The sequence below is a fragment of the Nitrospiraceae bacterium genome (assembly GCA_021373015.1).
GTDB lineage: Bacteria > Nitrospirota > Thermodesulfovibrionia > Thermodesulfovibrionales > UBA1546 > JAJFTJ01.
In genome coordinates this window covers 1-115,343 of the sequence record JAJFTJ010000004.1, presented here as the reverse complement: position 1 = coordinate 115,343, position 115,343 = coordinate 1, and the positions used below count along the sequence as shown (strand labels likewise).

The window sequence follows — 115,343 nt, the reverse complement described above, 5'->3', positions numbered from 1 at the left end:
CTTTCTGCAAATATTGCACACGAGATAAGAAATCCCCTGGCATCTATTAGGGGCTCAGTAGAAATGCTAAAGGAAAACAAGATTACAGATGAACAAAAACAAAAGCTTACAGAGATAGCCCTTAAAGAAATGGAAAGGCTGAATAATACAATAACAGATTTTTTGAAATTCTCAAGCCCTAGGCCGGCAGAATTCAGCTTATCTGACATTAATGTTACGCTGGGTGAAACCATAGAGCTTCTTGAGAATACTGTTTCTATGCCTGATAATGTTCTTATAATAAAAAATTTTGGTGGTTCTCTGTGGTTCAATGCGGATCACCAAAAGTTACGTCAGGTGTTTTGGAATCTTGCCATGAATGCTGTCGAGGCAATGCCTGAAGGCGGAGAACTTTTTGTCAGCACAATAAAAAATTCTGATAATGTAGAGATAAACTTTGAAGATACAGGGATGGGAATCCCAATGAAAAATATCAAAAAAATCTTTTATCCTTTTTTTACCACTAAAGCTGGAGGGACAGGGCTTGGACTTGCTATAGCATACAGAATTATTGAAGAACATAAAGGAAGGATAGATATAACTGACAATAAAGGACACGGAACTATTATCAGAGTTATAATACCCAATGCAGATGGAAAGCCTTAATAAAGGCAGGATTTTAATAGTTGAAGACGAAAAGAGCATGCGGGAAGTCCTTAACATGCTTCTTGAAGGGGAAGGTTATTATGTAACTGCTGCTAAAGACAGTACTGAAGGAATGCATTTTATAAATAAAGATATATTTGACATGGTGATAACAGACATAAGAATGCCGGAGATTAGCGGTTTCGAAATTTTAAAAAAAGTTAAAGATATCTCTCCTGACACAATTGTGATAATGATAACAGCATTTGGCACCACTGAATCTGCGATCGAGGCTATGCAGATGGGTGCATATGATTATATTCATAAACCATTCAAGATTGATGAGATCAGGCTAGTAGTAAAAAAAGCTTTTGAAAAAAGAAGACTCAGCGAAGAAGTTTCCATACTCCGAGAAAAGATTAAGACAACGTATGAACTTGGGAATATATTCTGGAAGAGCTCCACAATGCAGGATCTCTTGAATATTATCCCAAGAATTGCCCGTAGTAGCTCTAATGTTCTTGTAACAGGCGAAAGCGGAACAGGAAAGGAACTTGTGGCAAACGCCATTCATAACCTCAGCCCGAGAAACAACAAAAGTTTTGTGGCAGTCAATTGCGCTGCTTTTCCAGAAGGGCTTCTTGAAAGTGAACTTTTTGGGCACATGAAGGGCGCATTCACAGGCGCTGCATATAATAAGCAGGGGCTTTTTGAAGTAGCAGACAGCGGAAGTATTTTTCTGGATGAGATATGCGATATGCCTGTTAATCTACAGGCCAAGCTTCTCAGGATTCTTGAGAACAATACTTTCAGGCGTGTTGGCGGCACCAGTGATATTAAAGTGGATGTAAGAATAATTTCAGCTACCAATAAAGATATTAAAGAAGAAGTAACGGCCGGGAGATTTAGGGAAGACCTTTATTACAGGCTGAATGTTGTTCCATTACATATTCCTCCGCTGAGAGAAAGACAAGAGGATATCCCGCTTCTGGTTGAAAATTTTTTGAAAAAATTTTCAACTGTTAACAGAAAGGTTTCTGCTGATGTAATGAGACTTTTTATAGAAAATCCATGGCCTGGTAATGTCAGAGAGCTTGAAAATGTGATTGAGCGTATACTTTTATTGACTGACAAAAAAGAGATAACAGTTGATGATCTGCCTAAAGAGATTATCGGTTATTCAGCATGCCACGAATCACTCCCTGATCTTACGGACAGGGGCTTGGATTTAGAGGAAATAATCACAAATATTGAAAAAAAATATCTTTTGGATGCACTAAGAATGGCAAATGGAAGCAAAACAGAAGCTGCAAAACTGCTCAATCTGTCTTTTCGTTCTTTTAGACACAGACTTTCTAAATACTCCCTGAAACAGCTATGAAAAATCGGAGTTTTGGCTTGACAAAACATACTCTTCTTGATAGTGTTTACTGCAGTCATCCTTTTATATTTTTTAACGAAAGGAGGGGAATTGATGACAAAGGCTGAGTTAATTGACCGAATAGCCTCAACCACAGGATTGAACAAAACACAGGCTGCAAAAGCAGTAGATTCAACTCTTAATGCAATAAAAACTGCCTTGAAAAAGGGTCAGAAAGTTACACTTATCGGTTTTGGTACATTTTCTGCAGCAAAGCGTAAAGCAAGAAAAGGCCGTAATCCAAGAACAGGTCAGATTATTAATATACCTGCTGCCAAAGTGCCGAAATTTATAGCTGGTCAAGCATTAAAGGATGCATTGAAATAATTCATTTCCAAATTTAGAAATTATCCATGGGAGCAGCTTTAAGCTGCTCCCATTTGATTTTATTCCTACTGTCTGACCATCTCTTGTTTTATGAATTTTTCTTCGTCTTCCTTTGTTTTAATCCTGCCTCTGAGTTTTTCGTCAATCAATTTCTCAAAAAGTCTTGAATAAAGCGGCCCTGGTCTTACTCCCATTTTTTTAAGGTCATTTCCATCAAGAAAGGGTTTTGTTTTTCTTAATTCAATTAAATAATGAGATATGGTTTTTTGTTTAGTTTTGTCTTTGCATATAGCCATTGAAAAGAGCAATATCTCAAGGCTGATATCCTTCAAGAGATGATATGTTTTTACGTTATTATCAAATGATATTTTTTTGAGAATTTCTTTTCCCACAGCAATCCCGTTTATTATTGTCTGTTTTGTTTTTAAAGACATGTTAAGTCTTTCAGCTGAGACCTTTTTTTCATTTTCTTTCAGTTCTGACAGCAAAGCCATAATGTAAACTATTCCCTTATCAGGAATTTCTTCAAGATAAAGAAGATTAAACCATGCAAGTGTTTCAAAAACAGATTGTAATGAGGATTCAAGCTCATTAGTAAAAGTCAGAGAAGGATTTATTACTTTTAATAAGTCGAATTCTGAAAGTTTCTTCAGTGTTTTTACAGGATACTTTTCATTAAATGTGAGTATGAGTTCATCGTAAAGCCTTTCTCCTGAAAGCTTGCCGAACATATCTATTTTCAAGGTGGTTTTTATTAAATTTTCTGTGTGTTTGCTCAGTTTGAATCCAAATCTCTCAGAAAACCTTATTGCCCTGAATGCACGAGTCGGATCTTCTACAAAACTAAGATTATGGATAACTCTTATAATCTTATCCCTGAGATCGCGCTGGCCTCCAAAAAAATCTATTAACAATCCGAAATCCTTATGGTTTAACTTAACTGCCAGAGTGTTAATAGTAAAATCTCTTCTATAAAGGTCTTTTTTTATTGAAGATGTTTCGACTATTGGAAGGGCTGCCGGTGATTCGTAATATTCTGTTCGGGAAGTTGCAATATCAAGACTATGTTTTCCTATGCTTATTTTTGCAGTTCCAAATCTTTTGTGTGTTTTTATCTTTGCTTTAAGTTTCTCTCCAAGAGTTTTAGCAAAGAAAATTCCATCCCCTTCCACAACAATATCGATATCAAGATTCTGTTCCCCTCTAAGCAGATCTCTGACAGAACCTCCGACAAGATAAACATTTACCTTTAATTCGTCTCCTGTTTTGCCAGTCAGCTTTAAAAGACTGTAAATCTCTGATGGAAATTTTTCTCTTAACAATGAAGAAAGATTTCTCGTAAAAGAGGTCCTGCCTATAACCTCATGTTTGCCTATCCTACTGCGCTTCAAAAAATCTTCATACATTGTACGAAGAAGGTCTGTTCTTGTTATTGCTCCAATGATCAGATCGTTTTCTATAACAGGCATGAATCTCTGATTCTGAGCTACCATAATATGTTCTATTTCCCTAATTGGTGTGTTGGCTGTAACTGTGGAGGCGTCTGTTGTACAGAAATCTATTGCCTTGCTTTTTCCAAGTCTGTGAAATAGAGCTTTTTCAACGACCTCTCTTGAGATGAGACCTGTGTATTTCAAATTTTTCATGACAGGCAGGACATTAACGCCATATTTAGTCATTGTCTTCTCTATTTCCTTTATGGTGCTGTTCCAGTCTGTAGAAATTACAGGTGTTGTCATGATGTCAGATGCTGTTTTTTCAGGTTTTACATGAAGCTCTATTTTCTTTATAAGGCGCTCTTCAATAATCTCAATAGATGCTTCTTTTATTGTTGCAGATGCTGCTGATGGGTGTCCGCCTCCGTTAAATTCTTTTAATATATCAGCTGCGTTTAGTTCAGGGGCTCTGCTCCTTGAGACAATGAGTATTTTGCCTTCAATTCCTAATATTAAAAAAACAGCATCGATTGGTTCCATATCCATTATTCTGTGAGCAAGATGCGCTGCATCTCCCGAGTAGCTCTCGCGAGTTGCTTTTGCTATTTTAATTCTTATGCCTTCAATAATAAATTCTTTGGAAGACTGCAGCAGTTCATTTAAAATATCCAGTTCTTCTCGGCTGAGGTCTACTGTTAAAAAATTTGATACTATATTCAGATTTGCGCCATGCTTTACAAGATAGGCTGCTGCCAGCAGGTCTCTTTCAGTAGTTGAAGGAAAAGTCAGGGAACCGGTTTCTTCGTAAATGCCCAGACACATAATAGTTGCTTCCATGGGAGTAGGATGTAAATTTTTTGATTTAAGTATTTCTGAAAAAATCGTTGCTGTTGCTCCTACGTTATCTATAATCTCAAAATTTCCATGGATATCGTCATTGCTGTAAGGATGATGGTCGTAGATATGTATTTCAAGGCTGGGATTTGATATTGATTCACTGAGCAGACCAATTCTGTCGGATTTTTTTGTATCGACCAGTATCAGTTTTTTTATCTCAGAAAAATTTATATCTTTGATGCGTTTAAAAACAGCAGGGTGAAATGTCTCAATAAAATCTCTTAGTTTTTTTTCTTGTGAACCTGAAAAAACTATTTCTGCATCGGTGTAGAGTTTTTTTGCTGCGATCATCGAGGCAAAGGCATCAAAGTCAGCATTTATGTGAGAGGTGATGATTTTCACGCTAGGATATACTATCTGAAAATTGCAATAGAGTCTTTGCCTTTCTTTTTAGCAAGAAGCATTGCATTGTCAGCAAGGGTAATTATATCATCTTCTTTTTTAACTTTTTTGTTAGGGTAAGAAGCAATCCCAATGCTGACAGCAATGCGGTGTTTCGTCACAAGTGATTTGAATTTGTATTTGTTAAAAGCTGTTCTAAGTCTCCTGGCTTCTGCAAGAGCTCCTTCTTCAGATGTCTGCGGAAGAAACATAATAAACTCATCACCGCCATATCGTGCGAATATATCGCATTTTCGCGTGTGTTTTCTGATGTATTGCGCAAATTCTCTGAGAACAGCATCTCCGGTTCTGTGACCATATGTGTCGTTTATTTTTTTGAAGTTATCTATGTCGAACATTATGCATGCAAAGGGTATTTTATGTCTGGATGCCCTGTTGAATTCTTCGCTGAGTCTGCCATAGAAATATCGTATATTATAGATACCTGTTAAATAATCTTTTGCTGCACACTTTTCTAGTTTTAATTTTTCGACATTAAGTTTTTCATACAGGAACGAGTTGTATAAGGCGTTTGTAGAGGCGTTGGCAATAGAATGAAATAGTCTCAGTTCCTTGTCTGTAAAAGTATGTGATTTTCTTGATGTCCTGAGGAAAAGAGTGCCTATTACTTCGTGGCGAAAAATAATAGGTATGACAACAATGGATTTTATCCCTAAAGGCGCAATTATTGACCTTACTTCCTTAAGTAAAGGATCTTTCAGGGCATCTTTAATAAAAACAGTGTTTTTTGTTGCAAGGGCTTTTCTTATCTCAGGATATTTTTTAAGGTCTAATTTTATATGTGCTTTTTTTACATTTTCATATGTTGATATTACATATGCATGACTTTTTTCTTGAAGTGGAATGCTAATTATAGAGCATCTTGTGACCTCTGTTATTTCTGCAATTTTTCGTACTACAAAATATAAAACCTCAGTAGGATCGAGGGTTGATGATACAAGGTATGTCAGTTCAATTATTGTCTCAAGGTCTTTCTTCTGTGTACATACGCTTTCGACCAGGGACTTATTATTAATGGCAATGTTTATCTTATGATCGAGATCTTCTTTGTAAAAAGGTTTTATGAGGTAGGAATCGATGTTATACGTGGAAAGATAATTGATGCCTTCAGATATGTTGCCGGTCACCATTGCGATTACAGGGAAATTGATTTTTTGCATGTTAATTTTTTCTAGACTTACAGAGGTTCCAGTAATAAGCGCTACTACTGAATCATTTTTTTTGGAAACAGCACTATTAAGTGACGCTGAACTTTTCATAAAAACTACTGAATAATCAGAGCGATTTTTAAAAAAGCACTTTAAAAAATTAAGACTCTCAGTGTCTTTTTCATATACGTAGATTGTTTTCTGAAAGTTTTTTAGATCAGTTATTTTTTCCTCGAGAATTTTTTTCATGGCGCCAACATGTATTTTATTTTTATAAATGGCAAAATATCTGAAAGTTCTTTAGCGAAGTTTCCTCTCAGCATATCAAAAAAAGAGAACCGTTCTTTTTTGCTTATGACATCGGGCTCTCCTTCTATCCCTGCCATCTCGGCAGCAACGGTTATTGCATTCTCAAAAGTTCCAAGTTCATCTACAAGCCCGGCATCTACAGCTTGTCTGCCTGTGAATATTCTTCCGTCAGATATTTTTCTTACATCAGAAACATCCATGTCTCTGCCTTCGGCAACTGCATTTATGAACTGCTCATGAACGTCATCAAGCACTCTTTGTAATATAACTCTATCATCTTTTTTCATTTTTCTAAAGACTGAAGCGATATCTTTATGCCTGCCGCTTTTGATTACTTCTGTTTTTATCCCGAGTTTGTTCATAAGGCCTTCTATATTAGGTATCTCCATTATAACGCCGATTGAACCAGTAAGTGTTCCAGGATTTGCAATAATTTTGTCAGCAGGCGCTGATATGTAATAACCTCCAGAAGCAGCCACAGAGCCCATCGACACAACTACGATTTTTTCAGCTACTGCTTTTTTTACTTCTTCATATATTTCCTGAGAAGGCGCAACTCCTCCTCCCGGACTGTCTACCCGAAGGATTATTGCCTTGATTGAATTATCTTTTGTGTGCGACTTTATCTCTTGAACTGTATTTTTTGAATCTATTATCGGGCCTTCAATGTATATAACAGCGACTTTTTCAGTCAAAGAGATGTTCTTTGCAGACAGGAAAAATATTAAGCTTATTATTGCAAGTAATATTAAGATGCCTAAAAAAATCAAACAGCCTTTTTTCATTTTACCTCCGTTATTGCAATGAGAGTTTTCATACTTAACCCGATCTTTCGTTTATCGAGATCAATCTTCATTATTTTTGCCGGCAGAATATCCCCTTCCTTAAAAGGATTTTCCTGCCGTACTACTTCGGACGCATAGATGAGGCCCTCGAAACTATCTTCGATTTGCACAAACAATCCGAATTCTGTTGAATTAATTATTTTACAATTTAGAATATCTCCGAGTCTGAATCTTTTAGGTATGTCATTCAGCCATGGATCAGGGGTGAGTTGTTTGATGCCAAGCGTAATTTTTTCTTTCTCAGGTTCAATATTTAGAACCACTGTATCAACATCCTGTCCCTTCCTTAGCTTTTCCGAAGGATGTTTTATGTGTTTAGTCCATGAAATATCGGAAACATGAACGAGTCCGTCAACCCCTTCCGGCAATCCAACAAAAGCTCCAAATTCTGTTATACTGCTTATCCGACCGTTAATTGTTTGGCCAATCTTGTATCTCTGTGCGACTAAATCCCATGGGTTTGGCTTTGATCTTTTTATGCTGAGTGAGATGCGGCGGTCTTTTTTGTTTATGTTCAAAATAATTGTTTCTACAACATCTCCTAAAGAGAAGTATTTGGATGGATGCTTACGATTTGAAGACCAGTCAATTTCAGACTGGTGGACAAGTCCTTCCAACCCTTCCTCTATTTCTATAAACAAACCATATTCTGTAATATTGACGATTTTCCCCATGACCTTTTTGCCCTCGTTATAATTGTTTTCTATTGTAAGCCATGGGTCGGGATGTTTTTGCTTATATCCCAGACTAACTCTGTTGTGTTCTTTGTCGTATTTCAGCACGACAACTTCAATTTTTTCTCCGATTTTAAATATTGACGAGGGATGTTTTATCCTGCTCCAGGATATGTCTGAGATATGAAGGAGTCCGTCTATCCCTCCCATATCAACGAATACGCCGTAGTCAGTGATATTTTTCACTTTCCCAGTGATTACGGCTCCTTCTTTAAGCCTTTCAATAATTTCAGCCTTCTTAACAAGCCGTCCATCTTCACCAACAACTGCTTTATTAGAGACTATGACGTTTAGTCTGTCGCTGTTTGCCTTAAGAACTTTAAAAAGCAGTTTTTTGTTAATAAGATCCTCAGCGCCTTTGAATGTTTTCAGGTTTATCTGTGAACCAGGTAGAAATGCATTTATGCCCGAGAGATTTACTGAAAATCCGCCCTTTGTCTTGCCGGATATTATTCCCTCAACAGGAGTGCCGCTGGAAAAAGCTGACTCAATAGTTACCCATGATTTCATTTTTGATGAAGCTTTTCTGGAGAGATTGATCATGCCTGTGATATTTTTAACCTTTTCAACACAGACAATAAGATCACAGCCTTCTTTTAATTCTGCAAACTCATTAATCGAGAATTCTTCAGCAGGGATAAAGCCGTCGGATTTATATCCGATGTCTACAAGTACGCCGTCTTTTTTTATGCCTATGACTTTCCCTTTTAGTATCGAGCCCTGATGTATGGTATGTAAGGTTTCAGAATAAAGCCTTTCAAGGTCATTATTGCTAAATTCCATTTTCAGCTATCTCCCTGATTTTTTTCTCGACCTCAGAGATTATCCAATCAGGTGTTGATGCACCTGCAGTTATACCGACATTTTCGATGCCCTTTACCCATTCTGAATTCAGTTCTTCAGCTGTTTCTATGTGATATGTTGGAACAGAAAGAGACCTGCACAGTTTGGCAAGCTGTGTTGTATTTGCGCTGTTTTTGCCTCCGACAACTAACACGAGATCCACCTTTTTGGCCATCTCCTCTGTTTCCTTAAGCCTGATAGATGTCGAATTACATATAGTATTATATACCTTCACTTCATTTGCAAGCTGAACTACTTTTGAAAAGAGTTTCTTCAGCGCTTCTACAGGCTGGGTTGTCTGAACAACAATCCCGACCTTGCGTTTGATTTTTGGAAGCGGCTCGCTGTCACTTACAACCAGGACATCACCGCCTGCATAGCTCATCAGACTTTGAACTTCCGGATGATCATTGTCTCCAAGTATTATTACTTGATAACCTTCTTCGTTTAGAAGTTTTGTGTTTAGCTGGGCTTTTTTTACAAAAGGGCATGTTGCATCAATTATATTTGTGCCTTGTTCGGAAATCTGATTCATGAGCTGCAAAGGAATGCCGTGGGTTCTGATTATAAGTGTGTCGATATCTGTTTTTCTTATGTCTTCGACTGGGGAGATGCCTTTACCTTTAAGTTTTTCTATAACCTGAGGATTATGGATAATAGGCCCGAGAGTATATATGCCTTTCTTTTTTTTATCAGCCATCTCAAAGGCAATATCCACAGCTCTTTTCACGCCAAAACAGAATCCCGCTGCTTTAACAACTGTGATCTTCATGTTTTACTTATCAGCCAGTTTGCAGCTGAGGTTTTTTATCGCCTCCATTATTTTGATGCCTATTTTTTCATGAGAGTCTTTATTTGATTCATTTACATCTTCATTTATATTTATCTTATCGCCAAATATAACTTTGACTTTAACAGGTTTTGGAAATTTAGAACCTACTGGGAACGCTCTATATGTGCCGTCAATGTATGCAGGGATAATCGGGGCTTTAGCCAGCGATGCTATAACCGCAGCGCCTCTCTTCGGGCTGAGAAGATCGCCGTTTGCGCTTCTTCCTCCTTCAGGAAAAAGAACTACAAGTTCGCCTTTTTTTAAATGCTTAACAGTGTCTTTTATAGTGGATGGTTTTGTGCTGTCTTTGTCAACAGGGAAAGAAAAAATTCTAACAAAACCTCCCACCAACGGGAGATTAAAAAGCTCCCGTTTTGCCATGAATGTAGCTTGTCTTTTCTTTATAGCACATCCAATAAGCAGAGGATCCAGATAACTGGCGTGGTTTGCTACAATGAGCGCACCGCCTGTTTTGGGAATTTTTCCCCAGTCAATAGACTCAAGTCTAAAAAGAATTTTACCCATGATAAGCAGAGCAAGTCTGTGAATGAAATATGCAAAGCTCAAATTACAACTCCTGTTATTTTTAAGATATAATTCATAACCTCATCAGCAGACATGGTTGATGAATCTATATATACGGCATCATCAGCTTTTTTCAGCGGGGATATATCGCGGCTGGAATCTCTGATATCTCTTTCAATAACATCTTTTTTTGCTTCGGCCTTTTCTATATCCATGCCTTTTTCTTTTAACTGCAAATAGCGCCTGTTTGTCCTCTGATCAGTTGATGCGTCAAGGTAAAATTTTTTCCATGCATCAGGAAATACGACTGTGGTCATATCTCTTCCCTCGGCTACAAGATCAGCATTTTTAGCAGCATCACGCTGGATATTTAAAAGAAATTTACGAACAACTTTTTTTGAAGAAAATATAGACGACAGGCGTCCTATTTCAGGAGAGCGTATATCTTCTGAAACATCTCTGCCGTTAAGAAACACTTTTCCGTCAATGAATGAAATTTGGATCGAAGAGAGTAAATTACTGAGCAGATCATCAGCTGCATTGTCTCTAATGCCTTTTTCTCTAAATGCTAATGCAACTGCCCTATAAAGTGCGCCTGTGTCCAGATACCTGAACCCGAGTCTTTTTGCCAGTTCCTTTGCGATGGTGCTTTTGCCCGCGCCTGAAGGCCCGTCTATAGCTATAACTCTGCCCATGATTTTATCTGTTAATTTTAACAGAATTTGTGAGATTAAGGATTAATATTAATTGTTATGCGTCCAGAAAAAACTACTAGTTGTTTCTGGATAACCGCTGAAGTTCTTTGTAAAATCCCGGAAAGGATATATTCACAGATGAAACGCCTTTGATAGTTGTTATTTCTTCAGCAGCTAATGAAGCGATTGAGAATGCCATTGCTATTCTGTGGTCATCATGACTTTCAATAACAGCGCCTTTCATATCAGCACTGCCTTTTATGTTTAGTCCGTCATGGAATTCTTCAACCTCAACACCCATTGCCTTTAAGCCTTTAGACATTGCGCGTATCCTGTCTGATTCCTTGACCCTTAATTCTTCTGCTCCTCTGATTGATGTTAAGCCTTCTGCTTTTGCTGCAGCAATGCATATAATTGGAAGCTCATCAATAAGTGCAGGTATCTGTTCTTTGGTTATATTTACAGCCTTAAGATTACCTGAGTTTTTGCACCGGATATCTGAAACAGGTTCTCCAGAGACTTCTTTTTTATTTATCAATTCAATATCAGCGCCCATTTTTCTAAGAACATCAATAAGCCCTGTCCTTGTAGGATTTATTCCTGCATTTTTTATTGTTAGATCAGAGTTTTTCACAAGTAAAGCTGCTACCATAAAAAATGCTGCTGAAGAGAAATCACCAGGCACTGATATGTCAGCAGGATTAAGTTCATTGTTTGCTAATCCTCTTATTTTTACATTCAAACCGCTAACTTTTATGTCTGCTCCTGCAGTCTTGAGCATCCTCTCTGTGTGGTCTCTTGATCTGATTGGTTCAGTGATTGATGTTTCGCCGCTGGCATATAATCCTGCAAAAAGGATGGAAGATTTTACCTGTGCGCTGGCAATCGGCATTTGATAATCAATCGAATGCAGTTTCCCTCCTCTTATAACTATAGGCGGATAAATATCGTCTGCCTGAGCTGTAATATCAGCTCCCATCTCCCTTAGAGGTTTTATGACTCTTGCCATAGGACGTTTTCTTAAAGAAGCATCTCCAGTCAGGGTTGAAATGAATGAATTTCCTGCAAGAATACCTGAAAGAAGTCTTATTGTTGTGCCTGAATTACCGCAGTCAATAATATCCGCAGACTCTTTCAACCCTCGAAATCCTCTGCTGTTAATGATTATTTCATCTTTTATTTCACTGATATCTATGCCGAGCTTTTTAAAGGCATTCAGTGTGCTTAGAGTGTCTTCAGCGCGAAGAAAATTTTTTATTCTGCTTCTGCCGTCTGATATTGCGGATATCATTATTGCCCTGTGAGATATTGATTTGTCCGGAGGGGTTGTTATTTCGCCTTTGAACGAGCTGACTTTTTTTAAGTCGATATTATCTGACATTGTCTCTGAGCGTCTTGGCTTTTTTAAATTCCTGTTCCAAAGACCCGGAGTCTTTGGCTTTTATGTGTCTGCTTAAATCATCCAGATTTTTCTTCAATAACTCTAAGAGTTCAAGAATATTGTCTTTGTTCATGATGCATATGTCTCTCCACAATTCAGGAGAACTCGCTGCAATCCTTGTTGTATCCTTGAACCCGGCACCTGCAAAATCAAGGTATGATTTATTTTTTTCGCCGATAGTATTAATAAGTGCGTATGCAGCAACATGAGGCAGATGACTGACAGCCGCGAATATTCTGTCATGTTCGTCGGGACTCATTAGTATGACGTCTGAACCTAAAGCTTTCCATAATTCTGATATTTCAGAGAGCGCAGTTTTATCAGTCCTTGCTGTAGGAGTCAGGATGCATTTTGCACCTGAGAAGAGTTCAGCTTTTGCTGTGTCTATTCCTGTTTTTTCGCTTCCTGCAATCGGATGCCCTCCGACAAAGGCAGCGTCTTCAAACATAAATTTTTCGCTCTCTGCTACAAGGTTTCCCTTAACGCTTCCAACATCCGTGACTATTGCACCATTTTTCAAGGAGCCTGCTATTTTTTTTATTGTATCCAAAAAACAACCAACAGGCATTGCAAAAACTATCAAATCAGATTCAGCGCATGCCTTGTTAATATCAAGCTCATAAGAATCTATAATTTTTTTATCCAATGCTTTCTTGAGATTTGTCTCGCTTCTGCCATAACCTGTTATATGTTTTGAAAGTTTATTTTTTTTAATTGCGAGCGCAAGTGATGCGCCGATAAGTCCGGTTCCAAGTATGGTTATTTTTTTAAAATAAAGTTTTGACATTATTTTTTATATTTATATTTCTCTTCCAACAGCTTTTGCTATTGGTTTTAGTTCAGCCATGAGTTTCTTGAAGGCATTAGGTGTGAGCGACTGTTCTCCATCTGACATTGCCTCTTCGGGATTTGTGTGGACTTCTATAAGCAGTCCGTCAGCTCCGGCAGCAATTGCTGCCTTTGCCATAGGAGGAACAATATCCCACTTGCCTACTCCGTGGCTTGGATCAACAACAACAGGCAGGTGTGTCTTCTGCTGGAGCACAGGGATAGCGCTGAGGTCAAGAGTGTTTCTTGTCTCAGTCTCGAATGTGCGTATTCCTCTTTCGCAGAGAATAACATCAAGATTCCCCTTTGACATGATATATTCCGCTGCCATAAGCAGTTCTTTTATTGTTGCCGAGAGTCCTCTCTTAAGCAGAATCGGCTTGTGGCACATGCCTACTTCGAGAAGGAGTCTGAAGTTCTGCATATTTCTTGCGCCTATCTGTATTATGTCTGCATATTTAATCATCAGATCCAGATCTCTCGGATCCATTATCTCCGTAACAACAGGAAGTCCTGTTTGTTTCCCTGCCTCTGAAAGATATTTCAATCCTTCGAGTCCAAGTCCCTGAAAGGCATAAGGAGATGTGCGGGGTTTGTAAGCTCCGCCCCTTATAAATGATGCGCCGGCAGCCTTTACCTTTTTAGCCACATTGATTATCATTGCCTTGTTCTCTATTGCGCATGGCCCGGCAATAACAGGGATCTTTTTCCCTCCTATTACTTTGCCTTTTACTTTTACCAGAGTATCTTTTGCCTTGAAATTTATGTTGGCGAGTTTGTATGGTTTGATTATCCTTACTACTTCTTCTACGCCTCTCATCATCCTGAAGGCGTTTTCCTGCTCCTCCGTAACTTTTGATGTGTCTCCGATAACTCCTATGACTATCTTTTCTGTGCCGTGCGATATATGTGCTTTAAGCCCGCGGATCTTTAATTTATTGACTATGCTGCTTATGTCTCTCTGCGCTGCTCTGCTATTTAATACAATGATATCCATTTTGCTCCTCTTTTAATTTCATTAACTAATTATTCTCACAATATATTTTTTAATTCCTGTATAAAACGTTCATTCTCTTCTTTAAGTCCTATGGTAACCCTTATTGCATCAAGCCCCATTGATCTTATGATAACTCCTCTTTTAAGCAGCTTCTCATACAAAGACATGGGAGCCTTCACAGGCATATAAATAAAATTTGCCTGAGTAGGGATATAATTTAATCCGAGTGATTTCAGCTCTTTATAGAGATATTTCTTGCCTTTTTCATTTATTCTTTTTGTTTTTTTAACATGTCTGCTATCAGACAGAGCTGCTAATGCTGCACACTGCGCCAGAGTGTTTGTATTGAATGGTTCTCTTATCCTGTCCATGGCATTAATTATCTCTTTCTTTGCAATCCCGTAACCAATCCTCAAACCTGCAAGTCCGTATATCTTTGAAAATGTCCTCAGTATCAGAAGATTGTCTCTTTTTCTGAAGTGTTCAAAACTGTCTGCATAATCAAGGGCAGATACATATTCATAATAAGCCTCATCAACAACAATCAGGATATCGTCGGAAATCCTGCTCATCATTTTATCAAACTCGTTTTTTTTGTTTATTGTGCCTGTCGGGTTGTTCGGATTGGCAATAAAGATTATCTTTGTATTTGACGTGACTGCATCAGCCATTGCATCAAGATCATGTGTGTAGTTCTTAAGAGGTATCTGTATCGGCTTTCCGCCCACAGCTTTAACAGACATAGAGTAGACAACAAAAGAAGGAACTGCCATTACAGCCTCGTCTCCTGCTTTTAAAAAAGTCCTTACTGCTGCATCAATCAGTTCATTCGAGCCATTCCCCAGTATTAGTTCATCCTCATTAACAGACAGCGTTTTTGATAATTCTTTTTTCAGATAATAACCGCTTCCGTCAGGATATCTGTTCAAATTTTTTATCGAACTTTTAATTATTTTTAATGCAGCAGGAGACGGTCCCAGAGGATTTTCATTCGATGCGAGCTTGATAGAATTTTGTATCCCGAGTTCTCTTTCGAGTTCTTCTAATGGTTTACCCGGCACATAAGGCTGGATGTCCAGAACATATTCAGAAGGCCTTATCACTGTATGCTTCCCTGAGGATATGAACCAAGAATCTTTAGATACAGACAGCCCTCTTTTACTTCTTCTATTGCCTTGCTCACCTTTTTGTCGTCAACATGCCCTTCTATGTCCACAAAGAAGATATATTCCCATGCCCTGCGTTTTGAAGGCCTTGATTCTATCTTTGTGAGATTTATTTTACTTTTCTTAAACGGCATAAGTATCTCATAAAGCGCTCCGGGTTTATCTTTGATAGAGAACATTATTGATGTTTTGTCATTGCCGGATTTTTTTGGGAATTCTTTTGATATAACCAGGAATCTTGTGACATTATGCCTGTTGTCTTCTATGTTTTTTTCAAGGACATTCAGGTTATATGTTTTTGCTGCAAGTTCGCTTGCAATAGCAGCAGCATCCTTATCCTCAGCAGCAAGCTCTGCTGCCTTTGAAGTGCTGGTTGCTTCGATTATTGTTACATCCGTCATATTTATCCTGAGCCATGATCTACACTGAGCAATAGCCTGCGGATGAGAATATATTTTTTTTATCTTCGATCTGTCAGTCTGTTGTGAGAGCAAGTTGTGCGATATCTCGAGTATTATCTCTGCTGAGACTTTCAGGTCAAAGTCAATGAACATATCGAGCGTATAACTTACGACACCTTCATTAGAGTTTTCTATGGGCACTACGCCGTAAGCCGATTTTCCAGTATCCACATTCTCGAATACTGTTTTTATGTTTTCAACGGGTTTAAATGCCGCTGATGAACCGAAACGCCTAAGTGCGGCAAGATGCGTAAATGTGGCGGTAGGACCAAAATATGAAACCTTGACAGGTTCTTCAAGAGACAGAGAACCTGAGATTATTTCCTTGAAAACAGCCCGTAAGGAATCATTCGAAAAAGGGCCTTTATTGTTCTTTGTTACTCGTTCAATAATCTGCTGTTCGCGCTCCGGCGTGTATATCTTGAAATTTTTTTCGCGTTTGATGTGCCCGATCTTCAGGGCAAGTTCAGCGCGCTTGTTCAGCAGCTCGAGGATATCATCATCAAGTTTGTCAATCTTGTTTCTTAGTTCTTCAAGGCCGCTCATTTTTACCTCTCTGACATCCCTAGAAACGTGTTTTCAAATAAACATGATTGGTTTCTGGTAGAAGTTAATATTACTTAATTCATCCTGTTTTTTCAAGGTATCCCGGTGTTTTGCTATTTTAAATCTGCTTGTGTAGAATAAGAATGCCAAGAGGTAAATATATGCTTATTGTAATGCATCATAGCGCAACTGGCAGTGACATTGAGAATATAAAAAAGATAATCTCCTCAATGGGCCTCAACCCTGTTTCAATTCCCGGAGCCGAGAGAACTGCAATTGGTGTGATAGGAAATCAGGGATGGGTCGATGACAGTCAGATAAGAGATGCAAAAGGCATATTGGAAGTAATTCATGTCACAAAACCTTACAAACTTGTGAGCAGAGACTTTCATCCATCAGACACTGTTATCAATCTTGGCAATAATATCAAAGTCGGCGGAGAAGCTCCTTTTCTTGTAATTGCAGGCCCTTGCGCAATAGAGAGTAAAGAACAGCTTCGCAGCACTGCAGTATTCCTGAAAGAACTCGGGATCAGTGTTTTAAGAGCAGGCGCATACAAACCAAGAACAAGTCCTCACAGTTTTCAAGGCTTAAGAGAAGAAGGACTGGAGATTCTAAATGACATAAAAAAAGAAGTTGGAATTAAAGTTGTCACAGAAGTGATGAGTCCTGAACATGTGAATATTGTTTCTGAAAAATCCGATATGCTTCAAATCGGAGCGCGCAACATGCAGAACTTCGATCTCTTAAAAGAAGCAGGAAGGATAAAAAACCCCGTTATCTTAAAGCGTGGACTTTCAGCGACTGTTGAGGAATGGCTGGCATCGGCAGAATACATACTCCTTGAAGGAAATCCCAATGTTGTTCTTTGCGAGCGCGGGATAAGGACTTTCGAAACAGCTACGCGCAACACATCAGACCTCTCTGTGATCCCATTGGTTAAAAAAATGTCTCATCTGCCTGTGATATTCGATCCAAGCCATGCAACAGGCAGGAGAAGTCTTGTTTCTCATATGGCTTTGGCATCGATTGTTGTCGGAGCAGACGGAGTTATGATAGAGATACATCCTGACCCTGAACGCGCGCTCTCAGACGGACCACAGTCTCTGCACTTTCAAGAATTCAAGAGCCTTTTTGCCAAGATAATATTAATGGAAGAGTTTGTTAAGAAGAAGATAAAAGAATAAATCTTAGACCAAACCAGCAAGCTCTCTCAAAAGTTTTTCAGAATCTTCCCAACCAAGACACGGGTCTGTGATTGATTTACCATAGATGTTCTCGCTTATTTTCTGAGAGCCTTCGATAAGATAACTCTCTATCATCAATCCCTTGACCTTATTCTTCAGTGTCTTGGAGAACTGTCTGCTTCTCATGACCTCTTTTGCTATCCTAGGCTGTTCCTGAAATTTTTTGTTAGAGTTTGCATGATTGGTATCAACAATGATTGCAGGAAATATCAGATTCCTTTTTTTGTATAATTCAGCAACTCTGACAAGATTTTCATAGTGATAATTAGGATAGTTCGTTCCATACTGATCAACAGCCCCGCGCATTATGCAGTGCGTAAGAGGATTCCCTGATGTTTTTACTTCCCAGCCATTATAAACAAACACATGCGGAAGCTGAGCTGCCTGCACAGAATTAAGCATAACCTCAACATCACCGCTTGTCGGATTCTTCATTCCTGAAGGAACATCAAGACCGCTTATTGTCAGTCTGTGAAGCTGACTTTCAACAGAGCGCGCGCCAACAGCAACATAACTCAAGATATCTTCAAGATACGGATAATTTCCCGGATAGAGCATCTCATCAGCAGAAGTCAGATGCGATTCCTTCAAAGCCCTGATATGCATTTTTCTGATTGCCTTGAGTCCTTTTAACATATTAGGTTCTTCAGAAGGCTTTGGCTGGTGAGCCATTCCTTTATATCCTTCGCCAGTTGTGCGCGGCTTGTTCGTATAAATTCTGGGAATAAGAATTAATTTCTCCTTAACCTCATCCTGAAGTCTTGCGAGCCTTGAAACATATTCGCATAAGGAATCTTCATTATCAGCAGAGCAGGGGCCGATTATCACGAGAAATTTATCGCTATCTCTCTTGAACACAGAGATTATCTCCTTGTCTCTTTCTGCCTTTATTTTTTTCAATTCGTCAGACAAGGGAATCGTCTCAAGGATCTCTTTTACGCTCGGCATTTCTCTTATATACTGAAAACTCATCTTTCTTCACTCCATTTTCAGACTTAATAAGCTATTTTAAAACATTTTTTAGAAAAACGGTTTGTAAAATATGAGCAAGTGCTCGTGCATGATGAGGAGGAAGTTGTAGCCTTTGGATTTTTTGACCCAGAAGACGGTTGCCCTGCAGTTGTGCTGAAGATAAATAGCCAAAAAATTTGTGTTTTGATAATATACTTTTATGAAACAGTATGAAGCAGTTCTAAAAGCTATGGAAGCCAATGGCGGCTATGCTACCCTTGGTTTTTTGTATCAAGAAGTGCTGAGAATTAAAGATTGTATTTGGGAAACAAAAACTCCATTTGCGAGTATCCGTAGCATTGTTCAAGATAAACGTTTTTTCTTTAAGATACGCCCAGGTTTATGGACATGCATACTGTATGGATGTGAGTAGCGAAAGAAGAAAAATATCAAAATTGCTGTATAAATTTTTAAATGACTTATCACATTGAAAGAGTAAAGATATCCCTGACCCCAAAATCCCCCATCAGCTGCAGCTTCTCCGCAATAAAGAAATTCTGGAATTTAAAGGAAAAATATCTGTATCAGTTCCGATAGTTTCACAGTTTTCTGTTGTCAATTATTCTTTTTGATTTGCCTTCTGTTCTTTCGAGTGTTTTTTTCTCGACGAGCTTTACGTTAACCGAGACGCCGAGGTTTGATGCAAGGCGTTTTTTGATAGTGTCGATGAGTTCATTCTGTTTTTTCATCTCATCGAAGAATATTGACTCTGAGACTTCGACTTCTATTGTGGCTGTGTCAAGTGCTCCTTTGCGCTCCAATATTATCTGGTAATGAGGTTCTGTGCCTTCTATCTCGAAGAGCACTGTTTCTATCTGTGAAGGAAATACATTGACACCTCTTATTATCAGCATATCGTCTGTTCTTCCCATTGTTCTCTGCATCCTTATGAATTTTCTTCCGCATGGACATTGTTCGGGAATGAGCTTTGTTAAGTCGCGCGTTCTGAATCTTATTACAGGGAATGCTTCTTTTGTGAGTGTTGTTATGACAAGTTCTCCTGTTTCTCCTGCCGGAACAGGTTTTAATGTCTCGGGGTTAACTATCTCGACCAAGAAGTGGTCTTCGTTTATGTGAAGGCCGTTTCTTTCAAGACATTCTCCTGAAACACCCGGACCCATGACCTCGCTCAATCCGTAATTGTCTGTTGCGATTATCTTTAGTTTATCCTGTATCTCTTTTCTCATTGCTTCTGACCAGGGCTCTGCTCCGAAAAGACCATATTTAAGCGACAGCGAGTTGGTGTTTATCCCCATCTCAAGCATTGTCTCTGCTATCTGCAAAGCATAGCTGGGGGTGCATATCAGAGCGGTTGTCTTAAAATCCTGCATTATCTTTATCTGTCTTGCTGTGTTCCCGCTTGATATTGGGATTACGGATGCGCCGATGCGTTCTGCGCCGTAGTGAATTCCGAATCCTCCTGTGAAGAGGCCGTAGCCGAATGCTATCTGAACGACATCGTCTTTTGTGACCCCGGCTGCTGTCATGACCCTTGCCGCAAGATCAGACCACGTCTTGATGTCATTTTTTGTGTATCCGACAACAGTGGACATTCCGGTTGTGCCTGATGATGCGTGAATCCTTACAACTTCTCTCAAAGGCACTGCGAACAGTCCATAAGGATAGTTTTCCCTTAAGTCATTTTTTGTTGTGAATGGGAGTTTCTGCAGGTCTTTTAAAGAGCGGAAATCGTCAATGTCTATTCCCATCTCATCGAATTTTTTTCTGTAGAACGGCACATTCATATAGACTCTTGAGAGCGTTGCCTGAAGTCTCTCAAGCTGAAGCTGTTCCAGTTCTTCTCTTTCCATTGTCTCTTTATCAGGTTCCCAGTACATAAGTTCCTCCATATTTATTTTTACATTTTAATTTCAGAATCAAGATCTCTGCCAAGATATGCGCGCTGCACATCTTTGTTAGAAAGAAGATCTTCCGCAGCACCCTGCAGAACTATTCTTCCTGTCTCAATAACATATCCGCTGTCTGCTATTTTTAGAGCGCTTCTTGCATTCTGTTCTATCAGCAGCACGGTCAGCCCGAATTTATCGCGCAGTTCAACTATATGCCTGAATATTTCTTTGATGACAAAAGGCGCAAGTCCCATGCTCGGTTCATCGAGCAAAAGCAGTTTTGGTTTTGCCATCAAAGCTCGGCCGATAGCGAGCATCTGCTGTTCCCCTCCCGAGAGTGTGCCTGCATGCTGCTTTCTTCTTTCTTTTAATACGGGGAATATAGAATATATTTTCTCGATGTCGTTTTTTATCTCGGCATTTTTTTTGTATGAATGCCTGTGAAATGCTCCGAGTGTGAGATTGTCTTCAATGCTTAAAGGTTTGAACACAAGTCTTCCTTCAGGCACATGAGATATGCCCATGCTGACTACCCTGTCAGGACTGCATCTGGAAATATCAACTCCTTCATATATTATGCTGCCGTTGTTTGACCTTATCAATCCTGATATTGTGCAGAGCAGGGTGGTCTTGCCTGCGCCGTTGCCTCCTATCAGAGTGACTATTTCGCCTTTTCTGACATGAAGCGACGCATGTTTTACAGCATGTATCTTTCCGTAAAATACATCTATATTTTTTAAAGTCAGCATCTGTTATTCATCAACTCCAAGATACGCTGTTATCACATCCTGATTTTTCTGTATCTCAATCGGAGTGCCTTCAGCAATGACCTCTCCGAAATTAAGTGCCGTTATCCTGTCGCTTATGCGCATAACCAGATCCATGTCATGTTCTACAAGAACTATCGTTATGTTGTATCTGTCTCTTATCTGTTTTATCATCTCGCCCAGATGATGTGTTTCTCTTATGTTGAGTCCTGCTGCAGGTTCATCCAGAAGAAGCAGGATTGGTTTTGATGCTATTGCCCTTGCTATCTCCAGAAGCCTTTGTTTTCCGAATGAAAGTTCATCTGCAGACATGTCTTTTTCTTCGAGCATCCCGATAAACTCAAGCTCTGATTCAGCATTTTTTATGCATGAGGCTTCGTGTTTCCAATATCGAGGAGTTCTAAGTATTGTATCAAACACAGAATATTTGACCTTGCTGTGATATCCTGTCATAACATTTTCGAGTAAAGACATATTGGAGAATATTTCCACATTCTGAAATGTTCTTGCTATGCCTTTTTTGCCCCTGTCATGAGAGGGAATGCATGTTATGTCATTGCCTGTAAATTCTATTAAGCCTTTATCAGGTTTAATGAATCCGCTTATAACATTTAATAGCGTAGTTTTTCCTGCTCCGTTAGGTCCGATTATTGCTGTTATATTTTTTTCACGGGCTGAAAAATCGATATTGTTCAGCGCCTGAACTCCGCCGAATCTCACACTTATATTTTTGCAGTCAAGAATATTATTGTTTTTCTGCATCAACTGCTTTTTCCCTTTTAAATATTTTCATGATTTTAAAAATTCCGCCGGCAATTCCGCCTGGAAGAAATATCATGCAGACTATAAGTATTGCACCGTAAAGGAGGATCTCTATGTTTTCAAATGTCCTTAGGAATTCAGGCAGGACTGTAAGAAACAATGCGCCTGCAACAGCTCCCCATATGTTTGCCATACCCCCGAGAACTACCATGGCAAGAAGCTCAATAGAAAAATTAAACCCAAATGAAGAAGGCGCAACAAATGAAAGATAATGCGCATAAAGCACTCCTGCGATTGCTGCAAAGATGGCTGAAAGCACAAAGACAAAGAGTTTGTACTTTGATATGTCGATGCCTGCGATCTGTGCGGCTGATTCGCTTGTGTGAATAGCACGCAGGGCTCGGCCTATTCTGGAATTTATGATATTAAGCGAGACAAAGATTATGAGAGTAAGAACTACTGTGACAACATAATAATATGAAAGGTCTGAATCGAATTTAAAGCCGAAGATATTAAGTCTGGGAATACCTGTAAAACCTGAAGGCCCTCCTGTAATGCTTATAGTCTCGTTGAAAAATATATAAACAATTATCCCGAATCCGAGTGTCCCCATTGCTAAATAATGTCCCTTTAATTTAAGTGTTGGAATTCCTATAAGATATGCGACGATTGCAACTACTATGATTCCGGCAAGCATCCCAGCGATTATTGGCAAAGAGAATGTTGTGGTGAGTATTGCTGTTGTATAAGCGGCTATGCCGTAAAATGCTGCATGACCCAATGATATCTGCCCTGCGTATCCGATAAGCAGGTTAAGTCCTACGGCTATTATTGCATGGATCCATGAAAGCGTTAGTGTGTTTGTGTAGTAGTCATTAGTCAGGAATTTTGGCAGGACAAGCAGAAGAATCAGAAAGCCTGAGCATGAAAAAAGATCTGTCCTGAATTTTTTCACTTCAGACTCTCTTTATGCTTTTCTGCCCGAACAACCCTGATGGTTTCACAAACAGAAGAATTAAAAGTATGAAGAATGCAAAGGCATCTTTATATGCTGAAGATATAACTCCTGCTCCGAATGATTCGAGAACCCCCAGTATAAGTCCGCCTGCTGCAGCTCCAAAAGGATTTCCGAGACCGCCTATAATGCATGCTGAAAAACCCTTCAGGCCAAGGAGTATGCCTGCATCATATGATGTCAATGTTATCGGAGTGAGTATTGCGCCGCCAATTGCTCCCACCATTGCTGATATCATGAAGGAAAAAAGCACCATTTTGTTAACGTCAATGCCTACAAGATAGGAAGCCTTTTTGTCATATGAACATGCAAGCATGCCCTTGCCGTAGATTGTTTTTGAGAAAAATATTTTCAAAGACATAAGTATTAAAAGAGTTATGACGAGTATCCAGATGCTCTGCGGCATTATTGCAGCTCCTGCGAAGTGTAGTGGTTCATGACCTGAGAACTGAGGAAGCGAAAATGTATCTTTCCCCCATACGAGCATCGCAATTCCCCTTATGAGTATTGAAACGCCGATAGTGATAATTATCAGATTTATTGTCGAATTTTTTTTTGCCGGTCTTATGGCAAGTCTGTCGATGGCAGCTCCGACAAATGTTGTTGTAATGATAGCAAGAGATATTGAAACGGGAAGGCCGAGATTAAACCACTTAAGAAAGAATACGCTCAGCATTCCGCCGAGCATCACGAATTCTCCCTGTGCGAAATTGATAATGCCTGTTGTATTAAAGATGATGGTAAACCCGAGGGCAGTAAGCCCGTATGTACTGCCCACGGTTAACCCTGAAATGAGAAATTGGAGGTAACTCGAAATCCCCATCTATTTTTTGATTATCTTCCAGTTGCCTTTTTCAATAACGACCATCTCGAATGCATTTTCATCAAGACCATTATGGTCTTCAGCGGTGAAGTTAAATATTCCTGCTGTTCCTATAAATCCTCTTGTTTTCTCTAGGTTGTTTCTTATGTCAGCAGGATTAACAGATTTCCCTGTTTCTATGGCTTTTACAACAAGCATTAATGCATCCCATGCATGTCCACCAAAAGCCGAGATTGGAGATTTATATTTTGATTCATAATCTTTTACGTATTTTTTTAGCATTGCTTTCTGCGGATGCTTGTCGGGTATCTGCTCTGCAACAATTATCCTTCCTGCTGGAAGAAATATTCCTTCTGCTGAATCGCCTGCCAGCTCAATAAATTTCTTTGATGCAACGCCGTGGCTCATATAAAGAGGAATATTTATTCCAAGCTGAACTCTGTTTTTTGCTATAACAGCAGGCCCCGGGTTTGTTCCCCAGCACACAATAGCTTCTGCATCTGTCCCTTTTATTTTTACGAGCTGTGCAGTCATGTCAGTATCTTTTGGTCCATATACTTCATCAGCAACGAGTTCAATTCCCATTTTTGGAGCAAGCTCTTTCAATACCTCTCTGCCTGCCTGTCCAAAACCGTCTGATACGGTGATGATTGCAATTTTTTTGATTTTTTTAGACAGCAGTTGACTGAAAATCTTTGAGACTGCATGTCTGTCAGACTGCGGTGTTTTAAAGACCCATTTTTTTACCGGTTTCACGATTTTCTCAGCTGCTGCGCATGAAATAAGAGGAACTCCTGCTTTCTCGAATTTTTCTTCTATGGCAAATGTATTTCCTGAAGTGGTAGGTCCGATGACAGCAACGACTTTATCTTTTTTGAGAAGTTTGTCTGCGGCAAGAACTGCCTTGTTAACATCTGTCTCGTCGTCATAGATTATAAGTTCAATCTTTTTGCCCATTATGCCGCCCTTGCTGTTTATCTGATCTTTAAGCATTAAGGCGGTGTTTTTCTCAGGCTCACCCAGAAAAGAGGCAGGCCCTGTTACTGAGAGTATGGCTCCTATCTTTATTGTTTCTTCTGCCAATGCCGGTGAGACAAGCATACACGAAAAAAATAAAGTGATGATAAATAAATAAATCTTTTTCATATCTCCTCCAATTTGATATTCAGATAATTTCTAAATCTCTAATTTTTTTTAAGCATCTTCCAATTGCCCTTTTCTATTTTTATTATCTCAAATGCATTTTCATCAAGACCATTGTGACTGGAAGTTGAATAATTGAAGATGCCTGCTGTTCCAATAAAACCGCTTATCTTTTCCAGATTGCTTCTTATTGACTCAGGATTAGTTGATCTGCCTGTTTCGACAGCCTTTTGAATAAGATAAAGTGCATCCCATGCATGTCCGCCGAATGTTGAGACAGGAGATTTAAATTTGGTTTCATACAACTTTTTATATGTTACAAGCACTTTTTTCTGAGGGTGATTATCAGGGACCTGCTCTGCAACTATCAGTCTGCCTGCCGGAAGATGAAGTCCTTCTGCTGAATCGCCTGCCAGCTCAATAAATTTTTTTGATGCAACACCGTGACTCATATAAAGAGGAATATTAATTCCCAGCTGAACCCTGTTTTTAGCAATAACCGCAGGACCGGGGTTTGTTCCCCAGCATACGATTGCGTCAGGGGAAGTTCCTTTTATTTTTACGAGCTGTGCGGTCATGTCAGTATCTTTTGGTCCATATACTTCATCAGCAAGTATTTTTATTTCAAAGGAAGGGGCAAGTTCCTTGAGAACTTCTCTTCCTGATTGTCCGAATCCGTCAGATACAGTAATAATTCCTATTTTGGCGATTCCTGATGCTTTAAGATTTTTATATAGGCGTGCAACAGCAAACCTGTCCAGCGGTGCAACATTGAAAACATAATTTTTTACCGGTTTAACGATTTTCTCTGATGCTGAAAGCGATATCAGCGGGATATGCGCTTTCTCAAATTTTTCCATTACTGCGAGAGTATTTCCTGAAGTGGTAGGTCCGATGACAGCAACAACCTTATCTTTTTTGAGAAGTTTGTCGGCAGCAAGAACTGCCTTGTTAACATCTGTCTCATCATCATAGATTATAAGTTCAATCTTTTTGCCCATTATGCCGCCCTTGCTGTTTATCTGATCTTTAAGCATTAAGGCGGTGTTTTTTTCAGGCTCACCCAGAAAAGAGGCAGGCCCTGTTACTGAGAGTATGGCTCCTATCTTTATTGTTTCTTCTGCCAATGCTGGTGAGACAAGCACCCACGAAAAAAATAAAGTGATGATAAATAAATAAATCTTTTTCATGACAACTCCTCCAGAATATAAATTATTTATGAGAGAGTTTATATTTTTTGGTAAAAATAAATGATTAAAGAGCGTATACTTCTTCTCCTTTAAGTATATTTATCCCTGCTTTTGTCAGTATCTCAATTGCTTTTTCTAGCTCGTCAAAGCGGAATATGATTATTGCATTCCCACCGTTTTTCTGGACAAAGGCATACATATATTCCACGTTTATCTTGTTTTTTTGTATTGCATCAAGTATCTGTGCGAGGCCACCGGGCTTATCTGAGACCTCGACCGCAATAACTTCAGTTTTCCCCACAGTAAAACCGTTTTCTTTCAGTATTTTTTTTGCTGTTTCTGTGTTGTTTACTATCAGTCTTAATATCCCGAAGTCAGTTGTGTCTGCAAGTGAAAGGGCTCTTATATTTATGCCTGCCTTGGCAAGGATTCCTGCTACATCTGCAAGCCTCCCTGATTTGTTCTCCAGAAATACTGATATCTGTTCTACTTTCATTAATCCCTCCTTTATAACTTCCTGTTGTCTATAACCCTTTTTGCTTTCCCTTCGCTTCTCTGTATGGTTTTTGGTTCTACAAGTTTGACCTTGCATGAAACGCCGAGAAGATCTTTGATCTCTCTCTCTATGCGCTTTGTGAGTTTTTCAAGAACCTTTATCTCATCAGAGAAGATTTCTTCGCTTACCTCAACCTGAACTTCCATTACATCCAGAGAGCCTTCTCTCTCAACGATTATCTGATAGTGAGGCTCGACTCCCTCGATGCTCATAAGCACATGCTCTATCTGAGACGGAAATACGTTGACGCCTCTTATTATCAGCATGTCGTCTGTTCTTCCTGTGATCCTCTGCATTCTGTAGAATGTCCTGCCGCATGTACACTGCTCAGGAGACAGTCTTGATATATCTTTTGTCCTGTATCTGATAACAGGGAACGCCTCTTTTGTCAGGGTAGTAAACACAAGCTCACCTGTCTCTCCAGGCTTAAGCGGTTCGCCTGTTTCAGGATTTATTATCTCAGGTATGAAATGATCCTCGTTTACATGCAGGCCGTGCTGTTTCTCCAGACATTCGCTTGCAACCCCCGGGCCTATTACCTCGCTCAAGCCGTATATATCTATTGCCTTAATTTTCAGTTTTTTCTCTATCTCATGCCTCATTGTTTCGCTCCATGGCTCTGCGCCAAAGAGTCCCACTCGCAGTTTCAAGCTTGAAGGTTCAATATTCATCTCTTCCATGACTTCGGCAATATTCAATGCATAAGAAGGTGTGCACATGAGAACAGTAGAGCCAAAATCCTGCATTATCATTATCTGTCTTTTGGTGTTGCCGCCTGAAATGGGGATTACTGCAGCTCCGAGTTTTTCTGCGCCATAGTGTGCACCGAGTCCGCCTGTAAAAAGACCGTAGCCGTATGCATTATGAACAACATCTCCTTTATGTGCTCCGCCTGCGGAGAGTGTTCTTGCCATAAGCTCTGCCCATGTATCTATATCTTTTTTTGTATATCCGACAACTGTTGGTTTGCCTGTTGTTCCCGATGATGCGTGTATTCTCACAACCTGTTCAAAAGGGACCGCGAACAGTCCGAATGGATAATTTAGCCTCAGATCTTCTTTTGTTGTGAAAGGAAGTTTTTTCAAGTCTCCGATTGTTTTTATATGATAAGGTTTGACTCCGGCATCATCCATTTTTTTATGATAGTAGGGAACTGCATCATATACCCTTTCAATAAGCGCATGAAGTCTTTTTGTCTGGAGCGCTTCCAATGCCTCGCGCGGCAGGGTCTCAAATTCTTGATTCCATATCATGACTTGTTGTTCACCTCCTGCAATTTTTTGATAATACTTCTTCCTTTTATAAAAGCATCGGTATTCACTTTTCTTATTTTTTCGGGCATATGCTCAGAGATTACATCATGAAATAGTTTTTCTTCAACAGGAAGAAAAACAGACAATGCTCCAACCAATGCCATATTGACAGCCCTTATCTCTCCTGCAGATTCTGCTATTTCAAAAGCGTCAACAGGAAATACAGTAAGTCCCTTTTTATTTAATTCCTCGAGTATGTTTTCAGGATATGTCTCGATTCCTGTTGAAACAGACGATGGAAGTATCTTCTGTGTGTTTACTATCACTCTGCTGTTCTTATTCAGATAAGGCAGATATCTGAGAGACTCAAGCATCTCGAATGCAAGCGCAATATCAACTGTGCCTGGTTCGATAAGAGGAGAATAAACCTTATCTCCAAATCTCATATGCGCAACAACAGAGCCTCCTCGCTGTGCCATTCCATGCACCTCGCTTTTTTTAATGTCAAAACCTGCTTTCATCAAGGCAAAGGAAGTTATCTCGCTTGCAAGGAGGATCCCCTGTCCTCCTACTCCGCAGAAGATGATATTACCTTTTTCCACTTTTGTCCCCGCTTAATGCTATCGCCTTGAATTTGCACAGAGTAACGCATTGTCCGCAGCCGTCGCAGAGCGCTGCATTGATTATTGAATAGCCTTTCTGCTTTTCCTTGAATCCAAGTTTTTTTGCATCTTCTTCTGTGATTGGTACCCATTCTATCGCAGGACAGCCGATCTTAAGGCATGACCTGCATCCTGTGCATTTCTCAGGGATAATAATGTATAAAGATTTGTCTTTTCTTTTTTTCATCTCAGGAAGAAGAACGCATGGAGCTTTTGTTATTATCACAGAGGGTTCAGGACGCTCTATTTCCTGCTTCACGATTTTGTATGTCTCTTCAATATCATTTGGATTAACTGTATAAACATTTTTCACTCCGATTGCCCTGCACAAAGCCTCAATGTCAAGCATTGTGCTTATATCGCCTTTTACTGTCTGGCCTGAGGCAGGATTGGGCTGATGTCCTGTCATTGCAGTCGTCCTGTTATCAAGGATAAGCACTGTTGTAAAACCTTTGTTGTAAACAACATCAATAAGCCCTGTGATGCCTGAATGTATGAATGTCGAATCTCCGAGCACTGCCACGATCTTTCCTAATGCATCTTTGCCCAAAGCCTTTTCCATGCCTAATGCATTTCCTATGCTTGCTCCCATGCAGATGCATGAATCCATTGCTGACAGAGGTTTAAGCGCTGCAAGCGTATAGCAGCCGATATCTCCTGCTATGAATACATTTAATTTTGAAAGTACATGGAAGATACCCCTGTGTGGACATCCCGGACATAAATTGGGCGGGCGGTTAGGTATTTTTACAGGCTCAAACAGAGCTGTAGATTTTTCTCCTGTTATTGAAGCCCTGACAATTGAAGGATTCAGTTCGCCTGCAGCAGGGATGAGCTCTTTGCCTTTGCATCTTATTCCAAGCGCTTTTACATAATTTTCTATAAAAGGATCGAGTTCTTCAACAACGAATATTTCTTCAACATTTTTTGCAAATTCTTTTATGATTTTTTCAGGGAATGGATATACCATCCCGAGTTTTAAAACAGATGCGTCCGGGAATGCCTCTTTGACATAAAGATATGATATGCCTGATGTTATGAATCCGATTTTTTTATCGTTATATTCAGTTTTATTATGTTCGAATGAATCTGCAAATTCCCTGAGCCTGACAAACCGCTTATCCAATTCCTTTCTTCTTAAGCGCGCATTTGCAGGAAGCATTACGAATTTTTCCGGGATCTTTTCAATGCCCGGCTTTATCTTTGATGTTACGATCTCACCTTTATTAACAAGACCCTTAACATGCGAGACCCTTGTTGTTGTTCTTACCAGAACAGGTGTGTCGAATTCCTCGCTTAATTGAAATGCAAGTTTGACGAATTCTTTTGCTTCTGAAGGATCTGAAGGCTCAAACATAGGGACTTTTGCAGCAAAAGCATAATTGCGGTTGTCCTGCTCATTCTGCGAGCTGTGCATCTCAGGGTCATCTGCTGTTATGACAACAAGTCCGCCTCTTACGCCTGTGTATGCGGATGTAAACAAAGGGTCTGCTGCGATATTCAGGCCTACATGCTTCATTGATACGAGCGCCCTTGCGCCTGCAAAAGATGCGCCGAGAGCGACTTCATAAGCTACTTTTTCATTTGGAGACCATTCTGCATATATGCCTTCATATGTGGAAATATTTTCGAGTATCTCTGTAGAGGGCGTGCCAGGATATGCAGAGGCAACTCTTAACCCTGCCTCAAAAGCGCCCAGCGCTATTGCCTCATTTCCTGAGAGAAGTATTTTTTGACTCATGAGGGTTTCTGCCTTTCCTGTAAAAAGAAAAAGTGAAGTTTAGATTATCATACCGATTTGGTTATTTTCAACAGGATACTATCTAGAAAAATTCAAACAGAATTTAAAAGGCGGGCAGCATTTTCTGAGAGGATAAGAGATTCTGTCTTTTCATCAAGTCCGAGTTCCCTCAGCAGTGATAATGTCTTATACTGATCAGTCCATGGAGAGTCCGTTCCGAAAAGTACGTATTCCTTCGAATGTCTTGAGATAAGGTTTCTTGCATGGTGTTTATCCAACAGTTCCAGTGAAAATGAGATTTCCATGTAGATATCTTTTCCGATAATATGTTTTTCGACCTCGTCCCAATCATCCCATGAGCCGAGATGCGTTGTAACGAGTTTAAGCGATGGAAAAGACTCCATGACCCTGACAATTTTTTCAGGGTCTGCCCGTCTTATTCTTTCGAAGGCGATATCAAAACCTGTGTGCATTACTATTATGAGATTCTCACTGCTTATTTTTTCATATATAGGGAAAAGCTTTTTATCATCAAGATTAAAGTTCTGATAATACGGATGTAATTTTATTCCCTTGAATCCGTTTTTCTTTATGTCATCGATTCTGGCAAAAACATCTGAATCATCAGGGTGAAGAGACGGGAATGGGATAATCCTGTCCGAGCGTATTTTTTTACACCATGCGAGTATCGGGTCGAACTGCGAAGGTTTTGTTGCTATGGCACAGATAACGCTTTTGCTAATACCGCATTTATCCATTGAAGAGATCAGGGAAGACAGTCTGCCGTCAAGATTTGCTTTAACGTCTCCTTCTTCCTGCAGGAGCGTAATTGCTTTTTCAGCAATCTCATCTGGAAATGCGTGAGTATGAAAATCTATTATTTTATGCATAGGATTGTTCAAAAATTTTCCAATAATATACCATTATACGATATGAATATATATATTAAATATATCAATAGTAAAAATGAAAATACTTATTGCAAAACTCTGTTTTTATATATTATTATTTTGCACTTCAGCCCTGCATAAGGGGAATGAAGAGTATCTTAAGGTTTCGGAGGGGATATGGCTAAAAAATTCTTAGTTTTGGCAGTGTTGTTTTTTGTAGCTGTTATAAGTGTCCCGCTGGCTGATGCTGATGATACATTTTCAGCTGGCGGATCTTTAAGGCTCAGGCAGGAGATATGGGACAATGTTGTGGACGCCGGCACAGCGCCTACAACAACTCCTGACAGAAATTTTTTCCGTTTAAGGACTTCTGTCTGGGGAAAAGCTGCTCTCAATAAGGACAATAATATTTATCTCAGGCTTACTAACGAAGCTAAATATTACACCGGACCTTATTATATCAATGCAGAGAGAAATAAGTTTGAAGAAGACGAACTGATTATTGACAATGTTTATTTTGATGCAAAAAGTATTTTTGGACTTCCAGTTGACATAAAAGTTGGGCGTCAGGATTTTCTGGGACCTGATATGTACGGAGAAGGATTTTTAATTCTTGATGGAACACCGGGAGACGGTTCTAGAAGTTTTTATTTTAATGCAGCAAGAGCAAGATTTAGATTTAACCAGAATAACAGTGTGGATTTTGTTTATATCAGCGATCCTATGAAAGATGTGTATTTCCCTTCTATGCGTACTTCGATTGTAGGTTCTGGGTATACAGGGCATAAAAAGCTGCTAACAGGTTCAGACGAAAGAGGCGTTGTGCTGTATGGAAGAACAAAACCTATTGAAAGTATTTCACTTGAGCCTTATTACATTTATAAAGAAGAAGATACGGTAGGCACAAATCCGCTTTTAAAACTGCATACAGTCGGCGCTCGTGCTGTTTTTGAAATGAGCGGATGGAAATTAAGAGGCGAGTTTGCACATCAATTTGGCGAATACAACGGCGGCAACGACAGAACTGGAAATGGCGGATATGTTTTCGTCGGCAGAAAATATGATAAAGCTATTTTAAAGCCTGAGTTTGATCTTGGCTTTGTATATTTGTCAGGCGATGATACGTCAACCACAAACAAACATGAAGGATGGGATCCTCTGTTCTCAAGGGCTCCTTTCTGGAATGAGCTGATGATTTATACATATATAAATGAGACGGTAAAAGACGGCGGTCCAATTCCCGGATACTGGACAAATCTCGAAATGTACATGGCAAAACTGAAACTGAACCTCACTGCTGATACAAATGTAATTTTTTCATATCAGTATATGAGGGCTGCTGAGAAGACAAGCGGACTCAGCGCTTCAATGTTTTCAAATGATGGAAAGGATAGAGGCCAGCTTTGTCTGGCAATGCTGAATCATAAATTTACAAAGAGCTTGGACGGATTTCTTCAGGCGGAATATTTTATGCCGGGTGATTTCTATGCAAGCAATGCAAGAAATGCAGCGTTCATCAGATGGCAGCTTCAGTATAAAATATAGTTGATTGGTTTTCTAGATAAAAAGCCTAAGCCGCGTGGCATAGGCTTTTTTATTTGATCTTATATTCTTTTATTTTTGATCGAAGGGTGTTTCTGTTGATTCCCAGAAGCTTTGCAGTCTTAAGCTGGTTGCCTTTTGTCTCTTTAAGCCCGATGCTTATAAGCGCCTTTTCAACTTCTGACATTACTGTTGAATAGAGGTCGCATGACTCAAGCTTAGACATGTCAGTCAGATATTTTTTAAGTTTATCTTCAAGAAAATCTTTTATTGAATAGGAATTGCTTTCTTCTGCATGGAGATGGCGCCTTTCAATGGCTGCGCCGTCAGAAAGTATGGATGCCCTTTTCAAAGTGTTTTCCAACTCTCTGACATTTCCGGGCCAGTCATACTTTGAAATAAACTCCTTTGCGTCTTTTGACAGTTCTTTGGGTCCTGTGTTGTACTTTTCCTGCGCTGCTTTAAGAAAATGTTTTGCAAGAATCGGGATATCCCCTTTGCGTTCTCTTAATGGCGGAAGTTTTATCTGTATTACATTGAATCTGTAATAAAGGTCATGTCTGAAAAAACCCTTGCTTACTTCTTCTTTAAGATTTTTGTTTGTTGCTCCGATTATTCTGACATCAGCCTTTATGACTTTATTGCTTCCCAAAGGGCTGAATTCCTGATCCTGAAGAAATCTCAGAAGCTTTGCCTGCAGATTTATATCAAGCTCTGATATCTCATCAAGAAATAGAGTGCCTTTGTCTGCTGCTTCAATCTTTCCTGTATGTTTATCTTTTGCGCCTGTAAAAGCGCCTTTTTCCCATCCGAAAAGTTCTGCCTCCATAAGGTCTTTTGGCATTGAGGCAGAATTTATTGCAATGAACGGACCTTTATTCCTGTGGCTGTTGTGGTGTATTGCCTTTGCAACAAGTTCTTTGCCTGTTCCGCTTTCTCCTGTGATAAGAACAGTAATGTCTTTTGCTGCAACCCTGCCGATCTCTTTAAAGACCTTGAGCATTTTTTCACTGCTTCCGATTATATTAAGCGCATCTGATTCTGCTGCAGTTTCTTTTAATTCCTTGAGTTCTTCCCTGAGATAAATGTCTTTAAATGCCCTATCAACGACTATTTTAAGCTCCTCAATATCAAAGGGCTTTTCAATATAATCATAAGCGCCTTCTTTCATCGCATCTATGGTGCTTTCCATTTTTCCGTGTGCTGTTATCATGATTACTGCTGTGTCAGGGTGCGCTGCCTTAATCTGGCGCAGACCATCCAGGCCGTTTCCGTCTGGAAGCATAAGGTCAAGAAGCACTACCTGATGGTCATCCTTTACAGCCTTGAGCCCTGGATTCAGGCGTGTATGGGATATAATCTTGTATCCGATCGGTTCAAGGGCTTTTACGATAACCCAGGAGATGCTTTCATCGTCATCAATTATAATTACTTCTTTTTTCATAAACAGTTTTTCCCAAAATCAGGCATATGTTCTAAGAGTTATTTCAAAAACAATCAATAGTATACTATCTTATCGGATGTTTGCCTGTTTTTTCTTCTCAAAGGGGATATAAATATTGAATGTTGTGCCCTTGCCGGGCTGGCTTTTGACCCTTATGAATCCTTTATGGTCGAGTATGATTTTTTTTGAGAGCGCAAGCCCTAATCCTGTACCATCCCTCCTTTTTGTATAAAAAGGCAGAAATATTTTTTGGATTTCCTCAGGTTCAATCCCTTCACCTGTATCTTTAATTGTTATAACAGCCCAGCGCTTTGTTTTCCCGTTTTCTCGGACATATTCAGTAGAGACCTTTGTGGCAAATGAAAGTTCTCCCTTGCTCTTCGTTGCCTCGAGAGCATTCTTAATCATATTCAGGAAAACCTGCAAAAGTTTTTCCTCATCTCCGGAAACCTTTGGGATGCTGGGGTCATAAATCCTGCTGACTGCAATCTTTTTTTTATTTAAGGGCGCTTCTAGGATTGAAAGTGCCTTTTCGATTACTTCGTGTATATTCACTGAATGAAACTGCGGCTTTCTGCATAGGGTAAGATAATTTTTCAGAACAATATTAAGTCTATCAGTCTCTTTTATTATCAGGTTTATATGTTCTGATGTGCTTGCAGATTTTACATGCGATTGGAGGAGCTGTGCTGCGCCTTTTATGCCTCCTAATGGATTTTTTATTTCGTGCGCAATTGTTCCCAAGAGATAAACAAGAGATTCGAACTGATAATCTTCTCTTTCGACAACCACGAGGTTTTCTTTCAAAGAAATAACAGCGCCTATATTCTCATCTGAGATAAAAAATGGCGAGAGATTAAAATCCACATTTACAATACGACCGATCTTTATCTCCTCTCCCTTGCCGCTGAAAGGTCTTTCTTCTGATATTGTTTTGCTGATAAGTACTGATATTATCTTTTCATCAGGGAAAAGCCTGCTAAATTTATGTCCTGACATCTCTTTCATGCTTTTTCTGAAAAACTCTTCGCCAGCCCTGTTTACAAAAATTATTATGCCTTTGTTGTCAAAGACAATAATCGTCTCAGAAATACTGTTTATAAGGGACTCAAAAGAAAACATTTTCTTATTGTTTGATTCTGTTGGGATGAGTATAAATATTGAGTCTGTTCCCGCGTACGAAACCAACAAGTGTCAGTCCTCTTGCTTCTGCGATCTCGACTGAGTAGTGTGTTGGCGCTGTGCGGCTTGCAACAACAGGGATCCCCCACTTTGAACACTTTGATGTAATCTCTGAAGAAAGACGGCCGCTTGCAAGCATTATCTTGTTCTCGAATCCAATGCCTTCAAGCAAACAGTATCCTATGACCTTGTCAACAGCATTGTGCCTTCCGATGTCCTCTGCAAAGACGAGTATATGTCTGCCGTCAGATAACGCAGCGCTGTGTATGCATCCTGTCAAGCGGTAAAAATCTGAGCGGTTTTGAAAGTCTTTGAATATTTCCATCAGATTTTTTGAATCAATCGTAAAATCATCTTTTAATTTTTCAGTCTCGAGCTTTTTTTCAAATGTAACACCGCCTATACAACCGGATGTTTTAATCCTTCCTTCTCTTGGGACCACAGCTCCCTCTGCCTGAATGCTGACAAGAATTGCGTCATCTTTGTATTCTATGCTCATCCTGTCAGAGCACCACGAACCTTTCACCAGCCCCTCTGACAATAAGAGTCCGACAACAAGCTCCCTTATCATAGTAGGAGTGCAATAAAGGCTTATTAACTCTTCCCCGTTTATCGATATCTTAAGCTTTTTCTCTACTGCAATGGTATCTTCTACCTGATGGATATTGCCTTCGGAAATCTTGTGGATTATTTTTTTTACTGAACCGTTCATTTTTTTCTTACAAAGAATTATAATTGTTTAGAAACTAAAGCGTCAATCAAATATAAAAGAGGACTGAAGCATGACTTATACTGATGCAATAAAAAAAGGGTTTAATCTCATAACAAATAACTGGCAGCTTGTGTTTGTTCAGATCGTTATGATGATTATCATTTTTATCGGACTTCTTGTTTTTATCGGGATACCGCTGCTTATCGCATTGTTGGTTTTCGGAATAGACCTTACAGAACTTATGAGGCTTAAAGACTTTTTTCTGACAATGACAAGCCCTTCTAAGATTATCTCAAAATATATCGGACTGATAATAGTTCTTGCAGCAAGTTTTGTTTTCTATCTCCTTGCCATAACATGCATATGGCTTTATGCATTGGCAGGAACAGCAGGCATATTAGGAAGGGCAATAAAGGATGAGAGCGCAAAATTCAGTCTTAGTGTTTTCTTCTCAGAAGGGAAAAGACTGTTTTTCCCTCTTTTATGGTACAGCGGAATAATAGGGCTCGTATTTACAGCAATAACATTATTTTATGGAATAGTTATTGGGCTGATGATCGCTGTTATAAACATGATGAAGCAGCAAGGGGCAGCATTGAGCATATTCCTTGGAATATTCCTTTCGCTTATTCTTCTTACGACCGGCATATTTGTACTCGTATGCACGCTTGCAGCAACTACATATGGCATTGCTGAGATGGTTTTCAGGAACACACGGCCTCTGAAGGCGCTGAAAGAGACTGCGAAATATCTTTATAATAAGCCTTCGGCCCTATGGCTTTACTTTATTGGGTTTGGCGGATATATAGCTGCAAGTTTTATTATTATTCTGATAGGCGCTCCGTTTAATCTGATACCAATAATCGGCACGATAATATCATTGCCTTATCAGTTGGCTTCGTCCATTGCACAAACATATTTATGGCTTGTTCTAATTGGAGCGGCATTCATCTATTATTTCAATTCAACAAAGGAAATGAGCAAGATAGATATTGTTCCTCTGGCTGAATTTATCCCGCAAGTGTCTGATACTTCTCAGTTTCAAGCTCCAGGGCAAGAGCTGTCTCCTCCTCAGAAGGAAGAGAAATAACAAGACCCACATTAAATATTTCTTCAAAAGAAGTCTTTACAATATTCCTGAATCTGCTGTCATCAAGATCAGGAATAATGTCTTTAAGCCCAATCATTGTATCTGTAATGTTTTGAATTGAGGCTGTTGCAAAGATATTCTGCATTTTAGAGAAATCAAGAATATATGGTATCGAACCCTGCTGCAAGAATCCATCTCCCCATCTTTTCTGGGCAGAGCCTATTATTTTTTTATTATTTATTCTCATCTCTGCATATGATACGGACTGAAAACACAATGGATTGCCTCTTTGCAGGATTTCCTTATCTGTTCTGATCTCAGGCAAGAGCCCGATTCCAGTGAATGCAAGATAGAAAGCAGAGCTGATCTTCTGGTATGTGTCAAAGAGCCCTTTCGAAAAAAGATGATTGTCTGTCTTTGAAGAGAAACTATAAGTCATTTCTTTGAAATGGAGGATTGCCCTTCCGCCTGTCGGCCTTCTCACGATTGGGATTCCTACATCTCTGCAATAGTTGATATTAATGCCGTCAGTTCTTTGAAAGTGTCCTATGCTGACAGAAGGGATATTCCATGAATAGAGTCTTAGTGTAGGCGGGGAAGAGCCTTTTCTTACGCAGGTTGATATTGCATCATCAAGAGCCATGTTAAAAGAAGCGCCTGAAGATGATGAGTTGATTAACCGCCATTTCTTGTGGTACTGTAGCATGTTATTTAGCTTGTTTTAAGGTATAATTATACCTTAAATTGCCATTATTTCACTGAGGATTTTACCTGAAGGATCGGAGGATTTTGTGATCAGATATATAAATGTAAGGTCAAAACAAAGAACCGAGTTTATTGATATAACAGACAAGATTCATGAGGTTATAAAAGAAACAGGCATTGTAAGCGGAGTATGCTATATATATGTTCCCCACACTACTGCAGGCGTAGCGATAAATGAGGGGGCAGACCCTTCTGTTCAGCGTGATATGCAGAATGCATTAACAAGGCTTATCCCAAATGAAATGAATTATTTCCATAGGGAAGGGAATGCTGATGCGCATATAAAGGCGAGTCTTGTCGGCACATCCCAGGTAGTTATTATTGATGAAGGAAGACTTGTTCTTGGCACATGGCAGGCAGTATATTTCTGTGAATTTGACGGACCACGCCATAGACGTGTTGCACTCAAGATTGCTCCTGATAAATAAACAACTATTTTTTAAATAGCATCGTTTGATCTCTAACTTTCATGCCGCATCACCTTAAGTCAAAAAAAGCTAAAAAGAACCCTTCCAGATACATAAAATAATCTATATAATAAGTGCAAAAGACTACTGCATCTATGCTATATAGAAAAGATTCAGAGTTTTAATTACAGTATAAGAGGACGGAATAATGGATATGGATAAAGAATTAACAATAGAAGCATGTACACTATGCGCGTGGCGTGAAACCTGCCAGAAAAAATTTTCTATCTCGGGCAAGGATTTAAGATGTCCAGACTTTGCAAGAGATATCTCTATAAAAGGGAGAAAAACCGATATAGATGAATCAAGGGTAAAACAAAAGGATGATCTACGATAATTTTTTCAAATTCAGGGAAGAGCCTTTTGGCGTAACGCCTGATCCAAAGTTTTTGTACATGAGCAAAAAGCATGAAGACGCGCTTGCGCATCTGCAATTCGGGATGTCTGAGAGCAGAGGCTTCATAATGCTTACAGGCGAGGTAGGTTCAGGAAAAACAACACTCATTCGTTACCTTCTAGATAATCTTGGCCAGAGCACACATACTTCAATGATAATTAATCCGATGGTTGAACCTCTGGAACTTCTTAAACTCATTAATCATGATTTTGGCGTTGTATGCATGGGGGATACTCAGAAAGACCATCTTGAAGCTCTAAATAACTTTCTGCTTAATGTTTTTTCGAAAGATGAAAAGGCTGTTCTTGTTATAGACGAGGCTCAGGAATTGAGCATGGAATGTCTGGAATTCATAAGGCTTCTTTCGAATCTTGAAACCAACACCAAGAAACTGCTTCAGGTAATTCTTGTTGGACAACCTGAGCTAAAAGGCATTGTCTCCAGCGAAAGACTAAGGCAGCTCGACCAGAGAATTGCTGTCAGATATCATCTAGAGCCTTTGGGTCTTGAAGACACTGTTAGATATGTAAACCACAGGCTCAAGATTGCAGGAGGAATGGCATTATTTCCTGAAAAATGCATAAGACTTATTCACAAATACAGTCATGGTATTCCAAGACTGATTAATCTTGTCTGCGACAGGTCACTGCTTCTGGCATATTCAAGCGGATTTATCAATCTGAGCGCAAGAACAGTGAAGGGCGCAGTAAGTGATCTAAGCTCTGATAAAAAAGAAGGGATTAAACGGCCGTCCTCAGTTACAAAACCTGTGCTTGTGAGCATCGGAGTAATACTGCTTACAGTTATTGCATACACAAACCTTTCAGTTGAAGAAAATTATCTTGATGCAATAAAAAATGCATTAAGCGGATTTAAGACAACGGGGAAATTCTATTTAAGCGACAATATATATATGGTAACTGATGAAGGTCTTTCTGAAGATGCATGCGCTCTTAATCTCATGAGCATATATGGAGAGAGAAATCTTGAGGCCGCTTCCAACGTGCTTGTTGATGTCCAGAACAGAGGATATTCAGTTTACAGATTGAGTAATGAGCTTGACAGAGCGATAAAGTTGAATGTTCCAGGCATAATTCATTTAAAGAATGACAGTCACAATAAGTGTGCTGTTATAAAGGCTATAGTCGGCGACAGCGCTGTGCTTATTGGTTCAATGGAAGGAAGAAAGACAGTTAAACTCGAAAAACTTAAGGATAACATTGCAGGAATCAGCATTTATTTTAAAAATAAATTTACCGGGAGCAATAAAATATCATTACTTCAGCAGGAACTTAAAAAAAGAGGATTTTTTAAGTTTTACGTCACAGGAATATTCGGAGAAATAACAAAAAAAGCATTAAGAAATTTTCAAAAGAGCGAAGGACTGCAGGCAACAGGCAGACTTGATATTGAAACAGTTCTATTGCTTTCAAAAGAAAAAAATACGCCAAGACTAATTCTATAGCATTTAGAATTGTCCGGAAGATCAGCCGAGACAGAGAATATAAAAGGCTTATAGCCTATTGAGGAGGATAATATGGATTTTAAAAAGTTAAGCAATATTGTTTCTGTAAAAAACGGGGTTCTGGAGCTTAAAGACAGATCTGGGCTTAGAAAGATTATGGATGAGCTTGTTTATGATGCGGTTTTCACAGAAGACATGAAGATGCAGAAGGCATATCTTCTTCTGATAAAAGAGGCTGCAAAAGCATTTGGAGCAGTGCCGTCTTCCATACATGATCTTTATGAAGAGATGGGAAAGAATTATCCCGGCTTCACGGTTCCTGCAATTAATATCAGGGGACTCACATATGATGTCTCAAAAGCAATCTTCAGAAAAGCCAAAGAGATGAAGGTCGGCCCTGTTATATTCGAGATAGCCCGCTCTGAGATCGGTTATACAAAACAGAGGCCTCTGGAATATTCTGCTGTTGTTCTTGCTGCTGCAGTAAAGGAAGATTATACGGGCCCGGTATTTATTCAGGGCGATCATTTTCAGCTTGTGAGAAAAAATTTTATTGCAGATCCAAAGCCGGAAACAGATTATGTTAAAGGATTGATTAAAGAGGCGATAGATGCAGAGTTTTATAACATTGACATCGATTCATCAACAATCGTTGATCTTGAAAAGCCTACAATAAAAGAACAGCAGAGACCTAATTTTGAAAAAACGGCAGAACTTGCAGTGCATATAAGAGAGATAGAGCCAAAGGGTGTTGCTGTTTCAATCGGAGGCGAGATCGGCGAGATCGGTGGAAAAAACAGCAATCCTAATGAACTAAGGGCGTATCTCAATGGATTTAAAGAAACATACAAGGCAGGAAAGGGCTTGAGCAAGTTGAGTGTCCAGACAGGTACATCGCATGGCGGGGTTGTTCTTCCTGACGGAACACTGGCAAAGGTGAAGATAGATTTTGATACCTTGAGGGTTCTATCTGATATGGCAAGAAAAGAATACGGACTCTCAGGTTGCGTCCAGCACGGCGCGTCAACCCTGCCTGAAGAGGCATTTCATATGTTTCCTGAAACAGGAACATCCGAAGTTCATCTTGCAACAGGATTCCAGAACATCATATACGACAGCAAGGCAACGCCGGCAGATTTCAAAAAAGAGGTATATGAATTCATAAAAAAGGAATATGCGAAAGAACGTAAGGAAGGACAGACGGAAGAACAGTTTATTTACAGCACCAGAAAAAAAGGGTTCGGTCCTTTAAAGAAAAAGTGGTGGGATCTTCCGTCAAGTATAAAAAATCCTATAATGGAAGAACTCGAAGACAGGTTCGAACTTCTTTTTGACAAACTCAAAGTTAGGGACACAAAAGAGATAGTGAAAAAGACAGTTAAGCCTGTTGTTGTGAAAAAAGAGATTCCAGGTTCGATTGTTATCTAAAGACTGATGACTATCAGAGAACAGACAGAAGACATAGAAAAAAAGATTTTTCATCCAAATGCATGTCTCAGCTCAGAGAGCAGGGGAAGGATGAAGCCTGAAAAAGAGGGCGACATAAGAACCTGCTTTCAGCGGGACAGAGACAGGATTATACATTCAAAATCATTCAGAAGACTCAAACACAAAACTCAGGTGTTTCTTGCTCCAAGAGGTGACCATTACAGAACAAGGCTCACACATGTTCTTGAGGTTGCACAGATTGCCCGCACAATATCAAAGGCGCTCAGACTGAATGAGGATCTGACAGAGGCGATTGCTTTAGGCCACGACCTTGGACATACCCCATTTGGCCATGCAGGAGAGGCGATCCTTCGTGAGATTCATCCCGGAGGGTTTGATCATTTCAAGCAGAGTCTTCGGGTTGTGGATTTTCTTGAGAATAAAGGGAAGGGATTGAATCTCACTCATGAAGTGCGCGACGGCATTGTCAAACATTCAAAAGGAAAAAGCGTTGTCATCCCTGAAGCAAAGTCCGACAGGGCTTTGACACTCGAAGGTCAGATAGTCCGCATATCAGATCTAATAGCATATGTTAATCATGATACTGACGATGCACTCAGGGCAGGTGTTATAAAAAAATCAGATATTCCAAAAAACATAATAAAAGTTCTGGGTGAAAGCCATTCAGAGAGAATCGACAGGATGGTCAGAGATATTGTTTATAAGACAAGGGATGTGGGCATTGAAGAATTAAGAATGTCGGATGATGTGATGGACACGATATGCAAGCTAAGGGATTATCTCTATGAATATGTTTATGAAGGTGATGTTATAAAAAAGGAATTCAAAAAAGCAAAACAGATACTCAAATCCATTTATGAATATTATCTTGATAACACAGAAGAGGCAGCAAAGGACATTCCATCAGATGAAAAACAAAACAAACACAGGATAGTATGTGATTTTGTTGCAGGCATGACAGATGGATTTGCGCTTATGACATACGAACGTATTTTTCTTCCCCAGCAGTGGACTGTGATTTAAAAGACTGATTTTTGTGCGCGGGAAATATTTTAATTTAACTCGTAGAGTTTCTTGATGGTTGCAATAAGAACTTCTCTGTCCTCGCAATCCTCTTTTAATGCAGCAGTAGGAGGGTGGATCAGCTTGTTTAATATAGAAGAGGCAAGACATTCTATCGCTTCCCTTTCTTTTGTTCCAAGTTCAGGTATCTTGTTGAAAATCTTTAGTATCTCGTCATTTTTTATCGCATCAGCTTTTTCCCTTAAGGCAATTATTGTTGGCACTGCATCAAGAGAAGACTGCCATTTAAGAAATTTATCGACTTCCTCATCGATTATCATTTCAGCCTTTTCTGCCTCTTTTTTCCTTCCGAGCATATTTGTGTCAACAACTCCCTGAAGGTCGTCAATATCATACAAGTACACGTTATCTATCTCGTTAATCTCAGGATCGATATTTCTTGGAACTGATATATCGATAAGAAATACCGGCTGCTGTCTTCGCTCTTTCATTACTTTTTGTATTTGAGATTTTGTAATAACATATGAAGATGCTCCTGTTGAGCATATGACAATGTCAGTATTAACAAGTTCTTCAATAAGATTTTCGAATTTAATCGGTCTTCCATTGAATTCCTTTGCAAGCTCGCACCCGCGGTCATAAGTTCTATTTGCGATCAGCACTTCCTTAACTCCGCTCTTAACAAGATGTTTTGCTGCAAGCTCTGCCATCTCGCCAGCGCCAAGGAGCACTACTGTCTTTGTTGAAAGATCAGTGAAGATTTTTTTTGCAAGTTCAACAGCAGAAAAACTTATCGACACAGCATTTTCCGCAATGCGCGTCTCTGTCCTTATCCTCTTTGCAACAGAGATTGCTTTTTTCATCAGTTTGTTGATAAGAACACCCGTTGTTTTTTTCGAGAGAGCAAAATCAAATGCATCTTTCAGCTGCCCGAGTATCTGAGGCTCTCCGACAACCATTGAGTCGAGGCTTGATGCAACCCTGAATATATGTTTTATTGCATTTGAATTTTCATGCGCATATAGGGACTTATCAAGTTTTTCTCTTTCGATGCTTTGATAATCAGAGAGAAAATTCTTTACTGTTTCATGCGCATTAGACGCTGCTTTTGAATTTGTATATATCTCAACCCTGTTGCATGTTGAAAGAATCACAGCTTCATTAATCCCTGTAATGGATTTTATCTTTAAAAGTCCTTCCTCAAGCTTGGGACCGTTAAAGGCGAGCCTTTCCCTTACATCAACATCAGCTGTTTTATGGTTTACGCCAAAGACAGAAATTTTCATAGAAATACATGAAGACCTTTTTTAAGTAATTTGACACCAAAGAACGCTATTATTATAGTGATAAAACCTATTATCGAAAGTATTGAGGCTCGCCTGCCGCGCCATCCTGCAAGAAGTCTTGCATGCAGAATTATTGCGTATATGAGCCATGTTGCGAGAGACCAGACCTGACGAGGATCATCCCATCTCCAATAACTTCCCCATGCCTTTTGCGCCCAAATAGCGCCTGTTATTATTGCAAGGGTGAGCAGGGGAAATCCGATTGTTATCAGCTTGTGATTTATCTCATCGAGAATCTGAAGGCTTGGAAGCCTTTGAAATAATCCTGAAGGATGTTTTGATTTAACATAGTGTTCCTGTACAAGGTACATTATCCCTATTCCGAATGCCATTGCGAATGATGCATTTCCCATAAATGCCAGCACAGTGTGAATACCAAGAAGATAGTGCTGAAGAACAGGACTTAAAGGAATTATCTCTTTTGGAAGCATTGAAGATGCCAGCATGAGAAGAAATCCTATCGGCATGATGAATGAGCCAAGCAGCCCGACCTTATATTTAATCTCAAGTATTATGAAAAAGAATATCGTACACCAGGAAAAAAAGGATGTAGCCTCATGAAAATTCGATATTGGAATATGTCCGGCATCAATATAACGGGAGATGATATTGATTGTGTGAAATGCAAAGCCGATCACGGCAGACATGAACATCAGCCTTGAGGTTATCTTTGTGCTTTTGAATAATTCTAATGCACTGATAATTGTTGCGGCTAAATAAAAGATCAGGGCAATTTCAAATGAAGTGTATTCCATTAAAAGCAGCCAAGCGCACAGTTATTTATTTTTATCTTGAGCCTGTCAGCAGCCTCGCCGATCTCCTTGTATGATACATTGAGATCCTCTGCTATCTTTCTTGCAGCAGGACAGGAGAGTTTCCCGTCAACAGCTCTTTTCTTGATCTCTTCTTCGATTCTGTTTTTCATTTATTAAACCATCCAGATGTTTTAAAAATTCCTCTGCCCCTGATATTGAAGCGAGGTTAATCCTGAAATTCTCTGCTTTTTCAGGTAATTTTACTGAAGGCTTTTCATCGAAGAGGATTATGTCTGCCATATCAAGAACTGCTAACCCGCTTTTTTTAAAGCCTTCTGAATCTTTCTTAAAGATAAATATTACAATATCAGGTTTTAAAAACTCAATCGCGCTGTTTCCTTCTATGATTATCCCTTCCAGATTAGACATCCTTTCTACTGCAACCGGCAAAACATCTGCAAGCTCTTCTGCAGGAGATTGCACCCATAGAACTTCCTCTGCGCCTGCGCTCAGAAGTCTTTCAGTGTCTTTGTCTTTCTGCCTGATTATCGAAGGATCATCAACTATCGAGCTGTAGAGCGCGGTCTTTGTGTACTTGATAGCGCCCCAGTTCCTGGAATTTCCGGCAAGGTGTTTCAGAATTTCGACTGCTAGTGTAGTCTTGCCAGCGTTGCTTTTGTTGCTTCCGATGCCGATAAGAAAAGGAAAATTCGCGTTGATGTCTTTACCTCTTATAATTCTTTGTCCTATTCTTGCTGTTCCTTGGCTGCAGACGAGTCGGTTTCAGTTTTGTATCCGCATTCTTTATTATGGCAGGTAAGTGTCACTGTCCCGTCTTTTGCCCTCTTCTCGTACAGGAATTCAGCCTTGCATAAAGGACATTTTTTAGGAACAGGCTTATACCACGATGCAAATTTGCAGTTTGGATAATTACTGCAGCTCCAGAACATCTTGCCTCTCTTAGAGCGCCTCTCAACAATATCTCCGTTGTCATCAGGACATTTTACTCCTGTTGTTACTGCCTTTGTTGTCTTGCATTCAGGATATTTTGAACATGCAAGAAATTTTCCGAATCTCCCTGCCTTCATAACCATCTGTGCTCCGCATTTAGGACATTTCTCGTCTATTGCAGGAGCAGGTTCACCGCCGTTCTTATCCTCAATAGGTTTTGCGTTCTTGCACTCAGGGAATCCAGAGCATGCCAAAAACCTTCCGTGCCTTCCCCATCTTATTACCATCGGTTTTCCGCATTTTTCACATATTTCTTCTGTTGGTATATCCTGAGGTTTAACCCTTTCTGTTGAATTTGCTGCTTCTGTGAGACTTGCGTCAAATGGTTTATAGAACTCTTTCACGACTTTCACCCATTTTGTTTTCCCTTCTTCTATGTGGTCAAGTTTATCTTCCATGCTTGCAGTAAACCCAATATCCATCAATGCAGAGAATTTATCCACGAGCAGATCATTCACGACAACCCCAAGCTCTGTTGGCATGAATTTCCCTTCTGTTTTCTGTACGTATTTTCTGTCCTGTATGGTAGAGAGAATATTTGCGTATGTGCTTGGTCTTCCTATCCCTTTTTCCTCGAGTGTTTTTACTAGTGTTGCCTCAGAATATCTTGGAGGCGGCTGTGTGAAATGCTGTTTAGGCTGAAGTTCATGCAGTTTAAGTTTTTCGCCTTCTTCCAATGAAGGGAGAATTGCTTCATCACCTTCCTCATTTTCTTCCTTTGCTTCTTCATAAAGAACAAGAAAACCGTTGAATCTGACGACTGTTCCTGATGCGCGAAGTTCGGCGGTAGGCGTCCCATTTCCAGCCTCAATAATAAGTGTTGTCTGTTCAAGCTGTGCAGGAGCCATCTGGCTTGCGATGAATCTGTTCCATATCAGCTTATACAAAGCGAACTGTTCTTTTGAAAGATAATGCTTTATATCTTCTGGCTTATGATCCAGATATGTTGGTCTGATCGACTCGTGTGCATCCTGAGCAGATGCCTTGCTCTTGTAAACAGGCGAGGAATCAGGAAGATAATCCTTGCCAAATTCTTTTTCGATAAATTTTCTTGCAGCGGTCTGCGCTTCAGGAGCGACTCTCAGAGAATCTGTTCTCATATAGGTTATTAAACCTACTGAACCTTCTCCTTTTAGGTCTACGCCTTCATACAACTGCTGTGCAAACATCATTGTTTTTTTTGCAGAGAAATTGAGCGCGCGTGCTGCTGACTGCTGGAGAGTGCTTGTGATAAAAGGAGGGTAAGGCATCCTCTTTCTGTTCTTTTTCTCTATCTTCTTAAGGATGTAAATCTTGTTTTTAAGATCATTGACCAGCGTAGATGCGGATGTTTCATCAGGCAGTAAGAATTTTGCTCCTGGTACCCGGTACTTTGCGTCAATTGTTGAGACTTTTGCCCAGAACTTTGGAGGCTTCCCGCCTTCGAGATTTGCGCTTATTGACCAGTATTCTTCTTTTTTGAATGCCTCGATCTCGCGCTCTCTTTCAACAACAAGACGCACAGCAACTGACTGCACTCTGCCTGCGCTCAATCCCCTTCGTACTTTTCTCCAGAGGAGAGGGCTTAAGCTGTAACCCACAAGTCTGTCAAGTATCCTTCTTGCCTGCTGTGCATCGACCTTGTTCATGTCAATGCGCTGCGGATTTTTTATAGCTTCCTTAACAGCCTTTGCTGTTATCTCATTAAAGGTTACCCTGAATATATTTTTTGCTTTGCCGTTCAACTCGTCAGCAATATGCCATGCAATTGCCTCGCCTTCTCTGTCAGGGTCGGTCGCAAGATATATCTTGTCCGCAGACTTCGCTGCTTTTTTAAGTTCTTTTATTATCTTATCTTTGCCCGGAATGACAACATAAGTAGGTTCGAAATTTTTCTTTACATCAACGCCGAGCTTTTTCTTAGGAAGGTCTTTTACATGTCCGATAGAAGCCTTAACTGAAAAAGTCTTCCCGAGTATCTTGTTAATGGTCTTTGATTTTGCAGGCGACTCAACAATAACCAGTGAACTCATTTATAAAACTCCCTCCTCGAAATACATTTATTCATACAAGAAAAAATTTTTTTCCCTCTGCCTGTTTTACGATTCCCTTTAACTCAAGGCTGAGAAGAATTCCGAGAACCCTTGATGAAGGCATCATGCTTTCTCTCGATAATATATCAACGTGCCTGGGCTCTGCAGTCATTATATCACAAAGCCTTTTCTCTTCATCCGTAAGCTCAGTCTTTGCTTTTTCTTTAGATTTTATAAAACCCTTTAAAGAAGGCGCAAGTTTCTCTATTATATCCTCTGCGCTCAGAACAGTTTTTGCGCCGTTTCGTATGAGCTGGTTTGTGCCTTCTGAATTTTTCGAATTAATATTACCCGGTACTGCAAATACTTCTCGTTTCTGCTCCTTTGCATATTCTGCTGTTATCAGAGAACCGCTGTCAGATACAGCCTCAACAACAAGCACTCCAAGGGAGAGTCCGCTTATCAGCCGGTTTCTCCTTGGAAAATTTTCCTTGTCAGGCGGAGTGCCAGGAGCAAATTCACTCACAACATATCCTGATGAAGATATTTTCTCCATCAGCATCTTGTTCTCAGGAGGATAAGGCACGTCAATGCCTGAACCCATAACCCCTATAGTTCTTCCTCCTGCCTTCAGTGCCGATATATGCGCAAGCGTATCAATGCCTCTTGCCATTCCGCTCACTATGGTAAATCCCATCTGTGATAATTCTGATGATAATTTTTCAGTTATATGCTGGCCGTAGCTGGTGAGTTTTCTCGAACCTACTACTGCCAGAGCGAATTTATCATTTTTCTCAGGAATGCTTTTTACATAAATAAAAATCGGAGAATCGTTTACTGCCTTCAAGTTTTCAGGATAATCCTTATCGTTGATCGTGATTATCTGGATACCGCTGTTTTTAAGCTTTGCTATCTCTGCATCAATTTTTTTCCATGCATCGAATTCTTTTATGTTCTTTGCTTTTTTTGGGCCAACTGATTTTATCTCTGAGAGCTCTTTAATGGATGCATTAAAAACATCTTTCGGGTTTTTGTATACAGCAAGAAGTTTTTTTGCTGTTACAGGCCCGATATCTTTTACATCTCTTAAGGCAATCCAATATTCAAGTCCCGGCATAAATTCAATTAATCAAAGATAAAAGACAAGATGCTGGTCTGTTCTTATTTGTCTTTTCTCAGCAGCTTTCTTACCTTGAGTCTTAATGCATTAAGTTTTATGAATCCCTCTGCATCCTTCTGATTATATATTTCTTCAGCCTCGAATGTTGCAAGCTCTGCATGATAAAGCGACTTTGGAGATTTTCTGCCGACAACCTGACAATTCCCCTTATACAGCTTCAGCCTTACAGTCCCAGTTACATCCTGCTGAGTGTCATCAATCATTGTCTGGAGCATGGTTCTCTCTGGTGCAAACCAGTAACCGCAATAAACGAGCTCTGCATATTTAGGTATAAGAGAGTCTTTGATGTGCATTACTTCTCTGTCAAGAGTAAGAGATTCCATTGCACGGTGCGCAATATGAAGCACTGTACCGCCCGGTGTTTCATAAACACCCCTTGACTTCATTCCAACATACCTGTTTTCAACAATATCAACCCTTCCTATGCTGTTTGCACCTGCAATAGAATTCAGTTTCTCGAGCAGTTTTGCTGGGCTCATTTTTTTCCCGTCTATTGCAGCAGGATCCCCTTTTTCAAATTCTATCTCTATATATACAGGTTTGTCAGGCGCTTTTTCAGGAGAGACCATCATTGTGTACATGTCAGAGGGAGGCTCTGCCCATGGGTCTTCGAGTATTCCTCCCTCATAACTTATATGAAAAATATTTCTGTCAGTGCTGTAAGGTTTTGCTTTTGTCGCAGTAACAGGGATTCCGTGCTTTTCTGAATAGTCTATTAAAGACTGTCTGGAATTAAACGGCCATTCACGCCACGGAGCGATTACTTTTATGTCAGGCTTCAACGCATAATATGTCAGCTCAAACCTCACCTGATCATTACCCTTTCCTGTTGCTCCGTGCGAAACAGCATCAGCGTTTTCTTTTTGAGCGAGCTCAATCTGTTTTTTTGCTATTAACGGTCTTGCTATTGATGTGCCTAGAAGATAAGTTCCTTCATATATCGCGTTTGCGCGAAGCATTGGGAAGATATAATCCTTCACGAATTCTTCCCTCAGGTCTTCGACATATGCTTTTGATGCTCCTGTTTTCAGCGCCTTTTCTTTTACTGTGTCTAGCTCATCTCCGCCCTGACCGAGATCTGCGCAGAATGCGATTATCTCTGCATTATATTTTTCCTTGAGCCATTTAATCGCAACCGATGTGTCTAGTCCGCCTGAATATGCAAGAACTATTTTGTTCATCTATCTGCAATCCTCCATATGATTATTCTATTCAACTTTAAGCTGTTTTCTGAGTTTTCTGTCAACATTAGCTATTTCATCAGCGTCGTCGCCGCTGAGTTCCCATGTGTATCTTCCGTCTTGTAGGCGTTTCACCTTTATCTTCACAGATTTTTTTGGTTTTACCTGTTGTATCTCCTGCTGCTTCTTGAACTGGAAGCTGTCTTTCTCCTGCGAGAACGCATCTGTTGCTGCAAATGAAAATAGCAATGCCAGCAATATAAAAAATCTTATTATCATAAAAGACATTATAGAGATTAGATGAAAAGAGGTCAATAGCCCAAGATTTCAAAAAAATAGTGGAGATAATCCCGCTAGAGTCGGGACGACCCCGTTTGCTGAAAATTTTTGGTGGAGCTGACCGGGATCGAACCGGCGACCCCAACGTTGCGAACGTTGTGCTCTCCCAACTGAGCTACAGCCCCTTTTGTTATGTGCTGACAAAAAAGAACTTTTCAGTGTGAAATTTTAGGTTTTCAGAATTATATAATATTCACCAGCTTTTTTCTTTGACTACAGACGAGGTTGACAAGAAAATATGAATAATCGTATTCTATTAGTCTGTTTTTTTTACTGGGGTAAAAACCCTCAGGGCCGCTAGCTCAGTTGGTAGAGCAACGCCCTTTTAAGGCGTGGGTCGTTGGTTCGAATCCAACGCGGCTCACCATTTGTCCCCATCGTCTAGCCCGGCCTAGGACATCGCCCTTTCAAGGCGGTAACACGGGTTCGAATCCCGTTGGGGACGCCAAATGGATGATGAAAAGGGACTGCGAATAAGCAGTCCCTTTTTTTGTCAAAGAAAAAATCAGACAGAATAAAAACTAAAATTAGCATAACAGGAGAAAGTAATGGCTTTAAGTATAGGTATTGTAGGACTCCCTAATGTAGGGAAGTCTACACTTTTTAATGCGCTCACAAAGGCACAGAATGCATCAGCAGCAAATTATCCATTCTGCACAATAGAACCCAATAAGGCGGTCGTTGCTGTTCCTGACAAACGTTTGTATCAATTATCAGAAATAGTTAATCCTCAAAGGATACAGAATGCAATAGTTGAATTTACGGATATTGCAGGGCTTGTAAGAGGCGCTTCAAAAGGCGAGGGACTTGGCAACCAATTTCTTTCTCATATAAGAGATACCTCTGCGATAGTGCATGTTGTAAGGTGTTTTGAAGACGAAAATATAATACACGTTGACGGAAATATTGATCCATTGCGCGACATAGAAGTCATAAATACAGAACTGGTGCTTGCTGATCTTCAGACACTGGAAAATAGTATAACGCGTCTAGACAAACAGGCAAAGGGAGATAAAAAGATCCAGCCATTGCTTGATATGGCAAAGAAAGTTTTTGATCATCTAAGCACAGGCAAACCAGCGGTTCTCTTTGATGAAAGAGAATCAGATGTATTCGTGGAACTTGCAAAAGAAACAAGGCTGATCACTTCAAAGCCTGTGATATACGCAGCTAATGTTGATGAAAAGGGACTGGCTGAAGACAATAAATATGTTAATGCGGTTCACAAGTTTGCAGAAGAGCATAATGCAGAATCAGTGAAGATCTGCGCAAAGATCGAAGAGGAAATGGCAGAGATGAGCGATGAAGAGCGCAATGAATTCCTCTCATCTCTCGGAGTGTCTGAGAGCGGACTCGATCAGATAATCCATCATGGTTATCATGCACTTGGTTTAATAAGCTATTTCACTGCAGGAGTAAAAGAAGTCCGCGCATGGACGATCCAAAGCGGATGGAAAGCGCCAAAGGCAGCATCAGTTATTCATGATGATTTTGAACACGGGTTTATTCGCGCAGAGGTGATTGGTTTTGATGATTACATTGAGTGCACAGGAGAATCAGGCGCGCGCAATGCAGGCAAGCTTCGCACAGAAGGCAAGGAGTATGTTGTGAACAATGGAGATGTGATGCATTTTCTTTTTAATGTGTAGGTTAAGTCCAGACAAAATCAGTTATGGTTTCAAATAATCTATCCTGCATAGTATAATATTCCACAAATTTCTTTGGGGGGAAAGGCGGGAAAATGAATCTCTTCAGTCTGAATGCAAAGACAATCTCTGATGCGTGGTTCCAGCTGATATACAACATCTTCGATTACGCCTACACCCAGAAGATCCAAAAAGGCTCTTTTGAAAATGAGCAGTACAGGCTTCAATATCCGGGCATCGCAGTTTTCATAGAACATCCTTCAGAGGACATGATCCCTGTGATTCCGCCGGGCCTTAACATCCCTTCACCAACAACACAGGAATACATTGAAGATTATTTTGCTGCGTATCTTATGGACCCTGAGCTTTCTGAGAATGAGACTTACAGATATTCAAGCAGGATACATCATCCAATGCCAAAAGGCGGGACGCAGATGGACAGGGTAATACAATTATTAAAAGAAACTCCTCTAACCAATCAGGCAATTGTCGAGATTGGATCTCCTGAAGACCATGATATCTGCTACGGCAATGACGGCAAACTAGACCCTCCGTGCTTGAGGCTTCTTGATTTCAAAGTTATCCCCCGCAAAGATGAGATGGTTTTGACTGTGAGCTGTTATTTCCGTTCATGGGATTTGTGGGCGGGTTTTCCGACTAATCTCGGCGGAATAGAACTTCTTAAAAACTATATTGCAGGAGAGACAAATCTAAAAAATGGGCCGATGTATGCTTACAGCGCAGGCGGGCATATATATGGTTATCAGGAAGAGATTGCAAGAATAAGGACTTTAAAGACTATCAATAAAGAATAGCTTTGATTGTTAGTCTGCAGCGTTTCAAAATAACCTACCTATATCATAATTATTTTAAAAACATAAAAAAATTGGTATAATTTAAAAAATTAGTGGGGAGGGATATCATAGAGCCTGTTTCTTTGTTAACTGTGGGATATGAAGGAAGAAATATATCAGAATTTATTGATAATCTTCTGAATAAAAAAGTACGTACTCTTATTGATGTAAGAGAAATACCTGCAAGCAGAAAATTTGGATTTTCAAAAAATCAACTCTTGGGTCACCTTGAAGAAGTCGGCATAAAATATATTCACATTAAAGACTTAGGCAGTCCGAAAACATTAAGAGAGAAACTTCGTGAAAATAATGACTTTGACTCTTTTTTTAAGAAATATTCTGCTTATATACAGACAAGATTGGATATTGTTAAAAAAATATATGAAGATATAATAATGCATGAGAAAAGCTGTATTATGTGTTTTGAAAGAAATCCATCTCAATGTCACAGAAAAATAGTTGCAGAGAAAGTAAAAGAAATAGATGGTAATGGTCTTGTAATAACACATATATAGGCAAAATGGTATTAGAGACAAAACAAATCCTTGTTACTGTTAAAACGTATCCGAATCCAAGCAAAAAACATGTAGAAACAGTTTGTATCGCAGGCATAGACCTAAAATCAAATCAGTGGATACGCTTGTATCCGATACCTTTCAGAGATTTAGAAGATGAAAAGAAGTTCAAAAAATACAACATAATAGAATTGAAAGCTGAAAAAGCCTCTTCTGATAAAAGACCGGAAAGCTATAAGGTTGATAGTGACAGCATTAGAATTTTAGACTACTATAGCACTAAAAAAGATAAGAATTGGGCTCTTAGAAAAAAAATAATCCTGCCAACTCTGTCGTCTTCGTTATGTAGCATATTGGAAGAAAATAAAATTAATGACAAATCATTAGGCATGTTCAAACCGCAAAATATTCGTTTTGCTTATAAAAAAATAAAACTAGTGAACTGCGAAGAACACGACAAATATTATGCCCAACTTGATTTCAATAAAAAACCCAAAAAGGCAATAGAAAAAATTCCTTTTGATTTCAGATACAGTTTTTCTTGTGAAGGGCACTCAGATTGCAAGGGTCATAACCTGACTATAATTGATTGGGAAATATTTGAATCATTCAGAAAATGGAGATTGAAATATAAAGATGAAAACACTTTGCTCGAAAAGATTTCTGAAAAATGGCTCAATAAAATGTGTTCAGGAAATAATGACACTTATTTTTATGTAGGAAATATGCATAGATTCAGAGATAATTTTATGGTGCTTGGTGTTTTTTATCCACCTAAAATATAAAGGTACCTTTTCAAGTTGTATTCTGATCTTCTGTATTTTTGATTTCTGAACTGCCTGTTATTTACCCATCCAATCTATATAATTAAAGACAAACCAACAGCATTGGAGATAAATATAACTTTCGACTTCCTAATTTATTCATTTTCTAACAAAATACCCATAGCTCTGTGGAACAAATAGCTCTTTGTGCTGGTTATTAAAGAAATCATCTGTCATCCCAGCTATAAAATCAATGATTTTTCTTTCATTGCTTGTTATTTTAAGATAATTTTCGTTCATTTCATTTAAGAAATGCTCTTGAATAGCACTCTGAGAATTATTACTTAAACTTTCTTTGTATGTATAGAATAAACGCTTAAACACTCTTTGTATTTTTTTAGCTTCTGTTTTTATAAGTGGGTTAGAGTAAATATGATCACTGTTGAATTTTTTCAAATTTTCTAAGGCTCTAAACACATTTTGACTGAATATAAGATATTCTTTGTTATAACTGTTCTTCACTAAATCTAATACTAGCTTGTTGATAATCTCATCATTGGTGTTCCCTAAAATTCCTGTTATTTTAGATGGGATGTCCCCCCTTTTGATTAATTTAACAGATATAGCATCTTCAATGTCTCTACCAATATAGGCAATTATGTCTGAAATTCGTACAACACATCCTTCAAGAGTCATTGGTACAATTCTTTTAGAATAGTCTTCTAACTTAAAACAATTTCTATATTCTTCTTCAAACTTATCCCAAGATTTATCATATTCTGGTTTATACTCCCTGTCTAATATTTCTCCATTGTGTGAGAGAATGCCATCTAGTACCTGCAAAGATAAATTTAATCCATCCCCACCTCTTTCTATCTCCATTAAGAATCTGACACTTTGTGCATTATGGCAAAAATACCCGATGTTATTTTTTTGACAAAGTTCGTTTAGCATTTTCTCTCCATCATGGCCATAAGGAACATGTCCTAAATCATGACCGAGGGCGATTGCTTCAATTAAATCTTCGTTTAATTTTAAACATCTTCCAATAACTCTTGCTATTTTTGATACAAACTGTACATGTAAAACTCTGTGTGTAATATGGTCATTTTCAAAAAGTGAAAATACTTGGGTTTTATCGATATATCTTGAATATGCTTTGGAATGAATAATCTTATCCGTATCGTGGAAAAAACGTGGCCTAATATTTCCTCTGTCAGGTATTTTTTCTCTTTTAGGATGTTTTCTGATCCCTCTGTTATTTTTACATGCGCATTGCGAAAGAAATTTTTCCCTTTTCGAATTATTTAATACTATTTCTGTGAATATTTCTTTCTCATGCATAATTTTTATTCCTTTTGTAATTTTTTGAATGAAGATAAAGAAATAAATTTTGAATTTTGCTTTAATTGACAAATAAATTTTGTACTTGTTCTCCCAATTCCTAAATCTTACGCATATCAATGACAAAATTCAACAGGATTCAAAGGGGAAAGTGCAAAGTATAAAGGGAAAGCGTTTGGGGTTATTTATTTAAAATCTTTGCTGCGTCTTTTGCAAAATAGGTGAGGATCATGTCAGCTCCCGCGCGCTTTATTGAAATAAGCATTTCCATCATAACGCGCGTCTCATCTATCCAGCCGAGTTTTCCCGCTGCCTTGACCAGTGAATATTCTCCGCTCACATTATAGGCGGCAACAGGCAAGTTAAACGTATTTCTAACATCAGAGATTACGTCGAGATATGAAAGAGCGGGTTTGACCATTACTATGTCAGCGCCTTCTTCTATGTCAAGCGCAACTTCTTTTAATGCCTCTCTTCTGTTAGCAGGATCCATTTGGTATGAGCGTCTGTCTCCGAACTGCGGTGTTGATTCTGCCGCTTCTCTGAAAGGGCCGTAAAATGCAGATGCATATTTTGCTGCATAGCTCATTATAGGAGTTTCTGAAAAACCATTCTCGTCAAGTGCATGCCTTATTGCCTTAACCCTTCCGTCCATCATATCAGAAGGCGCAACAATGTCAGCGCCTGCTTTTGCATGCGATAAAGCTTGTTTTGCAAGAAGCTCTAAAGTAGCGTCGTTTTTTACACTGCCTTTTTCTATAACGCCGCAGTGCCCGTGGCTTGTGTATTCGCACATGCATACATCTGTTATCACATAAAGCTCGGGGAGTTTGTCTTTTATGATTTTTATTGCATTTTGCACAACTCCGTGAGGATCATGACCTGATGAGCCTGTCTCGTCTTTTTTCTCTGGTATGCCGAATAAAATTATTGACGGGATGTTCAAGGAATGAATCTCTTTTGCGTGCTCAGCTATTTTATCCACTGATTCTTGAAAACAGCCGGGCATCGAGGATATTTCTTTGCGTGTGTTTTTGCCTGCTGTTACAAAGAGCGGATAGATGAAATTATCAGGAGAAAGCGAGGTCTCCCTGACCATTCTCCTGATAGTCTCGTTTTTTCTTAATCTTCGCGGTCTATGAATTGGGAACATTTTCCAATATCCCAAACAGGATTAGCTGCATCCGCATCCGCCGCCGCTTCCGCATGAAGAGCCTTCAGTGCTGCATCCGCTGCCGCATGCAGACTGTTTTCCACCTGTTACTGCAAATCCTTCCTGTTCGTTATTTTTAATGTAGTCAACATTCATTCCGTCCATCTGTTGGAATGTTTTTCTGTCTATGAAGATATTGAGACCGTTTTTTTCTATTATCTCATCACCTTCAGCGGATTTCTCCTCAAGATTCATGCCGAAAGACGGGCCGCAGCATCCGCCTTCAACCATGTGTATGCGAAGACCCCATGCGGGTTTCCCCTCTACATTAAGTATTTCTTTGACTTTTGCTGCTGCTGCATCTGATATTGTTACCACGAAACCTCCTTGCTGCATTTATCAAAAATCATCAAGACTTCTGACAAGCATTTGTTTATTTCTATTAAGAATAAGGCAAAATCTGCTCAAAAAGCAATACTAGGACAAACATGGGTTATAATCTAAACATGGCAAAGATAAATCTCAAATCATTAAATGAAGAAGAGATAAAAGAATTTATAAAATCTCAGGGACTGCCTGATTACAGGGGTGGACAGATACTTCACTGGATTTACGAGAAAAAAGCTGAGTCCATGGACCAGATAACAGAGTTCTCGAAGGAACTTAGAAAAAAACTTTCAAGCATCGCATATATCAGTAATTTAAATCTTCTAGAAAAACAAACCTCAAAAGACAACACTGAAAAATTTCTCTTCAAGCTTGAAGATGATGAATCCATAGAGAGCATTCTTATCCCTGATGAAGAACGTTTAACTCTCTGCATCTCGTCTCAGGCCGGCTGTGCAATGGGATGCAGGTTCTGTCTCACAGGCAAAATAGGGTTTAAGCGGAATCTCATGGCTCATGAGATAGTCGATCAGGTTATATATGTAAGCAGAGTTATCGCGAAGAGAAAGAAAAACAACATCCTGACGAATATTGTTTTTATGGGAATGGGCGAACCTCTTGCAAATCTGGCTGAGGTTGTAGAGGCCTTACACAGGTTGATCCGATTTATGGGAATATCAAGAAAGAGAATAACGCTTTCAACTTCAGGCATTGCAGCAAAGATCGCTGAATTTTACGAGCATGCGCCTAAAGTGAATCTTGCTGTTTCCCTGAATGCTGCTGATGATGAGACCAGAAACAAGCTTATGCCAATAAATAGGATTTATCCGATCAAGATGCTGCTTGATGAATGCAGAAAGCTGGATATGCCTGCGAGGGACAAGATAACTTTTGAATATGTGATGGTTGACGGGATCAATGATAAGCCAGAGGATGCGAAAAAACTTGTTAGACTTCTTAAGGGCATTCCTTCAAAGGTGAATATAATCCCGTTTAATAAATATCACGGCACAGAATTTAAAAAACCTTCTGATGAAAAAATCTTTGCATTCCAGAAGATACTAATGGACGGGAATATCAATGCATTTATAAGAAAAAGCAAGGGGCAGGATATTCTTGCTGCATGCGGACAATTAAAGGCAGGATATAAGACAAATAAATAGTAATACAGACATTGTTCAAAATTTCTTTAACTTGACGATCTTGGTTATATTGTTTTCAGCTCTATGGACTTTTTATAATGTGTCGTATAAAAATTTTTTATCTGACTGTTCTATATCTTAAAAATGTCTAATTTCTATTTGTTATGGTACTTAAATTAAAAAAAGATTTGGGAGTGTTGTTTGAGCAGATTCATCCCGAAGACTTTCGGGGTGCCTCGCAGGTAGCAAAGCGACTGAGAATGAGCGAGAACAATACTCCCAAATCTTTAAAAAGCAAATACGAAAATTTATTATGAATAAAGTAATCATATTGGCCGGGCCTACCGGCGTCGGGAAAACAGAGGCGTCGATACTCCTTGCGCAGAAGCTTGGCACAAATATAATCAGCGCTGATTCAATGCAGATTTATAAAGGCATGGACATTGGCACTGCAAAGCCGTCTGCTGAACAGAGAAAGATCGTGAAACACCACATGATTGATATTATCCAGCCTTCAGAACCTTACAGTGTCGGAAGATACATAGAAGATGTTGTTCCAATAATAGAGTCGCTGCATGAAAATGAAAAAATACCCTTGATGGTCGGCGGCACAGGGCTTTATATAAAGGCAATGACAAGGGGGATATTCAGCGGTCCGTCTGCTGACTGGAAATTAAGAGAAGAACTCCTTGCGCTCGAGCAGGAACAGGAAGGCGCATTATTCAAATACCTCACACAGCTTGATCCAAATGCTGCATCGAAAATAATGCCTGCTGACACAAGGCGCGTTATCAGGGCGATTGAAGTGTGTCTTAAAACAAAACAGGGGATATCAGAGCTTCAGCAGAAATTAACAGAACCCTTGCCGTATGAATTCATAAAAATTGGATTAACAAGAGAAAGAAAAGAGCTTTATGAAATTATTGAAGAGCGCGTTGATAAGATGATAGCAGATGGATTAATCGAAGAAGTAAAAAACATCTTAAACATGAAACCTGACAGAACTCCCATGCAGGCAATAGGATATAAAGAGACTGCAATGTATTTGAATAATGAGATATCTCTTGATGAGACAGTCAATATTATAAAAAAAGGCACTAAGCGTTACGCAAAAAGGCAGTTCACGTGGTTTAAAAAAGAAGAGGGAATAACATGGATTGATATAACGGGAATTTATAATGCCGAAGATATATTTAACCATCTAAAAAAGCAGTCAAATCATCTTTTAACCTGATAATTCTCAGGCTTGCATTATTAGCTGTAAATCTTTTATGGTAGATGCAATTTATGAAACATTGTCTTAACAGACTGAGAAAGGAAGACATCCCTGAAAAAATATAGAAATCCATTCCCGACAGCAGACATCATCATAGAATATAAGGGCGGGATTGTTCTTATCAAAAGGAAGAATCCTCCAATAGGCTGGGCAATTCCAGGAGGTTTTGTTGATTACGGCGAGAGCCTCGAAAAAGCAGCAGCAAGGGAAGCAAAAGAAGAAACAGGTTTAAGGGTAAGGCTGTTAAGACAGTTTCATACATATTCAGCTCCTGACAGAGACCCGAGGCATCATACAATAACTACTGTGTTTATTGCCAAAGGAGAGGGCAGACTGAAGGCTGATGATGATGCTGAAGATGCAGGGATATTCAAAAAAGGGAAGCTTCCCTTACCATTGGTTTTTGACCATAAAAAAATATTAAATGATTATTTTAACAGGAGGTATTAAATGCTTCAGTTTATGCGCAAACATGCAAAGTTCTTTTATGTGTTTTTCTTTTTGATCATTATTTCTTTTATTTTTTTCTATGTAGGGCCGATAGATAAATCCACATCAATTCCGCTGGCCATGATAGGGAAAGACAGGATAACCATGGAAGAATATTCAAAGACATATGAAAGAGTAAGAGAGAATCACAGGGATCAGCTGAAGGAAAAATTCAATGACGAGATGGAGAAAAAACTGGGGCTCAAAGAAAGAGTCCTTGATATGATGATAGATGAAAAAATTCTGCTTATTGCAGCCAAAGATCTTGGGATAAAAGTAAGCGATGAGGAACTTGGACAGATAATCAGGAGTGAGCCTGCATTTCAGAGAGACGGTGTTTTTAATAAAGATATTTATTTCAGAGTGCTGAAGAGCAACAGGATGAGCACAGAAATATATGAAAGCTCGAGAAAGGCAGAATTTATTGTTGTGAAGATGAAGAGCCTGATAGCAGAGTCTGTAGACCTGACTGACAGCGAGCTTAAACAGATAAAAGGCGGAGTTCAGGAGATAATCACGGCAAGACAGCTAAAGAGAGAAAAGGCGATCAAATCATATATAGAAGGGCTGAAAAATATGATAGGGGTTAAGGTTAATACAGAGCTTTTGTCTTAATTAAATCACATAATCAAAACTTATCAGCTCATTGCCATTTCTGAATTGACTTGTCTGTTTCAGTGTGCTAATTTTCAAACCAAATCCTGATGCAGAAAAAAGGTTACAGGAGGGTTTAAAAATGCCGTATGATGCAACGAAGCTGGCCGATTGGCAGATTTCCGAAGAAGCTGAAAGGAATATGCCTACCCCCGAAGAGTGGCGCGAGAAACTTGGGTTGCAAAAAGATGAGATGCTTCCCATGGGGCGCCTCTCAAAAATTGACTTCCTTAAGATAATAAATCGTCTCAAGAACAAACCTGACGGGAAATATATAGAGGTTACGGCTATTACGCCTACGCCTCTGGGTGAAGGGAAAAGCACTACCTCGTGTGGTTTGATGGAAGGTCTTGGCAAGCGCGGAGTAAATGTTGGAGGAGCTCTGCGCCAGCCGTCCGGCGGACCCACAATGAATGTTAAAGGCACTGCTGCAGGCGGTGGCAACTCTTTGTTGATTCCAATGACAGAGTTTTCTCTGGGACTTACCGGCGACATCAATGACATAATGAACGCCCACAATCTTGCAATGGTTGCTATGACAGCGCGCATGCAGCACGAGCGCAACTACAATGACGAACAGCTCGAGCGTCTCACAAGAATGAAGCGCCTCGACATCGACCCCACACGCGTTGAGATGGGATGGGTCATGGATTTCTGCGCCCAGAGTCTCAGAAATATAATCATCGGCATAGGCGGCAAACAGGACGGATTTATGATGCAGTCGAAATTCGGCATTGCAGTAGGCTCAGAATGCATGGCAATCCTTTCAGTAGCAAATGACCTTGCAGACCTAAAAAAGCGGCTGAACAATATCACAGTTGCATTCGATAAAAGCGGCAACCCAGTCACAACAGGAGATTTGGAAGTCGGCAATGCAATGACTGCTTTCATGCGAAACACAATTAATCCGACCCTCATGTGCACTGCAGAATACAATCCATGTTTTGTTCATGCTGGACCTTTTGCAAATATTGCAGTAGGCCAGTCATCAATTATTGCAGATCGTGTTGGACTGAAATTATTCGACTATCATGTGACAGAATCCGGTTTTGCAGCTGACATAGGTTTCGAAAAATTCTGGAATGTCAAATGCCGCTTCAGCGGATTGAAACCACATGTGTCAGTGCTCACCACCACTGTCCGCGCTTTGAAGATGCACGGAGGAGGTCCAAAGGTAGTAGCTGGTAAATCCCTGCCTGAAGAATACACAAAGGAAAATATTAAGCTTGTAGAAAAAGGCTGCGCTAACATGGTTCACATGATAAACGTTATCCGAAAATCAGGAATAAATCCTGTTGTGTGCATCAACCGTTTTTACACTGACACGAATGCTGAAGTGGCTGTTGTCAAAAAAGCCGCTGAAGCAGCAGGCGCGCGCTGCGCTGAATCACAGCATTGGCTCAAAGGAGGCGAGGGAGCTCTCGAACTTGCAGACGCAGTCATTGATGCGTGCAATCAAAAGAATGACTTTAAATATTTGTATCCGATAGAGATGAAACTGCGCGACCGCGTTGCGCTCATCGCCAAAGAAGTATATGGCGCTGACAGTGTCTCATGGCTGCCTGAAGCTGAAACCAAGGCAAAGATGCTGGAAGATGATTCCAAATACGCAGACTTCGCAACAATGATGGTCAAGACACATTTAAGTTTAACCCATGACCCGGCGCTCAAGGGAGTTCCTAAAGGATGGACTTTGCCAATCAGAGACGTGTTGATTTATTCGGGAGCTAAATTCTTATGCCCCTGCGCAGGTACGATCAGCCTCATGCCCGGAACAAGCTCTAATCCAGCTTACAGAAGGGTGGATGTTGATGTGAATACAGGAAAGGTAAGCGGACTTTTCTGATACGGATAAGCTACAATTAAAATATCAATCTGAGCCTCCTGAAAAATGCAGGAGGCTTTTAAATTTCAGGAGGCAATATGCGAATAAGCATCGAACTTGCAGCTGGTTTAATATTAGCAATAGCCACGGGATACTATTGGTATGCCATAGGGAATTCGATGCCGATTAATGATGTTCCGCTTGGTTTCAGATATTCTTACAGGCTTTTCCCATATGCTGATATTGTATTTGCGGCATCAGGCATGCTTTTGTTTTATCGCGGTCTGCAGAAGCTAAAAAAATAATCTACTTTCAATTTTTTTAATGTTTGAATGCCCTTTGTCCTGTAAACACCATTGTTACTTTTGGATCTACCTCATTGCATGCCTCGATAATCTCAAAGTCTCGTTCTGAACCTCCGGGCTGGACAATTGCAGTAACTCCCTGCTTAATTCCTACGTCAACACCGTCCCTGAATGGGAAGAATGCATCGGATACCATTATCGATCCGATAAGTCCGCCTTTATCTTTTTTTGTCTGTGCGTCTATCTCATCGAGCAGTTTTCTGTCTCGCTTGCCTTGTTCTGCTTCGAGTTCGAATGTTTTGTAAGGGATACCGTGTTTTTTGAAACATAATGCATCCGCATATTTTGTATATGCCTTAAATACCGCTATCTCAGCGACTCCGACCCTGTCCTGTTCTCCGGTGCCGATGCCTGCTGTTACGCCGTCTTTAACATAAATTACGGAATTTGATGTTATGCCCTGCTCAACATTCCATCCGAAGAGCATATCCTCATATTCTTTTTCTGTTGGCTGTCTTTCAATGGAATATTCTTTGACTTTATACGCAGTTTTTGCAGGAAGGAAATCATTTTTTGTCCATATCCTGTTCATTGCCGACTGCTGCACTATTATTCCTCCGTCAATCAAAGACTTAAAATCAACAAAGCGGAAGCTTCTGTATTTTTCCAACTCGTTTATTTTATTTACTCTGATTATCCTGAGTTTTTTTCTTTTTGCCAGTATCTCGATCGTGCCGTCTTCAAAATCAGGGGCAGCAACAACTTCGAGATAATTATTATTAACAGCCTCTGCAGTTTTTTTATCCATTGCTCTGTTGACCACAAGACAACCTCCGAAAGCAGCGATCCTGTCTGCCATGTTTGCCTTTTCATAAGCATCAGTCACATCTTTCCCGTATGCTGCGCCGCACGGGTTATTATGTTTTAAGATTACGGCTGCTGGTTTGTGTGTTAAAAATTTAAGTATGTTTAGTGCATTGTCGAGGTCTGTAAAATTTGTCTTGCCCGGATGTTTACCTGCCTGTATCATGTCTTCTTCGGTTATGCTGCTTACAAGTCCATTGCCGGGCTGGATGTACTCGCATCCTCCAAGTATAAGATTCCCGTTTATGAGTTCGTAAAGAGCTGCTTCCTGATCTGGATTTTCACCGTATCGAAGACCTTTTTCTATAAGTTCTCCTGTTTTTTCATCAGGTATTTTCCATGAACGTTTTTTGTAGATCATTGTCTGCTTGCCGAATTTTATAACCATCTCTTCAGGAAAATTGTCATCCATAATAGTGCGGTACATCTTCTTTAGATCAGACATGTATCCTCCTTATCCAATGAAAGGTTAGTTCTGCTGTTCAGGCTTATATAATATCAAAATAGACATGTATGAGAAAAGTGCTTTTAAATTCTGTTAATATGTAATGTATGAAAAAAGTTGGATTCGTATACGATGAGATTTTTCTCAAACATGAAACTCCTGAATGGCATCCGGACACAAAGGAAAGACTTGTTGCGATAATCGAATATCTTAAAAACACTGATATCTGGGATAAACTTGTTCATATTAAACCTATTAAGGCAAAGCTCAAAGACATGGAGGCTGTGCATACCCGCGAGTACATTGAAAAAATAAAAAATATGAAACCCGGATATGTTGATTCTGATACGTATGTATCAAAGCATACTTTTGAGGCTGCGCTTTATGCAGCAGGAGCTGTTATAGAGGCGATTAACAGATGCAAGAATAAAGAAATTGAAAGGGCATTCTGCGCAGTAAGACCGCCGGGACATCATGCAGAGGCAGACAAAGCAATGGGATTTTGTATTTTTAATAATATTGCAGTTGGCGCGAGATATGCCCAAAAAGTAGGTTACAAAAAAATTTTTATAATTGATTTTGATGTTCATCACGGCAATGGCACGCAAAATATGTTTGAAGAGGATGATACTGTTTTTTATTTCAGCACTCACCAGGCGAATCATTATCCTGGGACAGGAAGCGAATCTGAAAAAGGAAAACTCAAAGGAGAGGGATTTACTTATAACATTCCGCTTCTTGGCGGTTCGGGGATTAAAGATTATATGCATATATATAACGACCTGCTTCCGTATCTTGTAAAAAGATTTCATCCGGATCTAATCCTTGTATCCGCAGGATATGATATACATACAAGAGACACTCTTTCCACGATTAATGTATCGAGTGAAGGCATAAGGCTGATTGTCAGGGATATAATATCTTCAGCATCTCATGGAATATTTCACAAACCCTTGCCTGTAATTTTTGCTCTTGAAGGCGGCTATGACCTGCCTTCATTAGCTGATTCAGTACTGCTTACGCTAAAAGAGATGTTTAACTAAAATCAATTCCATTAAAAGTAAAACCTTGACAGACAAAAAGAATGTGTTAAGCTTTTGTCAAAGACATATAATAACAGGGATTTTTAAAAGGGGGTGTTCGCATGTATGGCAAGAAAAGCTTTGACTGGTTCAGCGCGGGAGTGATCCTTGGTATACTCGCCTCTGTTGTGCCTGTTGCAACGAAATATTTTATTGGAGCATCTGCAGGATTTGCATATCTCTCAGCTTTACTAACAGGTTTTGGCGCCGAGCCTTATGTCCAGAGAATTGCGAAGTCAGGCACATGGGAAATATATTTTATTATAGGCACATTGGCAGGAGCTTTTGCCAGTTCTGTAATAAATCGTGATTTCAAGATTCAGTTGATTCCAGAGAGATGGCGTGAAACAAAGGGCAGTTCGAAAAAAAGAAGAATGTTCTGGGCTTTTGCAGGCGGGTTCATGATCCTTTTTGGAGCAAGACTTGCAGGCGGATGCACAAGCGGACATATCCTTTCAGGAGGCATACAACTTGCTGTAAGCGGGATGGTTTTTGGAACAATTGCCTTAGTAACCCTTTTTGTAACAGCAAAGCTGTTTTACGGGAGGAAGTAATATGAACAACATTTTTTTAACGATAATTCTCGGTTTTTTATTCGGCGTAATTCTGCAGAGATCAAGAATTAATACATATAACAAAATTGTTGGTTTTGCATTGCTTAAGGATTTCACTCTGCCAAAACTGGTGCTTGTTGCTGTTGGTGTTGGCAGCCTTATTTTTTTTATAAATGTAAAATCCGGCATGGCTTTATTGAATATAAAACCTCTCGATGCAACAGGCATTGTATTTGGCTCAATAATTTTCGGCATTGGCATGGCAATCCTAGGATATTGTCCTTCAACCATGGTTGCTGCAATAGGCGAGGGAGCTGTTGATGCGGTCATAGGTTTTGCAGGAGCGCTTGTTGGAGGATTTGCATTCATCTTTCTCCAGCCATTTATAAAAGATGTGCTTGGCCCGTTTTTAGGCAAGCCGAATCTGTATTTTGACAGCGACTTTATTACAGTCCTGATTGTTTTATCCTACAGCGCGTTTCTCATCTCTCTTGCATTCCTTATTGATATGAAGGCAAAGGAAGAATAGCTCTGCAGTTTGAAAGGCTGAACACTTTTCAGTTATAGTACACATTACTCTTTTGCTGTTCATTCTCTAATGGTCTTGCATTGAGACAGACCATTCTCTTTATTATTCAGGCAGAAGGGGTGGCAGGTGCGGAATGCAGAATAATATTGTCATCAAAGGCGCAAGGGAACACAATCTAAAGAATATCACTTTATCAATTCCAAGGGACAAGATAACAGTGATAACAGGGCCTTCAGGCTCAGGGAAATCCTCTCTTGCAATCGACACGATCTATGCAGAAGGCCAAAGGCGTTATGTAGAAAGCCTGTCAGTCTATGCGCGGCAGTTTCTCGAGCAGCTCCAAAAACCTGATGTTGATTCTATAGAAGGGCTTTCTCCATCTATTGCAATAGAGCAGAAGACAGTTACGAAAAGTCCGAGATCAACACTTGGAACAATAACGGAAATATATGATTATATGCGTGTGCTTTATACACGCATTGGAAAACCATTTTGTTATCAATGCGGTTCTCCAATAGCCTCCCAGGAAGCTCAGAATATAATCGACTCTGTTATGTCATTTTCGCAAGGAACACGCATGCAGATTCTTTCACCGATTGTCAGGGACAGGAAGGGAGAATACAAAAAAGAACTTAATCAAATGCTTAATGAAGGTTTTGTAAGGGCACGCATAGATAATGCGATGGTCGATCTTACAGATGACATAAAACTGAAAAAACAGCAAAGACATACAATAGAAATCGTAATTGACAGGCTCATAATAAAACCCGGCATTCAAAAACAGATAAAAAATGCGATAGATTCTGCTCTGAGGTATTCCGATACAGTTGTAATAAATCTTCTGGATGAAAATAAGGACATCCCATTCAGCAAGACAATGGTATGTTCGAAATGCGGGATAAGCTATCCAGAGATCAATCCCAGATTTTTTTCTTTTAACAGCAGATACGGCGCATGCACGAAATGCAAGGGATTGGGATATGAAGGGATTGGAGACGAAGCCGAAGAATTTTTTGAAGGGAAACAATGCAGTCTCTGTAACGGGCTGAGGCTTAGAAAAGAGGCGATGCATATAAAAATAAACGGCTTGAATATTTCTGAATTTGCGAAGATGTCTGTTGAGAAAGCAGGAGCCTTCATAAATAATTTGAATTTAACAGAGAGGGAAGCTGAAATAGCATCGCGCGTTATAAAAGAGATAAAGGACAGACTGTCGTTCCTTCAAAAAGTCGGTCTTGGATATCTTACGCTTGACAGACTTTCGCTTACTCTTTCGGGAGGAGAGGCGCAGAGGATAAGGCTTGCAACGCAGATGGGATCTTCATTAAGCGGTGTTCTTTATGTTCTTGACGAACCAAGCATCGGACTTCATCCAAGAGACTGCAGAAAGCTTCTTGACAGTCTTTCTGCGATAAGAGATTCAGGGAACACTGTAATAATTGTCGAGCACGACGAAGAGACGATAACATGGGCTGACAATGTGGTGGATATGGGACCCGGCGCGGGATTAAGAGGAGGCTGGGTCACTGCCGAAGGAACACCGGAAGAGATAAAGAAAAACAAAAAGTCATTGACAGGAAGATATATTAAAGGTGAATTAAGAATATCTCTCCCTAAAAAAAGAAGACAGCCCAAGGATTTTATAAAAATAATCGGCGCATCGGAATTCAATCTCAAAAATATTAATGTGAATATTCCTCTTGGCGTGTTTACCTGTGTAACAGGAGTTTCAGGTTCAGGGAAAAGCACTTTGATATTCGAGATACTCTACAAGGCTCTTGCAAATAAACTTTATAATGACAGGCTTGTGCCGGGCAGACATAAGGATATTAAAGGCATTGATAAAATAGACCGCATCATCTGTGTTGACCAGACTGCGCTGGGGCGCACTCCAAGATCCAATCCTGTTACATACACAGGTCTTTTTACTTATATAAGAGAACTTTTTGCACAGCTTCAGGAATCGAGAGTCCGGGGATATACTGCTTCAAGATTCAGTTTTAATGTTCAAGGCGGAAGGTGCGAATCCTGTCACGGCTGCGGAATAGTGAAAGTAGAAATGCATTTTCTCCCTGATGTCTATATCCCGTGCAATGCATGTAAAAGTAAAAGATATAATAAAGAGACGCTTGATATCAGGTATAAAAACAAGAACATAGCCGAAGTCCTTGAGATGACTGTTTCAGAGGCGCTGGATTTTTTCAATTCCATTCCTTTGATAAGACAGAAGCTCGAAGTGCTCGACGATGTAGGACTTGGGTATATTCAGCTTGGCCAGTCTGCGACGACACTTTCAGGAGGAGAAGCGCAGAGGGTGAAGCTTTCAAGGGAACTCGGCAAGAGGTCAACAGGGAAGACAATCTATCTTCTTGATGAGCCGACAACAGGGCTGCATTTTGTCGACATTCAAAAACTGCTCGATGTAATAAACAGTCTGGTTGACATGGGCAACACGGTAATTGTTATAGAACATAATCTCGATGTTGTTAAATCAGCGGATCACATAATCGACCTCGGACCTGAAGGAGGAGAAAGAGGCGGAGAAATTATCGCTTGCGGAACTCCTGAAGATCTAGCGAAAAATCCTAATTCATACACAGGCATGTTTTTGAAGAATAAGCTTGATAAGCAAATCGATTAACGAAAAAATATTGCTGTGCCCGCGGCTCTCAAAAACATCATTGCGAGGAGTCCCGATTTATCTGGATAACAAAACAATTTCAAAGGTGAATAGGTAAATTGGTAAATGTAACGTTAGGCATAGCTCTGTTGCTCAAGGCTCTGTGCGAGCGACATCGCACCAATGCGACACCCGAAGGTTGCGACCGTGAGCAAAACTAACTCGACGAGTGGTAACCAATAACCGTGTATTAGCGTCGCTAACATTGCGATAGGAACTACGCCGACGCCGCCAAGAACTATGCCGATGATAACTGCGGTAATACCCCAAATAGAGAGTGTTAGAAGCAACCCCATCATCCACAAAGTGGCGCCGAAAACGTAGGAAACGATGTACATAGCTACGCTAGAGAACCCACGCGTAGCCCGCGGGATAGCGAGCGGCAAAAGGATGAAGACAACGATTGCGAACGCAACCCAGGTAAGCATTGAGAACCACGGGAGCAACTTTGTGCTGGCCCAAGTTGCACCGTAGAAAAACAGCGTTACGATAACGATGCCGACCGCTGCAAATGCCAGCATCAGCAACAACCCACCCAAGCTTGCGGCTACATCCTTCACGCTCATATCAATCCCCCTTTGATGCCTAACGCCGAGCTAACCGGCAAGACCCCGGCCTAAAGCTGCTTGGATGCAATTTTTTCCTCTTGCTTAAATTTCGCGGCGGTCTTGTCCGCGTCCGACTGTGTAAAATTAAGGGACACATTTCATATTTCTTGGACTCTAGTGTCTCCATGACTAACATATAATATCCATACTATTCCATTTCCGGAAAACCTGTCTAAATGTAGCAAGTCTGAGAGATTTTGTAAATGAAAAAACATGTAAAATCAGGGTAGAGTATTCTCTCTATTTCGTATTTTGTGATATTATGAACAAAAATTGAAATGGCGGAAAATGTGAGAAAATTGTCTGATTCAAAAAAAAATATAATTTGTTCTGCTGTTTTTCTGTTCTGCTCTTTTTTTATCCTGTCTGCCTGCGGTGAAGAGAAGGAAAAGGTTTACAGAAAAAGTGTGATTCTTATGGATACACGCGTGGAAATCAGCGTTGTTTCTAATTCTAGCGAAAAGGCGGAAAAGGCTATTGACAAGGCATTCGTTGAGATTGAAAAACTTGAGACTCTCCTTAATTTTTTCTCTGAAAAAAGCGAGCTTTCAGAGATAAATAAAAATGCGGGAATAAAGCCAGTAAAGGTTTCTCCGGAGACTTTTGATATTTTTGAAAAAGCATTGTATGTATCAGAAAAAACATACGGCGCTTTTGATATAACAACAGGTTCTCAAATAGTGTTATGGGATTTTACGAAAAAGATAAAGCCTGATGATTTGGAGATCAAGAAAAGACTGCGCCTTGTGAATTATAAAAACATTATCCTGAACAAAAAAGAACAGACAGTATATTTAAAGAAGAAAAACATGTCAGCTGATCTTGGGGGAATTGCAAAAGGCTATGCTGCTGACAAGGCAACAGAAATTTTAAAAGCAAATGGGATAAGGGCTGGACTTGTTGCCATTGCCGGAGATATCAAGGCATTTGGAATGAAACCAGACGGAAAGCCGTGGAAGATTGGGATAAGAAATCCAAGACAGAAGGGCGAGAAAGATGAGATTATTGCAACGATAGAACTTGTTGACTCTGCAGTCTCAACTTCAGGGGATTATGAAAGATATTTTATTTCTAACGGGAAAAGATACCACCATATTCTTGATCCAAAGACAGGATATCCTTCCGCGTTTTCTCAGACCGCAGTGGTTATTGCAAAGAACGGCTATATTGCGGATTCTTTTTCAACAGGTGTATTCATAATCGGATACAAAAAGGGATTGAGCCTTCTTGATAATATGAAGATTGAAGGAATGATAATAGATTCAAGCGGAAAGATTCACATGACCGAAAGCTTAAAGGATAAAATTGAGGTTCACGGAAATTAACAAACCAGAGAAAGAGACCGCTGCCAGAATGACTTTTGCTGACAAGGTTCTGCTCTGCATATTTATAATAATCCCGGTTTTGGGTTTTGTTTTAATTGGGAAACTCATTCCGAAAGGGATTGATGTGATAGTAGAAGTAGACGGAGTCCCCGCATATAAATTACCGCTTAATGCAGACACATCTATTTCTGTAAAAGGCAGACTCGGGCACACAGTAATAGAGATAAAAAACAATAAGGTTCACATAAAAGAATCTCCTTGTGAAAACAAAATATGCATAAAAAGCGGCTGGACTGACAGAGGAGCGGTAATATGTCTGCCTAACAGAGTGGTTGTGAGAATTATTTCGCCTCAAGAAAATAATGACAGGAAGATAGATGCAGTTACAGGATAAATACCGCATAGCTCTTCTTTCTGCATATGCGATAGTCATACACAGCTTCGAAAATATTCTTCCGTCGCCTGTTCCGTGGCTGAGGCTTGGAATCGCAAATGTCATCACGCTGGTTGCTCTTATGCTTTATGGTTTCAGGGCAGCGATGATGGTCACTCTCATAAGAGTCGTGCTGTCTTCAATTATATTGGGGACTTTTCTTGGTCCTGGATTTATCCTGAGTCTGGGCGGCGGCGTGTCAAGCGCTCTGGCTATGGGAATATGTTTTTCTTTATTTAAGAGATTCATTGGACCAATAGGCCTGAGTCTTGTTGCTGCTTTTTTTCATAACAGCGCACAACTTTTGCTGGCATATGTTTTATTTATCCAGAGATTAGAGCCGATACTTATAGTAAGCCCTTTAATAATACTTCTTGGAACGTTCACCGGTGTCCTGAACGGGTTTGCAGGCAGTCTGATAATAAAAAATCTTCTTAAAAATCAGAACAATCATTAGTTCAAAAAACAGCCTGCTATTGCTATACTATGCATATAAAATCATTTTCAGGAGATTGAAGGTTAGTGATAAACAAAGTTGTTGCAAGAAAAAGAGACGGCACGCTTATCAAAGGAACAGCAGGGGATTTTTCTCCGGAAAAGAAATGCTTTAATATCTATCTTAATGGCGCAAAGTATGAGGCAGTAAAGATATGCGTCAGAGATTTGAAAGCGATATTTTTTGTCAAGACGCTCGAAGGTGATAAACACAAAAAAACTGACAAAACATCTGCAAGTCTTAAATCTGCCGAGATAGGCAGACATGTAAAGGTCTATTTTTATGACGGAGAATTGATTGAAGGTTTTTCCTACAGCATACACCTTGATTCTCAGGGATTTTATATGACACCTGCAGATAAAACGAGCAATAATGAGAGAGTTTTTGTTGTGCTTGAATCTGTTGAAAGAATCATTATTGACGACCAGACAATAAATCTTACGGCTGCAAATGAGAGTGAGAGATTCTGTCCAAACTGCGGAACCAAGATGAACTCGTCATATAAATTCTGTCCGTATGATGGAACTAAATTATAGGAAGAGGTTTTTATGATAAAAGCAAAAGACATAATGACAAGAGACGTGGTAACAGTAAAAATTGATACTCCGTTAGAAGAACTGGCAGAGATGCTTACGAAGCATAAAATAAGCGGCGCGCCTGTTGTTGATAATAACGGCAGTATTATTGGAATTGTGACAGAGAACGACCTTGTCAGTCAGAACAAACGTCTGCATATACCGACTGTAGTGAGGCTATTTGATGCATTCGTTCTTCTTGAAAGCCCTAGCAAAATTGAAAATGAAATAAAAAAAATTACTGCTGTAAAAGTAAATGACATATACACCAAGGCAGTAATCACTGTCAGCCCTGAGACTGATGTCGAAGAAATAGCAACGATCATGTCTGAAAAGAAAGTGCACTTGATCCCTGTTGTTGAAGACAGAAAGATATCAGGGATTATAGGCAAGATAGATATAATAAACGGAATTAAGAGCAAAAAATAATTCAATCCAAAATTAAAAACCATCAAGGGGATATAGATGTCTGAGATATATGATGTTGTTATAATCGGCGGAGGACCGGCAGGGCTTTCAGCAGCGCAGTATGCTTCACGCGCAAAACTAAAAGCAATAGTTCTTGATAAGTCAAAGACAGCAGGCGCATTGGCTTATGCGCATAAAATTGAAAACTACCCCGGACTCACAAAGCCGGTTTCAGGAAAAGAACTCCTCGATATGTTCAGAGAGCAGGCGATTAGATTCGGAGCAGAATATATAGAGACGCAGGTTGTAGGAGTAAACTTCGGAGAGGAAATTAAAGAAGTATTCACAATGGATAACAGCTATAAATCCAAGACTGTTATTATTGCAACAGGTTCGATGGGAAGAAAACCAACTATAAAGGGCGAGGCTGAATTCCTCGGCAAAGGAGTGAGCTATTGCGCTGTATGCGATGCTGCTTTTTTTAAAGGCAAGACTGTCTGCGTAATCGGTAACTCTGAAGAGGCTGTAAAGGAAGCAGGGTTTCTAACTAAATTTGCAAGCATGGTTTGTCTTGTCTCAACAACCCCAAAGCTTAAGGTTGATGACGACCATCCTGTTTTCAATTCACCTAACATAAAATTATTCTTAGGCAGATCGATTGTTTCAATTGAAGGAAAAGATGTTGTAGAGCGCATAAAAACTATTGATGCAGAAAAAAAAGAATCAGCAATCGAACTTTCTGGCGTGTTTGTCTATCTTCAGGGAAGCAAGCCCATAGTTGATTTTCTTGCAGGGGCAGTAGAAGTCAATGAAGAAGGCTGCATTATAACAGATAGGATCATGGAGACATCGGTCCCTGCCGTGTTTGCTGCGGGAGACGTTATATGCAAGGATGTTAGACAGGTTGTTGCAGCAGCCTCAGACGGATGCATCTCTGCGCTTTCAGCAGAACAATATATCACTAAGCGCAAAACAAAGAAAGTGGATTGGGGAGTATAGGAGATTATAGATTTTTTTATGAGGTTAACGAGAAAGAGTGGATTGTTTTCATGATATCATCCATTCTCGCAAAGACAGCTATTGAAAAATATTTTTCCCTTCCTTAATCATTAATCTAATAAAAACATTAAACAAATGATACAGGATTTAATGGCTTTGTGTAATTAATGCGCTCCCAGCCATTTCTCCAACAAAAATCTCGCGCCTTGTTTGTCCAGAGGCTGATTGCCTGAGCCGCACTGCGGATCCTGAATGCATGAAGGGCAGCCATTTTCGCAATTACACTCATTAATAATCTCAAGGGATTTGCTCAGCCATTCATCTGCGACATCATATGCCCGCTTGGTCAATCCTACTCCGCCTTCGTAACCATCAAATATAAATATTGCAGGGGTCCTGAATTCAGGATATAAAGGATAACTCAATCCGCCAATATCTCCTTTGTCGCAGAGGGCAAACAAAGGCATGCATGTTATAGCTAAATGTTCGACAGCATGCAGTGTTCCTGCCAGGTCATATCCGTGTGATTCTATTTCATCTCTTATCCTTTCATCTATTTTTATCCAAAGACCTTCTGTCTCAAATATGTATTCGGGCATTTCGAGTTTTTCCCTTGAGATCACTGTTCTGTCAAAAAGACTTTTTTTGTCGTAACCCGTTACGCGGCTTTTCATTCTGAGCATGCCTCTGCATAGTTCTAATTTATTTAGATTTTTGCGTTCGATCTCTGCTAATACTGATGTCTCTTCTTTTGTCAACGCCTGCGTGTAATAAGAAAGATCGGATTCTCTGCAGACAGCTTTTTTCTGTTCAATCATAAGATTTGTTATCAGGTACTGTTTCCCCCAGTGAAGATATGCTGCGCCGGGAAATGCTTCTCTGAAAACCCTTGAACCGCTCAACTCACCGATTGTTTTCCCCGATTCATCTATGATGTCGTATGCTTTTCCAATGGTACGTATCTCTACTTCTCTCTGCGGCGTCCTTATTTTTGAAAACCATATTTCTGCTTTTTTGCCTTGTTTCAGAATATTTTCTTCAACCATCTCGTTTATCAGCGGCCTGAGTTTTTTAATGTCGTAGATTTTGTCGTCTTGTTTAAGATATATTTCGGACGATGCGCAGGGCAGATGTTTCTTCAAAATGTTTTTGTTCTCAGGATCTATAACGCATGCCTCGTGTGATTTGTCAAAAAAGGCTTCAGGATGCCTCATGAAATACTGATCGAGCGCATCCTGCATTGCGATCATTACTATAAATGATTCTTGCCCCTGCCTTCCGGTTCGGCCTGCTCTCTGCCATGTGCTTGATATAGAGCCGGGATACCCGACTAAGATGCATGCATCGAGTCCGCCTATGTCAACGCCTAACTCTAATGCGCTTGTTGAGATGACACCAAGCAGTTCTCCACTGAAGAGCTTATGTTCAATCTCCCGCCTCTCTTTTGGCAGAAATCCTGCGCGGTAAGGGCTTATCTTTGACGCAAGTTCCGGCACTTTGTCAATTGTCCATCTGTATATCAGCTCAGTGATTTTTCTTGCCTTTGTAAATACAATTGTCTTAAGCCCTGCTTTAATGCATTCTATGAAAAGTCTTGTTGCTTCTGTATAAGGGCTGTCAATGGGATTTATAAATGTAAAATATTTTCCTGCCTGCGGAGCTCCGCTTTCAGTTACAGTCTTAAAATTAAGACCAGTAAGTTCTTCTGCAAGCTCTTTTGGATTTGCGATTGTTGCCGAACATGCGATGAATTGAGGATATGAACCCCAGTAATCACATATTCTTCTGAGTCTTCTTAGTACATGAGCGACATTTGAACCGAAAACTCCGCGGTAAGTATGTATCTCGTCAATGACAATATATTTCAAATTTTTAAAAAATTTCTCCCATTTCACATGAAAAGGATTTATTGCAAGGTGGATCATGTCCGGATTTGTGAATATCACATTCGGGAGATTTTGCCTTATTTTTTTTCTTCTGTATTGTGTTGTGTCTCCGTCATAAACCTCTGCACATTTAATCGGAGACTTTGAGCTTTTGGTATTCGTATTTTTAATCCCAAGATTATTGAAAAGTTCGTTTAGATTTTTCATCTGGTCTTGCTCAAGCCCTTTTAGCGGAAAAATGTATAAGGCTTTTGTCCCAGGATTTTCTTTAATGGATTCGATAACAGGTATGTTATAAATAAGACTCTTGCCGCTTGCAGTGGGAGTCATGACAACAACATTTTCTCCCTGCCTAATTAAATCTATTGCCTCAATCTGATGGCTCCAAAAACGTTCTATGCCCTGACTTGTAAACATTGTTTTTAAATCATCATCAATATCCAGTCTTGAATATCTTGGAAGCACAGGAGGAATATGTTTCTGCTCTGCGATCTGAGAAGTGAATTTTTTGTTATTGTCGAGAGACTCAATGAGTTCGGTTAATCCCATGAAAGATTATCTGTCTTCTTTTCCCCAGCCGTACTTACCGATGAGAGGCACAAAAACACATGGCGTATGAAATTCTTCTGCAAGGGTACTGCCTGATTTTTTAATTACTATCAGCTGCTGCGAAAAACGCTCTCCTACAGGCGCAACTATTATCCCATTGTTAGACAACTGATCTACGATGGGCTGCGGCACAGAAGGGGCAGCGGCAGTTATTATTATCCTGTCAAATGGCGAAGCATCTTTCCATCCAATGGTTCCGTCGTCAATTTTTATGCGAATATTTTTATACTTTAATTTTTTAAACGTCTCTTCAGCTTTTTGCCCCAGCGCAGGGATTCTCTCTATTGTATAAACTTCTTTTGCCAGTTCTGCAAGAACTGCTGCTTGATATCCAGACCCTGTTCCAATCTCGAGAATCTTTTCGTCACCTTTTAATTCAAGAAGCTCTGTCATTGCAGCAACCATATACGGCTGGGAGATTGTCTGGCCTTCGCCAATTGGAAGAGCTATATCATCATATGCTTTATACTGGATTGCTTCACTCACAAAGAGATGGCGCGGCACTTTTCTCATTGCATTGATAACGCGAATGTCTTTTATCCCTCTCAAAATAAGCTGGAGATCTACCATCTCTTTTCTCATTTCATCGAAGTTCATTGCTGCATCCTTAAGGCAATCTCTCTTGCCGCAATAATTCCTGAAGCAGATGACTGTATAAGTCCTCTGCTTACTCCGGCTCCGTCGCCTACTGCAAAGAGATTCTTTTTCTCTGTTTCGAGATTTTTTGTCAGTTTTAACTGCATTGAATAGAACTTTACTTCGACACCGTAAAGCAGTGTGTGTTCAGAATTAATGCCCGGAGCGATCTTGTCGAGGGCTTCGAGTGTCTCTAATATGTTCTTCAGATACCGGTAGGGCAGAACAAAACTCAGGTCACCGGGTGTCGCATCTTTGAGTGTAGGCTTTACAAGTCCTTTTTCTATTCTTTCTTTTGTCGAGCGTCTTCCCATCTGAAGATCTCCGAGCCTCTGCACGATCACTCCTTCTCCCAGAAGGTTTGCGAGTCTTGCAACATATCTTCCGTAGGATATTGGTTCGTGAAAAGGCTCTGTAAAAAATGTGCTGACAAGCAGCGCAAAATTTGTATAATCTGTTTTTTTGTCTTTGTAACTATGGCCGTTAACTGTCCACATGTCTCTTGAGTGTTCATTAACGACTTCTCCGTAAGGATTAACGCAAAACGTCCTGACCTTGTCATTGAATGTCTTTGTGTTGTATACGAATTTGGGCTCGTAAGTTATGCTTGTTAAGTATTCGAGAACAGATGCGTGAAGTTCTACGCGCACCCCGATGTCTACAGGATTCTGGAGCAGTGTCAGATGCAGGCGTTTTGATTCTGCTTCAAGCCATCTTGATCCTTCTCTGCCAGGAGCCAATATTATAAAATCAGCGTATATCTTTTTGTTGTTTTTTAATTTAATTCCAACAGCCTTGCCTTTTTCTGTGATAACACTTATCCCTTTTGTGTTGAACATTGTGTCTATTTTTGAATTGAGGAAGCGCCGGATTTTTTTAAGAAGTGTGAGACAGCCGTCTGTTCCGATATGACGTATCCGTGATGGTATAAACTGAATATTGTTCTGGGATGCAAGCTGAGAAATTTTTTCAATCTCTTGTTGTGTCCCGCCAAAGCTTTTTTGAGGAGCGCCGAATTTCAAGTAGATTTTATCCGCATAATCAATAAGTGAGTTTAGATATTCTTCGTCAATATATCTTGAAAGAAAGCCGCCTATTTCACTTGATAGAGTAAGCTTGCCGTCACTGAATGCTCCTGCTCCTCCCCATCCGCTCAAGATTGCACATTCAGGACATGCGCTGCAATGGATATCCCTTATCATCATGGGGCACTTTCTTTTATCAATGTCATTGCCTTTTTCTATTACGAGTATCTTTGTCTTACTGTTTTTTTCAAGGAGTTCCAACGCGGAAAAAATGCCTGCAGGACCTGCTCCGACTATTATGACATCATAGCTTTTCATAACAGGATTGTTAATAGCCCTTTGCCAGTTTTTATTTTTTTGTGAAAAGTCTTTCGGACAATGGCCATGTTTTTTTCAAAATTCCCAACACTTCATGATTTGTCAGATCAAGATGTATTGGGGTGATAGAAATATATCCGTTCTCTACTGCTTTTATGTCAGTGTCATCTCTGTCTTCCCATTCAGGCGTGCCGCCGCCGATCCAGAAGTGTTTTCTGCCTTTTGGGTCGAATGTTTCGTGAACCGCATTATTATATACGCGCTTTCCCTGTCGCGTGAATTTTGTCCCCGCAATTTTTTCTTTTTTGGTATTTGGAATATTTACATTGAGAAGGGTATCACGCGGAAGAGAATTTTTCAGAACATGTTTTGCTATTTCATATGCGTAATATGCGGCTGTGTCGAAATAAAAATTTTTATCTCCTACAACTGAAAATGCCAGAGACTTGATGCCCATTATCGTTCCTTCTATGGCAGCCGAAACAGTGCCGGAATATGTTATATCATCGCCTATATTCCTGCCTTTATTAATTCCCGAGACTATCAGATCAGGTTTTCGAGGAAGTATTTTTATAGCTCCAATAGCAACGCAGTCCGTAGGTGTTCCGTTTACCGCGTACATCCGTTCTTTTGTCTCTTCGACATTAAGGGGTCTGTGAAGAGTTAACATATGACCTACAGCGCTTCTCTCTCTGTCAGGAGCCACAACATAGGCATCTCCAAGTTCTTTCATTGCGTTGAATAACGCAATAATGCCTGGAGAATGAATTCCGTCGTCATTTGTTACTAGAATAGTCGTCATCCCGCATATTTTATCACATTGAATTTTTATTTATACCCATTAGGTTTCCCGTTTAGGTAAGATGCCAAATATTTCCACAAAAAATTCATTAATGTTAAAATAGCTCCTCAAATAAAAAATCAAGAGGTAGAAAAATGAATTCTGAAACACTATCAATTCTGCGCAGCCCTTATACTCACAAACCTTTGCGTCTGGAAAAAGAAAAGACGCCTGACGATAAAAACATTGAATATCTTGTGAGCGATTCAGGAGAGAAATTTTCAATTGTTGATGAAATTCCGATATTCCAGAAAGAAGAAGAACTTAAAGGGCTGGATAAAAAGTACCAGCTTATTTATGACAAGATGAGTTGGTATTATGATATCAGCAGCAGGACAGTAATGCTGATTCTTGACGGCGGTGTAAAAAAGGTGCGCAGAGATTTTCTTAAAGAACTGGAGATAAAAGACAATTCAAGAGTTCTCGAGGTCTCAGTTGGAACAGGCGAGAATCTTAATCATCTTCCAAGGTCTGCAAAATACTACGGACTGGACATTGCTATGAAGCCGCTTAGGCTCTGTCAGAAAAAGATGAAAAAAATAGGACTTGATTTAGAGCTTTTTTATGCTAATGCAGAAGCTCTGCCTTTTAAAGATGAATGTTTTGATGTGGTTTTCCATGTTGGAGGGATAAATTACTTTACGAACAAGAAAGCTGCTATAGATGAGATGATACGAGTTGCAAAGCCTGGAACAAAAATTGCGATTATTGATGAAACAGAAAAACTAGCATGGGGAGCATCATGGATTGTTCCTGGAGCGAGGAATTATTACAAACGTGATGAACCCATCGAGCCTCCGGTGAAACTTCTTCCCAAGGACATGCGTGAGGTTGAAGTGAAATACACAACGCATGGCCTTTTATACTGTCTGAGTTTCAGAAAACCTTAGATGTATTTTACAGGCTTAATTCTGACAAAGGGTTAAGACGATATTTCTGTTTTGTGTATATAAATAATATTTATAAATTTATAAAAAATATTTCATTTTTTTAGTTGGATTCTTATTCTATTTAACATTGATTTTTTTAATTTGAGTGAGATATACTTACTCGTTTATTCTAATCTTATCTAATAAGCTCAAGAGGAGTAGTTATGACAAGAAAGCAAAGTATATTTCTCGTAATTCTGATTACTTCGGTGCTCGCTCTTGTTGTCTGCTTCGGAATTGAAGCAGCTCAGGAACAGATTGCGCCTGGTGACACTGTTGCACCACAGCCGCCTATAACAAAAGGTTTTTTCCCGTGTTCAAACTGTCATGCAACAATGCCTGCTAATGCAAAGCAAAGAACGCTTACACTTCATACAGAGATCAAGTTGCAGCACATGACTGCAGGATGGTGTTTCAACTGTCACAATCCGAATGACCGCAACAAACTTAAACTTGCCGACGGCCAGCTCGTTGATATTACAAATGCTGTCAATCTATGCGCTCAATGTCATGGAAGGGTTGCGCGTGAGTGGAAGGCTGGAACTCATGGCAAGAGAATCGGAATGTGGACTGGAAAGAAGTTGTATGAAAATTGTCTGAATTGTCACAACCCGCACTCACCGGCATTCCAGGCTATAAAGCCTCTTCAGCCGCCAATGAGGCCGGAAAACATAAAGCTGCCTGCTAAGACAAAATAAAAAATTATTATTATGAGGGATAGAGATATGAATAAAAAAAATAAAAGTGGAGAGAAGAAGATTGACCGCAGGACTTTTTTGAAAGGCGCTGCTATAGGTGCAGCCGCTGTTGCTCTGCCGCTTGATAAGGCAGACGCTTTCTGGGAATCATTTCTCCAGAAGCATTTTACTGAATTGAGTGAAGCAGATATAGCAAAGGTTCTTAAGAGACTGGAGAATGAATATTCTCAGGAATACAAGAAACCTGTAAGTGTAAATGCAACAAAACCTCAGGAGAACGTTATCTACGGCTATGGGCTTGATATTGCAAGATGTATAGGATGCAGACGCTGTGTTCATGCGTGCGTCACGGAGAATAATCAGTCAAGAGATCCTGAGATACAATGGATTACAGTCCTCAAGATGAAGAAAGGCGAGAAGCTTTATGATCTTGAGAAATCAGACAGGTATTATAATCCTGATCTTGTTCCTGAGCCTGGATATTTCTATATGCCTGTTCAGTGTCAACAGTGTGCGGATCCGCCATGCGTAAAGGCATGTCCTGCTACAGCAACATGGAAAGAGAAGGACGGGATTGTTGTTGTAGATTACAACTGGTGCATTGGCTGCAGATACTGCATGGCAGCATGTCCTTATGGTGCAAGACACTTTAACTGGGCAAAGCCGAACATTCCCGTAGAGGAATTAAATGCAAATACACATTACCTCGGCAACAGACCTAGATATAAAGGTGTTGTTGAAAAATGCACATTCTGTATCCAGAGAAGCAGAAACGGAAGATATCCTGCATGCGTTGAGGCATGTCCTGTCGGCGCAAGAAAATTCGGTAATCTCCTTGATCCTAACAGTGAGATAAGGTATTGCATCGAAAACTACAGGGTCTTCAGATTAAAAGAGGAACTCAACACAAAACCACAGTTCTACTATTTCTTCGGTGTTGGTAATAGGAGGAAGCCATGATTCATTTTATAAAAGGGATTAAACATATATTTGAAGGACACACAAGGTATTACATTACCATGGCTGTGCTCTTTGGAATTCTTGCAGTGGCAGCATTGACATACGCGAATCAGTACTCAAAAGGTCTGATCCTGACAGCGATGAGAGACCAGGTGTCATGGGGATTTTATATCGCCAACTTCACTTTCCTTGTGGGAGTTGCAGCAGCAGCAGTGATACTGGTAATCCCTGCTTATATATATTCATTCAAGCCGATAAAAGAGATTGTGCTCTTTGGCGAGATGATGGCAGTTGTTGCTGTTTCCATGTGTATACTGTTTGTTGCAGTTGATATAGGCCAGCCGCTAAGGGCATGGCATACCCTGCCTGTTATAGGTAAGATGAATTTGCCGGGTTCCATGATGGCATGGGATGTATTGGTTTTGAACGGATATCTGGCAATCAATCTGCTAGCTCTCGTTTATGTGCTTTATCAATATGCGCACAACAGAGACTATAATATGAAAATTCTTTGGCCAATTGTTCTCATTTCAATACCTTTTGCAATCAGCATTCATACAGTCACAGCATTCCTGTATGCTTCTATAAAGGCTAGACCTATGTGGAACATTGCTGTTGTGGCGCCGCGATTTATTGCTTCAGCATTTTGTTCTGGTCCTGCACTGATGATACTGGTATTCCAGCTCATAAGAAAAAATACTGATATAAAAATTGAGGACAAGGCATTATTCAAGATTGCTGATGTTGTAACTTATGCCCTTGCAATTAATATATTCTTGCTTCTTACAGAGATATTTACTGACTTTTACTCAAATACAGTGCATGGCGCTTCAATGCACTACCTTTTCTTCGGTCTGGACGGCAAGACCAATCTTGTGCCTTGGATATGGACTGCGGTTGCGATGAACACTGTAGCTTTTGTAATGTTGTTATTCCCTTCTCTGAAGAACAGGTTCCTCACGCTCAATATTGCATGCGCGCTTCTCATAGTCGGCGTATATATTGAAAAGGGATTAGGTCTTGTAGTTCCAGGCTTTATACCTGATGCTCTCGGAGACATCTATGAGTATTCTCCTAACATTAATGAGATAGTGATTGCAAGCGGGGTGTGGGCTCTGGGCGCGATCATGTTCATTCTTTTATTTAAGTTTGCGTATCCGTGGTTTAAGAAGCATCAGCAGGCAGATCACTAATAAAAGCGTATTAATGATATAAAAAAAGCGAAGCCTGCGCCATTTAAAGGGCGCAGGCTTTTTTCTTGTAAAACATTCCAGACATCTTCTCAAAATTTAACAAAATGTGATACCATACTAATTGTCAAAAAACAGCAGACAGGAGTTTTTTTATGCGCAGTATTACCTATAAAAAAGCAGGAGTAGATATAGACGAGGGAGATAGATTCATATCCCTTATCTCCTCAAAAGTAAAACGGACGTTTAGACCCGAGGTCATGACGGACATTGGATCTTTCAATGCGCTTTTCAAGGTAGATCTGAAAAAATTTAAACATCCTGTGCTTGTAAGCGGCACTGACGGTGTTGGTACAAAACTGAAGATTGCCTTTATGATGGATATACATAATAGTGTCGGCATTGATCTTGTGGCAATGTGCGTTAATGATATCCTTACAAGCGGAGCAGAGCCACTTTTTTTTCTTGATTATTTTGCTTCCGGAAAGCTGTATCCTGAAAAAGCAGCGGAGGTTATCGAAGGAATCGTTGAAGGATGCAAACAGGCTGGATGTGCGTTGATTGGAGGAGAAACAGCAGAAATGCCTGGATTCTATCCAGACGGAGAATATGATCTTTCTGGTTTTGCAGTCGGAGCAGTTGATAAGACAAAAATAATTAATGGTTCGAAGATAAAAAAAGGCGATGCAATAATAGGGATTGCTTCAAGCGGGATTCATAGCAATGGATATTCATTAGTCAGGAAGATTTTCTTTGATGTAAAAAAAATGGACATAAATTCATATATTGATGAACTTGGCATGACTCTTGGTGAAGAGATTCTTAAACCTACAAGGATTTATGTTAAGGCATTCAATGCCATAAGAAATAAAATAACAGTTAAGGGAATGGCGCATATAACAGGCGGAGGAATTACTGGGAATCTTCCCAGAATATTCCCAAAGGGCGTGTCTGCTGTTATCAAGCAAGGCTCATGGAATATCCCCCCAATATTCAATCTAATAAAAGATATTGGCGGTGTGCCTGAAGACGACATGAGAAAGACTTTCAATCTAGGGGTAGGTTATATTATAATAGTATCTTCTGATGAAGCGGACAAGACGCTGGGTCTTTTGAGTAAAACCGGGTATAATGCTTTTTCAATTGGGAATATTGAGAAAGGAGGCAGAGGTGTGAGATATGTATAAAATAAAACTCTTCCTTAAAAAGGCTTTTACTCCTATCACTATAATGCTGATACCGCACACCAGCAGAAAAACTGTCAATCTCAAAATCCCATCAATTGGAATTGCAATCTCAATAGTCCTATGGTTAATAGGCACAGTCTATGTTTTTTCAGTAGCTGTTGATGCATTTGAATATTACAGGATGAAAGAAAAACTGACATATTATTCAAGTCAATTTATAGAAATTAAATCTACGATGGAAGCGCTTAAAAAAGCTGAAGTTGAATTCAAAAAATTATTTTCTCTTAAGTCAAAAGACAAAGTGCTTGAAAATGTCGATACCTCTGACAGCGGTTCAATTGATATGGAAACGCTTAAGCTTCAAATTAAAAACACCGTTGAAAAAGTTGGAGACATAAGAGATTACCTAAGCCAGCAGAGAGACCTTTATATGGCAACACCTAAAGGCTGGCCTGTTACAGGCAATATAACATCTCCTTTTGGTATGAGAGATCATCCAAAAACAGGAGAGAAAGGTTTTCATTCAGGGATTGATATAGCTGCATCTCCTGGTAATCCTGTTACTGCAACTGCAGACGGTATTGTAAGCTTTTCAGGATGGAATGGCGGCAGCGGCAATCTTGTTGTTATTGAACATGGGTTTGGTTATTCAACTCTTTATGCGCATAATAAACAGAATGCAGTAAAAGTAGGTCAGCGTATAAAAAGAGGAGAAGTAATTTCTTATGCCGGAACAACCGGGAATTCCACAGGCCCACACAGTCATTACGAAATATGGAAAAACAGCAAACCAATAAATCCGAGAAAATTTATGGGACCGCAGGGTCCTCAAGCGTTTTCTGAGGATAATAGCTAAATAAAAGGAGATATCTGATGTTTTCAAAGAATACAGAAAAACTTGAATCTTTTATCGGACTAAATAGTCATTTTAAGGGAAATGTAATAGCAAAGGGGACAGTGAGAATAGATGGTAAAGTGGAAGGCAATGTTGAAGCTGACTGGCTTATCCTTGGCGAGGGATCAAATCTCAAAGGTGATATTTCAGCAAGGGGTGTTGTAATAGGCGGTAAAGTTGACGGAAATATTAAAGCCAGTGAAATAATAGAAATGAAACCCAAGGGTCAGGTTATGGGTGAAATTACAACCAAGAAGCTTACTGTTGCAGAGGGAGCTGTTTTTAACGGACATTCAGCTATGCTCAAAAAAGAATCTGGAGAATCAAACGCTAAATCTGGAGTTACTTCGAAAGCAGTAATTTAGGATTCTAAAAACTTATATTTATTCTGGATACCATCTTCTAACAACAAAGTTATTTTTGTCAGCTTTATATTCATTTGCAGGGTGAATATTTTTAATAATATTTATGATTGTTTTTTCTAGACTTTTGACTTTCACGCCTTCAGTTATTGTGCTTTCAATAACTTTCTTGTTATCAAGAACAATAATTACATGTCTTTTGTAGACTATAATGTCCAGAGATCTGAGTTTTTGTATTATTTTGTCTGCCTTTAAGTTTTCAATGTCAACCCCAGTTCCGAAATAAAAGAGAGATTCAGTGTTTCTGGGAGTGTACCCGTTTGTTGCTTCGTATAACAAACCTGAACAGTCGACTCCTTTTAGTATCCATCGTGTTGTGATATCAGTTGGCAAATCAGCTGATGGCCTATAAAAATTCAGCATTTCTGAAATTCCACTTGAGTAATTACCTCCCCACACATATATCGAGCCCTGCATTGAGATTAGTTTGTTAATAATTGTGTTCTTATCAGGAAGATTTTTTACTCTCTCAATTGGTCTTGTTTTTTTTATCTCCACAAATCTGCTGTCAATGTAGTACCCAGAGGCATTCTTATAAGGATATTCTTTGCTCGTTACTCTGAAAATATTAATGTTGTTTTTTCTGATTTCTTCTTCAACTGTAAAAACAGTTTGCGGAAAAGCAATAAATTCAACCTCTTCAATAAATTTTTTCTTGTTTAGTTTTAATGTTTTTCCATCATTCCCGCCAAAAATTTCAGAAAAGTCAGTACTGCTTAGTACAGGAGTGGGAAGAATTGAGATGGCGTATTTTTGTTCTGTTTTCTTTACAGGTTTCTCTTCTGAAAGTCTGTTGCATGATATTGAAGCCATACAAACAAGAAAAAATATTAATAATAAAGTTTTAAGTTTAATCTGTAACTTCATTGAGCCACTTAAGGTAATCATCTGAGCCATTAACTATAGGTATGGCAATAATTTCAGGAACAGTATAACTGTGGAGAGCTTTTACCTTTGCATTAAGTTTTTCAAACAAGGAACTCTTGGTTTTTATAATCATTAAGACTTCAGACTCATCTTCAATTTTATCCTGCCAAGTGTAGATGGAGCGTATATTTTTAACTATATTCACACAGCCTGCAAGTTTTTCTTGCACAAGGGCTTTTGCGATGTTTACAGCCTTTTCTTCATTTTGTGCTGTGATAAATACTATGATGTTTTCTATTAATTTAGTCATGAGAATTTACCGTTTTTCATAAGTATCTCTGTTTTGCCATAGGCATTAATAAGTTTAACATCAGGCGTAAAGAAAACAAAATCCTGATGAAAAGGGGCGCTTACATTACCTCTGTCTGCAAATGAGACTTTTTTATTAAGGATACATGCTAGGAGATTTTTTTCTTTCAGATTTTTTAACGCCAAGATTAATCCTGTAGACGTCTCTTAGCGCTCTTGTGATCAATGCTATTCTGTTTTAATCTGAGGTGTTATGAATATCAGAAGCTCTGTCCTTATTTTTGAGCTGGTCTCTTTTTTAAACAACCAGCCGATTAAAGGAATCTTTGAAAGCAAAGGGACACCGCTTTCACCTTCACTGCCGGTCTCGGTAAATATGCCGCCGATCACAATTGTTTCTCCGTTTTTCACTATAACTGCTGTCTGTGTTTCGCGGGAAACTTTAGGAGGAATTCCAAGAACAGCACGGCTAAAATCAAATTCCTCTCTCTTTGCGGATATCTTTAGAGAAATCTGGTTATTATCTAATACCCTGGGAGTAACAGTCAAACGCAAGGTAGCTTCTTTTTCAGTAACTCCAGTTGTTGTAGTTCCTGTTGATGTACCGGTGCTGCCTCCTGTGCCCACACTTGTTCCAACTGTAGTTGTAGTAGGAATAAGTATCTGCGTGCCGCTTGAAATTGTCGCTTCCTGATTATCAAGAACCATTACCTTTGGGCTTGATAATATTTTAGCGTTACCCTGCACTTCAAGCGCAGATAACTGAAGATCAAGGACAATGTTTTTTGCCAATAGACCGATGCCAATTGCCCCCCCGTAACCTGCTCCGATTGCTGCCGGCAGATTTACATTAAAGGCATTTCCAAAAGTGCCTGTGCCCATTGTTAGCGGAGATGTATTTGCAGTAGTAGAAGTTGCAAGTCCTGTAGTTGCAGTTGGAATTGTAGTTGCAGTTGGATCAACAGTTGTTCCAGTTGCTTTACTCCCTCCTCCGTAAACTACCAAATCCCCTTTGTTGAAGGTTGTGCCCCACTGTATGCCTAATTCCTTGCTTGCATTAGTGTTAACCTCGACGATTTTTGCCTCGATCATTATCTGGCCTGTTTTTATATCAACTTTTTTAAGCAGTTGTTCTGCCCTGTTAATGCCCGAAGGAGTATCTTTTATTACTAAAGTATTGCTTCTGGTGTCTGATATTACGTCGCCTTTTTTGCTTAATATCTTTTTTATTACAGGCTCAATATCTTTTGGATTTGCATATTTAACAGTAAAAGTGTTGGTAATAAGATCTTCATCTTCTGCCATAGGAACGACTCTTACAATATTATCTTCCCTTATATATGCAAAACCTTTGCCTTTAAGAATGGAATCAATTGCATCCCAAAGAGGGACCTGCCTGAGGCTTACAGTAACCTTGCCTGTGATTTTTTCATCGATGATAATGTTTATGCCGTGTTCCTGCCCCAGGGCTCTTAAAACATCTCTGAGTTCAACATCTCTGAGCTCGATTGATACAGGCGGTCCTTTGTCAGTGGATTGGGCAAAGGCAATATCAAAACCCGGAGCCAGAATCAGAGAGAGCAGTATAATTAAAGCCCAGAATTTTTTGTTCGTGTATTTTTGAAATTTTATTCCCATGCTATTTTTTCCCTCCCTTAAGGGATTTTTCTATGGCAAATTTCTCTATTCCCAGAGAAAATCTTTTGCCGTTTTTTTCCAGAGTAACTTTCTCCTTATCTATCGCAACTATCAAAAAATCATTCACTTTTTCATCCTTCCTGTAAAAACCGCCGTTTATTATAGCAAGCGCCTTTTTCCCGTCTGATATTATGCCATCAATCTTTATATCTAATAAAGAGGGGCTGTCACCTGCTGCTTTTTCTTTTAATCTGTCTTCGTATTTTATAAAAGGATCTCTTCCCCATTTTTCCTTAATAGGTGATTTTAGGGCATCGGTTTTTATATCAGAAATCCCCTCTCCACATACTATAAAAGGTGTTAATGCACCCGTCAAACATACAGTGCATATTAACACTAAAATTTTATTTGCAGTTTTTCTTTTCATACTTTCATTTCCCTTTTAAATAGGTGATTGCTTTTATTATTGCAATCCCTGAGGGATATACTGTTGGATTTGTTTCGAATTTGATATCCTGAATTAAAAAAAGTTTATGCCTTGCCTCAATATTTCCCAGAAAATCGTACAGCTGTCTGAATTTTACCCTTAATTCAATTTTTACCTTAAGCTCTATAAATTTGTCTTTAGTTATAAAACCCTCAGGAGCTATTGATATGAAATCAACTCTTGCAAGATTTGCCTCTTTGCTTATTGATGCAAGCATGCCGGAAAGATCATCTGCCTGCGGCAAGGAAAATTTTTCAGTATCAGGTTTTTGTGTTGTGACCTGCAAGGCAGCAATTTGATTTAGCGAATCTAATTCTTTCTTCAGGGTTTCAAGAGTTTGCTGCTGGGTCTTGATTTTTACCTGTAATGGAGAGAGCAGCATTAAGTACGGGATTAATATTAAAGCGAGCAGTAAAGTTATTATGGATATCATCTGCTCTCTTTTAGTGAGAGCAGAGAATTTTTCGTTTATATTGTCAGTTATAGATTTTAGACCCATTTTAATTTTGTCTTAAGTTCAAATGAAATATTTTTTTCACCTTTTTGTGAGAATACTATCTCAACATTGTAGAAATGATTTGACGCTTCCAGGGCTGATATGAAATTTGCAACTGCAAGCTGTGAAGTCGAGAAGCCCTTTATATTCATCAGCTTTGCTCCTCCGTCAATTCTTGTTTCAATTGATGAGAGCCATACATCCTCAGGAGTTACAACGGAAATATCGCTTATTATAAGACTCCATTTCTGGGATTGCTCTATCGCATTTATGATCTCCTGCGCGTATGAAGCAGGAACTCCTGTTGTTGACACAGGGGCAATCTTTCCCTGTAGTTCAATTTTTTTCTTTGCCAGAAGATTATTCTCAGAAACAAGTTTTTTATATTCAATGGTTCTTGAAACCCATAAGCTCATGATTACAGCTGCATAAACACAGATTCCAATAATCAAATAGTCAGATAATCCTCTCCCTTTTGTTCCTCCTGCCTTAGCTGCCAGTGGAAGCAGATTCAGTGTTTTTTTCATGCATTTCTCCGTGCAAGCCCGATTGCAACTGAAAATCTGGGTCCCAATGGTCTTAAGGCTTCATCTTTTAGAACAAGACCGTCAAAGGGATTTGGAGTTCTGACAGGAACATCCAATAAATGTGATATGTAATTTATTATCGCATAATTGATCGCTACCCCGCCTGTAAGCACAACTTCTGAAAAACTTCTTTCCTTTGATGTAACTTTGAAATAATCAGTAGAACGGAATATCTCTCTTACAAATTGATCTAGAATATCCTTAATCTTTTCAACAGGCCCACCCATCATTATTTTTTCTGCCTCATCACCTGAATACCCTTGAGTCAAAAGATTGTCTTTTATATTTTCCCCTCCGAGTTCAACTGACCTAGTGAATCTGAGTATGTTGTTGTTTGATATGTTTATTTCCATATTTTTATGACCGATATCAAGGATTATAATATTGCCTGAACCTTTTAGAGGAAGAGATCTTAAAATACAGAGAGGGCTTACATCAACTGCCATAACGTTTACTCCAGCTTCTTTTATCGGGGAAATATAACTTTGAACATTATTTTTTTCTGCAGATGCAAAGGTGACGATAATCCCTTCTTTAGTCTCCATAGTGACATAATCATACACCGCATCTTCTAATGAATATGGAATCTGTCTTTTGATTTCCCATTGCACTGCTTGATGCAGTTCGCCTTTTGGCATAGGAGGAAGAGTTATTGTTCTTATAAAACACATTGCTCCGGGCAAATTAACAACAGCATCCCTCCCTGATATATTTATCTCACTGAAAAACTGACGCAGTCTGCCGGCAAGCAAAGACTCATCATGTTTTGCGCCAAAAGGAATATCTGTGAAAGCTGCAAGGGAAATCTTTTTGGACTTTAGCCCTATTACCTTGACAGATCCACTGCCCATATCAATTCCATATGGAGCAGTCCTGAAAAGGTTCAGCATTAGTGCCTCTTGGTAAAGTAATATGCCATAAAGAATAGGAATACGGATGCAATTAGAAGACAGATACCAACACCGTTTCTGTAAGAGAAAGAAGCCTCATCAATTTTTGCTATCATCTTCGTGGAAAAAGTGTTTATTTTTTTTAAAAAACCCGGGGCAGTTAAAAAAAGCATGCCCATTACAAAAGCCAATATGCCAATAATAAGAGAAAAGCTTGCTGGTCTCATATGTTCATCCTCCAACCTAAAGTTCTTCTTTAAAAGTATAGCCTCTAACTGTTAGAATGTCAATAATAAATAGCCTTATTAACATTTTATAGAAATTGTGTGATTTTGAGTTTATTAAATGTTTTTATTTTGCCTATTAATTAATTCAATATGTTGACAAAATATAAGGGATATAAAACAATAGCCATATGATAAAAGAACTTTTTCCGCACGGAGACTCAATATTCACAGATAGGCCTTATTCACCGGAGTTTTTTGCTTTGGCTATTGATGAAATAGATAAGGCAGCTTCTTTTATAGGTCTGATAAGAGTTGATGCAAAAGATGCGGCATATCTGCTTTTTTTTCTGAAAGGCAGCGTATACGCGGCAGGCTGTATCTCAGGAAATAAAACACTCCCGCTAAGCATAAAAGAATTTCTGCAGTATGTAAATTCGGATAATGACAGCAAAAAAATTTCTTTATATAAAACGGACCCTGTTTTGCTAAAGGCAATGCTTGTATTTATACAGAAAGAACCTTCTACAAAGGTAACTGCTGAAATGATACACCTTGATGAATTCATTGAGCAGATTAAGGAAGCAAAATCAGACATTTTTTTGATACTCAGAAAAAATAACATGTATAATTTTTTTTATTTCCATGCAGGAGAACCAAAGACAGTTAATTTTGCAGATTCCTTTTGGATCGGATGGGAGCAGAGAGATATCCCGCTTGCAGAGCAGATAATGATCTATGCATATCCTGCAGACAAAACGCCTGTGCAAGTATTGGTGTACAGAGATATTAAGACCGAAGAAGCTGATGATTTATCAGAGCTCAAATTATTTCAGACAGCTCTCAATATTGCGAGTAAAAGTTCTGAAAAACCATATGTTCAGCCCGAAGTTAAGGCTAATAAAGAAACAAAGCCGCTCAGGATAAGGCTGGAAATAACAGAAGGACCTCAGAAAGGCAATAAGTTCAACATTCCATTGCCGTTTACAATCGGCAGACGGGAAGCTGATGTCAGAATCAGGGATATGTCTATATCTAAAAGGCATGCATTATTTGAAACCTCAGAAGGGAAGATAATTTACAAGGATCTTGACAGTACAAACGGAAGTATTATTAATGGAACTAGTGTAAAAGAAAAAGTTCTCAATGATGGTGATATAATCCAGATGGGAAACACAACGCTCACAATACATGTTGTTTCAGATTAAATTTTAAAACAGAAAAGGAGGATATTATGGTCACAGGCAAACCTTTTTTTACAACCGAGCAGATTCAGAGCAGAGTGAAAGAACTCGCAGAAAAGATATCATCAGATTATCAGGGCAAAAACCTTCTTGCCATTGGAATTCTAAAGGGCGCATTCATGTTTTATTCTGATCTTGTAAGAATGATAAAAATTCCGCTCATGTGTGATTTCATAGTCGCATCAAGTTATGTTAAAGCTGACACAACAGGAGAGGTAAGGGTTCATTGTGATATCAGAGAGAATCTGGCTGACAAAGATATCCTTCTTATTGAAGATATAGCGGATTCAGGAATAACCTTGAATTTTGTAAGGGAAAGAATACTGTCGCAAAGACCAAAAAGTCTGAAGACATGTGTATTTCTTGATAAAAAAGAAAAAAGAACAGTTGACATTCCGCTTGAATATGTTGGGTTTGAAATACCTGATGTTTTTGTCGTAGGTTATGGACTTGATTATGATGATAAATACAGGAATCTCCCTTATATCTCAATTTTCAAGAAAACATTTTAAGAATATATAGAATATATTCTGATAATTCAGAATAGAGGAATAAAAAATGTATGAATTAATGGTCGAAAGTATTTTTTCTGCATCGCACCAGCTGCGCGGATATAAAGGGAAATGTGAGAAGATGCATGGTCATAATTTCAAGGTTCAGGTGCATGTTGTAGCTGAAAGGCTTAATGATATTGACCTTGCAGTGGATTTTCACGATTTAAAAAAAATTCTGAATGAAATCATAGATCCTCTCGATCATTCTTTGCTTAATGAGATTTTTCCTTTTACAGAAAAGAATCCGTCTTCTGAAAATATAGCAAAGTGGGTTTATGACACAATGAGCAAAAAATTTTCCGACGAAAATGTTCAGGTTTCTGCTGTTACTGTCTGGGAGTCTGATACAGCTTCTGCAACCTATTATGAAAGCTGAAAACACCGGAGCAATCAAGAAGTTTGCATCTGAACTTCTTGATCACGCGCTCAAACAAGGCGCAGATATGGCTGAGGTTTTTTTAAGAACATCAAAGAAACTGAATATAGAAGTTAAAGACCACTCTATAGATTCTGTCGAGTCATCCTTGAGTCTTGGATATTCACTGCGAATAATTAAAGGCAAGAGACTTGGATTTTCATATTCAACATCTTTTGATGACATAAAGCCTGTAGTAAAGGCGGCTATTGATTCTGCAGGGCTCTCTGACATTGATGAGTTTCTGGATATGGCTTCACGGAAACAACTTAAGGAAAATACGGATAATCTGCAGATATATGATAAAAACATAGCAGATATCTCAAGGGATGATGCTGTCAGTAATGTTATGACAATCGAAGACTCGGCAAAAAATTACGATCCAAGAATAAAAAAAGTCAGAAAAGCATCAGGGACTTTTGTAAGCGGCGAGCTGATGATCTGCAATTCAAACGGCATAGACATCACATATCCATATACAAGCAGCACGGCTTTTGTAACCGCTGTTGCTGAAGAAAACAATGACAGCGAGATGGGATGGGATATTGATGGAAGCAGATTTCTTTCAGATATTTCATTTGAAACAATAGGCAGAAATGCTGCTATGCGTGCAATTCGGATTTTATGTCCGAAAAAGATTACTACAATAAAGGCTTCGCTGATACTCGACAGTTCTGTTGCATCAGAATTTCTGGGAGTGTTTTCTCAGTCTTTTTCAGCAGACTCAGTTCAAAAGGGAAGGTCATCGCTGAAAAACAGAATAGGTCAGGATTTAATAAGCAAAAAAATAAATATAATAGACAGCGGGATTATTCCAAGAAAGCTTGGCACATCTCCTGTCGACGATGAAGGATTCCCGTCCTCGTCAAAAATTTTGATAAAAGAAGGGATGCTTGAGTCATATCTTCACAATTCCTATACTGCAAAAAAGGCAGGGACAGTCTCGACAGGCAATGCTATTCGGGAAAGTTTTTCGTCTCTCCCCGGTGTCGGAATATCAAATTTATATCTGGAAGCAGTCTCCAAGTCAGATATTGTTTCCTTTAACTCTATGCTTTGTTCTCTTGACAAGGGACTCTATGTTACTGAGGCGATGGGGATACATACTGCAAATCCTATATCAGGGGAATTTTCTATCGGTGTCTCAGGATTGTGGATAGAAAACGGAGAGATAAAATTTCCTGTTAAAGAGGCAGTGATCTCAGGAGACATATTAGGTCTGTTTGCAAAAATCGAAGCTGTTGCAGATGATTTCAGATTTTATGGAAACATCGGAACCCCGAGTCTGCTTATCTCGTCAACTGATATAAGCGCATGATTGGACTTTACACCTGACATTTCAAAATCGTATAATTAATGCCTGCGTTATTCAGCATAAATTAAAACAATCTGGAGAAAAAAGAATAATGAATATTGTTGTGTGCATCAAACAGGTGCCTGACTCGTCAGAGGTTAGAATTAATCCTGAGACAAACACTCTGATAAGAGACGGCGTGCCTACGATAATCAATCCTTATGATCTTCATGCAGTAGAAGCAGGGCTTCAGATAAAAGAAGCAGCAGGAGGAAAAGTCTTTGCATTGACAATGGGTCCGCCGCAGGCAGAAAGCGCACTCCGCGATGTAATTGCAATGGGCGTTGATGAAGCAGTTCTTCTAAGCGACAAGGCTTTTGCAGGTTCGGACACATGGGCTACTGCTTACACTTTGGCAAAGGCAATAGAGAATATTAAGGCTGATGTAATAATCTGCGGCAAACAGGCGATCGATGGAGACACAGCACAGGTCGGGCCTGAGATGGCTGAATTTCTAGATATTCCGCATATCTCATATGTCAGAAAGATAGAAGAAGTAAAACCCGAGGGAATAAAAGTTCAGAGACTGATGGACGATGGATATGATGTTGTCGAATCAACTCTCCCTGTTCTCCTGACAGTTGTAAAAGAATTGAACCAGCCGCGACTGCCTTCTCTTAAAGGCAAGATGGCTGCAAAAAAAGCAGAGATAAAAAAACTCGGCGCTAAAGAAATAGGCATAAAAGAAGAAGACACAGGGCTTAAAGGCTCGCCGACTCAGGTAAGGAAAATATTTGCGCCGGAGATAAGAGCAGGCAGAAAAACATTTGACGGCACGCCTGAAGAACAGGTGAATAAACTTATCGAGGAGTTAAAGAAACTGAAATGTCTCTAATAGTTATAAAAGAAAAATGTACGGGATGTGAAACATGCGTCGGCGTTTGTCCTTTCAGCGCAATAGTCATGAAAGACGGAAAGGCATTCATCGCTGAAAATTGCCAGATGTGCATGGCTTGCATAAGCGCTTGTCCTGAAGGCGCAATAGAAGAAATAAAACAATCCGAAGAACCTAAAAGGACATGGGACAATAAGGGCGTATGGATATTTGCCGAACAAAGAGAAGGCAAAATCGCTCATGTTGTGTTGGAACTCCTTGGCGCAGGCAGAAAACTTGCGGATGAATTAAATACAGAACTCTGCGCCGTGCTTTTCGGTTCTGCAAAAAACGAAGCTCAGGAACTGATAAGATGGGGAGCTGACAAGGTATATTTTGCGGACTCTCCAGCACTTCAAAAATTCAACGACGAACCTTATTCAAAACTTCTTGTTGATCTCATAAGTCAGTATAAACCTGACATAGTTCTTGCAGGAGCAACACCAATAGGACGTTCTTTCATACCGCGCGCTGCCGCAAAGCTAAGAACAGGACTTACCGCAGACTGCACATCATTGGAGATAGACAAAGAAACAAAAAATCTTCTGCAGGTGCGTCCTGCATTCGGCGGAAATATCATGGCAACCATACTCTGCCCCAATTACAGGCCTCAGATCGCAACAGTGAGACCGAGAGTTATGAAACAAGGCGAATATGACAAAGGCAGAAAAGGAGAGATAATCTCCGTGCCTGTCAGCGAAATAAAATCCAGAACCCGCGTGCTTGAAACAGTAAAAGAAGGGTCAGAGTCCATGGTAAATCTTCAGGATGCAGAGGTGATTGTTGCAGGAGGAAGAGGAGCAGGTGAAAAAGGATTCAAAGTTCTGACTGAACTTGCAGAATTGTTAGGAGGGACGGTCGGAGCGTCTAGGGCGGCGGTTGACGAAGGCTGGATACCTTACAGATGTCAGATAGGACAGACAGGTAAAACAGTATGTCCCAAGATATATATTGCATGCGGAATATCAGGAGCTGTCCAGCATCTTGTCGGCATGCAGTCATCTGATGTGATCATCGCGATAAACAAAAATCCTGAGGCTCCGATATTCAATGCCGCAAACTATGCGATAGTAGGCGACCTTAATGAGATAATCCCGTTGATTATCAAAAAAATAAAAGAGGTAAGGCAATGAAAACAGCATTCATATTTCCGGGTCAGGGTTCGCAGTATGTCGGGATGGGGAAAGACCTTTATGAAAAATTCAACGAAGTCAAGAATCTTTACAAAGAAGCATCTGATATTCTCGGTTATGATATTGCCGCGCTCAGCTTTCACGGGCCTGCAGGAGAATTAAATAAAACTGACAAGACCCAGCCATGCCTGCTTACTGCTGAAACAACAGCATACACTGTTTTAAAACTCAGAGGGATAACTCCTTCTGCTGTTGCTGGACACAGCCTTGGAGAATATTCTGCTTTAGTTGCCTCGTCAGTGATCAGATTCAAAGACGCTGTTAAGATAACTGAAAAAAGAGGCAAGCTCATGCAGGAAGCAGTTCCTGAAGGCAAAGGGCTTATGGCCGCAATCCTTGGAATGGATAAAAAAGGTATTACTGAAATATGCAATTCAACAGTCGCCAGAACAGGCTATGTTGCGCCGGCTAACTTTAACTGTCCCGGACAGGTAGTCATAGCAGGCGAAAAAGAGGCTGTTGAAGAAGCAGTAAGAATATCGAAAGAATTAGGCGCAAAAAGAGCTGTTATCCTTGCAGTGAGCGCGCCTTCACACTGCAAACTCATGACTGAAGCTTCGAGCAAACTTAATGATTTTATTACTGAACAAAAAATAGCATTCAATGCTCCTCAGATACCTTTTGTGTCTAACGCAGACGCATCATTCATAAAAAATCCCGATGAGATAAGAAAATCCCTGATCAAACAATTAAGCTGTCCAGTATTGTGGGAAGACTCGATTAAGACAATATACGACTCCGGCATAAAGATATTCATTGAAGTAGGCCCCGGCAAAGTGCTTTCAGGACTTATGAAGAGAATTGTTCCTGATGCAGCTGTTTTCAATGTTGAAGATGCAGAAAGTCTAGATATGGCAGCCGAGGGAATAAAAAACATCCAGTCGTAGTCGTAGAAATAGTTTTAAGCCGATAAACCGATATTCATTTCTAAAACCTGATCATTATTTCTAAATTCTCTCTGCCTTCTGCCGTGTTTTTCTTCATCCTACCTCGCCTTGCAGTTTTTTATGCGGCTTGATACAATGCGGAGGAAGAAGGGGATCATGGCGTTGGAAGAAAGAAGATTAATAAGACGTAAAAAATAATAAACAACATTTGTACTTTTGTACAAGGTAAGCATGACCAAGATAAGTTTGAATAATAATAAGGATTCTTCTCTTCAGCGTAAGGATGAAGCTCAGCAAAAGGCTGACCGTATCCGCTTTTTTCAGGAAGAGTTGCAGTTTCTTGAGGGACAGGAGATACTCGTCCTTTCTGATGAGCAGAGGAAACGGCTTGTAACATACCACCATGAGACGCTGAAAGAGCTATCCCAGCAGTTCGACATAGACACGGATCATGTCCAGAAGCAAATGTCTACGGGAATGAGAATAGTCTCTTTTCTAGGTGCCCTAGCGCTGTCGGCAGCTGTATTTTTTTTCTTTTACCGGTTCTGGGGCCAACTATCTACTTCTATTCAAGTTGGGATTCTCATTGGAATACCCATTCTACTCACTTTAACAATGGAGATAGCAGCACGGTTTGAAAAAACGCTATATTTTACATCTCTCATCGGACTTGTTGCTTTCGCGTCTTTTGTTCTGAATTTAAGTTTGCTCGGTGTTATTTTTAACATTACACCAACGCAGAATGCCTTTCTTGCATGGGGTGTGTTCGCTCTAATACTTTCCTACACTTATGGACTTCGTCTCCTTCAAGTGGCAGGGATATTTTGCTTGTTTGGCTACCTATCAGCTACTGTAGGGACTTGGAGCGGCATGTACTGGTTATCCTTTGGAGAACGTCCTGAGAATTTCATAGTAGCGGGCTTTTGTATTACTGCTATATCTCTAGTCTCGCACCGCAGCTATCCCCGCTTCCCTGTCATGTATCGCCTTTTCGGTATGCTTTCTGTTTTTATCTCTATACTGGTACTGGCTAATTGGGGGAGAACTAGTTACATTATGATACCCCCTGAACAGGTGGAGAATATTTATCAAGGCGCAGGCTTTATTGTTGCCGGAATTACGATTTGGCTTGGTATTAGATACCACCATTCCGATGCAGTTAACCTTGGGAGTACTTTTTTCGTTATCTATCTTTACACTAAGCTCTATGACTGGTGCTGGAAGTGGATGCCTAAATATCTTTTTTTCTTGATTATCGGAACGATTGCTATTACATTTCTTATCGCCTTGAAAAGGCTCAGAGCACTCAGTAAGGAGGCTAGCCAATGAGAAAATATGGACTGCTAGGCGCGATAACGCTGTTGCTGATTGTCAATGCCTTTGTATTCGCAGGCATTTTAATTAATCGATCAGGTTCTCCTGAGGCAGCTATCGAACTTACAGAACGCGAGCTTCCCCTTGCCTATACCAGGGACGAGAATACTGGCATTTCTCTCTCTCTTAAGTATGATTATGATAGAGAATGGCTAGACAAAAAGAAGCTTATTGCCATAGGATTTGACTGCAGTGTACCAGAAGGAAGCCCTGAGGCCGACATTTTCTATAGGCATGTGCTGCCGCATAAGACCTATGCAGTTTTCGAATATGATGGTGAGACATGGAAACGATGGATAGAGAAACAAGAAAAATTGATTGCAGATCTCGAAAAAAAAATAAGGCAGGGAAAATCAGATAAAGAAGAATTAGGAAGGCTTCAGACGAGGTTTAAGCGAGATATAAAAACCAGAACACGTCTTTTTCCTATTGATGCAGACAATGACCCTGTTGCGCTTAGGAACCGCTATCCTGACAATAGCCGTTTTATTATTCTTCCTGTTGTTGTCAGAATGAATTATTATTTTACTTCGTATGAGAACAAAAAAAGTCCCAAAAAAATAATCGGATTTCTGACAGATGTGCTTGTTGATAGCATCCATGTGCCTCTGGGTAAACGTTCCTTGCTGGAACCTCTTCGTTATAAAGAGAAACGTGAGTATTACACCGAAAAAATAACAGAGCCGAGATATGTCGTAAAACTACACTTTGGTAAGCGATACGAGCCATGGGTTGTCGATGTCAGACAGATAAAAAATAGCAAAAATTAGTATGGAAAATAATCAGCTTCACTACCCATTTTCCTTCAGCATCGCACAACGAAAACTTTTACACAAATTGTCCTGCTGCGAAGCCGGATGACCACGCCCACTGAAGATTGTATCCTCCAAGATGACCTGTGACATCAACAACCTCTCCGATAAAATAAAGTCCCGACACTTTCTTTGCCTCCATTGTTTTTGAGGACAGCTCATTTGTGTCGATGCCGCCTGCTGTAACTTCTGCTTTTTTATATCCTGCTGTTGATTCTGGTTTAATTACCCATCTATGTAAATTTTCTTCAATCTTTATTAATTCTTTTTCGCTGTAAGAATTCATAGCGCGTGACTGGATATGTGTTTCGCACCAAATTTTGCAGAAGCGTTTAGGAAGATATAAAGAAAGCAGTGTGCTTAGCTCCATCTTGCTTGTGCGTTTAGACATTAAGATATCATGGGCATTTTTTTCTGGGGAAAGATTTATGATGATATCATCGCCTTTGTTCCAGTATGATGATGCCTGAAGTATCGCAGGCCCGCTTAAACCTGAATGTGTAAAAAGAACCTGTCCTGAGAATTGTTTTTTATTGCAGGTGACAAATGCATCAAATGATGTTCCGCTTAGGTCTCTGAATTTCTGTTGGTCTTTCTGACTAAATAAAAGCGGAACGAGCGCAGGTCTTGGTTTTATAATATTAAGACCGAATTGTCTTGCGATTCTAAATCCAATGTCTGTTGCGCCGAGTTCTGGATATGAAAGTCCGCCTGTTGCAATAACCAGAGATTCTGTCTGTATCTGTCCGAGATTTGTTGAGATCAGAAAACCGGATTGTTTTGAAATTTTATCAATCTTGGAATCAAGTTTTATTTCTACACCAGCATCATTGCATTCTTTTAAGAGCATCTTGATTATATCTGTGGAAGTCTGTCTGCAGAATATTTGTCCTTTTTCTTTTTCATAATATTCAATGCCATGTTTCTTTACCATTGCTGTAAAATCATTTGGAGTAAATCTGGCAAGTGCTGATCTGCAGAAGTGCGGATTGTCCGATATATAATTTTCATAATCTATATTTAAGTTAGTGAAATTGCATCTTCCACCTCCAGATGCCTTTATCTTTTTCGCGGGCTTCTCAGAATGATCGATAACAAGTACTTTCCGGCCGCGCTTGCCTGCTTCGGCTGCGCACATTAGGCCTGAAGCGCCTGCACCTATGATCACTGCATCTTTCTCGATAATTTTCATTGTTGGTCTAAAACTTACTAAAACCTTTAATTAAAAACATTATAATATACAATGTCTCTTAAGAATAAAAAGCAGGTCATAAGCTGGTGCTTATTTGATTTCGCCAATTCAAGCTATTCTGCAGTCATAGCTGCTGTTATCTTTCCTGTTTATTATGCAAACCAGATCGTGGGCAATGATGCAGGTCTTGGTGATCTTTGGTGGGGAAGGGTCATTTCATTAAGCATGGCATTTATAGTGCTCACATCTCCATTTATCGGCGGCATGGCTGATTTTGGCGGAATAAGAAAAAGACTACTCTTTGCATACACTGCTTTATGCATCCTGTCAGTTTCTTTATTGTCTTTTGTTCAAAAAGGAATGGTGATAGAAGGCTTTGCACTTGCAGTGCTTGCGAATATCGGCATGGAAGGCGGACTTGTATTTTATAATTCATTTCTCCCTGAGATTTCCGAGAAAAAATATCAGGGCAGGGTCTCTTCATGGGGATTCGGGATCGGTTATGCTGGTTCTATATCAGCTCTTGTTTTTGCTTTGATGCTTATAAATAAGGGTTTTTTTAACTACACTTGGTTTATGGTCTCTGTTTTTTTTGCATTGTTTTCTATCCCTGCTTTTTTATTTCTGCCTGAAGATAAGAGACATGGATTCGGAAAGATTATGAGTTCGTCATTGAAAGGCATGAGATACACATGGAATACATTCAAAAAAATCTGGTCGGAAAAAGAGATGAGAAAATTTTTAATAGCTTATCTGTTTTACGAAGACGGAGTTAATACTGTGATTGTTTTTTCGAGCATATTTGCTGCAACTACACTTGGATTTAACACGCAGGAACTTATAATGCTTTATATTTTTATTCAGGTTACAGCCTTAACAGGCGCATTTATTATGGCAAAGCCTGTTGATTCATGGGGTCCGAAAAAAATTGTTACTCTGTCTTTGGTAATGTGGTCGATAGTTTCGGTATCTGCTTATTTTGTGCAGACCAAATCAGAATTCTGGCTTGTTGCTTTTATTGCAGGTTTTGGTCTCGGCAGTGTGCAGGCAGCATCCCGTGCTTTTTTTACTCAGTTTATTCCTGACGGCCATGAATCCGAATATTTCGGCGTATATTCGATGGTGGGGAAATCCTCTGCAGTATTCGGCCCTTTGGTGTTTGGTTATATGTCTTCTTTATACGCGAGCCAGCGTCTGGCAATTTTGGCTGTGGCTGGTTTTTTTACTGCAGGACTTGTTATTCTCCAGTTTGTAAAAGGCGGCAGACCTAATGTTAAGAAGAGCCTGATACCTTTTTTTGACTGAGTCTTTAAAAATATATTGACGATAAATTTTAGAAATGTCATATTGTTGACATGCTGGAAACAGTACTTATCATCGATGATGACGACGCTGTCAGAGATATCCTCAAAGAACATCTTGGAGATGAGGGCTATGATGTTATTTCCTGCTCAAATGCTTATAGCGGTTTAGAGATATTTCGAAGCTTCAAGGTTGATCTTGTTATGCTGGATCTTGTTATGCCTGATACAAACGGTATTGAGGTTTTAAAAAAGATCAAGAAATTAAATCCCCGTTCTGTAGTGATTATGATGACTGCCTATGGCAGTATTGAAAATGCTGTCGATGCCATGAGGTCAGGGGCGTTTGACTATATTACAAAACCTTTTAATCTTGACGATGTTTCATTTGCTGTAAAAAGAGGGATAGAAGTGAGCAGACTTGAGAAGGAGAATATTGATCTGAAAAAACATTTAAAACAAAAATGTGGTGTCGAAAATATAATCGGTGATTCTAGTGCAATGCAGAATATTTACAGCCTTATTGATAAGGTTGCTCCAAGTGACAGCACGGTTTTAATTCTTGGTGAGAGCGGAACAGGCAAGGAACTAATTTCAAATACAATTCATTATAACAGTGACAGAAGCTCTAAGCCCATTGTTACAGTCAACTGCAGCGCAATCCCTCACGAACTTCTTGAAAGCGAACTTTTTGGCCATGAAAAGGGAGCATTTACTGGCGCATTTACAACAAAGAAAGGCAAATTTGAAATTGCAGACGGAGGAACAGTCTTTCTTGATGAGATAGGCGATATAAGTTTTAGCCTGCAGGTAAAACTTCTGAGATTTTTGCAGGAAAGAACGTTTGAGAGAGTCGGAGGAAATAAAACAATAAAGGTTGATGTAAGAATAATTGCAGCAACGAATAAGAATCTTGAGGAAGAGGTTATGGCCGGCAGATTCAGGGATGATCTTTTCTACAGGCTTAATGTGATTCCTGTAATTCTTCCCTCTGTAAAAGAGCGTAAGGAGGATATTCCCTTGCTTTGTAACTATTTTATAAATAAATACTGTCAAAAACGAAAAATCCCAATATTGGAAATAAGCAGTGAAGCGATGGCTGCTCTAACAAACTACTCATGGCCTGGCAATGTAAGGGAGATTGAGAATCTGATTGAGAGACTGGTTGTTTTAAAAAATGATGATATTATTGTGCTTTCGGATTTACCACAGAAGATAGCAGGGACGTCAAGCCATGGCAGTATTGAAAAGCCTCATTACAATCATATCCCTGAGAAGGATATAGATTTTGAAAAATGCATTCAGGATTATGAAAAACATCTTATAACACATGCCCTGAAATCAGAGAAAGGGAATAAAAGTCAGGCTGCAAAACTGCTGAATATAAAGAGAACAACTCTAATAGAAAAAATTAAAAGGCTGAATATACAAAAATAAATTCCGCTGTCATTTTTCTGACAAAATAATCTGTACTAATTTCAGTCTAGCCATTTATTTGACATAAAATCCCGCTATTCTTAGAAAAAGTTCTTTAGAATCAAAGTGCAATAAATTGGCATGGTTTTTTCTAGTGTTATATGAAGTATTCCTTACCTTTCACAAAAAACAGCTCAAAGGGAGAAAAAGCGTCCAATGATATTCGAAGATATGACTTGCCAAAAATCTGAAGAAGATATCGAAGCAATAGTAAGTCATTATCTTCCTAAAATTAAATATTATGCATCTAAATTGTCATTTAATCTTCCTTCAGGACTCAGCGAGGAAGACCTGGTAAGTGCAGGCGTTGCAGGGCTATTAGAGTCAATGAAGCGCTATGATTCAAAAAGAGAAGCATCTCTAAAAACTTTCTCAGATTGCAGAATTAAAGGTGCGATAATAGATGAGATCAGGGCGATGTTGTGGACCTCGAGGGATGCGAGAAAAAAAATTTCTAATCTCAGAACAGCATGCCAATCACTTGCAGATAAATTTTCAAGACCTCCAACAGACTGCGAGATTACAGATGAATTAGGGATTAGTTTCAAAAAATTAAATAAAATATATTTTGCATCGCATATGAATAATATTCAGAGTTTAAATGAGACCATAACCGGCAATGAGGGGGAAACAAAGGAAATCATTGATTACTTATCCACAGATGATAATAATCCCTTTGAAGTGCTCGAAATAAAACAGTCTCGAATGAGACTCGAATCCGAAATAAGAAAACTCCCTTTCAGGGAAAAGTTGATAATTCTTCTTTATTACTATGAAGAACTTAGGCTGAAGGATATATCAAAGATCATGAGAGTAACTGAATCCAGGATATGCCAGATATTAAATAACGCTTTAAGTAGACTGAAAGAAAATATAAGTGATACAGCATTGCTGACTTAGCCGACTAAGGATAATTAAGCTGCAGTCTTTGAATTGCAACGGCCTTCCCAGTGTCTTTGTTTACCTCAACAATTACAGCAGAGAATATCCCTTGCCCCTGAGCTGTTGCAAATTTCATCGGCATCTGTTTGAGAAAACGTTCTATAATCTGCTCAGTCTCAATTCCTATTACGGAAATTGACGGGCCTGTCATCCCAACATCAGTGATATATGCTGTCCCATTGGAAAGTATCTTTTCATCAGCAGTCTGTATGTGCGTGTGTGTTCCAAGTACTGCACTGACCTTGCCGTCAATAAAATAACCAAATGCAACTTTTTCAGATGTGGCTTCAGCATGAAAATCAACGATAATTATTTTTGCGGATTTCTGGACAAGTTCAATTTCTTTCTCGCCAGTCCTGAAGGGACAGTCAAGGTTTGACATGAAGACTCTCCCAGAGATGTTTATAACACCAATTTTTGTGCCGTCAGGTACTGTGTGGACAAAACTCCCGTAGCCCGGGACGCCAGGAGGATAATTTACAGGTCTTATTACTCTGTTCTCTTTTGTGATATATGTAAGAGATTCCTTTTTATCCCATATATGATTGCCTGTGGTAATAACATGAACTCCATAGTTAAAAAGCTCTTCTGCTGTCTGTTCTGTTATTCCAAAGCCGCCTGCTGCATTCTCTCCATTTGCAATAACAACATCGATCTTATACCTGTCAACAAGGTTGGGCAGAAGCCCTTTGAGAGTGACCCTGCCCACCTTGCCGACGATATCACCAATAAATAATATTTTCATATTAAGAAGTTTTTAGTTAAAAGTTATTAATATCTTACTTTTAACTTATTTTGCGTACTCCACATGCCGCGATTCTCTTATAACCGTAACTTTTATCTGTCCAGGATATGTCAATTCTGATTCAATTTTTTTTGCCAGTTCTTTGGAAATTACTGAAGACATCTCATCATTTATATCCTCTGGTTTTACAATTATTCTGATCTCTCGGCCTGCCTGTATGGCATAGCATTTTTCAACACCTTTGTATGACATTGCCATTTGTTCGAGCTGTTCCAGTCGTTTGAGGTAACCTTCGATGCTTTCTCTTCTTACACCTGGTCTTGCGGCTGAGAGCGCATCAGCAGCGCCTACAAGCGCAGCCTCTGGCGTTATTGGATCTCCTTCTCCATGGTGAACAAGGATTGCATTTACAACCTTAGGATTTTCACCGTATTTTTTTGCCAGTGTTGATCCTATTTCTTGATGAGAGCCTTCAATCTCATGATCTACAGCTTTGCCTATGTCATGGAGCAGTCCTGCTCTCTTTGCCAGCTTAATATCAACTCCCAGCTCTCCTGCCATGATCCCTGACAGATATGCTACTTCCATTGAATGCTGGAGAACAGGCTGCCCGTAAGATGTCCTGTATTTGAGCCTTCCGAGCAGCTTGATTATCTCAGGATGAATCCCTGAGAGTCCAAGATCAAAAACAGCTTTTTCTCCCTCTTCTCTGATAGTTGTATCTACTTCTTTTTTCACCTTTTCGACTATCTCCTCGATTCTTGTTGGATGGATTCTGCCGTCATTTATAAGACGCTCGAGTGAAAGTCTTGCAATCTCTCTTCTTACAGGATCAAATGCAGAGAGGGTAACAACTTCCGGGGTATCATCGACGATAAGATCAACTCCTGTTGCTGCTTCAATTGCGCGTATATTTCTGCCTTCTCTTCCGATTATTCTTCCTTTCATTTCATCATTCGGAAGAGTTACGGCAGAGACCGTTGCGTCAGCCACATAATCGCTTGAAAATCTCTGAACAGCGAGGCTGATAATTTCTTTTGATTTTTTTTCAGCAGTATCTTTTGCTTCATCCTCAATCTTTTTTGCAAGTTTTGCCGCTTCAAAACGCGATTCTTCTTCAATCCTCTTAAAAAGCTCATCCTTTGCTTGAGCGGAAGTTATTCCGGAAATCCTTTCCAGCTGTAAAGTCTGCTCTTTTATTAGCTGATTGTACTGATTTTCTTTTTCGTATATTGCACGTTCTTTAGCGTTAAAATCTTTTTCTCGTTTGTTTAGCTCCTGTTCTCTTTTCTCGATCTGATCAAGTTTTCTTTCGATTGTTTCTTCTTTTTGCCTCAGTCTTTTTTCAAGTTGTGTGAGTTCAAAACGTTTTTCTTTTAGTTCTTTTTCTGCCTCGGATTTAGCTTGATACAGAATATCTTTTGCCTCTAATGCAGCTTCCTTTCTTATTGCCTCTGCATCTCTTTTTGCCTCGCCAAGCAGTTTTTCTTTCTGCTTTTCAAGCTCAAGCCTTTGAGGTTTAATAGAATTTCTGTATATAAGGCTCAGGATTGTGCCGACAGCAATGCCGATACCAATGGCAAGCAGTATCATATAAGTTGTATCAACCATTGGATTGTATCCTCCTCATTATCTTTTATTTAATAACCACTAAATCCCTTACATAAAATTAAGGCGTGGTGGAAATCCATTTTTGCAAAAATATAATTCAATTGGACATAAGAAATATTTATTCTTATGCTCTTTAGGCAGGAATGACTGGTTTTAAGTTTCTGTTAGGGTAATGAGGAAGTTTTCTTGCAGGAAACAATCCCCTGCGCTGAATTTATCCTAAGATCCCGACTGATGGATCTATTTTCTGAACCCTTTATATTTAAATCTTTCAGAAACAAACTTGTCATTCTAAAACCTGCCTAATTTTATTTACATTTGCAGGCCAGCTTAGTGTTAATTGTAAACCCGCCCTGCCGTGTAAATGGAGAATTAGATCCGCCCGCTGTTACAGGTGGGTGCTCTAAAGGATGCTTCAGGCTTTCTCATCTGATGATGAGACATGCACACCGCAATCCTCACTCGAGCTCCCCAAAAATCTAATTTGCCGGATCAACTTTTCCACCTAGCACTAACAGGGCAGGAAGTATAGCTGACCCATTACATAAAATATTTATACCAAAAATGGGGGATTAAGGCAAGGACAAAATAATAAACCCTTAGTTTTTAGCTTGTATTAAAAAATAAATTTGCATAGACTATTTGATAAATTGCTATGGGTATAATAGGTATGGTATTGGCTGGCGGAGAGAACAAAAGGATACCTGTACTTAAGGGCCACATTGAAATTAACGGGACAAGAATAATTGATTCCAGTATCAGGCTGCTGAAAGATTTTTTCAGGAAGATTGTTATAAGTACAAATAGCCCTGAGCATTATTTCTATTGCGGTCTGCCAATGATAGGAGATGTTCTAAAAGAAAGGGGACCGGCAACCGGAATATATTCGGTGCTAAAAAGCACAGGTGCTGAAGCAGTATTTGTTGTTGCATGCGATATGCCTTTTGTGCATTCTGATATGGTATCATTACTCGTCGGGAGTTATAAATCAGACTGCAAAGGAAGACATGCTGTTGTGCCAATTTTTGATAATAAGCCGGAGCCTTTGCTGGGGATTTATTCGAAAAGCACAGTTAATGTGATACAGAGCTGCATTAAGGAAGGGCGCAGGAGTCTAAGAGAGATGTTGAAACAGATGGATGTTTTATATATAAAAGAAAAGGATGTCAGGTCAGTTGACCCTGACGGAAGGTCGTTCATTAATATTAATACAATGGAAGATCTAAATAAAACTATAGGAGGATGAAGATATGTTTGGATTAGGCATGCAGGAATTGATAGTCATTATGATAATCGTTGTCGTGCTTTTTGGTGCAACAAGGCTTCCGCAGCTTGGTGAAGGGATAGGAAAGGCAATAAGAAATTTCAAAAAATCAATGTCAGACCAGGAAGAGATAGACGTTACCCCTAAAAAGTCTGATTCAGAAGAAAAAAAAGAAGAAAAAAAATAACAGCAGGGTTATAGGGAGACATCTGATTTGGACAGAGGACCAATAGCAGAAGTAGACCTTGAAGCCATATCGAAGAATTACAGGACTGCAAAAAAAATAACAAAAGGCAGACCGGTAATAGCTGTTGTTAAGGCAGATGCCTATGGTCATGGGGCGATTGAGGTCTCAAGGAAACTGGTAAAAGAAGGAGTCTCACAGCTTGCAGTGGCATATACCTCTGAGGCTGTTGCATTAAGACATGCAGGTATAAAAGTCCCTCTTTTAGTGTTTTTTGACAGACAGGATATTGACGATTACTTTCGATATAATCTCACCCCTGTGATATATGACGCTAAGACTGCCTTGATATTTTCCAGAGCAGCAAAGAGCTTAAAGAAAACTATTAATGTCCATCTTAAAATTGATACAGGTATGGGGAGGATGGGTTTCGACAGCGATTGTATAATGACCAAAATAAAGACTATTGCTGGAATGGATTTTTTGAATATTACAGGTTTTATGAGCCATTTTTCGGATGCAGACCTTTCTGATAAATCTTATGCTCTAAGGCAGCTAGAGCTTTTTGCCTCTGTAAAAAAATCCCTGCAAAAAAAAATTATGAAGTCCGCTGTTTTTCATATTGCAAACAGCGCTGCTGTGCTTTCTTTTAAAGACGCATATCTTGATGCAGTAAGGCCGGGAATAATGCTTTATGGATGCTCTCCAATTCAGAATGAAGCGTATGCTTTTTTAAAACCGGCAATAACTGTAAAAACTAATATTCTGTCTTTGCGAAAGTTCAACAAAGGCAAGTCAGTGGGCTACGGAAGAACATTCATAACTGTGCGGGACAGTATGATAGCAGTTTTGCCTGTCGGGTATGCTGATGGTTATACAAGAGCGCTCTCAAATAACTCAGATGTCCTTGTACACGGGAAGCGCGCGCCTGTGGTTGGCAGAATATGTATGGATACTATGATGGTGGATGTAACTGGAATAAAAGACGCATCAGAAGATGATGAGGTTGTTTTGCTTGGAAGCCAGAAAAAATCTTTTATATCAGCTTCAGAGCTTGCAGCAAAGGCAGGTACAATATCCTACGAGATACTTACTTCATTAGGCAATAAATCCAGAAGGATATATGTTGATGGCAACTAATTATATAGTAAGAGGGATCGAATTTGTAGGCAGGTTTATCACATCGCTTGGTGACAAGCTTATATTTATAGCTGAGGTAACCGGAAGCGTGATACTTCTTTTCATATCAGCATTAAAACAGATGATAATCCCGCCATTTGAAGTAAAAAACACACTAAAGCAAATAATAGAAATAGGTATTAAATCAATGCCTGTTGTTTTTATCACCGCCATATTTACAGGAATGGTTCTTGCGCTTCAAAGCTATACAGGATTCAAAAGATTCAGCGCAGAGTCAATGGTAGGCACTGTTGTTGCCCTTTCAATGACACGCGAGCTTGGCCCTGTGTTAACAGGACTAATTGTTGCCGGAAGAGCTGGCGCTTCAATGGCTGCAGAGCTTGGCACAATGCGTGTTACAGAACAGATTGATGCTCTGGAAACCCTTGCAACTAATCCCGTGAAATATCTTATTGTTCCTAGAATGGTAGCAGGTATTATAATGCTTCCATCTCTTGCAGTCATATCAGATTTTATAGGGATTATCGGCGGCTATTTTGTAACAGTTAAAGTTCTTGGTGCAAATTCAGCTGTTTACTGGAAAAAGACATGGGATTACCTTGAACTTAGTGATATGTATAATGGACTTATAAAGGCATGTTTTTTTGGTTTGGCCATTGCTATAATAAGCTGCTACAAGGGTTTTTATACAAAGGGAGGCGCTGAAGGCGTCGGCAAGGCTACAACCGGAGCTGTTGTTATGTCATCAATGACAATACTTATATCGGATTATTTTTTATCAGTATGGCTATTCCAATAGGAGAAATTTATAATATCAGTTTATTATGATAGAGATAAGAGATTTACATAAAACATTCGGCAAGAACCATGTATTGAGAGGCACCAATCTCAAGGTAGAAAAAGGCGAGAGCATGGTAGTAATAGGAGGGAGCGGTTCAGGAAAGAGTGTTTTAATTAAACATATAATAGGAACCCTCAAGCCTGACAGCGGTTCAATATTAATTGACGGTGTTGATATAGCAGGTCTTAATGATAATGAACTCAATGAAGTAAGAAAAAGATTTGGCATGCTTTTTCAGATGGCAGCGCTTTTTGATTCGATGAAGGTCTGGGAAAATGTTGCTTTTGTATTAATGAGACACGGCAAATTAAAAGAAAAAGACGCAAGGGAAATAGCCAGCGAGAAACTCAGGATGGTCGGGCTGGTTGGAGTTGAGGACATGATGCCGTCTGAGCTTTCAGGTGGCATGAAAAAAAGAGTCGGGCTTGCAAGGGCAATTGCGCATGAACCGGAAATATTGCTGTATGACGAGCCTACAACAGGGCTTGATCCTATAATGGCTGATGCAATCAATGATCTGATAGTTGAGATGAAAAAGAGGCTTACTATAACATCTGTTACAATAACTCATGACATGCACAGCGCTTACAAGATAGCAGACAGGATTGCTATGCTGTACTTAGGCGAGATTATTGAGACAGGAACACCTGAACAGATAAAGAACACAGAGAATCCAATAGTCAGACAGTTTGTAACAGGAAGTGCTGTCGGACCCATTACCATAGAAGGAGTAACTGCATGAAGGTTTCTACAGAATTAAAAGTCGGAGCTTTTTCTCTTATGATACTTGCAATCATGACCTACATGACATTCAAGGTAGGAGGTTTTGACTGGGCAAAGAAAAAAGGCTATGCCCTTCATGCTGAATTCAAAAATATCGGCGGTCTAGATGAAAAGACAAGAATCAAGGTGGCTGGGGTAGATTCAGGAATTATTGAAAAGATACAGCTTAAAGATGGAAAAGCATGGCTTACAATCAGGGTTGATAAAGATACCCCTGTATATACAGACGCTTCTGTTGGAGTGAAGTCAACGGGAATGCTTGGCGATAAATATATTGAACTTAAAACCGGTTCTCAAAAACCTGAACTCAAGGATGGAGATACTATTAAGAATGTAATAGAGTTTGTCGATATAGATGAACTTGTTAAAAATTTCAGCAAGCTTGCGTCTAATCTTGATGAGTCGTTTGGCTCGCCTGAATCCAAAGGCGCACTTAAAGAATCTATCCAGAATTTAAAACATATTACAGCAAGCCTGAAAGATGCAATATCAGTAAATGACAAGAAACTGAGAATAGTTCTGGACAACATAGAGAATTTCACTGCCGCTCTAAAAAAAGACGGCCCTGAGCTTGTTGCTGACCTCAGCAAAGCAACAAAGGAGCTTAAGGGGATGATAGAAGAAAACAGGGGGCATGTAAAGAGCGCTGCTGAAAATATCGATGTTATCACACAGAAGATTGCCAAGGGTGAAGGCACGATCGGCAAGCTTGTAAAGGATGACAGACTTTACGAATCATTCAATAAAGCCGCAGAAGGGGTTAACAAAACTCTGAGCGCAGTAGAGAGATTCAGGACATTTATTACATTCCAGGGAGATTATCTCACAAAAGCCAAGGATTCGAAAGGAGCCTTTACTCTTACACTTCAGCCAAAACCAGACAAATATTATATTTTTGGTATTGTCAGCGATCCTGTTGGTAAGATTACGACAACTGAGACTAACTCAACAGTCGGAGGTGTTACGACCTATACTAAGACAGAAGAGATTAAGAAGAGAATGGAATTTACGGCTCAATTTGCAAAAAAGTTTGAAAACCTTGCCTTAAGAATAGGTCTTTTTGAAAGCACATTCGGCGTTGGAGCGGATTATTTTTTTCTTAAAGACAAGGCAAAGATGTCTGTCGATATATGGGATTTTTCAAAAGACGAAGAAGACGCAAAAAATCCTCATGTTAAAGTAGGGATAGATTATTTTTTATTTAAGAACATTTTTGTTTCTGCGGGCGGTGATAATCTTCTTAATGCTAAACGCCGCGGCGCTTACATAGGAACTGGTGTAAGATTTGAAGACGAGGATATAAAGTATCTCTTTGGCACGCTTCCCAGAATAAAATAAAAAAGAATTAAGCTTTGCAGTTTTTGAAAGTTTCTTTGGACAGAGGCGACAGAGCAGTCAGCTCTTTTATTATCCCGGGCATGACTTCAAGGATTTTATCAATATCTTCTTCTGTATTGTAACGGCTTAGAGAAAATCTAATTGAACCGCGTATTGATTGAGGCGGTATCTTCATTGCCTTAAGCACATGTGAAGGATCAGGAGAACCTGCTGTGCATGCAGAGCCTGATGATGCGCATATGCCGTGCGCATTTAATTTCAGCAGGATCGCTTCTCCTTCAATATAGTTAAAACTTATATTTGTTGTGTTGGGCAGTCTGTTATTAATATCTCCGTTTACACTTGACTCAGGGCATGTTTTCAATAACCCGTTTTCGAGTTTGTCGCGAAGATATTTTAAATAAATTATTTCATTCGCAAGATTCCTGATAGCAAGTTCACATGCTTTCCCAAATCCTATTATAGATGCAACATTTTCTGTTCCTGAACGCCTGCCTTGCTCCTGATGCCCTCCTATTATATATGGATAAAACTTTGTGCCTTTCCTGACATATAATGTGCCTACTCCTTTGGGAGCATGGAGTTTATGCCCTGAGATTGATAACATATCAACATCAAGATTTTTTAAATCTATCGGAATTTTCCCTGCTGCCTGGACAGCATCAGTGTGAAATATTATGCCTTTGCCTCTTAGCATCTCCCCGATTTCTTTAATTGGGAATATAGTTCCAGTTTCGTTGTTTGCAAACATTATTGATACGATTGCGGTATCTTTTGTAATTGCGGATATTATATCTTCAATTCTTAGCTGCCCTGAACGATCAACCGGTATAAATGAAACACGATATCCTTTTTTTTCAAGATGCTTGCAAAAATTCATGACAGCAGGATGTTCGACAGCAGATGTAATAACATGCTTTTTGTCCGGACCGCATTCCAGAGTGCTCATAAGTGCGGTATTATCACTCTCAGTTCCGCAGCTTGTAAAAATTATTTCCTCTGGTTCTGCGCCAATAAGTTCAGCGACTTTTGAGCGCGCATTCTCTATTTTTGCATGTACCTGCGAGCCGAATGTATGAATGCTTGAAGGATTGCCGTAAAGCTCCCTGAGATAAGGCAGCATTGCATCTACAACCTCGGGTGCAACCCCTGTTGTTGCATTGTTGTCCAGATATATGACTTTTGTGGTGTTAATCATATCAAAATAATACGCCCTTTGTTGAAAGTATTAAATTTTCCGTATGAATATTATATATGCATTGAAAATATTTTCCACTTGAAAAATCTTTCAGAATTTGATTAAATATTACAATATGATAAAGAAAATAATCATAGGCATTGTTATTTTTGTTTTTCTCGCAATAGCAGGAGTTGTCCTGTTCTTTCCTCTGGACTCGGTTGTAAAGAAAGCTGTTAATGATGCAGTCGGTCCTGCTGTGACCCTGAAATCAGTTAAATTTGGCTGGAATGGAATTGTTGTTGCAGGGATTCAGGTAAAGACAGTGCATAAGACTGATTTTCTCAAAGTTGAAGACCTGACGGTTAGACCATCTTTATGGGATCTGTTGGGCGGAAAACTTGTTATTAATATGATACAGATAAATTCTCCTGTGGTCAGGCTTCAAAGAACCAAAGACGGTAAATTCCTGATGCCTGATATAAAGAAAAAAGAAAGCGCAAAAGAGAAGGAGATGGTCAAAAAGCAGGATGCAGGAAAAGCGCTGCCTGTTCTGGTAAAGAAGTTTGAACTTAATAATGGCCAGATAATTTTCATCGATGATGTAAAAGGTGTTGCCCTTAATATTACTGAATTATTTGTCAAAGCAAAGAGCAATGAATCGGGCGAGACCACGGCCGATGTTTCTGCGAAACTGCCGTCAAATGGAGCTTTTAAAGTAAATTCAAAAGGAAATATTCTTACCAGAAAATTCAACGGTAACCTTTCGGTCAATAATCTCGATATAGCGCTTTTTAAAAAATATGTCGAGAATACAGCTGATATTAATAAAGGCAGGGTAGATTTTAATTCCAAGTTTGACATAAACAATACTTACCTTAATAAAACCCCATCAGTCATAAAGATCACGGATATTGATGTGAAAAGCAAGGGCAGTTTTATGGGAGTATCTGCGCCTTTAGTGCTTGATCTTCTAAAGAAAAAAGGATCGATTGATCTTCAGTTTAATGTATGGGGAGAATTTAATAACCTGAAACATGATTTGAAAGAGGCATTGACTAAAAAGATTTTGGAGGAAGGAACTAAGAATCTTTCTCCTGAAAAAATAGAAGGCACAATTAAAGACATAAAAGGACTGTTTCCAAAAAAGAAATAGTTTTTTTTATTCTGTATTTTGAATTTATCCGATTAAAATTTTCTGGCAGTTTTCAGAGGCTTTTTTAATATCCCATCTGTTTTTATCTCTATCGCCGACAATATTGCTTATGCCTCTTATCTCAAGCATTGGTATCCCATGAATAACACAGACTTGTGCAATTGCAGCGCCTTCCATATTTTCGCATATAACATTAAATCTCTTTTCAAGCTCCTTTGCCCGTTTAAGAGTGCCTGTTATAGAAGACATTGTAAGAAATGCTCCGGTTTTTGTTTTTTCAGGTAATAACAATTT

Annotated in this window: 117 protein-coding genes, 3 tRNA genes and 1 other RNA gene (1 of these 121 running past the window's edge); 59 read left to right on the top strand and 62 right to left on the bottom strand. The window is 39.5% G+C overall.

Going from position 1 to position 115,343, the window contains the following annotated elements:
- From LLF28_01315 to LLF28_01305, 3 genes are all read left to right on the top strand, one after another.
- Window positions 1–645 carry the end of a PAS domain S-box protein gene (locus tag LLF28_01315; GenBank protein ID MCE5194089.1) on the top strand. The gene continues 942 nt to the left of window position 1, outside the view, so 645 of the gene's 1,587 nt are visible here — the last part of the coding sequence; its start codon lies off the left edge, out of view; it ends in the stop codon at window positions 643–645.
- The gene (locus LLF28_01310; protein MCE5194088.1) at window positions 626–2,005 is read left to right on the top strand and encodes a sigma-54 dependent transcriptional regulator; all 1,380 of its coding nucleotides are present in this window, start codon (window positions 626–628) and stop codon (window positions 2,003–2,005) included. The genes LLF28_01315 and LLF28_01310 overlap by 20 nt, the downstream gene beginning before the upstream one ends.
- 93 nt (window positions 2,006–2,098) lie before the next feature.
- Window positions 2,099–2,371, top strand: coding sequence for an HU family DNA-binding protein (locus LLF28_01305; protein ID MCE5194087.1), 273 nt, complete (start codon window positions 2,099–2,101; stop codon window positions 2,369–2,371).
- Between the two features lie 65 nt (window positions 2,372–2,436).
- Here the strand turns inward: LLF28_01305 and LLF28_01300 are convergent, their stop codons facing one another.
- The 12 genes from LLF28_01300 to pheA form a co-directional block, all read right to left on the bottom strand.
- Window positions 2,437–5,046: a CBS domain-containing protein gene (locus LLF28_01300; protein ID MCE5194086.1), complete on the bottom strand. Its 2,610-nt coding sequence runs from the start codon at window positions 5,044–5,046 to the stop codon at window positions 2,437–2,439.
- Window positions 5,047–5,057: 11 nt separating this feature from the next.
- A complete protein-coding gene (locus tag LLF28_01295; GenBank protein ID MCE5194085.1) occupies window positions 5,058–6,503 on the bottom strand; it encodes a sensor domain-containing diguanylate cyclase in 1,446 nt (481 codons plus the stop codon).
- Window positions 6,500–7,348 carry a signal peptide peptidase SppA gene (gene sppA, locus LLF28_01290; GenBank protein ID MCE5194084.1) on the bottom strand — a complete coding sequence of 283 codons (849 nt, stop codon included), beginning with the start codon at window positions 7,346–7,348 and terminating at the stop codon, window positions 6,500–6,502. The genes LLF28_01295 and sppA overlap by 4 nt, the downstream gene beginning before the upstream one ends.
- A complete protein-coding gene (locus tag LLF28_01285) occupies window positions 7,345–8,925 on the bottom strand; it encodes a 30S ribosomal protein S1 (protein MCE5194083.1) in 1,581 nt (526 codons plus the stop codon). Before LLF28_01285 ends, sppA begins: the two co-directional genes overlap by 4 nt.
- Window positions 8,915–9,757 carry a 4-hydroxy-3-methylbut-2-enyl diphosphate reductase gene (gene ispH, locus LLF28_01280; protein MCE5194082.1) on the bottom strand — a complete coding sequence of 281 codons (843 nt, stop codon included), beginning with the start codon at window positions 9,755–9,757 and terminating at the stop codon, window positions 8,915–8,917. Before ispH ends, LLF28_01285 begins: the two co-directional genes overlap by 11 nt.
- Before the next feature lie 3 nt (window positions 9,758–9,760).
- Window positions 9,761–10,384 (bottom strand): 1-acyl-sn-glycerol-3-phosphate acyltransferase, encoded by a 624-nt coding sequence (locus LLF28_01275; protein ID MCE5194081.1) that lies wholly within the window; start codon window positions 10,382–10,384, stop codon window positions 9,761–9,763.
- Window positions 10,381–11,037 carry a (d)CMP kinase gene (gene cmk / locus LLF28_01270; GenBank protein ID MCE5194080.1) on the bottom strand — a complete coding sequence of 219 codons (657 nt, stop codon included), beginning with the start codon at window positions 11,035–11,037 and terminating at the stop codon, window positions 10,381–10,383. Before cmk ends, LLF28_01275 begins: the two co-directional genes overlap by 4 nt.
- Before the next feature lie 76 nt (window positions 11,038–11,113).
- Entirely contained in the window at window positions 11,114–12,418 is a 1,305-nt protein-coding gene (aroA, locus tag LLF28_01265) for a 3-phosphoshikimate 1-carboxyvinyltransferase (protein MCE5194079.1), read from the bottom strand.
- A complete protein-coding gene (locus LLF28_01260; GenBank protein ID MCE5194078.1) occupies window positions 12,408–13,265 on the bottom strand; it encodes a prephenate dehydrogenase in 858 nt (285 codons plus the stop codon). Before LLF28_01260 ends, aroA begins: the two co-directional genes overlap by 11 nt.
- 12 nt (window positions 13,266–13,277) lie before the next feature.
- Entirely contained in the window at window positions 13,278–14,303 is a 1,026-nt protein-coding gene (gene aroF, locus LLF28_01255; protein MCE5194077.1) for a 3-deoxy-7-phosphoheptulonate synthase, read from the bottom strand.
- A gap of 35 nt (window positions 14,304–14,338) precedes the next feature.
- Complete coding sequence (hisC, locus tag LLF28_01250; GenBank protein MCE5194076.1) at window positions 14,339–15,406, bottom strand: histidinol-phosphate transaminase; 1,068 nt, start codon at window positions 15,404–15,406, stop codon at window positions 14,339–14,341.
- The gene (gene pheA / locus LLF28_01245; GenBank protein MCE5194075.1) at window positions 15,403–16,476 is read right to left on the bottom strand and encodes a prephenate dehydratase; all 1,074 of its coding nucleotides are present in this window, start codon (window positions 16,474–16,476) and stop codon (window positions 15,403–15,405) included. Before pheA ends, hisC begins: the two co-directional genes overlap by 4 nt.
- 161 nt (window positions 16,477–16,637) lie before the next feature.
- Here pheA and aroF (LLF28_01240) point away from each other — a divergent pair, with 161 nt between their 5' ends.
- On the top strand, window positions 16,638–17,663 hold the full coding sequence (gene aroF / locus LLF28_01240; GenBank protein ID MCE5194074.1) for a 3-deoxy-7-phosphoheptulonate synthase: 1,026 nt from the start codon (window positions 16,638–16,640) through the stop codon (window positions 17,661–17,663).
- 3 nt (window positions 17,664–17,666) lie between these two features.
- Here the strand turns inward: aroF (LLF28_01240) and LLF28_01235 are convergent, their stop codons facing one another.
- The 13 genes from LLF28_01235 to LLF28_01175 all read right to left on the bottom strand — a co-directional run bounded on the left by LLF28_01235 (window position 17,667) and on the right by LLF28_01175 (window position 31,386).
- Window positions 17,667–18,695, bottom strand: coding sequence for a 3-deoxy-7-phosphoheptulonate synthase (locus LLF28_01235; GenBank protein ID MCE5194073.1), 1,029 nt, complete (start codon window positions 18,693–18,695; stop codon window positions 17,667–17,669).
- Between the two features lie 578 nt (window positions 18,696–19,273).
- Window positions 19,274–20,572 (bottom strand): phenylacetate--CoA ligase, encoded by a 1,299-nt coding sequence (locus LLF28_01230; GenBank protein ID MCE5194072.1) that lies wholly within the window; start codon window positions 20,570–20,572, stop codon window positions 19,274–19,276.
- Window positions 20,573–20,592: 20 nt separating this feature from the next.
- Window positions 20,593–21,333, bottom strand: a complete 741-nt coding sequence (locus tag LLF28_01225) for an ABC transporter ATP-binding protein (GenBank protein ID MCE5194071.1) — start codon at window positions 21,331–21,333, stop codon at window positions 20,593–20,595.
- Window positions 21,334–21,336: 3 nt separating this feature from the next.
- A complete protein-coding gene (locus tag LLF28_01220) occupies window positions 21,337–22,113 on the bottom strand; it encodes an ABC transporter ATP-binding protein (GenBank protein ID MCE5194070.1) in 777 nt (258 codons plus the stop codon).
- Window positions 22,097–23,068, bottom strand: a complete 972-nt coding sequence (locus tag LLF28_01215) for a branched-chain amino acid ABC transporter permease (protein ID MCE5194069.1) — start codon at window positions 23,066–23,068, stop codon at window positions 22,097–22,099. Before LLF28_01215 ends, LLF28_01220 begins: the two co-directional genes overlap by 17 nt.
- A gap of 1 nt (window position 23,069) precedes the next feature.
- Complete coding sequence (locus tag LLF28_01210) at window positions 23,070–23,951, bottom strand: branched-chain amino acid ABC transporter permease (protein MCE5194068.1); 882 nt, start codon at window positions 23,949–23,951, stop codon at window positions 23,070–23,072.
- Entirely contained in the window at window positions 23,952–25,097 is a 1,146-nt protein-coding gene (locus LLF28_01205) for an ABC transporter substrate-binding protein (GenBank protein ID MCE5194067.1), read from the bottom strand.
- A gap of 38 nt (window positions 25,098–25,135) precedes the next feature.
- On the bottom strand, window positions 25,136–26,284 hold the full coding sequence (locus tag LLF28_01200; GenBank protein MCE5194066.1) for an ABC transporter substrate-binding protein: 1,149 nt from the start codon (window positions 26,282–26,284) through the stop codon (window positions 25,136–25,138).
- A gap of 64 nt (window positions 26,285–26,348) precedes the next feature.
- Window positions 26,349–26,780 (bottom strand): ACT domain-containing protein, encoded by a 432-nt coding sequence (locus tag LLF28_01195; GenBank protein ID MCE5194065.1) that lies wholly within the window; start codon window positions 26,778–26,780, stop codon window positions 26,349–26,351.
- Between the two features lie 11 nt (window positions 26,781–26,791).
- A complete protein-coding gene (locus LLF28_01190; protein MCE5194064.1) occupies window positions 26,792–28,093 on the bottom strand; it encodes a phenylacetate--CoA ligase in 1,302 nt (433 codons plus the stop codon).
- Entirely contained in the window at window positions 28,090–28,695 is a 606-nt protein-coding gene (locus LLF28_01185) for an indolepyruvate oxidoreductase subunit beta (protein MCE5194063.1), read from the bottom strand. Before LLF28_01185 ends, LLF28_01190 begins: the two co-directional genes overlap by 4 nt.
- Window positions 28,682–30,496, bottom strand: a complete 1,815-nt coding sequence (iorA, locus tag LLF28_01180) for an indolepyruvate ferredoxin oxidoreductase subunit alpha (GenBank protein MCE5194062.1) — start codon at window positions 30,494–30,496, stop codon at window positions 28,682–28,684. The genes LLF28_01185 and iorA overlap by 14 nt, the downstream gene beginning before the upstream one ends.
- 92 nt (window positions 30,497–30,588) lie before the next feature.
- Window positions 30,589–31,386 carry an amidohydrolase family protein gene (locus LLF28_01175; protein MCE5194061.1) on the bottom strand — a complete coding sequence of 266 codons (798 nt, stop codon included), beginning with the start codon at window positions 31,384–31,386 and terminating at the stop codon, window positions 30,589–30,591.
- Between the two features lie 177 nt (window positions 31,387–31,563).
- Here LLF28_01175 and LLF28_01170 point away from each other — a divergent pair, with 177 nt between their 5' ends.
- On the top strand, window positions 31,564–32,931 hold the full coding sequence (locus tag LLF28_01170) for an alginate export family protein (protein MCE5194060.1): 1,368 nt from the start codon (window positions 31,564–31,566) through the stop codon (window positions 32,929–32,931).
- Between the two features lie 49 nt (window positions 32,932–32,980).
- Here the strand turns inward: LLF28_01170 and LLF28_01165 are convergent, their stop codons facing one another.
- The 3 genes from LLF28_01165 to fdhD form a co-directional block, all read right to left on the bottom strand.
- The gene (locus LLF28_01165) at window positions 32,981–34,372 is read right to left on the bottom strand and encodes a sigma-54 dependent transcriptional regulator (protein MCE5194059.1); all 1,392 of its coding nucleotides are present in this window, start codon (window positions 34,370–34,372) and stop codon (window positions 32,981–32,983) included.
- A 69-nt stretch (window positions 34,373–34,441) separates the two neighbouring features.
- Window positions 34,442–35,494 (bottom strand): PAS domain S-box protein, encoded by a 1,053-nt coding sequence (locus tag LLF28_01160; GenBank protein MCE5194058.1) that lies wholly within the window; start codon window positions 35,492–35,494, stop codon window positions 34,442–34,444.
- Between the two features lie 4 nt (window positions 35,495–35,498).
- The gene (gene fdhD, locus LLF28_01155; protein ID MCE5194057.1) at window positions 35,499–36,266 is read right to left on the bottom strand and encodes a formate dehydrogenase accessory sulfurtransferase FdhD; all 768 of its coding nucleotides are present in this window, start codon (window positions 36,264–36,266) and stop codon (window positions 35,499–35,501) included.
- Between the two features lie 70 nt (window positions 36,267–36,336).
- On the opposite strand from fdhD, the gene LLF28_01150 reads away from it, so the two are divergent.
- Window positions 36,337–37,356, top strand: a complete 1,020-nt coding sequence (locus LLF28_01150) for a hypothetical protein (GenBank protein ID MCE5194056.1) — start codon at window positions 36,337–36,339, stop codon at window positions 37,354–37,356.
- On the opposite strand, the gene LLF28_01145 is transcribed toward LLF28_01150, so the two are convergent.
- Entirely contained in the window at window positions 37,277–37,999 is a 723-nt protein-coding gene (locus LLF28_01145; GenBank protein MCE5194055.1) for a hypothetical protein, read from the bottom strand. The two genes, LLF28_01150 and LLF28_01145, sit on opposite strands and share 80 nt — an antisense overlap.
- A 148-nt stretch (window positions 38,000–38,147) precedes the next feature.
- Between LLF28_01145 and LLF28_01140 the strand changes: the two genes are divergently transcribed.
- From LLF28_01140 to LLF28_01120, 5 genes are all read left to right on the top strand, one after another.
- Window positions 38,148–38,549: a secondary thiamine-phosphate synthase enzyme YjbQ gene (locus tag LLF28_01140; protein ID MCE5194054.1), complete on the top strand. Its 402-nt coding sequence runs from the start codon at window positions 38,148–38,150 to the stop codon at window positions 38,547–38,549.
- A 193-nt stretch (window positions 38,550–38,742) separates the two neighbouring features.
- Window positions 38,743–38,925: a hypothetical protein gene (locus tag LLF28_01135; protein MCE5194053.1), complete on the top strand. Its 183-nt coding sequence runs from the start codon at window positions 38,743–38,745 to the stop codon at window positions 38,923–38,925.
- Window positions 38,912–40,450 (top strand): AAA family ATPase, encoded by a 1,539-nt coding sequence (locus LLF28_01130; GenBank protein ID MCE5194052.1) that lies wholly within the window; start codon window positions 38,912–38,914, stop codon window positions 40,448–40,450. The genes LLF28_01135 and LLF28_01130 overlap by 14 nt, the downstream gene beginning before the upstream one ends.
- Window positions 40,451–40,522: 72 nt before the next feature.
- On the top strand, window positions 40,523–41,878 hold the full coding sequence (locus tag LLF28_01125) for a class II fructose-bisphosphate aldolase (GenBank protein ID MCE5194051.1): 1,356 nt from the start codon (window positions 40,523–40,525) through the stop codon (window positions 41,876–41,878).
- A 6-nt stretch (window positions 41,879–41,884) separates the two neighbouring features.
- A complete protein-coding gene (locus LLF28_01120; GenBank protein ID MCE5194050.1) occupies window positions 41,885–42,922 on the top strand; it encodes a deoxyguanosinetriphosphate triphosphohydrolase in 1,038 nt (345 codons plus the stop codon).
- A gap of 29 nt (window positions 42,923–42,951) precedes the next feature.
- Here the strand turns inward: LLF28_01120 and hemA are convergent, their stop codons facing one another.
- From hemA to LLF28_01075, 9 genes are all read right to left on the bottom strand, one after another.
- Window positions 42,952–44,208, bottom strand: a complete 1,257-nt coding sequence (gene hemA, locus LLF28_01115; GenBank protein ID MCE5194049.1) for a glutamyl-tRNA reductase — start codon at window positions 44,206–44,208, stop codon at window positions 42,952–42,954.
- On the bottom strand, window positions 44,205–45,023 hold the full coding sequence (ccsB, locus tag LLF28_01110) for a c-type cytochrome biogenesis protein CcsB (GenBank protein ID MCE5194048.1): 819 nt from the start codon (window positions 45,021–45,023) through the stop codon (window positions 44,205–44,207). Before ccsB ends, hemA begins: the two co-directional genes overlap by 4 nt.
- Window positions 45,023–45,193: a hypothetical protein gene (locus tag LLF28_01105; protein ID MCE5194047.1), complete on the bottom strand. Its 171-nt coding sequence runs from the start codon at window positions 45,191–45,193 to the stop codon at window positions 45,023–45,025. Before LLF28_01105 ends, ccsB begins: the two co-directional genes overlap by 1 nt.
- Window positions 45,150–45,713: a molybdopterin-guanine dinucleotide biosynthesis protein MobB gene (locus LLF28_01100; protein ID MCE5194046.1), complete on the bottom strand. Its 564-nt coding sequence runs from the start codon at window positions 45,711–45,713 to the stop codon at window positions 45,150–45,152. Before LLF28_01100 ends, LLF28_01105 begins: the two co-directional genes overlap by 44 nt.
- Before the next feature lie 56 nt (window positions 45,714–45,769).
- Window positions 45,770–48,046 (bottom strand): type I DNA topoisomerase, encoded by a 2,277-nt coding sequence (gene topA, locus LLF28_01095; protein MCE5194045.1) that lies wholly within the window; start codon window positions 48,044–48,046, stop codon window positions 45,770–45,772.
- Between the two features lie 31 nt (window positions 48,047–48,077).
- Window positions 48,078–49,163 carry a DNA-processing protein DprA gene (gene dprA, locus LLF28_01090; GenBank protein ID MCE5194044.1) on the bottom strand — a complete coding sequence of 362 codons (1,086 nt, stop codon included), beginning with the start codon at window positions 49,161–49,163 and terminating at the stop codon, window positions 48,078–48,080.
- Between the two features lie 44 nt (window positions 49,164–49,207).
- Window positions 49,208–50,407, bottom strand: coding sequence for an argininosuccinate synthase (locus LLF28_01085; GenBank protein MCE5194043.1), 1,200 nt, complete (start codon window positions 50,405–50,407; stop codon window positions 49,208–49,210).
- A gap of 27 nt (window positions 50,408–50,434) precedes the next feature.
- A complete protein-coding gene (locus LLF28_01080) occupies window positions 50,435–50,686 on the bottom strand; it encodes a hypothetical protein (GenBank protein ID MCE5194042.1) in 252 nt (83 codons plus the stop codon).
- A 109-nt stretch (window positions 50,687–50,795) separates the two neighbouring features.
- Window positions 50,796–50,871: transfer RNA gene (locus LLF28_01075), tRNA-Ala, on the bottom strand.
- A gap of 166 nt (window positions 50,872–51,037) precedes the next feature.
- On the opposite strand from LLF28_01075, the gene LLF28_01070 reads away from it, so the two are divergent.
- From LLF28_01070 to LLF28_01045, 6 genes are all read left to right on the top strand, one after another.
- Window positions 51,038–51,113: transfer RNA gene (locus LLF28_01070), tRNA-Lys, on the top strand.
- 3 nt (window positions 51,114–51,116) lie between these two features.
- A tRNA-Glu gene (locus LLF28_01065) sits at window positions 51,117–51,194 on the top strand.
- A 100-nt stretch (window positions 51,195–51,294) separates the two neighbouring features.
- A complete protein-coding gene (gene ychF / locus LLF28_01060) occupies window positions 51,295–52,395 on the top strand; it encodes a redox-regulated ATPase YchF (protein ID MCE5194041.1) in 1,101 nt (366 codons plus the stop codon).
- A 92-nt stretch (window positions 52,396–52,487) separates the two neighbouring features.
- Complete coding sequence (locus tag LLF28_01055) at window positions 52,488–53,207, top strand: thymidylate synthase (protein ID MCE5194040.1); 720 nt, start codon at window positions 52,488–52,490, stop codon at window positions 53,205–53,207.
- Window positions 53,208–53,299: 92 nt separating this feature from the next.
- Complete coding sequence (locus LLF28_01050) at window positions 53,300–53,761, top strand: DUF488 domain-containing protein (GenBank protein ID MCE5194039.1); 462 nt, start codon at window positions 53,300–53,302, stop codon at window positions 53,759–53,761.
- 5 nt (window positions 53,762–53,766) lie between these two features.
- Entirely contained in the window at window positions 53,767–54,546 is a 780-nt protein-coding gene (locus LLF28_01045; protein MCE5194038.1) for a hypothetical protein, read from the top strand.
- A gap of 138 nt (window positions 54,547–54,684) precedes the next feature.
- Here LLF28_01045 and LLF28_01040 read toward each other — a convergent pair whose 3' ends face one another.
- From LLF28_01040 to LLF28_01030, 3 genes are all read right to left on the bottom strand, one after another.
- The gene (locus LLF28_01040) at window positions 54,685–55,869 is read right to left on the bottom strand and encodes an HD domain-containing protein (protein ID MCE5194037.1); all 1,185 of its coding nucleotides are present in this window, start codon (window positions 55,867–55,869) and stop codon (window positions 54,685–54,687) included.
- A gap of 181 nt (window positions 55,870–56,050) precedes the next feature.
- Window positions 56,051–57,022, bottom strand: a complete 972-nt coding sequence (hemB, locus tag LLF28_01035; GenBank protein ID MCE5194036.1) for a porphobilinogen synthase — start codon at window positions 57,020–57,022, stop codon at window positions 56,051–56,053.
- A gap of 21 nt (window positions 57,023–57,043) precedes the next feature.
- A complete protein-coding gene (locus tag LLF28_01030) occupies window positions 57,044–57,400 on the bottom strand; it encodes an iron-sulfur cluster assembly accessory protein (protein ID MCE5194035.1) in 357 nt (118 codons plus the stop codon).
- Between the two features lie 128 nt (window positions 57,401–57,528).
- Between LLF28_01030 and rlmN the strand changes: the two genes are divergently transcribed.
- The 6 genes from rlmN to LLF28_01000 all read left to right on the top strand — a co-directional run bounded on the left by rlmN (window position 57,529) and on the right by LLF28_01000 (window position 63,100).
- Window positions 57,529–58,572 carry a 23S rRNA (adenine(2503)-C(2))-methyltransferase RlmN gene (rlmN, locus tag LLF28_01025; GenBank protein MCE5194034.1) on the top strand — a complete coding sequence of 348 codons (1,044 nt, stop codon included), beginning with the start codon at window positions 57,529–57,531 and terminating at the stop codon, window positions 58,570–58,572.
- Window positions 58,573–58,864: 292 nt separating this feature from the next.
- A complete protein-coding gene (miaA, locus tag LLF28_01020) occupies window positions 58,865–59,785 on the top strand; it encodes a tRNA (adenosine(37)-N6)-dimethylallyltransferase MiaA (protein ID MCE5194033.1) in 921 nt (306 codons plus the stop codon).
- A gap of 129 nt (window positions 59,786–59,914) precedes the next feature.
- Window positions 59,915–60,277: an NUDIX hydrolase gene (locus LLF28_01015; protein MCE5194032.1), complete on the top strand. Its 363-nt coding sequence runs from the start codon at window positions 59,915–59,917 to the stop codon at window positions 60,275–60,277.
- Window positions 60,278–60,931 carry a SurA N-terminal domain-containing protein gene (locus LLF28_01010; GenBank protein ID MCE5194031.1) on the top strand — a complete coding sequence of 218 codons (654 nt, stop codon included), beginning with the start codon at window positions 60,278–60,280 and terminating at the stop codon, window positions 60,929–60,931.
- A 121-nt stretch (window positions 60,932–61,052) separates the two neighbouring features.
- Window positions 61,053–62,816, top strand: coding sequence for a formate--tetrahydrofolate ligase (locus LLF28_01005; GenBank protein MCE5194030.1), 1,764 nt, complete (start codon window positions 61,053–61,055; stop codon window positions 62,814–62,816).
- 77 nt (window positions 62,817–62,893) lie between these two features.
- Entirely contained in the window at window positions 62,894–63,100 is a 207-nt protein-coding gene (locus LLF28_01000; GenBank protein ID MCE5194029.1) for a hypothetical protein, read from the top strand.
- A gap of 16 nt (window positions 63,101–63,116) precedes the next feature.
- On the opposite strand, the gene LLF28_00995 is transcribed toward LLF28_01000, so the two are convergent.
- A complete protein-coding gene (locus LLF28_00995) occupies window positions 63,117–64,409 on the bottom strand; it encodes a hypothetical protein (GenBank protein ID MCE5194028.1) in 1,293 nt (430 codons plus the stop codon).
- 107 nt (window positions 64,410–64,516) lie between these two features.
- Between LLF28_00995 and LLF28_00990 the strand changes: the two genes are divergently transcribed.
- The 4 genes from LLF28_00990 (at window position 64,517) to uvrA (ending at window position 69,215) form a co-directional block, all read left to right on the top strand.
- A complete protein-coding gene (locus LLF28_00990) occupies window positions 64,517–65,452 on the top strand; it encodes a histone deacetylase (protein MCE5194027.1) in 936 nt (311 codons plus the stop codon).
- Window positions 65,453–65,553: 101 nt separating this feature from the next.
- Window positions 65,554–66,045, top strand: coding sequence for a YeeE/YedE family protein (locus LLF28_00985; GenBank protein MCE5194026.1), 492 nt, complete (start codon window positions 65,554–65,556; stop codon window positions 66,043–66,045).
- A gap of 1 nt (window position 66,046) precedes the next feature.
- Window positions 66,047–66,574 (top strand): YeeE/YedE family protein, encoded by a 528-nt coding sequence (locus tag LLF28_00980; protein MCE5194025.1) that lies wholly within the window; start codon window positions 66,047–66,049, stop codon window positions 66,572–66,574.
- Window positions 66,575–66,707: 133 nt separating this feature from the next.
- Window positions 66,708–69,215: an excinuclease ABC subunit UvrA gene (uvrA, locus tag LLF28_00975; protein ID MCE5194024.1), complete on the top strand. Its 2,508-nt coding sequence runs from the start codon at window positions 66,708–66,710 to the stop codon at window positions 69,213–69,215.
- A 113-nt stretch (window positions 69,216–69,328) separates the two neighbouring features.
- Here uvrA and LLF28_00970 read toward each other — a convergent pair whose 3' ends face one another.
- Window positions 69,329–69,820 (bottom strand): hypothetical protein, encoded by a 492-nt coding sequence (locus tag LLF28_00970; protein MCE5194023.1) that lies wholly within the window; start codon window positions 69,818–69,820, stop codon window positions 69,329–69,331.
- 332 nt (window positions 69,821–70,152) lie between these two features.
- Between LLF28_00970 and LLF28_00965 the strand changes: the two genes are divergently transcribed.
- From LLF28_00965 to LLF28_00940, 6 genes are all read left to right on the top strand, one after another.
- Complete coding sequence (locus LLF28_00965; GenBank protein ID MCE5194022.1) at window positions 70,153–71,187, top strand: FAD:protein FMN transferase; 1,035 nt, start codon at window positions 70,153–70,155, stop codon at window positions 71,185–71,187.
- Window positions 71,168–71,581: a NusG domain II-containing protein gene (locus tag LLF28_00960; protein ID MCE5194021.1), complete on the top strand. Its 414-nt coding sequence runs from the start codon at window positions 71,168–71,170 to the stop codon at window positions 71,579–71,581. Before LLF28_00965 ends, LLF28_00960 begins: the two co-directional genes overlap by 20 nt.
- Complete coding sequence (locus LLF28_00955) at window positions 71,565–72,077, top strand: Gx transporter family protein (GenBank protein MCE5194020.1); 513 nt, start codon at window positions 71,565–71,567, stop codon at window positions 72,075–72,077. The genes LLF28_00960 and LLF28_00955 overlap by 17 nt, the downstream gene beginning before the upstream one ends.
- 65 nt (window positions 72,078–72,142) lie before the next feature.
- Window positions 72,143–72,652, top strand: coding sequence for a zinc ribbon domain-containing protein (locus tag LLF28_00950; GenBank protein ID MCE5194019.1), 510 nt, complete (start codon window positions 72,143–72,145; stop codon window positions 72,650–72,652).
- Window positions 72,653–72,664: 12 nt separating this feature from the next.
- Entirely contained in the window at window positions 72,665–73,120 is a 456-nt protein-coding gene (locus LLF28_00945; protein MCE5194018.1) for a CBS domain-containing protein, read from the top strand.
- A gap of 36 nt (window positions 73,121–73,156) precedes the next feature.
- Window positions 73,157–74,098, top strand: coding sequence for an FAD-dependent oxidoreductase (locus LLF28_00940; GenBank protein MCE5194017.1), 942 nt, complete (start codon window positions 73,157–73,159; stop codon window positions 74,096–74,098).
- A 164-nt stretch (window positions 74,099–74,262) separates the two neighbouring features.
- On the opposite strand, the gene LLF28_00935 is transcribed toward LLF28_00940, so the two are convergent.
- Genes LLF28_00935 through surE form a run of 4 tightly spaced genes read right to left on the bottom strand, consistent with a single transcriptional unit; the run spans window position 74,263 to window position 79,374 of the window.
- Complete coding sequence (locus LLF28_00935) at window positions 74,263–76,533, bottom strand: DEAD/DEAH box helicase (protein ID MCE5194016.1); 2,271 nt, start codon at window positions 76,531–76,533, stop codon at window positions 74,263–74,265.
- A gap of 6 nt (window positions 76,534–76,539) precedes the next feature.
- On the bottom strand, window positions 76,540–77,190 hold the full coding sequence (locus LLF28_00930) for a protein-L-isoaspartate(D-aspartate) O-methyltransferase (GenBank protein MCE5194015.1): 651 nt from the start codon (window positions 77,188–77,190) through the stop codon (window positions 76,540–76,542).
- Window positions 77,187–78,572: an NAD(P)/FAD-dependent oxidoreductase gene (locus LLF28_00925; GenBank protein MCE5194014.1), complete on the bottom strand. Its 1,386-nt coding sequence runs from the start codon at window positions 78,570–78,572 to the stop codon at window positions 77,187–77,189. Before LLF28_00925 ends, LLF28_00930 begins: the two co-directional genes overlap by 4 nt.
- A gap of 31 nt (window positions 78,573–78,603) precedes the next feature.
- Entirely contained in the window at window positions 78,604–79,374 is a 771-nt protein-coding gene (gene surE, locus LLF28_00920) for a 5'/3'-nucleotidase SurE (protein ID MCE5194013.1), read from the bottom strand.
- A gap of 134 nt (window positions 79,375–79,508) precedes the next feature.
- Here surE and LLF28_00915 point away from each other — a divergent pair, with 134 nt between their 5' ends.
- The 7 genes from LLF28_00915 to LLF28_00885 all read left to right on the top strand — a co-directional run bounded on the left by LLF28_00915 (window position 79,509) and on the right by LLF28_00885 (window position 85,637).
- A complete protein-coding gene (locus LLF28_00915; protein ID MCE5194012.1) occupies window positions 79,509–80,303 on the top strand; it encodes a methyltransferase domain-containing protein in 795 nt (264 codons plus the stop codon).
- A 203-nt stretch (window positions 80,304–80,506) separates the two neighbouring features.
- Window positions 80,507–81,040 carry a hypothetical protein gene (locus tag LLF28_00910; protein ID MCE5194011.1) on the top strand — a complete coding sequence of 178 codons (534 nt, stop codon included), beginning with the start codon at window positions 80,507–80,509 and terminating at the stop codon, window positions 81,038–81,040.
- A gap of 27 nt (window positions 81,041–81,067) precedes the next feature.
- Window positions 81,068–82,000: a 4Fe-4S dicluster domain-containing protein gene (locus LLF28_00905; GenBank protein MCE5194010.1), complete on the top strand. Its 933-nt coding sequence runs from the start codon at window positions 81,068–81,070 to the stop codon at window positions 81,998–82,000.
- A complete protein-coding gene (gene nrfD / locus LLF28_00900) occupies window positions 81,997–83,193 on the top strand; it encodes a polysulfide reductase NrfD (protein MCE5194009.1) in 1,197 nt (398 codons plus the stop codon). Before LLF28_00905 ends, nrfD begins: the two co-directional genes overlap by 4 nt.
- 152 nt (window positions 83,194–83,345) lie before the next feature.
- Window positions 83,346–84,377 carry a phosphoribosylformylglycinamidine cyclo-ligase gene (gene purM, locus LLF28_00895; protein ID MCE5194008.1) on the top strand — a complete coding sequence of 344 codons (1,032 nt, stop codon included), beginning with the start codon at window positions 83,346–83,348 and terminating at the stop codon, window positions 84,375–84,377.
- Entirely contained in the window at window positions 84,370–85,233 is an 864-nt protein-coding gene (locus tag LLF28_00890) for a M23 family metallopeptidase (GenBank protein ID MCE5194007.1), read from the top strand. The genes purM and LLF28_00890 overlap by 8 nt, the downstream gene beginning before the upstream one ends.
- 17 nt (window positions 85,234–85,250) lie before the next feature.
- Complete coding sequence (locus LLF28_00885) at window positions 85,251–85,637, top strand: polymer-forming cytoskeletal protein (protein MCE5194006.1); 387 nt, start codon at window positions 85,251–85,253, stop codon at window positions 85,635–85,637.
- 18 nt (window positions 85,638–85,655) lie between these two features.
- Here LLF28_00885 and LLF28_00880 read toward each other — a convergent pair whose 3' ends face one another.
- From LLF28_00880 to LLF28_00840, 9 genes are read right to left on the bottom strand one after another with little or no spacing between them, the layout of a single operon-like run.
- A complete protein-coding gene (locus LLF28_00880) occupies window positions 85,656–86,561 on the bottom strand; it encodes an NlpC/P60 family protein (GenBank protein ID MCE5194005.1) in 906 nt (301 codons plus the stop codon).
- Complete coding sequence (locus LLF28_00875) at window positions 86,545–86,871, bottom strand: divalent-cation tolerance protein CutA (GenBank protein MCE5194004.1); 327 nt, start codon at window positions 86,869–86,871, stop codon at window positions 86,545–86,547. Before LLF28_00875 ends, LLF28_00880 begins: the two co-directional genes overlap by 17 nt.
- Window positions 86,868–87,056, bottom strand: a complete 189-nt coding sequence (locus tag LLF28_00870; protein ID MCE5194003.1) for a hypothetical protein — start codon at window positions 87,054–87,056, stop codon at window positions 86,868–86,870. The genes LLF28_00875 and LLF28_00870 overlap by 4 nt, the downstream gene beginning before the upstream one ends.
- Before the next feature lie 42 nt (window positions 87,057–87,098).
- A complete protein-coding gene (gene pilQ, locus LLF28_00865; GenBank protein MCE5194002.1) occupies window positions 87,099–88,508 on the bottom strand; it encodes a type IV pilus secretin PilQ in 1,410 nt (469 codons plus the stop codon).
- Window position 88,509: 1 nt separating this feature from the next.
- Entirely contained in the window at window positions 88,510–88,935 is a 426-nt protein-coding gene (locus tag LLF28_00860; protein MCE5194001.1) for a hypothetical protein, read from the bottom strand.
- A 4-nt stretch (window positions 88,936–88,939) separates the two neighbouring features.
- Entirely contained in the window at window positions 88,940–89,494 is a 555-nt protein-coding gene (locus tag LLF28_00855; protein ID MCE5194000.1) for a type 4a pilus biogenesis protein PilO, read from the bottom strand.
- Window positions 89,485–90,018 (bottom strand): PilN domain-containing protein, encoded by a 534-nt coding sequence (locus LLF28_00850; protein ID MCE5193999.1) that lies wholly within the window; start codon window positions 90,016–90,018, stop codon window positions 89,485–89,487. Before LLF28_00850 ends, LLF28_00855 begins: the two co-directional genes overlap by 10 nt.
- Entirely contained in the window at window positions 90,015–90,968 is a 954-nt protein-coding gene (gene pilM / locus LLF28_00845) for a pilus assembly protein PilM (protein MCE5193998.1), read from the bottom strand. Before pilM ends, LLF28_00850 begins: the two co-directional genes overlap by 4 nt.
- Window positions 90,968–91,195, bottom strand: coding sequence for a hypothetical protein (locus tag LLF28_00840; protein ID MCE5193997.1), 228 nt, complete (start codon window positions 91,193–91,195; stop codon window positions 90,968–90,970). The genes pilM and LLF28_00840 overlap by 1 nt, the downstream gene beginning before the upstream one ends.
- A 188-nt stretch (window positions 91,196–91,383) precedes the next feature.
- Between LLF28_00840 and LLF28_00835 the strand changes: the two genes are divergently transcribed.
- The 9 genes from LLF28_00835 (at window position 91,384) to LLF28_00795 (ending at window position 99,857) form a co-directional block, all read left to right on the top strand.
- Window positions 91,384–92,400 (top strand): FHA domain-containing protein, encoded by a 1,017-nt coding sequence (locus LLF28_00835; protein MCE5193996.1) that lies wholly within the window; start codon window positions 91,384–91,386, stop codon window positions 92,398–92,400.
- Window positions 92,401–92,426: 26 nt separating this feature from the next.
- The gene (gene hpt / locus LLF28_00830) at window positions 92,427–92,948 is read left to right on the top strand and encodes a hypoxanthine phosphoribosyltransferase (protein MCE5193995.1); all 522 of its coding nucleotides are present in this window, start codon (window positions 92,427–92,429) and stop codon (window positions 92,946–92,948) included.
- 46 nt (window positions 92,949–92,994) lie between these two features.
- Window positions 92,995–93,366 carry a 6-carboxytetrahydropterin synthase QueD gene (gene queD, locus LLF28_00825; protein MCE5193994.1) on the top strand — a complete coding sequence of 124 codons (372 nt, stop codon included), beginning with the start codon at window positions 92,995–92,997 and terminating at the stop codon, window positions 93,364–93,366.
- Window positions 93,356–94,723: a TldD/PmbA family protein gene (locus tag LLF28_00820; protein MCE5193993.1), complete on the top strand. Its 1,368-nt coding sequence runs from the start codon at window positions 93,356–93,358 to the stop codon at window positions 94,721–94,723. Before queD ends, LLF28_00820 begins: the two co-directional genes overlap by 11 nt.
- An 88-nt stretch (window positions 94,724–94,811) precedes the next feature.
- Window positions 94,812–95,594 carry an electron transfer flavoprotein subunit beta/FixA family protein gene (locus LLF28_00815; GenBank protein MCE5193992.1) on the top strand — a complete coding sequence of 261 codons (783 nt, stop codon included), beginning with the start codon at window positions 94,812–94,814 and terminating at the stop codon, window positions 95,592–95,594.
- Window positions 95,585–96,766 (top strand): FAD-binding protein, encoded by a 1,182-nt coding sequence (locus LLF28_00810; protein MCE5193991.1) that lies wholly within the window; start codon window positions 95,585–95,587, stop codon window positions 96,764–96,766. Before LLF28_00815 ends, LLF28_00810 begins: the two co-directional genes overlap by 10 nt.
- Window positions 96,763–97,713, top strand: a complete 951-nt coding sequence (gene fabD, locus LLF28_00805) for an ACP S-malonyltransferase (GenBank protein ID MCE5193990.1) — start codon at window positions 96,763–96,765, stop codon at window positions 97,711–97,713. Before LLF28_00810 ends, fabD begins: the two co-directional genes overlap by 4 nt.
- A 231-nt stretch (window positions 97,714–97,944) precedes the next feature.
- On the top strand, window positions 97,945–99,042 hold the full coding sequence (locus LLF28_00800) for a DUF2157 domain-containing protein (GenBank protein ID MCE5193989.1): 1,098 nt from the start codon (window positions 97,945–97,947) through the stop codon (window positions 99,040–99,042).
- Window positions 99,039–99,857: a DUF4824 family protein gene (locus LLF28_00795; GenBank protein ID MCE5193988.1), complete on the top strand. Its 819-nt coding sequence runs from the start codon at window positions 99,039–99,041 to the stop codon at window positions 99,855–99,857. The genes LLF28_00800 and LLF28_00795 overlap by 4 nt, the downstream gene beginning before the upstream one ends.
- A gap of 58 nt (window positions 99,858–99,915) precedes the next feature.
- On the opposite strand, the gene LLF28_00790 is transcribed toward LLF28_00795, so the two are convergent.
- A complete protein-coding gene (locus LLF28_00790; GenBank protein MCE5193987.1) occupies window positions 99,916–101,091 on the bottom strand; it encodes an NAD(P)/FAD-dependent oxidoreductase in 1,176 nt (391 codons plus the stop codon).
- A 51-nt stretch (window positions 101,092–101,142) separates the two neighbouring features.
- On the opposite strand from LLF28_00790, the gene LLF28_00785 reads away from it, so the two are divergent.
- The 3 genes from LLF28_00785 to LLF28_00775 all read left to right on the top strand — a co-directional run bounded on the left by LLF28_00785 (window position 101,143) and on the right by LLF28_00775 (window position 104,768).
- Window positions 101,143–102,396 (top strand): MFS transporter, encoded by a 1,254-nt coding sequence (locus LLF28_00785; GenBank protein MCE5193986.1) that lies wholly within the window; start codon window positions 101,143–101,145, stop codon window positions 102,394–102,396.
- A 50-nt stretch (window positions 102,397–102,446) separates the two neighbouring features.
- The gene (locus LLF28_00780) at window positions 102,447–103,829 is read left to right on the top strand and encodes a sigma-54 dependent transcriptional regulator (protein MCE5193985.1); all 1,383 of its coding nucleotides are present in this window, start codon (window positions 102,447–102,449) and stop codon (window positions 103,827–103,829) included.
- Window positions 103,830–104,024: 195 nt separating this feature from the next.
- Window positions 104,025–104,768, top strand: coding sequence for a FliA/WhiG family RNA polymerase sigma factor (locus LLF28_00775; GenBank protein MCE5193984.1), 744 nt, complete (start codon window positions 104,025–104,027; stop codon window positions 104,766–104,768).
- 4 nt (window positions 104,769–104,772) lie between these two features.
- Here the strand turns inward: LLF28_00775 and LLF28_00770 are convergent, their stop codons facing one another.
- From LLF28_00770 to ssrS, 3 genes are all read right to left on the bottom strand, one after another.
- Entirely contained in the window at window positions 104,773–105,555 is a 783-nt protein-coding gene (locus LLF28_00770) for a TIGR00282 family metallophosphoesterase (protein MCE5193983.1), read from the bottom strand.
- Window positions 105,556–105,600: 45 nt separating this feature from the next.
- Window positions 105,601–107,166, bottom strand: a complete 1,566-nt coding sequence (gene rny / locus LLF28_00765) for a ribonuclease Y (protein MCE5193982.1) — start codon at window positions 107,164–107,166, stop codon at window positions 105,601–105,603.
- A 341-nt stretch (window positions 107,167–107,507) separates the two neighbouring features.
- Window positions 107,508–107,695, bottom strand: a non-coding RNA gene (ssrS, locus tag LLF28_00760) — 6S RNA.
- Between the two features lie 126 nt (window positions 107,696–107,821).
- Between ssrS and LLF28_00755 the strand changes: the two genes are divergently transcribed.
- The 6 genes from LLF28_00755 to LLF28_00730 are packed head-to-tail and all read left to right on the top strand — an operon-like array spanning window position 107,822 to window position 112,716.
- Entirely contained in the window at window positions 107,822–108,412 is a 591-nt protein-coding gene (locus tag LLF28_00755; GenBank protein ID MCE5193981.1) for a molybdenum cofactor guanylyltransferase, read from the top strand.
- A gap of 4 nt (window positions 108,413–108,416) precedes the next feature.
- Window positions 108,417–108,617 carry a twin-arginine translocase TatA/TatE family subunit gene (locus tag LLF28_00750; protein MCE5193980.1) on the top strand — a complete coding sequence of 67 codons (201 nt, stop codon included), beginning with the start codon at window positions 108,417–108,419 and terminating at the stop codon, window positions 108,615–108,617.
- Between the two features lie 27 nt (window positions 108,618–108,644).
- Window positions 108,645–109,754 carry an alanine racemase gene (gene alr / locus LLF28_00745; GenBank protein MCE5193979.1) on the top strand — a complete coding sequence of 370 codons (1,110 nt, stop codon included), beginning with the start codon at window positions 108,645–108,647 and terminating at the stop codon, window positions 109,752–109,754.
- Complete coding sequence (locus LLF28_00740) at window positions 109,744–110,553, top strand: ABC transporter permease (GenBank protein ID MCE5193978.1); 810 nt, start codon at window positions 109,744–109,746, stop codon at window positions 110,551–110,553. The genes alr and LLF28_00740 overlap by 11 nt, the downstream gene beginning before the upstream one ends.
- Before the next feature lie 25 nt (window positions 110,554–110,578).
- Window positions 110,579–111,337 (top strand): ABC transporter ATP-binding protein, encoded by a 759-nt coding sequence (locus LLF28_00735; GenBank protein ID MCE5193977.1) that lies wholly within the window; start codon window positions 110,579–110,581, stop codon window positions 111,335–111,337.
- Complete coding sequence (locus LLF28_00730) at window positions 111,334–112,716, top strand: MlaD family protein (protein ID MCE5193976.1); 1,383 nt, start codon at window positions 111,334–111,336, stop codon at window positions 112,714–112,716. The genes LLF28_00735 and LLF28_00730 overlap by 4 nt, the downstream gene beginning before the upstream one ends.
- Window positions 112,717–112,723: 7 nt before the next feature.
- Here LLF28_00730 and nifS read toward each other — a convergent pair whose 3' ends face one another.
- A complete protein-coding gene (nifS, locus tag LLF28_00725) occupies window positions 112,724–113,914 on the bottom strand; it encodes a cysteine desulfurase NifS (GenBank protein MCE5193975.1) in 1,191 nt (396 codons plus the stop codon).
- A 115-nt stretch (window positions 113,915–114,029) separates the two neighbouring features.
- Here nifS and LLF28_00720 point away from each other — a divergent pair, with 115 nt between their 5' ends.
- Window positions 114,030–115,049: a DUF748 domain-containing protein gene (locus tag LLF28_00720; GenBank protein MCE5193974.1), complete on the top strand. Its 1,020-nt coding sequence runs from the start codon at window positions 114,030–114,032 to the stop codon at window positions 115,047–115,049.
- Window positions 115,050–115,073: 24 nt separating this feature from the next.
- Here the strand turns inward: LLF28_00720 and LLF28_00715 are convergent.
- Window positions 115,074–115,343 (bottom strand): hypothetical protein (locus tag LLF28_00715; protein ID MCE5193973.1); only part of this gene is annotated, 270 nt, incomplete at its 5' end.

Bases quoted from the DNA above. Each gene is read 5' to 3' on its own strand.
- LLF28_00955 (MCE5194020.1), top strand. From the start codon at position 71,565: ATGCAGTTACAGGATAAATACCGCATAGCTCTTCTTTCTGCATATGCG.
- LLF28_01085 (MCE5194043.1), bottom strand. From the start codon at position 50,407: ATGAACAAAATAGTTCTTGCATATTCAGGCGGACTAGACACATCGGTT.
- LLF28_00820 (MCE5193993.1), top strand. From the start codon at position 93,356: ATGAAAGCTGAAAACACCGGAGCAATCAAGAAGTTTGCATCTGAACTT.
- LLF28_01195 (MCE5194065.1), bottom strand. From the start codon at position 26,780: ATGAAAGTAGAACAGATATCAGTATTTCTGGAGAACAAATCAGGGAGG.
- LLF28_00800 (MCE5193989.1), top strand. From the start codon at position 97,945: ATGACCAAGATAAGTTTGAATAATAATAAGGATTCTTCTCTTCAGCGT.
- ychF (MCE5194041.1), top strand. From the start codon at position 51,295: ATGGCTTTAAGTATAGGTATTGTAGGACTCCCTAATGTAGGGAAGTCT.
- LLF28_00940 (MCE5194017.1), top strand. From the start codon at position 73,157: ATGTCTGAGATATATGATGTTGTTATAATCGGCGGAGGACCGGCAGGG.
- LLF28_01150 (MCE5194056.1), top strand. From the start codon at position 36,337: ATGACTTATACTGATGCAATAAAAAAAGGGTTTAATCTCATAACAAAT.
- LLF28_00785 (MCE5193986.1), top strand. From the start codon at position 101,143: ATGTCTCTTAAGAATAAAAAGCAGGTCATAAGCTGGTGCTTATTTGAT.
- LLF28_00755 (MCE5193981.1), top strand. From the start codon at position 107,822: ATGGGTATAATAGGTATGGTATTGGCTGGCGGAGAGAACAAAAGGATA.
- rny (MCE5193982.1), bottom strand. From the start codon at position 107,166: ATGGTTGATACAACTTATATGATACTGCTTGCCATTGGTATCGGCATT.
- surE (MCE5194013.1), bottom strand. From the start codon at position 79,374: ATGACGACTATTCTAGTAACAAATGACGACGGAATTCATTCTCCAGGC.
- hemA (MCE5194049.1), bottom strand. From the start codon at position 44,208: ATGAAAATTTCTGTCTTTGGCGTAAACCATAAAACAGCTGATGTTGAT.
- LLF28_00915 (MCE5194012.1), top strand. From the start codon at position 79,509: ATGAATTCTGAAACACTATCAATTCTGCGCAGCCCTTATACTCACAAA.
- LLF28_00990 (MCE5194027.1), top strand. From the start codon at position 64,517: ATGAAAAAAGTTGGATTCGTATACGATGAGATTTTTCTCAAACATGAA.
- LLF28_01235 (MCE5194073.1), bottom strand. From the start codon at position 18,695: ATGAGTTTTCAGTATATAAGAGAAATGCCGAGCGTAAAAGAGATCCTT.
- LLF28_00775 (MCE5193984.1), top strand. From the start codon at position 104,025: ATGATATTCGAAGATATGACTTGCCAAAAATCTGAAGAAGATATCGAA.
- LLF28_01230 (MCE5194072.1), bottom strand. From the start codon at position 20,572: ATGTACTGGGAACCTGATAAAGAGACAATGGAAAGAGAAGAACTGGAA.
- LLF28_00730 (MCE5193976.1), top strand. From the start codon at position 111,334: ATGAAGGTTTCTACAGAATTAAAAGTCGGAGCTTTTTCTCTTATGATA.
- LLF28_00770 (MCE5193983.1), bottom strand. From the start codon at position 105,555: ATGAAAATATTATTTATTGGTGATATCGTCGGCAAGGTGGGCAGGGTC.
- LLF28_00890 (MCE5194007.1), top strand. From the start codon at position 84,370: ATGTATAAAATAAAACTCTTCCTTAAAAAGGCTTTTACTCCTATCACT.
- LLF28_01125 (MCE5194051.1), top strand. From the start codon at position 40,523: ATGGATTTTAAAAAGTTAAGCAATATTGTTTCTGTAAAAAACGGGGTT.
- aroF (MCE5194077.1), bottom strand. From the start codon at position 14,303: ATGGATATCATTGTATTAAATAGCAGAGCAGCGCAGAGAGACATAAGC.
- LLF28_01080 (MCE5194042.1), bottom strand. From the start codon at position 50,686: ATGATAATAAGATTTTTTATATTGCTGGCATTGCTATTTTCATTTGCA.
- sppA (MCE5194084.1), bottom strand. From the start codon at position 7,348: ATGAAAAAAGGCTGTTTGATTTTTTTAGGCATCTTAATATTACTTGCA.
- LLF28_01130 (MCE5194052.1), top strand. From the start codon at position 38,912: ATGATCTACGATAATTTTTTCAAATTCAGGGAAGAGCCTTTTGGCGTA.
- LLF28_00740 (MCE5193978.1), top strand. From the start codon at position 109,744: ATGGCAACTAATTATATAGTAAGAGGGATCGAATTTGTAGGCAGGTTT.
- LLF28_00790 (MCE5193987.1), bottom strand. From the start codon at position 101,091: ATGAAAATTATCGAGAAAGATGCAGTGATCATAGGTGCAGGCGCTTCA.
- LLF28_01010 (MCE5194031.1), top strand. From the start codon at position 60,278: ATGCTTCAGTTTATGCGCAAACATGCAAAGTTCTTTTATGTGTTTTTC.
- LLF28_00750 (MCE5193980.1), top strand. From the start codon at position 108,417: ATGTTTGGATTAGGCATGCAGGAATTGATAGTCATTATGATAATCGTT.
- LLF28_01160 (MCE5194058.1), bottom strand. From the start codon at position 35,494: ATGTTTTCTTTTGAGTCCCTTATAAACAGTATTTCTGAGACGATTATT.
- LLF28_01225 (MCE5194071.1), bottom strand. From the start codon at position 21,333: ATGCTGACTTTAAAAAATATAGATGTATTTTACGGAAAGATACATGCT.
- hpt (MCE5193995.1), top strand. From the start codon at position 92,427: ATGGTCACAGGCAAACCTTTTTTTACAACCGAGCAGATTCAGAGCAGA.
- LLF28_01295 (MCE5194085.1), bottom strand. From the start codon at position 6,503: ATGAAAAAAATTCTCGAGGAAAAAATAACTGATCTAAAAAACTTTCAG.
- LLF28_01220 (MCE5194070.1), bottom strand. From the start codon at position 22,113: ATGCAGAAAAACAATAATATTCTTGACTGCAAAAATATAAGTGTGAGA.
- LLF28_01210 (MCE5194068.1), bottom strand. From the start codon at position 23,951: ATGGGGATTTCGAGTTACCTCCAATTTCTCATTTCAGGGTTAACCGTG.
- pheA (MCE5194075.1), bottom strand. From the start codon at position 16,476: ATGAGCGGCCTTGAAGAACTAAGAAACAAGATTGACAAACTTGATGAT.
- LLF28_01135 (MCE5194053.1), top strand. From the start codon at position 38,743: ATGGATAAAGAATTAACAATAGAAGCATGTACACTATGCGCGTGGCGT.
- miaA (MCE5194033.1), top strand. From the start codon at position 58,865: ATGAATAAAGTAATCATATTGGCCGGGCCTACCGGCGTCGGGAAAACA.
- LLF28_01005 (MCE5194030.1), top strand. From the start codon at position 61,053: ATGCCGTATGATGCAACGAAGCTGGCCGATTGGCAGATTTCCGAAGAA.
- LLF28_00875 (MCE5194004.1), bottom strand. From the start codon at position 86,871: ATGACTAAATTAATAGAAAACATCATAGTATTTATCACAGCACAAAAT.
- LLF28_00810 (MCE5193991.1), top strand. From the start codon at position 95,585: ATGTCTCTAATAGTTATAAAAGAAAAATGTACGGGATGTGAAACATGC.
- nrfD (MCE5194009.1), top strand. From the start codon at position 81,997: ATGATTCATTTTATAAAAGGGATTAAACATATATTTGAAGGACACACA.
- LLF28_01310 (MCE5194088.1), top strand. From the start codon at position 626: ATGCAGATGGAAAGCCTTAATAAAGGCAGGATTTTAATAGTTGAAGAC.
- pilQ (MCE5194002.1), bottom strand. From the start codon at position 88,508: ATGGGAATAAAATTTCAAAAATACACGAACAAAAAATTCTGGGCTTTA.
- LLF28_00720 (MCE5193974.1), top strand. From the start codon at position 114,030: ATGATAAAGAAAATAATCATAGGCATTGTTATTTTTGTTTTTCTCGCA.
- dprA (MCE5194044.1), bottom strand. From the start codon at position 49,163: ATGCCGGGACTTGAATATTGGATTGCCTTAAGAGATGTAAAAGATATC.
- ccsB (MCE5194048.1), bottom strand. From the start codon at position 45,023: ATGGAATACACTTCATTTGAAATTGCCCTGATCTTTTATTTAGCCGCA.
- LLF28_01045 (MCE5194038.1), top strand. From the start codon at position 53,767: ATGGTATTAGAGACAAAACAAATCCTTGTTACTGTTAAAACGTATCCG.
- LLF28_01260 (MCE5194078.1), bottom strand. From the start codon at position 13,265: ATGTCAAAACTTTATTTTAAAAAAATAACCATACTTGGAACCGGACTT.
- topA (MCE5194045.1), bottom strand. From the start codon at position 48,046: ATGAGTTCACTGGTTATTGTTGAGTCGCCTGCAAAATCAAAGACCATT.
- LLF28_01145 (MCE5194055.1), bottom strand. From the start codon at position 37,999: ATGGCTCTTGATGATGCAATATCAACCTGCGTAAGAAAAGGCTCTTCC.
- fabD (MCE5193990.1), top strand. From the start codon at position 96,763: ATGAAAACAGCATTCATATTTCCGGGTCAGGGTTCGCAGTATGTCGGG.
- LLF28_00910 (MCE5194011.1), top strand. From the start codon at position 80,507: ATGACAAGAAAGCAAAGTATATTTCTCGTAATTCTGATTACTTCGGTG.
- LLF28_01190 (MCE5194064.1), bottom strand. From the start codon at position 28,093: ATGATATGGAATCAAGAATTTGAGACCCTGCCGCGCGAGGCATTGGAA.
- LLF28_00970 (MCE5194023.1), bottom strand. From the start codon at position 69,820: ATGAGCGTGAAGGATGTAGCCGCAAGCTTGGGTGGGTTGTTGCTGATG.
- LLF28_01040 (MCE5194037.1), bottom strand. From the start codon at position 55,869: ATGCATGAGAAAGAAATATTCACAGAAATAGTATTAAATAATTCGAAA.
- LLF28_01205 (MCE5194067.1), bottom strand. From the start codon at position 25,097: ATGAAAAAGATTTATTTATTTATCATCACTTTATTTTTTTCGTGTATG.
- LLF28_00855 (MCE5194000.1), bottom strand. From the start codon at position 89,494: ATGGGTCTAAAATCTATAACTGACAATATAAACGAAAAATTCTCTGCT.
- purM (MCE5194008.1), top strand. From the start codon at position 83,346: ATGCGCAGTATTACCTATAAAAAAGCAGGAGTAGATATAGACGAGGGA.
- rlmN (MCE5194034.1), top strand. From the start codon at position 57,529: ATGGCAAAGATAAATCTCAAATCATTAAATGAAGAAGAGATAAAAGAA.
- LLF28_01120 (MCE5194050.1), top strand. From the start codon at position 41,885: ATGACTATCAGAGAACAGACAGAAGACATAGAAAAAAAGATTTTTCAT.
- LLF28_00905 (MCE5194010.1), top strand. From the start codon at position 81,068: ATGAATAAAAAAAATAAAAGTGGAGAGAAGAAGATTGACCGCAGGACT.
- queD (MCE5193994.1), top strand. From the start codon at position 92,995: ATGTATGAATTAATGGTCGAAAGTATTTTTTCTGCATCGCACCAGCTG.
- LLF28_00815 (MCE5193992.1), top strand. From the start codon at position 94,812: ATGAATATTGTTGTGTGCATCAAACAGGTGCCTGACTCGTCAGAGGTT.
- LLF28_01170 (MCE5194060.1), top strand. From the start codon at position 31,564: ATGGCTAAAAAATTCTTAGTTTTGGCAGTGTTGTTTTTTGTAGCTGTT.
- LLF28_01055 (MCE5194040.1), top strand. From the start codon at position 52,488: ATGAATCTCTTCAGTCTGAATGCAAAGACAATCTCTGATGCGTGGTTC.
- LLF28_00945 (MCE5194018.1), top strand. From the start codon at position 72,665: ATGATAAAAGCAAAAGACATAATGACAAGAGACGTGGTAACAGTAAAA.
- LLF28_00860 (MCE5194001.1), bottom strand. From the start codon at position 88,935: ATGAAAAGAAAAACTGCAAATAAAATTTTAGTGTTAATATGCACTGTA.
- LLF28_00735 (MCE5193977.1), top strand. From the start codon at position 110,579: ATGATAGAGATAAGAGATTTACATAAAACATTCGGCAAGAACCATGTA.
- LLF28_01105 (MCE5194047.1), bottom strand. From the start codon at position 45,193: ATGAAAAACAGAATCGAAGAAGAGATCAAGAAAAGAGCTGTTGACGGG.
- LLF28_00885 (MCE5194006.1), top strand. From the start codon at position 85,251: ATGTTTTCAAAGAATACAGAAAAACTTGAATCTTTTATCGGACTAAAT.
- cmk (MCE5194080.1), bottom strand. From the start codon at position 11,037: ATGGGCAGAGTTATAGCTATAGACGGGCCTTCAGGCGCGGGCAAAAGC.
- LLF28_01165 (MCE5194059.1), bottom strand. From the start codon at position 34,372: ATGAAAAAAGAAGTAATTATAATTGATGACGATGAAAGCATCTCCTGG.
- LLF28_01305 (MCE5194087.1), top strand. From the start codon at position 2,099: ATGACAAAGGCTGAGTTAATTGACCGAATAGCCTCAACCACAGGATTG.
- LLF28_00880 (MCE5194005.1), bottom strand. From the start codon at position 86,561: ATGAAGTTACAGATTAAACTTAAAACTTTATTATTAATATTTTTTCTT.
- LLF28_00930 (MCE5194015.1), bottom strand. From the start codon at position 77,190: ATGAACTTCGATGAAATGAGAAAAGAGATGGTAGATCTCCAGCTTATT.
- ispH (MCE5194082.1), bottom strand. From the start codon at position 9,757: ATGAAGATCACAGTTGTTAAAGCAGCGGGATTCTGTTTTGGCGTGAAA.
- pilM (MCE5193998.1), bottom strand. From the start codon at position 90,968: ATGCTGAACCTTTTCAGGACTGCTCCATATGGAATTGATATGGGCAGT.
- aroA (MCE5194079.1), bottom strand. From the start codon at position 12,418: ATGTCAGATAATATCGACTTAAAAAAAGTCAGCTCGTTCAAAGGCGAA.
- LLF28_00795 (MCE5193988.1), top strand. From the start codon at position 99,039: ATGAGAAAATATGGACTGCTAGGCGCGATAACGCTGTTGCTGATTGTC.
- LLF28_01200 (MCE5194066.1), bottom strand. From the start codon at position 26,284: ATGAAAAAGATTTATTTATTTATCATCACTTTATTTTTTTCGTGGGTG.
- LLF28_01175 (MCE5194061.1), bottom strand. From the start codon at position 31,386: ATGCATAAAATAATAGATTTTCATACTCACGCATTTCCAGATGAGATT.
- LLF28_01285 (MCE5194083.1), bottom strand. From the start codon at position 8,925: ATGGAATTTAGCAATAATGACCTTGAAAGGCTTTATTCTGAAACCTTA.
- LLF28_00925 (MCE5194014.1), bottom strand. From the start codon at position 78,572: ATGAAAAGCTATGATGTCATAATAGTCGGAGCAGGTCCTGCAGGCATT.
- aroF (MCE5194074.1), top strand. From the start codon at position 16,638: ATGCTTATTGTAATGCATCATAGCGCAACTGGCAGTGACATTGAGAAT.
- LLF28_00840 (MCE5193997.1), bottom strand. From the start codon at position 91,195: ATGAGACCAGCAAGCTTTTCTCTTATTATTGGCATATTGGCTTTTGTA.
- fdhD (MCE5194057.1), bottom strand. From the start codon at position 36,266: ATGAACGGTTCAGTAAAAAAAATAATCCACAAGATTTCCGAAGGCAAT.
- hemB (MCE5194036.1), bottom strand. From the start codon at position 57,022: ATGTTCCCAATTCATAGACCGCGAAGATTAAGAAAAAACGAGACTATC.
- iorA (MCE5194062.1), bottom strand. From the start codon at position 30,496: ATGAGTCAAAAAATACTTCTCTCAGGAAATGAGGCAATAGCGCTGGGC.
- uvrA (MCE5194024.1), top strand. From the start codon at position 66,708: ATGCAGAATAATATTGTCATCAAAGGCGCAAGGGAACACAATCTAAAG.
- LLF28_00980 (MCE5194025.1), top strand. From the start codon at position 66,047: ATGAACAACATTTTTTTAACGATAATTCTCGGTTTTTTATTCGGCGTA.
- LLF28_00780 (MCE5193985.1), top strand. From the start codon at position 102,447: ATGCTGGAAACAGTACTTATCATCGATGATGACGACGCTGTCAGAGAT.
- LLF28_01000 (MCE5194029.1), top strand. From the start codon at position 62,894: ATGCGAATAAGCATCGAACTTGCAGCTGGTTTAATATTAGCAATAGCC.
- LLF28_00935 (MCE5194016.1), bottom strand. From the start codon at position 76,533: ATGGGATTAACCGAACTCATTGAGTCTCTCGACAATAACAAAAAATTC.
- LLF28_00985 (MCE5194026.1), top strand. From the start codon at position 65,554: ATGTATGGCAAGAAAAGCTTTGACTGGTTCAGCGCGGGAGTGATCCTT.
- LLF28_00995 (MCE5194028.1), bottom strand. From the start codon at position 64,409: ATGTCTGATCTAAAGAAGATGTACCGCACTATTATGGATGACAATTTT.
- nifS (MCE5193975.1), bottom strand. From the start codon at position 113,914: ATGATTAACACCACAAAAGTCATATATCTGGACAACAATGCAACAACA.
- LLF28_00850 (MCE5193999.1), bottom strand. From the start codon at position 90,018: ATGAAAAAAACACTGAATCTGCTTCCACTGGCAGCTAAGGCAGGAGGA.
- LLF28_00835 (MCE5193996.1), top strand. From the start codon at position 91,384: ATGATAAAAGAACTTTTTCCGCACGGAGACTCAATATTCACAGATAGG.